The following is a 108045-nucleotide window of genomic DNA, read 5'->3' on the forward strand; positions in this document are numbered from 1 at the left end:
GACCGTTATAGAAATCGCCGAAAAAGATTTGGTTTAAGGTTTAATCTGATAGCGGGACTTTACAATTACGAACTAAGGCTCGCATTGAATAAGATAAGTGATTCTTATGATTAGGGGAGAGTGATCGCATAATTTCAGTCCTCATCTTACCCCATCTGCGACTTTTGCAAGAGGTCTAGTGTTTTTTGCGTCTAAAGTGGTTTGATTTAAAGTGCGATCGCGCTTCAAAAAAGATCCATTCCAAAACATACCAACAACAAAGGGAAAGTTATGGTTGCACAGCCGCAATCTCTTCTCAAAGAAGAAATTATCTATCCCGACAGCAACGGACAGCCAATATCAGATAATACCAAGCAGTTTTGCTACATTGTCACCACTCAGGGGGAATAAGATTTGAGCTATCTGACACCGAACTCGTTCTTTATTATCCTGATGGACAGCGGTTTGCAAGTTTTGTAGAACTAGCTCAGCAACGAGAAATTGAGCGACAAAGAGCCGAAGAAGCTGAAGCTAGAGCAGCACAAGCCCAAACCCAGTTACAAGCTTTACGTGCTTTACTTCAAGAAAGAGGAATTGATCCAACGCAACTGTGACAGAAATTAATTTAGAAGTTCAAGAAACCAATACCCGTATCGACCGCTATCTTTCCCAAGAATTATCAGATTTATCGCGATCGCGCATCCAAAAGCTGATTGAAGAAGGCAACGTGCAGATTAACGATACTGTCTGCACTTCCAAAAAAGCAGCTGTGCAAGCAGGCGATCGCATCTCCCTAGCTATTCCAGAAGCTATTCCCCTCGACCTCGAAGCAGAAGCTATCCCCCTGGATATTCTTTACGAAGACGATTCCCTGATTATTATCAACAAACCTGCTGGTTTAGTTGTTCACCCCTCCGCCGGACACGAAGCCGGAACCCTCGTCAACGCCCTTTTATCCCATTGTCCCCTCGCGGAAATTGGTGGCGTGCAGCGTCCGGGAATTGTCCACCGTCTCGATAAAGATACCACCGGGGCGATGGTTGTTGCCAAAACCGACCAAGCGCACCAACATCTGCAAGCGCAACTGAAAGCTAAAACTGCACGTCGGGAATATTTAGGCGTTGTCTATGGTTCCCCCCGCACCGAAAGCGGCACCATTGACCAACCCATCGGTCGTCATCCGGTAGACCGCAAGAAAATGGCTGTTGTCCCAGAAGAGAAGGGAGGACGACCTTCAGTGACTCACTGGCGGGTGCAGGAACGCCTGGGAAACTACACGTTGATGCTTTTCCAACTGGAAACTGGTCGCACCCACCAAATTCGCGTTCACAGCGCCTATATCGGTCATCCCATCGTTGGCGATCGCGTTTACAGTTCTGGTCATTCAGTGGGAGTTAATTTACCTGGTCAAGCACTGCACGCTTGGCGACTCAGGCTGGAACATCCCCTATCAGGGAATTTAGTAGAGGTGACTGCCCCTTTGCCTGGCAGCTTCACTACTCTGCTGGAGGTTCTCCGGCGGCGAATTGCCTCTTTTTGAAGAAAAATATATTGCAAAGCTATTGGACAAAACCGCCTCGGCAAGCCAGTAAAGTTGGGGTTGGGTTATACAGTTGTGGTTTCTCTAAAAGAAATTGCCACAAATAGCGCGATCGCGTTATTCTCCCTATTGCAAGCAGTCGCCCAAGAGCAACATGAAGTGATGCTTCTCATCGAAACTGCTCTTGGGGCTAGTTTATTCTGGGGTGGGTGAGCGGCGCTATTACTTAGCCAGTTACTCAGCCGCCGTAATACACCGCTACTGAGTAACGCACCTAAATTTTATGTTTTTTACATAATTGCCTTTTACCTTTTTCCCCTCCCCCGGCATTTTTGACTTTTTTCCCAGTGGTGCGGCGACAGATTGCTGCATCTGAACTCAAAATCCGAGAGGTTTTTATTTAAATATCTTTACAAAGAGACTCTAGAGAAAATATGATATTTTTCTGTGCGAATGAATACTCCATCTAGTTTATAGGCGAATATTAAAAAAATATAAAGATAGTATTTTTATAACTCTTGAGTATAATCACTTAAGGTTTTTGTAACGATATATGTGGATCATAGGCAAAAATTAGCAGCTAGAAGCCTTATGTATAAAGGATTTGAACTTTTATTCATTGGTCTTGAAATAAATTCACAAATCTTAAAAACACAAAGTCCCAAAGGCGTTGTATAAAAATAACCGGAGGGATCAATAAAAGACAAACGTTAAACAAAACACCGATTTAGCAAGGCAAGCCTATCTCTCATAAAAGGACGAACTTTTCTCATATTTCCATGACAACCGTTTTGTTGCCCACGTGTGAAGTGACAAGCGGGATGAGAGAGCAACTTGAAAGGTGTATTTTGGCTGATGTCTGATTTTGACCTTTCCGCATCGACTAAAACCGTGTTTTAAAAATCACACTCAACGAAATCAGTAGGAGATTGAGTTCATGTTAGATGCATTCGCCAAGGTGGTTTCTCAGGCTGACTCTAAAGGTGAATTCCTGAGCACCGAGCAACTGGATGCCCTGACCAACATGGTCAAAGATGGCAACAAGCGTCTGGATACCGTTAATCGCATCACCAGCAACGCTTCCACCATCGTTGCCAACGCAGCTCGTGCTTTGTTTGAAGAGCAGCCCCAACTGATCTCCCCCGGCGGCAACGCATACACCAACCGTCGCATGGCTGCTTGCTTGCGCGATATGGAAATCATCCTGCGCTACGTTACCTATGCCACCCTGGCTGGTGATTCCAGCGTGTTGGATGACCGCTGCTTGAACGGTCTTCGCGAAACCTACCAAGCACTGGGTGTACCCGGTGGTTCGGTTGCCGCAGGCGTTCAAAAGATGAAGGATGCAGCGATCAAGATCGCCAACGACCCCAGTGGTATCAGCCAAGGCGATTGCAGCCAGTTGATGTCTGAAGTGTCCAGCTACTTCGATCGTGCTGCTTCTGCTGTTGCTTAATAACAACTAGCAAGCTTGCTGTGGGATAACGCGATATATCGCGTTTCTTGGAAAAATCTGTAAACCATTAGGGAGATAAATCAACAATGAAAACCCCAATCACCGAAGCGATCGGAGCTGCTGATACCCAAGGTCGTTTCCTGGGCAATACCGAACTGCAAGCCGTTAACGGTCGCTTTGATCGTGCCACCGCTAGCATGGAAGCTGCTCGTGCGCTGACCCAAAAGGCTCAGCAACTGATCGACGGTGCTGCTCAAGCTGTGTACCAAAAGTTCCCCTACACCACCCAAATGCAGGGGCCTCAGTACGCTTCTGATTCTCGCGGCAAATCCAAGTGCGCTCGTGACATCGGTCACTACCTGCGCATGGTCACCTACTGCTGTGTGGCTGGTGGTACTGGTCCTATGGACGAGTATCTAATTGCTGGTTTGGATGAAATCAACCGCACATTCGAGCTGTCCAACAGCTGGTATGTGGAAGCCCTGAAGCACATCAAGGCAAATCACGGTCTTTCCGGTCAAGCTGCTAACGAAGCTAACACCTACATCGATTACGCCATCAACGCCCTGAGCTAGTATTCAGGTGCTATGCCCGGAAGAATCAGCGAGTGTTGGCGGTTAGGCTAGCAGTTGCTAATTTTTCCGGGCATTGTTTTTCTCATTTTCCATAAAAAAAACTTAAAAATTGTTGCGTTGGGAGAGAAAAGATGAGCGGTTTAGTGGCGTCAAATCTAGCAGCAGCAGGCCGGTTGGGTCTTTCTGCATTTGATGATACAAAAGTCGAACTGCGACCTGACTGGACAGAAGACGATTTGCAAGCGGTGTTCCGAGCCGCTTATCGTCAGGTATTAGGCAACGACTACGTGATGAAATCCGAACGCCTCACGGTAGCAGAATCTTTACTGCGACAAGGAAACATCACAGTCCGGGAGTTTATCCGGGCGATCGCTAAGTCGGATGTATACAAATCTAAGTTTTTCTATCCAAATTCAAATCAACGCTTTGTTGAACTCAATTTCAAACATTTGTTGGGTCGTCCTCTTTATGATGAGGCAGAGTTAAGCCAGAATACCCAACTCTGTGAAGATGAAGGGTACGATGCGGAAATTGATTCAATCATCGACAGCAACGAGTATGAAGCCAATTTTGGCAACAACGTAGTCCCCTATTACCGGGGATTTTTGGTAGAGCCGGGGGTGAGAACCGTTGGCTTTAGCCGGATGTTCCGCCTGTATCGCGGTTATGCTAGCAGCGATCGCTCCCAAGTAGAAGGAAAAGCACCCCGCCTCACCCGCGAACTAGGCCGCAACCAAGCTTCCACAATTGTCAAACCCTCTGGCGGTTCAGGTGGCTGGAATTACGGAACTCTCTCCAAAGATGCACCTCCGAAAAAAGCTCTCGGCGGTACTCAGGAAGAAAGCGGACGGGTATATCGCATTGAAGTAACTGGTATCCTGTCTCCAGGCTTCCCGAAAGTTCGCCGCAGTACAAACGCCTTCTTGGTGCCTTACGAGCAGCTATCCCAAAAACTCCAAGAAATCACCAAAAAAGGTGGCAAAATCGTCAACGTGTCACCAGCGTAAAGGGAATTAGGGATTGGAGATTGGGAATTTGAAAGAATCTTACCCAGTCCCCAGTTCCTAGCCCCCAGTCCCCAGCCCCCATAATTACAGGAGCTATATCAACAATGTTTGGACAAACTACACTAGGTAGCGGTACTCTCAGCGGTGCCAGCAACCGTATGTTTCGCTACGAAGTTGAGGGTATGCGTCAGACATACGAATCTGACAAACTCAGCTATCCCATTCGCCGCAGTGGCAGCATTTTCGTCACAGTGCCATACAACCGGATGAATGAAGAAATGCAGCGGATTAACCGCATGGGTGGCAGAATCGTCAGCATTCAGCCTTTGACACTGGAAAATAATGGTGAAGCGAAAAGCCAAGCCACAGCAGCCCACTCATAAAGCTTAATCTAGCAATCCTCTGTCCTTTGTCCTACGATGCTGGAGTCTACTCAAGAGTGCAGTATTCCGATCCGCCTGGTAGCGAACCGCTAACGGTAGAGATGGCGATCGCCAATCTCCACCATGAAGATTTAAGTCTCCGCTATTATGCTGCTTGGTGGCTGGGCAAATTCCGTGTTAATGAGCCTGCTGCTGTGGAAGCCTTGATTGCAGCTTTGGAGGATGAAGCAGATCGGACAGAGCTTGGTGGATACCCCCTCCGCCGCAATGCTGCACGCGCACTGGGGAAACTGGGCGATCGCCGCGCTGTACCAGGACTGATTCATTGTCTGGAGTGTTCCGACTTCTACGTTCGGGAAGCTGCCGCACAGTCTTTGGGAATGCTAGGCGATTTGTCCTGCGTTCCAGCGCTGATGAAACTGCTCGACGGTGGTGTAGCTGCCGCCATGCGGGTACCAGGACGGCCCCATTTAGAGCAACCTTCGGAAGCAGTGATGGAAGCATTGGGAACGCTGCAAGCTACCCAAGCAACAGCCCTGATTCAACCATTTCTGGAGCATCCCGTAGCGCGAGTGCAGTATGCAGCGGCGAGAGCAATGTACCAGTTAACAAAAGAGCCAGTTTATGGTGAACGCCTGGTGCAAGCCTTGCAGGAAAGCGATCTGCAACTGCGCCGGGTAATTTTATCAGATTTGGGTGCAATAGGTTATCTGCCAGCAGCAGAAGCGATCGCGTCTGCTGCAACCGAAAACAGCTTCAAGCTGATCGCCCTCAAAGGGCTGTTGGAACAGGTACAGACGGGAAATGCTTCGTCTGTAGACCCAGAAGATCCGCGATCGCTATCCAGGGATGCCATCCGGGTAATGACCCTGATGGACGCTTTGTTATAGTCACTGGCTAATAGCTAATACCAGTTAGCAATTAGCCATTAGCTATTAGCAATTGACAATTAGCAATCCTTCCACTGACCAATGACTGACTCATCCCAAGAACTGATCGATGCTATTGAGCAGGCGAATTCCCCCGAACGTTTAGTAGCATCAGTCCAAGCCTTAGCAGCTACTCGGCAGACCGCAGGGATTTCTACGCTAATTGCCGTTTTGGGCTACAACAACCCAACAGCAGCAGTGGCAGCAGTTGAAGGGCTGATTCAGATAGGGGAAGCAGCAGTGCAGCCGTTGTTGGAACAGCTGGACGATTACAACTACGGAGCCAGGGCTTACGCGATTCGAGCATTAGCTGTGATCGCATCTCCCAGAGCCTTAGATGCCTTAGTCGCAGCAGCCACCGACTTTGCGCCCAGCGTCCGCCGCGCCGCCGCCAAAGGGCTAGGGAACTTGCACTGGCACCAGTTAAGTCAAGAACAAATTCCCTCCGCTCAACTCTTAGCACTCTCAACCCTGCTTTCCATCTCTCAAGATCCAGACTGGGCAATTCGCTACGCAGCAGTTGTGGGCTTGCAAGGTCTGGCAACCCAGTTAGAAGTCCGTCAGCCCATCCAAAAACGTCTAGAGGAAATGACTCAAGACCCAGACATAGCTGTTCGCGCCAGAGTTCAGCTAGCTAACCAATTAGTTATTAGTCATTAGTCCTTGGTCAGTGAAGAGTTGGAATGTTAAACGTTCCCTCCTTCAAACGTCTACGGACAGCTAACAACTAACAAGTAACAACTAACAACTAAAAATATGTCAATTCCACTTCTTGAAATTACACCCAAAACCCAGAATCAGCGCGTAGCTGGTTACGAAGTACCCGATGAGGACGACCCGCAGATTTATCGGTTGGTAGATGCAACATCTGACTCCGATATTGATGCCATAATTTGGGCTGGCTATCGGCAAATCTTCAGCGAACATTTGATTTTAGAAAGCTACCGTCAATCCTTCCTAGAATCTCAGCTGCGAAATCGCGCCATTTCCGTGCGCGAGTTTATCCGGGGACTGGGCAAATCGGAAGTTTACCGAAACTTAGTAGCAGAAACCAACTCCAACTATCGGTTAGTTGACATCAGCTTCAAACGGCTTCTCGGACGCGCCACCTACGGCAAAGATGAGCAGATCGCATGGTCAATTGTAATTGCTTCCAAGGGATTGCATGGTTTTATCGATGCCGTTGTCGATAGCGAAGAATACCGCCAAAACTTCGGCGATGACATCGTACCTTATCAGCGCCGACGGTATAATGAGCGACCATTTAACCTGGTAAACCCCCGCTATAGTGATTACTGGCGCGGTCGTTTGATTGCCCTAGATAATCGTAGCTACTATCAAGCAGCACCCCAAAAAGACATGAAATCAGCAGCGGCTCGTCAAGGCATCCCTGATTCTTTCCTAGCAATGGCACGGAGTATTTCTCCCGGCGGAATGAACTACCAGCGATCGCGCGATCGGGCGATTTCTCAAGCTAATAACATGGAACTTCCAGACACGACCCGGAAAGTTGCTAATCCGCAACCTATTGTAGGTCGCACCGAGGTAGCGCTACCCTATCGCTATCTCTACCAAACGCCAAAAGTCTAGAAGCTAATGGCTAATTGTTCATGGCAATTAGCGATACTTCAATTAGCAACCCTTCAACTAACAATTTAACTATGGCAATCCCTCTGCTTGCATATAAACCCTCCTCGCAGAATCAGCGAGTAGCGGGTTACGAAGTGCCGAATGAAGACACTCCTTACATCTATCGCATTGAAGACTGCATCGATGAAACCGACATTCAAGAATTAATCTGGTCAGCTTATCGTCAGGTTTTCAGCGAACACGAAATCCTCAATTCTTTTCGTCAGGAAAACCTGGAATCTCAACTGAGAAATCGCTCCATTACAGTGCGCGATTTCATCCGCGGTTTGGCGAAAACACCAGGGTTCTACCGCTTGGTTGTGGAGAAAAACTCCAACTATCGAGTCGTAGAAATTTGCCTCAAGCGCATCTTGGGGCGTGCGCCTTACAATAAAGACGAAGAAATTGCTTGGTCGATTAAGATTGCGACTCTAGGGCTAGGCGGCTTTATTGATGCCCTTGTAAATAGTGAGGAGTATCAAAGTAACTTTGGCGACAATACAGTGCCTTATCAGCGCCGTCGCTTCAAAGACCGTCCCTTTAACTTGGTGACACCCAGCTACGCCGACTACTGGCGCGACAAGGAAGAAAGCGATCGCTACAAGTGGGGCGATGTCAACAACTTCTTGGCAATGGCTCGGTCAATCAAGCCGAAAGCTGTAACTAATAATGTTACCGTGAATACGGCTAACATTAAAATTCCCGACATGACGCGGGATAATAAACCTCAAGAGGCACGGGTTTCAATTAATCCATCCGCGAGTTTCCCCGTCCGGTAACACAGATATCTGAATAACTCAGAAGATGTCGTGATACGGGAAAATAAGAAAGTCTCAACTACTTAAAGCAGGAGATTTTTAAATGGCACTGCCATTACTTGAATACAAACCAACAACGCAAAATCAACGGGTTCAAAGCTTTGGAAAGGCGGATCTTAACGAAGATACCCCTTACATTTATCGCTTGGAAGATGCCAATTCTCCGGCAGAAATGCAAGATTTGATTTGGGCTGGCTATCGGCAAATCTTCAGCGAACATGAAATCCTCAGATTCAACCGTCAAATTCAGTTAGAATCTCTGCTGAAAAATGGCAGTATTAATGTGCGCGAATTCATCCGAGGATTGGCGAAATCTGAAGCATTTTACCGCGTCGTTGTCTCGGTGAATAATAACTATCGCCTTGTAGACATCTGCCTGAAGCGCTTCTTAGGTCGCGCCGCTTACAATAAAGACGAAGAAATCGCTTGGTCAATTAAAATTGCTACCTTGGGTTTCAGCGGCTTTGTGGATGCCTTGCTTGACAGTCAAGAGTATGTCGATGCTTTTGGGGATTTCACCGTTCCCTACCAGCGCAAGCGGATGGAAGGTCGTCCCTTTAACTTGGTGACTCCTCGCTACGGCGAAGACTTCCGCGAAACAGCTGGGACTGTCAAGACCGACTGGCGCTTTACGCTGGAGAAAATCTACACCCGCAAGTACCAGGATCAGCAACTACCAGAAGGCGACCCCCGCAAGTACCGCGAGATGGCAATTTCAGTCAGCACCAAGCGCAATTACGCTCAAGGCGTGTCAGCGTTTAGTATTGACTACCTGAACAAAGTGCCTAATCGCAACAAACGCTAAGGGTAAGGCGCTAGTTTCTTAAATTACTTGCACCTGCAAGTTTAAATTGTGGCTCTGGTTGCCGCTCATCAGACATTTGGTTGTCAATTTGAGCGGTAGCCAGAGCCACAAATTTTTTGGAAGGACGTGATCGCTAACCTGAAACCTCATCAGGATTAATACCCATTGAGCGCAATCTTTCTGCCAACTGCTCTACTCTAGCTTGAGCCAATTCTTTTTCTTTTCTCTCCGTTTCAGCTTGTTGCTGCGCTAATTCTCTTTGCGTTTCTAATTCCACATAAGACAAAAATTTCTGTCCATCGGAACGATAGAGTTCTAACGCACCTGACTCAATTTCAAAGCGTATCCCTAAACGAGGACTCACCCAACCCACTATTGGCTCAATCTCATCGAATCCTTCATCAGAACGCAACCAACCAGCTAAATCGCCGTCATCCGGGTCATAGATATAATATTCTTCAACTCCATAGCGTTCGTAAAACCTGAACTTCCTCAGCATTTCTGCTTTGCGATTCCCAGGGGAAAGGATCTCAAAGACAACTTGAGGGGGAATATTATCCTCTAACCACTGTCTATAAGAACCGCGATCGCCCTTGGGTCTACCAAACACTATCATCACATCAGGTGCTTGGCGAATTTTATTATCTCCCTCAACTGGATACCAGAGCAAATCGCCTGCTACAAAAATACTTTTATCGTCTTTAAATAAAGCATCTATCCCAAGTTTAATTTTCACAATATAATCAAACTGTTTAGTATTGTCAGCCATCGGTTGACCATCGCTGTCTGGGTAAATAATCTCTTCTTTAGTCAGAATTTGAATTGGTGCAGTCATGGAATATCTCCGTTTTTTCCTGCTAGCATCATGCAAATAAGTAGGTCAACTTAATTAAACTAACGATGTAATGTAGGTTGGGTTTAGGGACGAAACCCAACTTTAGCAAAGGTTTGATGGGTTTCGCTAACACAGGACTGATTTGAGTGTTTGTATAGTCTCTTAGTCAGTTCCATGTCTCCATGAGAGCTACACCTTTAGAAGCAATCTCTTGTTCGGCTCCCTACTCAAGTGCCTTGGATAAAACAACCCCACTAACGACAACTCTACAGATAAAAACCAGGGTTAGAAATAAGGTAAACTTGGTGCCGAGCTTGAATTTACTCAACATTAGTATTTATCCTGTTCTATTATAATTAGAGATTAGTGTCTTAATTATAGGTATCATTTAGTGCGGTGACACTGAAATTCGCACTATTTGTTAACAGTTTTATTTCGCTCGTTTCTTGGTGGAGTGAGGTTTATGGGTGCTTAGTAGCGAATGGACAGGATAACGCCCAGAGTACCCTTTAAATATGGTCTAATTCAAAAATATTTTCCCATGCTGAAAATATTCTCAGGCAATTTCTACCTTCATGTTTAGCTTTATAAAGCGCTTGATCCGCTTGATGTAATAGTTCTTTAGAGTCAACTAAATTTACGGCGCTGGCGATCGCGCCGCCGATACTGATAGTAATTGATAAAACTAGGTCGTCAGAAATTTTGAAGGGAGCGTTAGCTACACATCCGCGCAAAGATTCGCCATATTCTAAAGCAGCTTGCATACTTAAACCCAGCGTAATGCAGACAAACTCTTCGCCACCATAGCGATACAGCAAACTTGAAGGGCGGGAAGAAGACTGCAATCTTGCAGCGATCGCTTGCAGCACACAGTCTCCCACCGTGTGACCATAAGTATCATTAATTCGCTTAAAATGATCTACATCGAGCAGAAATAAACACAAATAGCGATAGCGAGTATTGGCATCGCGGTTGCCTACCTGTCGCAGCATATGAGGCAATGCTTGATCCATTGCGCGACGATTCAACACACCCGTTAGCTGATCTGTCAAAGAGAGAGATTCTAATAATTCAGTCCGCGCCGTCAGTTGCTGATTCACTTGTCTGAGTGCCTGATTAGTTTCGCTCAATTCTTGCGTTAACCGTTGCAACCGCAATCCAGCTCCCACTCTTGCCCGCAATTCACTCATATCAATCGGCTTTGGTAGATACTCATCTGCTCCTGTATCTAAACCCTCAACTCTGTCTTTTATATCGCCACGAATCGTTAGTAAAATAAAAAATGCCAGCGATAGTTCTGGATCGGATTTGACCTGGCGACACACTTCCAGTCCATTTATTACTGGCATCATCCAATCGCAGATAATTAGATGAGGGCGTTCTGAGTGTGCTTTCATTAATCCCTCTTCACCATCACTGGCTACCGTGACCTCATGGCCCATGAGCTGAAGAGAATTCTTTATTACTAATCGAACGCTCGGATCGTCATCAATAATTAAAATTCTTGCCATAGAGCCGACCTGCATCCTTACAGTTTTATCGGCAGAAATAATTAATGGAGTTTCAGTATCCATATTTTCGCACTCAATTATTTTATCCAAAAAAGATTGGATACGTTGCAAATAATTTTCTATTTTGTGCAATAACTGACTAGCTGCCTCTGGCATTTCTTGTTGAGCTTGAAGTTCTAACTGTCCGGCTAGAAATTGCAGATGTTTGACACCTACATTCGCACTGGCACCCCTAATTTGATGAGCCTTATGCGCTATAGTTACAAAATCATTGGCAAATATTGCTGTTTTTACAGTTACTAAATTATCTTGGGTGTCTTGCACAAAGGCTTGTAATATTTCTCTCTGCAATACCCTATCGCCAAGAGCTATATCGTTTAATCGGTTTAAATCTACCAACAGATTTGCGTTTGACTCATCTGTGACGATCGCAGCTGTAGGGATATCTTTAATTGGTGGTAATTGGAATGCCAACTCTTGGTTATTTTTTAAAATTACCTCGATCCAAGTTTCTAACTTAGCGGCTAATTCTTCCTCACTAACAGGCTTAATCAGGCAATCATCCATGCCAACACTCAGACATTTTTTTCGGTTGGCTGTCGTTCCATTCGCAGTCATCGCGATCGCAATTATCTTTCGCTTCGCACCTTCTAAATGACGAATTCTTTTAGTCGTTTCATAACCGTCTAGCACTGGCATCTGACAATCGATTAGTACAAGCTCATAATTAACTTGTGAGATCATCCATAAGGCCTCTTGACCATTCGCGGCTACATTGGCTTCATAGCCTAACTTTTTTAACTGTTTTAGGACAACCTTTCGGCTCACAAGGCTATCTTCTACTAACAGAATTTTTATGGCTGTATGCTTTGTCATATAAATGTTTAAGAATTTAACTCTTGATATGGGCAATATCCCGATAGGGCCTGTATAATATTTTACATAAACTAGCAGACTTTAATATTTATTATTGTGGTTAATTTATTAACTTACCTGTTTTTGCTCCGCGTGTAGAAACTTGGCATCTAACGTTTCTTTACTAGCATGGCAAAAAAATTAATTTTTAGAATAAATTTCTATGGCACCTACATTTACACTATTTTTATATAAATTAAAAGTAAGATGCCCATGAACTTTGCTGGCAACAAAGGATGGAAGAGCATAAGAACACTCTTTGCCCTTATACCATTTTGGATTTTAGATTTTGCTCCCGGCGAAGGAGTTTCTTAAACTCCGATGATTTTAGATTTTGAAAGTGTTACCAGTAGCTAGTTTCAGAAATTGAAGTGTTGCACGCATCACAGCAAATGGTATTATCCCTCTTCTTGTAAAGCAACATAAGTGCTTCCTTATTGACACTGGACTCAGCATCAAGATAGACACCCAAACGCGATCGCGCACAACAAAACATGAAAATCTCTTTTCTCGGAGTCTCACCCCCTGCCAAGAACTCTCCCCAATCAGACCGCCAAACTCAAGCGCCCCAAATTTTAAGATAGAAGTTTCCGTTTATTAGGTATTTTTATGGGAGATTAGGAGCTAAAAAATAGGAAACAGCCCGCTTGAAGGTGCTATTACGTAGCTTTTCTGAGGGCGGTCGCTCTTTATTTCAGTAACTTTATAATATCGCGCGTTTTCACTACACCAGTACAAATGAAGATGCCATCATCAGAGCAAGAGAAATGAAAGCACCTTTACCAGATAACGAACAAGAACGGATAGAAGCGCTGCGGGAGTATGAAATCCTCGACACAGAGGCAGAACAAGCATTTGACGATCTGACACGGTTAGCGGCATACATCTGCGGCACACCAATTGCTGTAGTTAGCTTGGTGGATACAGATAGGCAGTGGTTTAAATCAAAAGTTGGTCTAGCAGCACCAGAAACTTCCCGCGATATTGCATTTTGCGCCCATGCCATCCTGCAAACCGAACTATTCGTGATTCAGGATGCAACCCGCGACTCGCGGTTTGCTGATAATCCCCTAGTGACCAACGACCCCAACATCAGATTTTACGCGGGTACTAATTTGACAACACCAGAGGGATTGCCAATAGGAACCTTATGTGTAATAGACTCTGTACCGCGAGATTTGAGTCCCGAACAGAGGCTGGCATTAGAAGCGCTGGGTCGCCAAGTAATGACGCAGATAAACTTGCGGCGAAATAATCGCGATTTGGTACAGCTACAGCAGCAGTTGCGTAAGAGTAAGGAACGCTACGAGGTATCAGTCCAAGGTTCCAGAGACGGATTATGGGATTGGGATATTGAAACTAATCAAGTTTATTTCTCGCCGGCTTGGAAAAGTATGCTGGGTTTTGCAGAGCATGAAATCGAAAATAATTTTTCTGAGTGGGAAGCACGCCTGCACCCAGAAGATCGCGATCGCGCTCTTGCAACCATTCAAGCTCATTTCGAGGGCTTAACACCATATTACGAATTAGAACACCGCTTGCTGCATAAAGATGGCACCTATCGCTGGATTCTAGCTCGTGCATTATTGCTAAGAGATGCCAACGGCAAACCCTCCCGTATGGCGGGTTCCCATACCAATATTACTGAGCGCAAGCAGTCGCAGGACAAGTTGCGAAAAAGCGAAGAGTCTTTCCGGTTATTGGTAGATGGAGTTAAAGATTACGCAATTTATATGCTCGACACCACCGGACACATCGTCAGTTGGAATGCGGGAGCAGAACGTATTAGTGGTTTTAGCGCAGAAGAAGCCATTGGTAAGCACGTTAGTTTTCTTTATGAGCCTGGAGAAAACCAGCAAAGTAAAGTACAACAAGAATTAGAGATAGCGATCGCCAACGGTCGTTTTGAAGCAGAAGGCTGGCGCATCCGGAAAGATAGAACGCGGTTTTGGGCAAATGTTGTAGTCACCCCAGTACACGATCAAGCAGGACTTGTGTGCGGCTTCTCCAAAGTGACGCGAGACGTCAGCGAGAGAAAGCGCCAAGAAGAATCACTGGCTCTAAGCGCCCGGCTTGCCAACTTTCGGGCTGATATCGATTCTGCCCTCGCCCAGAGCGACACGTTGGCAGGCATTTTGCAGCGATCTAGCGAAGCAATGGTACAGCATCTGGATGCAGCCTCAGCTCGGATCTGGACACTGAACCGGGAAGAAAATGTTCTGAAACTGCAAGCCAGTGCTGGGATAGACGTACAAATTGATAGTTTCTCTAGCCGTGTTATTGTTGGCAAATCACAAATAGGCGCGATCGCTAAAAGTGGCAAACCCTACTTGACAAATTACGTCATTCACGACCCTCTTTTAGGCGATAAAGATTGGGCAATTCGGGAGGGAATAGTCGCCTTTGCTGGATATCCCCTCATAGTCACAGGAACTTTAGTGGGCGTGCTGGCAATGTTTGCCCGCCAACCGCTCAGCGAATTTGTTCTCAAAGCCTTGGAATTTGCCGCCGACGAGATTGCACTGTGGATAGAGCGCAAACAAGCACAAGAAGAAGTCAAGCGGCAGAATTTGCGAAGTCAAATCTTCGCCGAAATCACCCTAAAAATCCGCCAGTCCTTACAACTAGAAGAAATTCTCCAAACCACAGTCAGCGAAGTGCGAAAATGCCTGCAAGCCGACCGAGTAGTGATTTATCGGATTTGGGCAGATAAAACTGGAAAAGTCGTAACCGAGGACGTAGTTGCTGGCTGCTCTGCGATCTTGGGGCAAGATATCGCCGACAATTGCTTTCAAGCAGATTACTACCCTTTATACCGTCAGGGAAGAATTCGCGCGATCGCAGACCTAGAAGATTCTGACATTCAACCTTGCCATCTCGAACTACTGCAAAAATTTCAAGTCAAAGCCAATCTTGTCGTACCCATCTTGCAAAAAGATGAACTCTGGGGACTGCTAATTGCCCACCAGTGCGCCCGCCCCCGAAAATGGTCTAGCTTTGAAATTGATCTTTTGCAACAACTAGCCGACCAACTTAGCATTGCCCTAGCTCAGTCCCAACTCTTAGAAGAAGAAACCCGCCAACGTCAAGAGCTAGAAATCGCCCGTCGGCAAGCCGAATTAGCAAGTCATGCCAAAAGTACCTTTTTGGCAAATATGAGCCACGAAATCCGCACCCCCATGAACGCCGTCCTGGGAATGACCGGACTGCTTTTAGAAACTCCCTTGAACCCAGAACAAAAAGATTTTGTGGAAACGATTCGCATCAGCGGAGATGCGCTTTTGTGCTTAATTAATGAAATTTTGGACTTGTCTAAACTGGAGGCTGGCGAGATGGATCTTGAAGTTTTAGACTTTGACCTTTCCACCTGTGTCGAAGAAGTATTAGACTTACTCGCTCCCCAAGCCCATGCTAAGGAGTTGGAAATTGCCGCCTTAATCTACCGCAATGTTCCCACCCAACTTCAGGGCGATGTCGGTCGTCTGCGGCAAATTCTCACCAACCTGATTGGCAACAGCATTAAGTTTACCAGCATCGGGGAAATAGTCGTGCGGGCAGAACTCCAATCAGAAGCCCCCACCTCAGCCACCATCCGCTTTTCTGTAACCGATACCGGAATTGGCATTGCAACAGAAGACCAGAACGAACTATTTCAACCCTTTTCTCAGGTAGACTCCTCCGCCACCCGCAAGTATGGCGGTACTGGCTTGGGGTTAGCCATTTGCAAACAGCTTGTTACCCTCATGGGAGGAGAAATTGGCGTTGAGAGTCAGCCTGGAGGAGGCAGCAAGTTTTGGTTTACCATTCCCTTCACAACCCAGAGTAAACCAATCGCAACCCTTCCATCTCCTACAAGTCTTATGGGGCGCCGGCTGTTAGTCGTGGATGACAATGCCACTAACCGCAAAGTTGTTCGCTCCCAAGCAGCGAACTGGGGTATGCAAGTAGATGAGGCGGATGGTGCAGCTACCGCCATCAAAGCTTTGCAAGAGTCTGTGGAATGGGGAATGCCCTACGACGTTGCGGTGATTGATATGCAGATGCCTGTAATTGACGGCATCACCTTAGGAGAACGAATCAAAGCAAATCCCACCTTCGCTAAATTACCTTTAATTATGCTGACTTCCGCTGACGGGCGGGGAGAGGCACAACGGGCAACAAAGGCAGGATTTGCCGCTCATTTAATTAAGCCAGTCAAGCCATCTCGCTTATTAGATATCATCCTAAACATCTTAGGGAAGCAAGAGGTCGCGGCTACACAGTTATTAGCTAATGACCAAGCACTAAAAACTCCGGACTTTTCTACAACAGACCATAAACAACTGGCAATAGGGGCGCACAGTAGTGCGTCTCTACCAACGAACAACAAACAAGGGACAACAGAGAAAAAATTAAGAATTCTCCTAGCTGAAGACAATCTGATTAATCAAAAAGTGGCACTCAAGCAGCTAGGAACTTTAGGTTACGAAGCCGATGTCGCTGCCAATGGTCAAGAAGTCTTGGATTTATTAGAAAAAATTCCCTACGACTTAATTTTGATGGACTGCCAAATGCCCGTCCTTGACGGTTATGAGGCAACGCGAGAGATTCGGCGGCGGCAACAAAATGGTTTTCGCCGCACTGCGATCATTGCTCTGACGGCTAACGCGATGAAGCAAGACCGAGAACGGTGTCTCAATGCTGGGATGGATGACTATCTCAGCAAGCCTGTATCGCGGGAACAGTTAGCCGGACGGCTTGAGCATTGGAAACAAGAGATTTTTCAGAAGGTAAATCCCAGCAATGCGGATGTTGTCACACCTGAAAAAAGTGAAAATTTGCCAAATTTAATTGACTGGGAGCATTTGCATCATCTCTCTGAGGGTAGCGACGAGTTTGAGATGGAACTTTTGCAAATGTTCGTTGAGGAAGTTCAGAGTCATATAGAGATCGGGAAAAGAGCGATCGCTATTAATGACTTTACCAGCATTCAGCAAGAAGCCCACCACATCAAAGGTGCCAGCGCTAACGTCGGCGTAAAACAGATGCGGCTTTGTGCAGAAAAGCTGGAACAACTAGCTTTCCAGAAACAGATTCAGGAAGCGGCTGACACAGCATCCGAGTTGGAAACATTGCTGTGGCATCTTCAATCGCTTGTGGATGCAAAATTGAAATCAAGTTTTTGATATTTTATCGTCATGAATTATCAAAAAGTTAATGAGAGCATCGAACTGGAATTTCAATCCAAAACTCAGTTCCTTGCTCTGGTTCTGAAAAACACTTCAACACTCCACCATGCTTTTCAATAACAATTTGGTAGCTGATAGATAGTCCCAAACCTGTACCTTGACCAACTGGCTTAGTCGTGAAGAAAGGGTCAAAAAGACGGTTTTTAACATCTTCCGTCATTCCTAGCCCATTGTCTTTTATTTTTATCACCACACGTTCAGCGTTCAAAACCTCAGTCTGAATCCAGATAGTAGGCGGTTGTCTGTTGTCTGTTGTCCGTAGTTCCTTGCTGGAGGACTGACAACAGACAACTGACGCTTCCACAGCATCAATCGCATTATTGAGAATATTCATAAATACCTGGTTCATCTGTCCAGCATAACAATCTATGCTAGGCAAATTGCCATACTCTTTAATTACTTGAATCGCCGGATGTCCGGCTTTCTCTTTCAGCCGATTCTGCAAAATTAATAAAGTGCTATCTAATCCTTCGTGAATGTCAACTATCTTCATTTCCGCTTCATCCAAGCGGGAAAAGTTGCGTAGAGATAGAACAATTTGGCGAATGCGGTCAGCTCCCATTTTCATCGAAGACAACATCTTGGGTAAATCTTCCATGAGAAATTCAAGGTCGATAATTTCAATTTCGTCTTGAATCTCAGGAACAGGATGGGGATAGTGCTTGGCATACAGTTGCAGGAGGTTTAGCAAATCTTGAGCATATTGATTGGCGTGAACCAAATTACCGTAGATGAAGTTGACAGGATTGTTAACTTCATGGGCCACACCAGCAACCAATTGGCCCAAACTGGACATTTTTTCAGTTTGAATTAATTGGCCTTGTGTATGTTGCAATTTTTGCAAGGTTTGTTCCAGCTGGTTTGTTTTTTCTCTCAACTGGTTTTCGGATTTTTGCACTGCTTCTTCAGCAAGTTTGCGCTCAGTAATATCAGTAGAAATACCGCAGACTGCATATGCAAAACCAACACAATCATACAGGGGAAACTTCAGGGAAACATAGGTGTGTAAGCCGTCTTCGTAAAGAACATTCTCTTCTCTAGAAATTTCAACTCCGGCTTTCAATACTTGTTGATCGTTTGCTGTAACTATATCAGCTGCCTCTTTGTCAATTAGATTGTAGTCAGTCTTGCCTTTTATCTCCTCTTTGGTAATGTTGAATAAGGTTTCAAATCGGCGGTTGATTAGAGTATATTTGCCTTCAGTGTCCTTGACGTAGATAACTGCTGTGGAGTTATCGATAATATCTTGTAGCTGCTTTTGGCTTTCCCGCAGTGCTTGCTCCGAATGCTTACGGCTAGTGATTTCAGTATTCAAACCAGCTATACGATAAGGCTTTCCGAGTGCATCTCGAAACAAGCTACCGCGAGAAATAACCCACCGATAAGAGCCATCCTTGTGTCGTAAGCGGTGTTCTGATTCGTAATAGGGATTTATTCCATCAAAATGGGCTTGGAGGGTGGCTAATACCCGTTCGCAATCGTCGGGATGCAGGCTTTTTTTCCACTCGTCAAAGTTATTGGGAAATTCATGTTCCAAGAAGCCAAGCATACTTTTCCAAGAATCTGAAAAAAAGACTTGGTTGGTTTCGAGATTCCAGTCCCACACTCCATCGTTAGATCCTAGAACAGCCAGCTCCAAACGCTCTTTGTCTTCAGGTGATAATGGTTCCCTTTCTTTGGGTGCTATAATTTCACCTTCTAATTTTTTATGGTGCAATAGCTCATTTGTAAGATTTGTCATTAGGAACTCCAGCTCAGCTTTTGTTATCAGTTGGAACTATTTTGTCTCACTTGACACTGCAAATATTAATTAAAATCTGTTTTTATTGCTAATAAAAAAGATGCAATTATTATTATGGAAGTTAAGCGATCGCTTACTCACCCATTGGACTTAACTTGTTTCGATAAACAAGTGACAGAATCATATTTATTGTCATGCCATCAACGTACAAAAATTTGGGGCGGCTATATTTTATATAGCCTATGAATGTGGCACTCTAAAATTACGAAGGTCTGGATATTAGTGCATTATTATATCGAAATATATCTTTTTTGGCAAGATAAATATTACTAGCTTCTGGAAGCTGCCTGTGGAAAAATTTCCGCACCATTCACTATTTAATTCCTCAAGTTAGGTCTTTATTTAGAATTCCCAAAATGAAGAGCGCGATCGCCATCTCAAAGAATAATTTTATAAATTGCATAAAAAATAGGAAGCAATGCAATCGCTTCCCCTTCTCTCAGTATTACTACTGAATTATAAAATTGTGTAAATGGAATTTAAGAAAAAGAAACGCGGTAAAGTCCATCCAAGAAAGCTATGATTGCATCACGCATCTCTTGTGCGCCTCGCCATACAGCTTCTAACTTTTCTCCGGAAGTCGGTACTAAACGAGCAAGTTCAACAACTTCTCCAACATGATCGACTTCAAGTTCTTCGTGGAGGGTAATCCAAGTCAGTTTCTCAGATGCGATCGCATTTTGTCTACGAATTTCCTGTCCCAAACATTGGTCAATTTGCAGTGCGCTGACTTCACTAGCAATAAACCCCCCAAGTCCTTCGTAAGGATCTTGGATGAAGAAAAGCTTTTCACCGCGTTGACCGAATTCGCGACCAGGTGCCAGAAGTTCTTCAGTATAATCAGCTAAACGCCAAGGTTCCAGACCATCAACCATACGCTGTAGCATCACGCTGTGAATGCGAGAAAAGTCTCCTTCGCCAAGTTCTTCGTTCAACTGTTTGGCAATGATACTACGCATATAATTGTCATCTATCCGAGCAGCCAAATTTGCAAGCCAACGCACGAAATTTTTGGATACTCCCCCTTCTACATTCATATTCGTGGTGAAGATCCAAATCGCAGTAAGATTGACTGGTTCTTGCTTAAGCCTTTGGAAAATCGGGTGTTCCGCAAGAGTTTGCTGTTCGTAAAGGCGAACAATTTCTTCTGCTGGAGGTAAGGTGCGCTCTAGTATTTGCATTATTTACCCTGACAATAGGACCCGGAATTTGACAACGAGCAAACTTCAAGGTTTAGTCAAAATTTCCACACAGTCTCTTAAACTTATGTAGTTTTAGATTGCCCGTATCTTTATAATTACTTTGTATTAGAGTTAATGTCATCAGAAATTTCACTGACAGTAAATGTATTGATATTCATTACTGACAGTACAAATAATCTCAGTAATTTTCCTTAATGTGGGGCAATCGCACTAATTAATGGGAGCATCCCATTTTTGCAAATATAAGCGAACAGGCTAGAAGCCTGCGGCTAAACAAACAAAGCGTTTGCGTTGGCAGGCTTTGTTTGTTTAGCCGTGACTTTAGTCGTCGGACATTTTTACAAAAGTGCGATGCTTCCCTAATTAATCGCGTACCGCTCCTTTTTTAGCCTGCTTACCCCAGATAAGTTGTCTGCCTTACGGATATTGTAAAAAGCTGCACACATCGTACACCCCTATACGATTAAGCAATTAATACTGTTCACGAGAAGCTAAAAAGCCGAAACCTGCGTAGGCTGGAGATCCATAATAAAAGTGAGTGCAACAGAAAATTTCAATCAGGCGCTCCAACTTAACTGTGCTTACCTGGATAATTTACCTGCCATCTAATGTTTGTGGAAAAATGAGATAATCCTAAATTTATTCAGGCTGGCTAGATATTAGCAACCTAGCGATTCTCTAAGGTTGCAAGATTAATTTTCCTTGACTGCTGCGGCTTGCAATTAAATGATGCACTTTGCTGGCTTCTGCTAATGGAAACCTACTACTTATCTGTACATTCAGTTTTCCCTGTTTGATATATCCAAACAACGTATTCAAGGATTCAGTATATAAAGTATTTTCCAAAAAACCGTACAAGCCAAAGCCAATAACAGTTTGATTTTTAGTGAGTAAAATTGTTGGGTCGAAAACACTACTACCGCTGGAGGAACCGTATACAATTAACTTACCAAAGTTAGCCAAACATTCTAAACTTTTGAGAAAGATTTCGCCTCCCACTGCTTCAAGAATCACGTCAACGCCTTTGCCGCCAGTAGCACGCAATACCTGTTCATGCCAGTCTGGTTCCCGATAATTTACCAATGTATTAGCGCCTAAATATTGGGCAAATTCCAGCTAGTCAGATGAGCCTGCTGTTGCAACTATCTGACTAGCACCGAATATTTTCGCTAGCTGCACGGCTACACTTCCTACACCCCCTGCCGCTGCATTAACCAGTACACTTTGTCCGGGCTTCAGCTGAGCTACTGTTTTCAGCATATGAAATGCTGTCAACCCATGTATTTGAATTGCGGCTCCTGAAACAAATTCGATTTCTTCTGGCAAAATTGCCGTTCAATTCTGCTGTGCAGTTGCATATTCAGCGTAGCCACCATTAGAGATAAAAGCTACCACTCGTTGCCCTATAGAGAAACCTGTAACTTCAGTTCCCAACTTCTCAATTGTGCCTGGTACTTCAAAACCAGGTATGAAAGGTAAGCTAGGAGTGAAAATGTATTGGTTCTTCGGCACTAAAGTATCAGCATTTACTCGGCAAGCGTGAATTTTAATTAAAACTTCCTCTGATTTCGGCTCTGGTAGAGAGATATCTTCTAGGCGCAAAACATCACTATTTCCATATTTAAAAATTGAATTGCTTTCATTTGTAAGTTTTTGTTTGTAGGTTTGCAGACCAGTTTAAATGAACAAGGAGATTTTTACTTGTTCATGACTTGTTCAGAAAACGGCATAATCTTCCAAACAGCAGGGCGACTGTCTTCTCGTTTCGCCCGTCCCCCATTGCCTGATGTTCGGGTGCAGAAAAAGTATAAAAAGTATAAAAGGTACGATAGCACAAGGGTAATAATGCAGCGCTAGATGGGATACCCCCCAGCTCTACTGCCGAGTAAGAACGCACATTGCTATTAGTTAAACTTAGTGGCTCTTGCTTTGAAGAGGGTGCAGTTGAGCGCGATCGCAAATTGTGTAAAGGTGCCTTTGTTAAAAATAGCGCCTAGAATCTTCAATATCAATTGCTTCAGCCGCGATTAATTGCGTCTGAAGCAACATACTCCTGAAGCTTTGCCAGAAAATATCACCACAACGCCCGCACTGGCTCCTCTTCATCATCATAATATGGGCCACCACCTGTGGTATTCCTCTGGGTGCCAGTGGGAGATGGGGTGGGAGATGGTGTTGCTGTGGGAGATGGTGTTGCTGTGGGAGATGGCGTTGCCGTAGGGCTTATTGTTGTTTGGGGAGTTGTTTGTTGTGGAATTTGGGCAGTTTCGTTGCTGGCTGGTGCAGGGGAAGCGGTGGAATTTGATGTTCCAGCCGTAGGAGGAATCACTTCGTTGCCATTGCTACCAAGGGGAGATCGTAAACCTACCGCGCTGCCTACCAAGGCGGCAATAAGCATTACTAGAATTACGGCGACGAACGGACTACTCATTAGAAGGGTGGGGTAAGCCTACATTTTCATGTTAACTAAAGATGGCGAGAGTGAAGATAGAAGAAGTGCGATCGCGTTTTTGTTGCGGATGGCGATTGGTTTTTAAGCAAATAGCTAGATTGTGAAACCTTTGCCTCTATCTATTTGTATAAATTTAAGTGTTACAAAAATGAGAATCTAAGGTAAATATTTTTGCACAACGCTCCAGCCTGTCACCGTTACCCAGACGAATCCAACCAGCAGTACCAGATTGGTTGCGACATGAACCGAACGCGCCCAAGCTCGATTTGAGCTAATTAAAGTAGCACTGCCAGCTGAAAGTAACACCAGCGCCACCACCGCCCCTCCAGCGATTAAATGCGCCGAGTGACCCAAGCTGCCATAATGACCTAGCGTTCCTACAATTCCAATGGCTAGCAGCAGCAAGACCAAACCCACCATTATCGCGCCAGTGGTGTAGTGAAAAGGTCGCAACCATTGGGGTCGGGAATGCTCTTGCTGACGCGCCCTAAACATCCAAATGCCAGTTACGCCCAGCAGTAGATAGGCGACGAGTGACAAACCCATCGACCAAGCAGCAATTTTCCAAAGCCAAATAAAGGAAGGTAGATTCACTCTTTAACTCATCCAGCGCCAAATATAGCAGTTTCCGCATACTATCTTAATATTTTAGCTGATTATTAGTTATTCGTTGGCGTTGGAACGTTGTCAGGTTGTTAGAACCTAATAAAATCTCAATTTGACAACCTTACAACTCTTAGCTGACTAATGACTAAAAAAAAGGCTGCCGATACCGACAACCCTTTGCAACGCTCAAATTTTGCAAGCTTATTAACCTATATAAGTGGTTGTTAAAGATTCAGTGGTTTCCAGGGTTTTCTTCTTCTGAACTGCAACTTTTTGCTGGTTATCCTCTATTTGTTCTTTGTGTTCAAAAATTTTATTATTAAAATCAGAATCCTTTTTTTCGTCGATACACAGGCGATCGCACGGTATGTTATCTGAGATAATGGCACTTGCCATCATTCCTGAATGAATTTCCAGAAGTGCTTCTGGCAGTGCTTCAAACACTAAGCGTTGTCCGGGAAACACAACACGCTCGAAGTACCAGTTCGGAATATTACTAATCCGAGCAATTTGAATGTGGCTTGTAGCATTGACGTAGCAGCAGAGAATGTAATTGGTGTTACCAAAAGGGACGGGATCAAGTATTTGAGCCATAACTGCCGAGGAGCTTTGCGCCACTAGAATTAAACTACATTAATTAAGTTAACACCGAGCGATCCCCGTTTGTTGTAAACTCGACTACCAACTGAGTATTCTTCTCATAATTATTTCTGAATTTATAAAGAAAACATTAAATTTTTAGAAGTTGCAACTGGCGATCGCAAGCATGAATCGGCATCCCGCAGGGCGAGACTTGGGATTCGAGACCGACGCTTTTTCTCCCAAGTTGTAGGCTGGGCCCTTGGAACCTCAACCCAACAAATCGCAGTTTGGGATTTTTTACTTGTCTTCCTTGTCCCCCAAGTCCCCTTTTTCGCCTACACAGCAAAAATTAGCGCTACGCTCTTGTGAACTCAATGTTATCGTAAAGTTATATAAACAGATTTCAGAAACTTAATAGCTCAATAGTGCTGCTGTAGCCGATGATACTGGGCTAAAAATGGCTTCTTAAGCCACTGTAGTAGGCAAAAATACCAAAAATGGCTCCAATCTCGATCAAGTCTTAGTCAAAATAATTCTTGAGAACGTTCTTGGAAAGCGAGAAGCTTTCTTAGACGGCATCCGTTAGCCAAGTTTGAATAGTCGTGAATCTGAATACAAAGAAAAAATAATGGAAAATCGAATTCTCTACGTCCGCCTACCCTGCAATCCCATCTTTCCAATTGGGGTTGTGTACTTAGCAGATCACGTACACAAACTGTTCCCAAACGTACAACAGCGGATATTTGACTTGGGAACAGTACCGCCTTTGGATTTCGCCGGTGCGTTAGATACCTGCGTGGATGAATTCAAACCAACACTGTTAGTCTATTCTTGGCGCGATATTCAGATTTATGCGCCTGTAGGAGGCAGAGGTGGCAACCCACTGCAAAACGCTTTTGAATTTTACTATGCCCCAAATCCCTTAGTGAGATTGCGGGGAGCATTGGGCGGCTTGCGAGTGACGACGGCATACTACACCGAACTTTGGCGCAACCAGGGATTAATTAAACGGGGACTGAAACGCGCTCAGAAATATAACCCAAACGCTCAAACTGTTGTGGGTGGCGGTGCTGTCAGCGTGTTTTACGAACAACTGAGTAAGAGCTTACCAACGGGGACAATAGTTTCAGTAGGTGAAGGCGAGGCGCTGCTGGAAAAAATGCTTCGAGGGCAAGAATTCCGGGATGAACGGTGTTATGTGGTGGGAGAGACAAAGCCACGCGATCGCATGATCCACGAAAGCCCCACTTCCATTGAAAAAACCGCCTGCAACTACGACTACATCGAAACCATCTGGCCTGAATTTCAATATTACCTGCAAGACGAAGATTTCTATGTTGGCGTGCAGACAAAACGCGGCTGTCCGCACAACTGCTGCTACTGCATTTACACCGTCATTGAAGGTAAGCAAGTACGCATCAACCCAGCGGAAGAAGTTGTAGCCGAAATGCAACAACTTTATAACCGAGGTATCCGCAACTTCTGGTTTACCGATGCTCAATTTATCCCAGCCCGGAAATTCATCGACGATGCCGTTGAACTATTGCAAAAAATCATCGATGCCGGGATGAAAGATATACATTGGGCAGCTTACATTCGGGCAGATAACCTGACACCAGAATTATGCGATCTGATGGTGAAAACAGGGATGAACTACTTTGAAATCGGCATTACCAGCGGTTCTCAGGAACTCGTGCGGAAAATGCGAATGGGTTATAACCTCCGCACGGTATTAGAAAACTGCCGCGACTTAAAAGCAGCTGGATTCAACGATTTAGTATCTGTCAATTACTCATTTAACGTAATTGACGAAACTCATGAAACTATTCGCCAAACCATTGCCTATCACCGGGAACTAGAGAAAATTTTTGGTGAAGATAAAGTCGAACCAGCCATCTTCTTTATAGGATTGCAACCGCACACCCATTTAGAAGAATACGCTTTCAAAAATGATATCCTCAAGCCAGGATATAACCCTATGAGCATAATGCCGTGGACAGCCAAAAAACTTCTCTGGAATCCAGAACCCCTTGGCTCGTTCTTCGGTGAAGTTTGCCTCCAAGCATGGCAACAAAATCCCAACGACTTCGGACGCGAAGTTATGAAGATTTTAGAACAAAGACTTGGATGTGCAGACTTAGAATCAGCCTTGGCTGCACCAATTGAGCCAAAGCCGAAACAGCTGGCAACAGTCTCCTAAAATATACTGGGGCAGGCATATTGCCCACCCCACAAAACCTCAAAACTTTCTCTCCCTCTCTTTTGTCTATATTTAGCGCACTTTGCGCCGGAAGCGGTTAGTTTAACAAAAGTCCAAACCATGTTAGAAGGCTCAATTCTCCAACAGCTAGAAGCAGCCCACAAAACGGGCAAAAGACCAATAAGATTTGGGGTGTACTACAAAAACACCCTAGTATCCTTGTGCCATGCCCTGGAAGACCACATTTTAACTGAGGACAGTTTACCTCTAGTAATCGCAGCCTTCCAGCGGGGGAAATGGTATCTGCAAGAAGCGGATCGCTATGGAGAAATAGCACAAAAGGCGGGTCAGATTGTGATCATGGCGGCAGCGGATGCGGGTTTTAAAGAACACCCCACCAGCCAGATGCCCAACGTGGCATTAGTAGGATTAGATCCAGCCGATCCGGTAGCTGAAGAATGGCACCTGATCATAATTTCGCCTACGTACACAGCAATGGTGCTTTGTCAAGAGCTGTCGGCGGAAGATTATGGTACCGCAGGAAAACCAGCGTCAGACTTAGAGCGCAAATTTTATGGATTATGGACATTTGAGCCGGAGTTAGTAAAAGAGACAGTAGATTTAGCGATCGCGCACATTGCCCCCTACGATCCAGAACTTGAGAAAAAACTACTCGCCATAAGAGACAATATTCATCCATCTTTAGCTTCATCAGAGCAGCTAAGCGTGGTTGTGTCTCGCGTGATAGATTATCTCCAAGATGGGCAAGAAGACATATTATCTACAGGCGAGCATTCAAACATCCCTACAGGTTCTCGCCAACAAGCACTGGATCGCAACTTGGTTTCCAACGAAGTGCAAGCATTTCTGCGGATGGCGCAGCTGATGGATATGGCGGATGTCACTAACCCAATGGCAGCTGCTGAAGTCGTGGCGCTCTCCGAAATGATGGGACAGATCCTAGACTTACCTGCTTGGCAGATGAAGCGAATGCGCCTTGCAGGGTTGCTGCACCGCATCGATCCTTTGCAGAGTGCGGAAAGTATTTTGGAACCCAGTATGACGAAGCTTTACGACGATGAAGCACCGAGTTGTCCCCTGACTTGTCCTTTGGTGCCGGGGGCGCAAGCGTTGCGAACTATGCCACAATTACGGGCAGTGGCTCAAATCGTCACTCACCAGTCTGAATGGTGGAATGGCATGGGAACACCTGCGGGGTTAGCTGGAGATGAAATTCCCTTGGAATCGAGGATTTTAGCGTTAGTAGCAGATTTTCAGTGTCGATTAGCTAAAGCTAGAAAATCTCATCCTGACAGTGAAGAGAATTTGTCCAAAGCTTTAGATGAGTGCAGGCAAAAACAAGGCGATCGCTTCGATCCTAAACTTGTTGAAACTCTATCTCTGTTAGTCATGGGTATGCAACAGGGTTTGATTCTACCAGTTAGCCCAACTAAAGTAACAACGGCAATGTGGCTGTTAGATGCTAACTTGTATAGCGGTACAACTACACAACCCAACCGCGTTGCAAATTAGGGCAAAAGGTAAAAACATATCAAGCTAATGGCTAATAGTATTAAAACAACAATTAGCCATCCTTCAATCCTTCAATCCTTCAAATAGGAATCAATGGACATCGAAGCAATTCGCTTAGGCAAACTCAAGCAACTAGCAGGTGCAGATTTAGAAGACGAAGACCTCTCTAGCGTCGATTTGCGGGGAATTAATCTCGCTGGTGCTAATCTCGTCGGTACAAATTTTAGTGGCTCAAATTTAGAACGTGCCCGTCTAGATGGCGCTAATTTAATCGAGAGTCTTTTAGCGGGGGCAGATTTGCGGGCTAACCTGTTGGGCGCTAACTTGATGCAAGCTGACTTAACTGGTGCTGACTTGCGGGGTAGCAACCTGCGGGGCGCGAATTTGATGGGAACTAAGCTAACCCAAGCGTCTTTTGCTGGTGCTTTCTTAAGCGGCGCTAACTTGATGAGTGTGAATTTACAGGGTGTAGATTTACGCAGTGCTGACTTGCGAGGCGTAAACTTGAGTGGTGCTAATCTCCAAGGTGCAGATTTGAGTCAAGCAGATTTGCGAGGTGCTTTGCTTACTGATGCAAATTTGGAAGAAGCCGACTTAAGGGGTGCAAATCTCGCTGGCGCTAATTTGTCAGGAGCAAATCTGCTTTGTGCTGAGTTAGATGGTGTTAATTTGACTGGAGTGAATCTGGAAAGAGCGTGTTTGGTTGGTACATCTGCGGCGCAAATGGTTTTTTAACCTCTTTGAGCGCATAAATTCTGGTATAAATTTCCGGTGCCAATTTTAATGAAAGTAGGAGCGGAACTGCATTACCAACTTGGGTGCGGTTAAGCTACAAAATACACAATTATCGGGGAATGTTTGCTATTAGAAAAGCGCGATCGCTCAAGACGAGATTTTTGGCGATCGCGATCGCATCCTCATCAAAAACGCCAAAACTCCCAAAAACATCAACCCCATCGCCCCAGCCAAAGGATTCTTATCAACACCAGTAATCCAGTCAGAAACCAGACCAGAAAATTGCACCATTTGCCCTACATTAATGATGTAATATCCCCAAACCATACCAGCGTGCAGACCAATCGGTAAACCGAGGCGACCTTTGCTTCCACGCTTCGCCCACACCAGCGTTAAACCAAACAGTATCAACCCCGGAAACCCAGGTAAAGTCCGCAGAATCTCCGCCGGCGGCTTCAGAAAGTGCAGCAAGGCAAATATTAAAACATCTGCCCACAGAACTAGGCGGGGGCGATAATCCCGTTCCAGTTCATCCAGCAGCCAGCCCCGGAATACCAATTCCTCTGCCAAACCAATACCCAAAGCGCTAGCTAAACCTTCGACAATCAACCTGGGTAACACAACTGTGGGACTTTGCCAAACCAGCCAACCCAACAACCCCTCCAGCCAAAACAAACTGAAGGTAATAATGACACCAACACCAAGCCCAGATAAAAGCTCTAACCCGTTTCGTCGCGTTCCTTGCAAACCATAGCTTCGTAGCAAATGGGATTGCTGATAGACATTCTGACCCCAAAACCTCAGCAGCAACAGAAACTCAACGAACAACAGCCCCATAGTCAGGATAGTGACCAAGTTAGTATCCTTGACAAATATGTAAATTGGTGCTGCTAGAGGCAACCAGATTGAGAGCAAGCTTAGGACAAATAAGCCCAGCCGCACGGGCGCTGGGTACTGGGCTAAATGGACGAGGTTTAATTTAAACAACCCTTGCCTCTTAAGCGCTACTCGTCTGGTTCAATTGTGCTGGTCAGACCGTGATTTTTCAAAGTTTCGCAATAAAACTCCGCGTGTTCCTGGGCGCAGGTAATTACTAAGGCAAGCCCGTTAGTGTGAGCTTCCATCATAATGCTGACGGCCTGAGGTTGCGTGATATTTGGCACCGTCGTTATCAATATCTGCACCACGTACTCCATTGGGTTGAAGTCATCATTATGGAGCAACACACGATAACGAGGCGCGAGTTTACGGACTGTTGAACGCTTTTCTACAGTTTCGACAGACACTGCTCTCCCCTCTTTTGTGTTATTTACAGTTATCTACAATTAAGCAATCTTACTTGAAATCTCCTTTTTTCTGCCCCAGCAGCGATGCGAAGAGAGTGCGTAAGCGTTGCGAACGAGCTTGCGACTACCGCTTCTGGGTTGGATCATTCAAGGCAAACTTTAAGATTTGATCGCTGCTTTTTTTATATTACTCAACACTCGCAAAATTGGCTAACTCGACGCCCAAAACCACCCAACCCTTCGTCCAAGCTAAAATAAAGAAGTTAACATTACTTAATATTCCTCCGATGCAGGCAACTTCAGCGGCTTCTACTGCCCCCATCCCTGGCACTTATTGGCAATGGCGAGGGCAGTCTATTTATTATGTAAAGGCGGGGCAACGGCACCCCGAACGCCCACCCCTGTTATTGATTCATGGCTTTGGTGCCTCCACAGACCACTGGCGCAAAAATATTACTGGACTTAGTAAAGATTTTGAAGTTTGGGCAATTGACTTGCTAGGCTTCGGACGTTCCGCCAAACCGGAATGGCAGTACACCAGTGACTTATGGCGCGACCAGCTGCATGACTTCATTACCAGCGTCATTGGTCAACCTGCTGTAGTGGCAGGGAACTCTTTAGGCGGCTATGCGGCGTTGTGTGTGGCAGCTCAATGTCCGGAGCAGGCGGCGGGTTTAGTATTGCTCAATAGTGCTGGCCCGTTTACAGTTAAAGATCCTGCCCCCGAACCTCATCCCTTTCAGAAAGTGCTGGGTGAGGCAACGCAATCAATTTTTCAGCAACCGTGGGCAAGTTTTCTGTTGTTTCAGTACGTGCGGCAACGCTCGGTGATTCGCAATACGCTAGAGAAAGTTTATCTCGACAAGAGTGCGATTACAGAGCAGTTGATAGACGAAATATATCGTCCTTCCTGTGACGATGGTGCTGTGCAAGTGTTTGCCTCGGTATTTAGAACCTCCCAAGGCGAAAAAGTTGATGTTTTATTACAGCAGCTGCGCTGTCCGTTGTTAATGATCTGGGGAGAAGCAGACCCTTGGATAAATGCTAAAGAGAGGTCAGAGAAGTTTCGCAAATTCTACCCTCAACTGACAGAGCATTTTCTGCGGGCGGGTCATTGTCCCCATGATGAGGTGCCAGAACAGGTGAATGCGCTGATTCGCGACTGGGCATTAAACAATGTTGAGTGTTGAATGTTGAGTTTTGAGTTTGTGAAGAAATTTTCTTAATTGAAAACTCAAAACTCAAAACTCTATTACCAGGGATTCCCAATTATGGTGAAAGCTGCCCAGTAATAGGGATGCGCGAGACTTTTACTTCCTGGTCTTGACAGTTCTGGAGGTAGCAGAATATTTCCCTTGAGACTAACCATTTGATTGCCCTCAATGCGTATTTTCCCATTGAGCATCGCTATCTGCGCCTCTCGTAATGCCTGGGCTTTGGTGGGGGTTTTTTTCAATTGTTCGTAGAAGTTGCTCATCAGTCCCAGTGTTCCGGCATCATTGACGTACCATAGACTGCCCAGTGCCGACTTTACGCCTGCCTGAATAGCTAAGCCCGCAAAGCCCATCTCTGCTTGTTCGCTGCCTAGTGCTGTACGACAGGCACTCAGCACTAATAACTCCACAGGCGGATCGTTCCAGCCCATTTGTCGCAGTTGGTCTAATCGAAGTTTGGTGTCCCACAGCTGAATGTAAGATTTGCTGGGGGGACCAAACTCAAATTCGGCATGGGTTGCCAAGTGGACAATGGCAAAGGGTTGCGAACTGCTGCGTTGCGACTTGAGATTCTTTAGGGTGAAGGTATCGTTTAGGAAGGACTTGCCCTCCCAGAGATTTGGTGTAATGCTAGCCAATTCTAGAGGTACTGCTGGTAAGGGGCTGTGGTTGGAGAATTTCGCCATTCCCATTGCCAGGACTTGAGAGTTTCTGATGTCTTTGTGTGTGGTATCGGTGAGGCTGAGACTGGGCATCATCCCGACGCTGTAGTTCTGCACGAGAAACTTTTGACCATCGTGGAGAGCAGCCATAGGGATAGAGCGTAAGCCTGTGTCTGGGATGAAGACCAGATTCTGGATACCTTGCTGTTGTAAATCAGCGGCGATGGGTGCTATCAGCCACTTATATAGTTGTTGGGCTGGAGCTAGGTAGCCGTTCTGTTTTCGGGGGTTAATGACTTGGGAGCGGAATTTATTGGCAATGTTGAGAACTTGCGATCGCATTGTCCCATCAACCCGCTTACGAATTGGTACACCATCTGATGTCACCACCATTAATTCCAGCTGGTCGTTATCATGCACAGTCCGAATTTGGGTCACTGTGCTTGGGGAACTAGACTGTTGCTGGGTTTCTGGTTTGTTTGATTGCTCCTGTACCGTGTTTGCTGTCCCATTGGGTACAGCCGTCTGGGGGACAAAAGCTATATAGATGAGTGCAGGTTTAACCCCAGTTGCTTGCTCAATTTTTTGTAGATTTGCCTGGGCATCTGCCAGTGTTGTAATTCGAGGTTGAGCGTCCAGCCCTAAATATTGCTCAAATTGCCGCGTATAGGATTCATCAAGCGCAGAAATCGAGTCTCCACTTCTATCTGAAACTGATGGCACGTTTGCCTGTACCGATTGTTTCGGTGATGAATTAGCCTCTTGGGAAGAGTTGAGAGGGCGATCGCCTGCCTGATCTGTTTGACCATCTCCGGAGCTTGCTTGACCATCTCCGGAGCTTGCTTGACCATCTCCGGAGCTTGCTTGACCATCTCCGGAGCTTGCTTGACCATCTCCGGAGCTTGCGCGATCGCTGCCAGCGTCAGTTTTGCTACCTCCAGAGCTTGGTTTGTTGGTAGTCGTGCCACCAGTACCGCTACCACTGTTACTACCAGTGCCGCCAGTGCTTCCCGTGCCACCATTAGAGGTGTCTGTACTGCTGCCACCTTGGTTGCCGCCCGTGCTGCCACTACCTTGGTTGCCGCCTGTGTTGCCCGTGCCACCTGTGCTGCTATCCGTGTTGCCTGAGCTGGCACCCGTGCCACCACCTGTGTTGCCACCTGTGCTACCACCTGTGTTGCCCGTGCCACCTGTGTCACCACCTGTGCTGCCCGTGCCACCTGTGCTACCACCTGTGTCACCACCTGTGCTGCCCGTGCCACCTGTGCTACCACCTGTGTCACCACCTGTGCTGCCCGTGCCACCTGTGCTGCCACCTGTGCTACCACCTGTGTCACCACCTGTGCTGCCCGTGCCACCTGTGCTACCACCTGTGTCACCACCTGTGCTGCCTCCGCCCGACGGGTTTTGGTTCCCCCCCGGTGGGTTTTGGTTTCCGCCTGTGTTCCCTGTGCTACCGCCCGTGTTCCCTGTATTGCCCCCTGTATCCCCACCAGGCGGTGGGTTTTGGTTGCCGCCTGTGTTCCCTGTGCTACCGCCCGTGTTACCTGTATTACCGCCCGTATTGCCGCCTGTATCCCCACCAGGCGGTGGGTTTTGGTTTCCGCCTGTGCTACCGCCCGTGTTGCCGCCCGTGTTACCTGTATTGCCGCCTGTATCCCCACCAGGCGGTGGGTTTTGGTTGCCGCCTGTGTTCCCTGTGCTACCGCCCGTATTGCCGCCTGTATTCCCACCAGGCGGTGGGTTTTGGTTTCCGCCTGTGTTGCCTGTGCTACCGCCCGTATTGCCGCCTGTATTCCCACCAGGCGGTGGGTTTTGGTTTCCGCCTGTGTTGCCTGTGTTACCTGTGTTGCCTGTGTTACCTGTATTGGTATTAGTACCTGTTGTTGGTCTTACGTTAGCCGAAGCTGCCGCATCGCCCGGCCCCTGCTCAGTCTGATCTATAGTTTTATGTGTAATGTTTCCAGAGGCGGTGAGATTCACAGCACCCGAATCACCCGGCCCCTGCTCGCTTGCATCTAAGTTGCCGACGTTAATGGTGCCGCCAGTTGACAAAACCGTTATTGAACCAGCATTGCCTTGGCTTTGATCTGCGGTTGTTATATCGCCTGCGCTAATGTTGCTTCTGGCAGTTAAATTTACAGAACCTCCATTACCGGGGCCTTGATCGCTTGTGATTATATTCCCGGCGATGATGTTGCCGGAGCTGGATGTCAAAGATACACCTCCAGCATTGCCTTGGCTCTTAGCTGAAGTATCTATATTTCCAACGGTTACACCTGTTGCTCCTGAAATTGATACAGTTCTACCCTCGGCAACAATAGTGTCTCCTCGATCCATAGAAAACGCTCCACCCGCCGTAAAGGAGATCCTTCCTGTGCCAGGATCAAAGGTCAAAGCGTTGTCTGTTAATTTCTCGATTGTAATATTGTTACTGGCTTGTAGACTTATGTTGGTACTGCCAGAAATACCCTCTAGTTCTGACTCGTAGATGATTGTAGGTCCGGGGTCGCCAGAGAGTATGCGAGCAGTAGTGCCGGAAGGATCGCCTGCAAATGTGTTCGTTCCGTCCGCCGCACCGTCACCGCTGCCGCTCTCGATTTTGATGTCTACTGGATCTAGTAGCAAGGTTCCCATAGTACCTTCCGGTGCTTGGGTATCGACTGTGCCTTTGAAATTCAGGTTTATCTTGCCTGATACTTCGACAAAGCCGCCATTACCTGAATTATCGCCACCACGGGCGCTGATGTTGCCAAAAAACTCTGTAGCTTGATCTGCCCAGACGATGACACGCCCACCATCTCCGTTAAGAAGACTGTTGGCATTAATTGTAGAAGTGCTATCAATGTAGGTGCGTTCGGCGTTTGGTACTGTACCTTTACCTTGATAGTCGCCGCCGATTAACACGCTTCCACCGCCATTTGTGCCAGAGGCGTTTATATTCGCACCTACCAGCCCAACTTGGTTGCCTAGCACTTGCACTTTGCCGCCAGTTTGTCCGGAAACATTGAGATTGCCGGAGGCGATCGCTACTCCTGGTTCTGTGGGAATGCTAATGTTAGAACCTGTTAGCACCACTTGACCACTGCTATTGACTGTTAGCCCTGTGGCATTAACCCCACCACCTCCAGTTAACAACTGGGGAAGCGAGGGTGCTACCGAGGGGGATGGGGCGATGGGAACAGATGGGGGAAGCGGTTGAACTTCTAAACTCAGTACATTCCCTGGTTGGCTCAGACGTACCATGTTTTTACCTGGTACGGCTGTCACGGTGATATTACCCTCTGGTGCTTGCAGGTTTCCCGTGTTTACTACAGTGCCGCCGAGTAAGGCTATATCTTTTCCTAGTGGTACGCTCAACTGCCCTGCGTTGACAATCGCACCAGGCTGAGCGTTGGTGAAGGCAAAGGCGTTGGGATTCCCATTCAGGGCTGCGTAGTTATTATTACCATATGCACTTAACCAGTTGTCACCAAAGCCTATTCCTGTGGCAGTGGTAGCGGTAAAGCTGGCTGGGACATTCAGGCTTGCTCCTGAGCCAAACACAATTCCTGCTGGGTTCATCAGGAAGAGGTTGGCGTTGCCATTTGTTACCTGTATAATCCCGTTAATTACGGAAGCGTTACCACCTGTGACGCGACCTAATATATTTTGAATTCCTGGTAGCGATATAAAATTGGCAATTTGGTTCGCATCCAGACCAAACTGGGTAAAGCTGTGGAAAAGGTTCGTTTGATCGTTGGAAACTTTGCCGCCTGTGATGTCAAAGCGATCGCCGTTGGTGTTGACTTGGGTGCCAGTGTCCGCATCAGGTACGATCGGTTGTGGCTGCGCGATCGCTAATTTTATCCCCATAGGGCTGCTTACAGGCAAAAAGCTCAACGCTAAAGGCAAAATTAGGTATCTTAGCCCTTTTCCTGTTTCCTTCCCTACTTGATTTTTGGCTTTCAGCAAAAAGCTGATTGAGCAAACACCGACTTTCATCTTACTAATTCCTGCAAAGAAACACCCGACTCGTTTCAGAATCTGGTTTCCTGTTACCCCAACGGCTTGCGGGTAGCAGGAAACCAGAAATTTGGTAAGATTGCACCGAGTCTTTCTGGCACTATTAGGTAGTAGATGGCTGGTAAACTTTTAATTAACTGCCACAGAGATGATACTATCTCTCTTGTTTTCCAGGCTATCCTGCGAGAGTATCCTAACCATATTTTTAACATATTAATCTTAATAAGATGTGTTACTATAGTTTTATTTATTTAGGTATATACACTTAGGAAGACATTTATTTCCTAAAGGAAGTGGATATAACTTTAAAATATGTATTTACTAAAATTAAGTTGCTTTAGAGATGTCCCCTTCCAGATCGGTATCTGGGGGTTGCCAATCATCCTCAAGGTCGCTGTCACCAGGGATAGGGAAAAATCATACTTCCCACCTTGCTGAGTTTAGGCTGCTTGGCTATCCGTACCAACGGTGATTATACTGACTCTTTAGTCTGGGCGCAACTATCCTTTGGTAGAACTACCAGCGCCTGAGCGGATGTTTGATGTTGACTAGGGATTGGGGACTTCTGTGATTCAACTGCGCCGAGTGTCGCCACCACTCAAGACAAATAATTCGGAGATTCGATTGGCTAGAATTCTAGCAAACCGCGATCGCTTCCTCCAGGGGAAATAGCGATCGCGCGAGTAGCGCCTGGTATTTACACCATCCCGCCCCTACCAAGGGTTGCCAATCATTGTAAAAGCTGCCCAGTAGTAGGGATGCTGAAAGTTTTCGTCTCCCCTAGAAACAAGAGACGTTGGCAAGGGGAAGTAGCCATTAGAAGTGCGGATTTGACCACCCTCAAGGCGTACTTGCCCTTTGAGCATTGCCAGCTGAGTCCTACGTAGCGCTTCTGCTTTAATCGGGGCTTTTTTCAATTCCTCATAAAAGTTACTCATCAGCCCCAAAGTACCTTCATCTGACACGTACCATAAAGAAGCCAGCGCTGATTTCACTCCAGCTTGCACTGCTAATCCGGCAAAACCTAACTCTGCTTGTTCATCTCCCAAAGCTGTACGACAGGCGCTTAGCACTAATAATTCTACTGGGGGATCGTTCCAGCCGAGCTGCCGCATCTGGTCTAATCGCAGCTGAGTGTCCCAAAGCTGGATGTAGGAGTTGCTGGGAGCGCCTGGTTTAAATTCTGCGTGAGTGCCTAAGTGTACAATTCCGAAGGGTTGTTTTTGGCGCTGTGTCTTGAGATTATTTAGGGTGAAAGCTTCGTTCAGGAAAAATTTGCCTGACCACAGAGTATCAGCGATGATGGATAATTCTGCTGGAACTGCTGGTAAGGGGTTTTGCGTGGTAAATTTGGCAGCACCCATTGCCAAAACTTGGGAATTTTTGATGTCGCGGTAACGAGTATCGGTGAGACTGAGACTGGGCATCAAGCCGACGCTGTATTTTTCTATCAGAAATCCTTTACCATCGTGGAGGGCGGCGACAGGTAGGCTCCGCAACCCGGCATCCATGAGAAATACGAGATTATTTATTTTGCGATCGCTTAAATCTCCTTCCAAAGGTGCGATCAGCCACTGATAGAGTTGCTGGCCAGATTTCAGGTAGTCTCGCGTTCTCATAGGTTTGGTCAGTTCGCCGCGAAATTCTTGGGCGAATTTAAGAACTTGACCTCGTGTTGCTCCTGCTATTCTCCGGCGAATTGGTGGTTTCTTGGCTGTCACAATCAAGATTTCCAGTTGGTCGCTATCCTGTGACCGGGGATTTTCTGTCCCCGTTGTTGCAACTGCCTGGGGTACAAAAGTTACATAAACTAGGGCAGGTTTAATGCCTGTGGCTTCCTCAATTTCGGCAGTAATTTCCCGCGCCTCGTCTAAGCTGGCCAGCTGAGTATCGGCAATTGCTCCCAAATATTGCTGAAATTGCAGCGTGAAACCCTGGTCAACTTGTGCAAAAAACGGGTCAATTTCAACAGAGACAAGTTGAATAATCGGTTGTAGTTGTGTAAGGGGTTGTTCCTGGGGTGGTGATAAATCTCTAGAAAGTCGCCTTGGTGTTGGTACAGGGGTTGGTATAGGTGTTGGTAGTGGTGTGGGTAAAGGTGTTGGCGGCGGTGGCGGCGGCGGTGGCGGCGGCGGTGGCGGCGGCGGCGGCGGTAGCTGAGAAACATTGATGGCAAGCTGTAGCGGTGCGGAGAAGGAAACGCGATCGCTGGCGCTAATCGTCAAAGCATTAATCTGACCAATAACCCCTGCTGGCGGCGTGTAAACTAAAACGTCGTTAACAGACAAAACCGTGCCAGGGACAATTGGCGTGCCATCTTGTCTTGTTAGCGTTCCCCCATTAATTGCATCCAGACGTACTGAGGTAAAGTCATTATTTGTATCGTTCACTCCTGTACTTAAATCTGCCAATGTGAAGGTAATTGACTGATTTTGTTGCACTTCTGGTAGCAGGGAATTTGCTGTTATTGTCGGTGCTTGGTTGATGAAGGTGATTCTGATACCATTGACGGTGGGATCGCCGACATCAAAGGTGTTGTCATTGGGAATCAAAGTATTGACATTCGGAATGGTTTGTGTCGGCGAAATTATCTGACCGTTCCCACTACTTCCACCCGTATCAATAGAGCCTGCTGTACCGTTATTCGCCGCATCACCGACGATAAATCTAAAATTATCTCGCCCTCCATTGTGTTGAATTGCCACAGATCCGCCTTGAGCTGATCCCGGAGCAAATTGGCTAAATCCCTGAGTCTGAATGGTAGCACCGCTGTTGAGTAGTCCGGTTCCTTGCACAACTCCGGAAGCCGTGATAATTACATCTCCACCTATAGTATCTCCACCATCTATATCTGTAGCTTGGGTATTTATGGTTGTAAACCTAACATTGTTTCCCGCATCTAAAGTTACAGCGCCACCTGTGATATCAAAACCTGTTATTGAGGTATCAATAGCACCAGTTTCAATATTGCCTGTAGCAGTATTGCCTGTAGCAGTTAAGCTCACTGCACCACTGGTATCCCTATCGCCAGAGGTAGTAATGTTGCCTGTAAGAATGTTGCCGTTGGTGGCATCAATATTTACGTTTCCACCATCACCATCCCCAACAGAAGTAATAATGTCATCTGTAGTAATGTTGCCGCTGGTGGCATTGAGGAGAACATTGCCAGCATTACCATAAAAAACAGAAGAGTCGAGAACACCAGTAGCGATCGCGCCGCTGTTGTTGATGATTGAAATTGCCCCACCTTGGATGTCATCTGTAGCAATGTCGCCGTTGGTAGCAGTAATGGTAATAGGAGCGTCCTCAAAGCCAGTAGTGGAATCTAATATGCCAGTCTCGATCCCGCCGTTGTTGTTGGTGATTGAAATTGGCCCACCTCGTGTGATGACATCATCTATAAGAATGTTGCCGTTGGTGGCATTAATGAGAACGTTACCACCAAAACCAACGGAGAAAGAAGTGGTGTCGAGAGTGCCAGTAGCGATCGCGCCGTTGCGACTGGTGAGTAGAAGATCCCCCCGACCTGTAGCCATATTTCCTAAAGTCAGACTTGCTCCTGTAATTGATAAATTTGCCCCATTAGTATTGATGGCGTTTGCTGGATTCATTACAAACGAACCCACACCATCTAGATCGGCATCGGCAAGAAAAGTAATTGATGTAGCCTGCCCAAAGCCAAAGTTCAGAACGCCGTCAGTCGTAAGATTGTCAATTGTGATATTGTTAGTCGCTTGCAAAATCACATCGCCAAAGTTAACTGCTTGCTCCAGCGCTGTTTCCGAAATAATGAAATCAGCCGGAGGGGTATCATTAAAAAGAATTTGACCATCTGCTAATTGAGCATCTTGCGCTCCCGGCCCCGCACTTTGATCCGTAACCCTGATATTCACCGGATCGAGTAACAAGGTTCCTGCACTGCCTTTATCAGCACTTGTATCCACCTTCCCTGTAAAACTTAAACCCTGCTTACCCGACACTTCTACAAACCCGCCGTTGCCGGAATTGCTGCCGCCACGGGCGCTGATGTTGCCATGAAATTCTGTTGCATCGTCTGCCCAAACGATGACGCGCCCCCCATTGCCGTTGATTTTGCTATCGGCATTAATTGCCGAGTCTTTACTGACATAAGTTCTAGAGGCGTTTGGTACCGTCCCTTTACCTTGATAGTCGCCGCCGATTAGCACCGTTCCCCCGCCTGAGTTTCCGGAAGCGTTGATATTGGCACCAACTAACCCCACTTTGTCGCCCAAAACCTGCACTTTGCCGCCACTGTCGCCTTGCACGTCTGCGCTGCCAGATACAATCGCTGTACCTGGATCTGTCGGTATCCCAATGCCAGATCCTGCGAGTACCACCTGACCGTTGCTGTTGACTTTTACGCCTGTGGCGTTACTAATATCTCCACCCGTCAGCATCTGAGCTAAGGATGAATCTGCCGCCTTTTGCGTCGCTGGAACCTCTATACTCAGTACATTTCCTGGTTGAGCAATTCGCACTAATCCACCAGGAACGGCTGCTACGGTGATATTTCCCCCTGGTGCTGCGAGTCGCCCGGTATTAACCACCACACCACTAAGTAAGGTGAGGTTTTGATTTTGTCCTACCGCCAAGTCGCCACTATTTACTATTGCACTCGCTTGAGTAGCACTCAGATTAAAAAGGCTGGGAGTTCCCGATAAATCTGCATAATTATTGTTACCAATAGCATTAAACCAATTGTTATTACCAAAGCCGATGCTAGTGGCGGTGGTGGCGGTGAAAGAAGCAGGCACGTTTAATCTGGCGTTGTTGCCAAATATAATGCCTGCGGGATTCATCAGGTAAAGGTTGGAATTGCCGCCGATGACTTGAATTAAACCATTAATTTTAGAGGCATCTCCTCCCACAACCCGTCCTAAAATATTCTGAATGTTTTGGTTGGTGAGAAAGTTGGCAGTTTGAGCGGAATTTAGGCCAAATTGGTTAAAGCTGTGAAAGAGATTATCTCCTTGTCCTGAGAGTTTACCCCCACTGATGTCTAAGCGATCGCCATCAACGTTGACAATGGTTCCAGTGCCATCAGCATCTGAGACAATGGGTTGCGCGATCGCTTGTTTTATTCTTATAACTCCCACAAAAGGCAATATTACCAGCAACCATTTTATTCTTTTTGCTACCAGTTTCATGTTGCTCTCACTTTCACGGCTACTTAATACAGAATATTTTTTATTTATTCTAGTTATTTTATATGGTTGTTTTTATGGGATTATCTATCGGGTAAAATACTTTGATGCTCATCTAATAACCTATTTTCTCTAGTAAAACTTGGTGAGATTGATGAAAAACTTTAACCTGACTATAAAAAACCGAAATAAAAGCGTCTATAGCAACTTTTGGATTTTGCACGTTATTTTCAGGGAAGACAAAATCATAATCATCAAAGATGATAATACCGCCAACTTTGGCCAGTCTCCAACTTAAAACGGCATCTTCAAGGACATCGCTGGCTAGATGGGAACCATCAATGTAAACAACATCATAGGATTCCAGCGATAACGAGCGCAATATTTCTTGAGACTTGCCTACTATTTTGCATACTTTTTCCGGATAGTCTGTTCGACGGATGTTATAGTTAAATCTACTTTCGATGGATCTTAAATAACTTGGTTCGTACCAACTCTGTTCTAAACTTCCCTCGAAGGTATCTATACAAGTAATCTTACTATAATCTTGAATTAAGAGATTGTCTACAAACCAACAAGTAGACCTTCCTTCCCAACTTCCGATTTCTAAGATATTTAATCCAGAAACCTGAGAAAGATGTATTAAATATTTTTGCCAAATATCAAGATTTATGGAGAACCAATCGGTAGTAAATTCGTAACCTTTCTTTATAGTATGAACTTGATAGCGTGCGGGAGCAAAATCGGGTTTAATTTCTAGCGCCTTTTGGTAACAAGTTAAAGCTTCGTTAAGCTTACTTTGCCTAGAGAAAGTGATTCCCAGGTTAAAATGTGCTTCAGCGAGGAGAGTATGCGATCGCTTATAATTCTCCACATCCCCTTGCACAAGAAACAAATTAGCCGCTTTGTGTAAATCCTCAATTGCAGCTAGATATTCGCCCATTCTCAAACGGGCGTTACCGCGATTATTGTAAGCTTGGGAAAAGTTAGGGGTTCGTAGCAATGCTTGAGAATAGTCTGCGATCGCGCCTTGGTAATCTCCGAGATCAAAGCGTGCCACACCTCGGTTGCTGTATGCTTCAGTAAAGTTAGAATTAAACTGTAACGCCTGAGTGTAATCCTCAATTGCTCCTTGGCGATCGCCCAATCTAGATCGGACATTACCTCGATTGTAATAAGCAACAGCATCATTGGGATGAAGCCGCAATGTTTGGCTACAATTCTCCAAAATTCTTTGATTATAAATTTGCCAAATTCTCTGCCCAACCAAAAGTCTTTCTTGGTGGTGTTTTCTGTAGGTTTGTGCCTCGTGCTGTCTCCAATAAATTACCTTATCGGTGACTGAAATCCCTGTTTGACGAGTTAGAAACAAACCCAAAAATAAAGTTCCAGTTGCCAGATATTCTGTTTGCACCATTTGGAGAACGCTAGGCAATTCTTCAACCCAGTTTCCCAGTTTTAAACTAAAGCAAGGGGGGCAAAATTTTAGATTAGCAACAGCTTCCTGAAATAAATCAGTTCCCTGGCTTTTGTAAATTGGGGAAGGTTCATCTCGGAATTGCCCGATCACAGCCGTGTAAGGTAATTGCAATGATGAGTTGAGAAAATTCGGCAGAGACTCTTGCGCCTCATCATCGCCATCTAGAATAAATACTTGTTGTACGTTTTCTCTCTTGGCATCAATCAAAGCTTGTATGAGAGTAGAAGCTGGCCCCCGATGCTCTAATCTTCTGATTTGGCATCGATTTTTAACAGAGTTTAAATCCGGGAACTCGCGGCTACCGTCATCGTATACAACAATTTCAAAATCTCCCTTTATCGACCTTATAGCCGACTCTAAATACGGATAGCTGGGATCGTAGTAGCGAATAATTATTCTGGTCATATATTGAATATTTTTATTGTAAGTTTCTCGTTCCCAGGTCAGCCTAGGAACGAAATTTAAGGAGGCTATGCCTCCCCTTTTTAGTAACAACGCTCAAGACAAGAATAGATGAGGCAGATCCTCATTTATAGCATTCCCAGGCTCACCCTGGAAACGAAAAAAAGTGGGTGAAACTGTGAAGCCAATTAGCTTATTTACTTGACGTATGGATGCAAGTATGGTATAGATTTAAATCATAATTACTAACAATCGTGGCAGTAATGTCAGCAGGTAGGATAATTGATTGCGCCTGCGTTAAACTTGACGCACGTAAAGAGGCGATTAGCGACAGCAAAGCGGCCAGCCCTTGATTCTCAAATTTTGCCCTCTACCTTTTTCGGAAAAGACTGCACAAAGGTAAATTTTGCGGTTATAGGTGGTGATGAGTGAGGAATTCAGTATATAAATGGCTATAGTTTCCCATTGTTTGCCCGTAGCGATCGCTACATTATTGAGAAAATACCGCCCTTATTGATTTAACTAATCGCAGAAGTCAGAAAATTATATATATTTTGACATTTTAAGGCTGATAACCTTGATACATAAGCGCTTTAGCACCATTTAGCGCTTTTTTCTGGATTGCACATTCCTTAATATTTTGTTACAAACAAGAGAGTAAGCACTCTCGCGGACGTTAAACTTTATGTTAGGCGGCCTTACTGGTTTCACAAACAATACAGGCACGGATTGGGGAGAACGCATTCTCAATACGGTAGCCAGCAAGACGATTCGCCACTTGTTTACCCAGAGTGAGTCTGTAGAAGTTGCTGTTCGCTGCTATCCCTCCAGCAAACTTCTACAAGGAAGTATTGACAGCTTCAAGATGAATGGCAGTGGTCTGGTAATTCGCCGCGAGTTTCGCGCCCAGGAGGTTTCTTTTGAGACAGATGCCGTCTCAATTGACTTCAGCGGTGTAATGAACGGTAAGATTCTGCTCAAGCAACCGACCCAAGCGGTTGCCCAAGTAACCCTATCACAAGCAGATATCAACCAATCCTTCCAGGCGGAACTGGTAAAAAAGCGGCTACAAAATCTTGAAACGCCTGAATTGACAGAATTATCTGGCGGTCAGCCTGTATCCTTTAGCGAAGTAAACGTACAGCTGCTACCCAATAACCAAGTGCAAATTTTTGCCCAAGCCGATTTAGGCGAAAAAGGAATGGTGCCAGTCAGCATGACGGCGACCCTAGCAGCGGAAAGGCGGCGGCGCGTTCGTTTTAAAGATGCCAAATTTCAATCTGAAGCGGTGCCTGAATCGTTAAGGGATATTTCTGATACCTTGACAAAGGTATTCGCTGAGATTTTAGATAACATGGTCGATCTGGATCGCTTTAATCTCGATGGTGTAACGCTGCGAATCAATCGGCTGGAAACACAAGGTAAAACGCTAGTTTTCAGCGGTTACGCCCAAATTGAGCGCGTTCCAAATAATCCCTAATCTTAGCTAATGGCTAATGGCTCTTAAACAATTAGCGATTAGCACTCAGCCATTAGCTAATTTTTATGTCAGTCTTGCGTCTATTTTGTCTTGGTGGGGTGGTCATGTTGCCGCTTCTGGGATTCTCTATCCTGGCAGTGGCATTGATTTTAGAAAGGATTTTTTTTTGGCAGCAGATTACTATTCGCCAAATTCGTTTCGTGGGCGAAGTTTTGGCGCTGTACCGCAGTAATCCACAGTCTGGCGATGTCAGGGCGCAAGCGATCGCAATTCTACAGCAAAATGCAGATTTACCGATGGCGCGGATATTTCTGGCAGCTTTGGAATTAGAAAAGCCCACCCCAGAAGACTTTCGACTGGCTTTAGAAAGTGCCGCTCAAGCAGAGTTGCCCTTGCTGAAGCGTTTTAATACAGTGTTTGATACGATTATCAGCCTTGCCCCGTTGTTAGGTCTTTTAGGGACAGTTTTAGGTTTGATTAACTCTTTTGCCTCTCTGAGATTGGGAGATGTAGGAGGTACTCAAACCGCCGATGTCACAGCCGGAATTAGTGAGGCTTTAATTTCCACAGCATTTGGGCTGATAGTGGCTATATTCACCCTCCTTTTTGCCAATACGTTTAGGGGGTTGTATCGGCGGCAACTTGCCTTTATTCAGCAGTATGGAGGGCAATTAGAATTACTTTATCGTCGCGGCTACGAGCGATCGCAACTTAGTTAATCTTGGTGAGTGCAAATCAGCAATTATCCTAGCACTTCATCTACAGTAAAAATAACTTCAGGAAAAGCTTGCACAGATACGGTTTGACCCCGCTGGTACTTCTGAATTTCTTGGTAGCCATTGGGTGAGGGCTGTCGGTATACTTCCAAACATTCCTTTTTGATATCTACCAGCCAAACTTCTGTAATATTGTATTCAGCATAAAGGGGAATTTTTACTTGACGGTCAGTTTCAACTGTAGTATCGGCAACTTCAACTAACAGAAATATATCCTCTGATTGAGGATGTCCCCCTGCATAAAAATCATCGCGCAGTTGCAGCAATGTCAAATCGGGTTGAGGTTCAGAATTGTCTTCTAATTCCACCGGATCTAGAGCATCGACTAAAGTGCGATCGCCCAAGCGTTGAGAAAAAAGTCTGATCAATCTCCTCACGCAAGCTGCATGAAACCTGCCAATAGGCGACATTTCAACAATTTCTCCTCGGATTAGTTCCACTCGGTCATCTTCTGTGAGAATACCCGATGCCGCCATCTGGTGATATTCTTCTACTGTAAATTTCCGCCGGAGTAGCTCAACAGACATCACAACTTCCACATAACAACACTCAATTAATCATTATTATCGAGCGATCGCTATGACAACCCAGCCTTAACCTGTCGGTAGTAACATATCGGTAGTTTTTACCTGGGAGATGGCTTGTGTCTGCTAGAACCTCACCCCCACAGCTGCAACGAGAGTTAGGGGTTTTAGGCGCAACCATGATGGGCTTAGGCTCGATTGTCGGTACTGGGGTATTTGTCAGTATCGGTATTGCAGCCGGAATCGCTGGCCCTGCGGTGATTTTAGCAATGGCGATCGCTGCCCTTATAGCAACCTGCAACGGTCTTAACAGCGCTCAACTAGCTGCAAATCATGCTGTCAGCGGTGGAACCTACGAATATGGCTACAAATATCTAACTCCGAGTTTGGGGTTCACCGCAGGTTGGATGTTTCTCTTGGCAAAGACTGCTTCGGCGGCGACGGCTGCTTTGGGTTTTGCCAGCTACTTGTTGAATGCTACTGGTTTGTACGGGCGAGGATTTCTCATTCCCACGGCTCTAGCGGCTGTAGTTATTTTTACCTTAATCGTTCTTGGCGGCATCCGTCGCTCTAATGTCACCAATATTGCAATAGTATCGGTGACGCTACTATCTTTAACTTTCTTTATCTTTGCTTGTCTGCCGAGTGCGATCGCGAACCGCGCAGAAAATCTCACTCCCTTTTTCATCGGTTCCCCAGCGACGGTACTAGAAGCGACTGCGCTGATGTTTGTCGCCTACACAGGTTATGGACGCATTGCCACAATGGGGGAGGAAGCGCGGGAACCCCGAAAGACGATTCCCAAGGCGATGATTGTCACTCTGGTATTGACAATGCTGCTTTACATAGCAGTGGCAGGGGTTGGTATTGCCGCAGTGGGGTCTAATGTTTTGGGTACTACTAACCAGTCAGCACCGCTTGAGGCAGCAATTCGCGACGTGGGGAGTGCGGGTGGTGCTGTGGTGTTAAGTATCGGTGCCATGACTGCCATGTTGGGCGTGTTACTTAACTTGATTTTAGGCTTATCTCGCGTGTTGCTGGCGATGGGACGGCGGCGGGATGCACCTAGAGTTCTGGCGCGTTTGAACCCGCAAGGAACGACACCGAATTTGGCAGTGTTGGTTGTCGGAATTGCGATCGCGCTTTTGGTGCTGGTTGGTAATGTTAAAACAACCTGGTCGTTCAGCGCCTTTAACGTTTTGATTTACTATGCAATTACAAATTTGGCAGCATGGCAACTGCCAAATCATCAGCGACTCTATCCCAAATGGTTAGCCATATTAGGTTTAGTATCTTGTCTATTCCTCGCTTTTTGGGTAGATCCGCAAATTTGGCAAATTGGTCTAGGATTAATTCTCGCTGGACTAATTTGGCACAAAATAAGGCAGTTTTAAATGATTCGTAAAGACGAGATCCCCGACTTCTTAAAGAAGTCGGGGATCTCAAGGGCTACAATCTCAAAACTCTGCCGAGGATTGCTATGTTAGCTATTAGCGTCCTACGCCAACATATTGGAAACCAGCGTTTTCAACTTCCTTCCGGTCAAGGAAGTTACGCCCGTCAATCATCACAGGGTTATTCATCAGCTTCGCCATTTTAGCGAAGTCCAGATTCCGGAACTGTTGCCAGTCTGTAACCAGCACCAGGGCATCGCAGCCATCAGCCAGCCGTTCTGGATCGGTTTCCACAAACACGCCAGTTAAACCGTGGCGCATCCCTGTAGAAGAAACAATCGGGTCGAAGGCTTTTACTTTCGCTCCCAGTCGGTTCAGTTGCTCGATCAGCATCAGTGCTGGTGCGTCGCGCATATCATCGGTATCTGGTTTGAAGGTCAAACCCAGAAGTCCGACAGTTTTGCCCTTAAGGATTTTGAGAACCTGCTGGAGTTTTTCCAGAGCAATCAGACGCTGACGTTGGTTAACGGTGACAGCAGCTTTCATCAATTGGGCATCATAGCCGTAATCTTCAGCTGTGTGAATCAAGGCGGAGACATCTTTCGGGAAGCAGGAACCGCCCCAGCCAATTCCAGCTTGCAAAAATTTGTTGCCAATGCGGGAATCTAAACCGATGCCCTTTGCCACCTGGGTGACATCAGCACCGACGCGATCGCATATATTGGCAACTTCGTTGATAAAGCTGATTTTGGTTGCCAGGAAAGCATTAGCGGCGTACTTGATCATCTCCGCTGAGTTGATGTCTGTCACCACAACTGGCACTGGCGGTAGAGATTGATCTTCGGCAACCTTACGCTCTACGATGGGCGCGTAGAGTTCTTGCATCATAGCGATCGCTTTGGGATTAGTGCTTCCCAGTACAATCCGATCCGGGTTAAACGTGTCGTAAACCGCCGAACCTTCCCGCAAAAACTCCGGATTGCTTACCACATCAAACTGCGCGGTAAACTCTCCAAATTTCTCTTCGACACCAACATCGCCAGCTGCTACCAGCGATTTCTGGCGTTCAGAAACACCATCCAGCACAATCATCCGCACCCAGTCACCAGATCCAATTGGCACTGTGGATTTATTCACAATAACTTTGTAGCTGTTATCAAGATGAGAGCCGATTCCACGCGCGACAGCTTCCACGTAGCGCGTATCGCTTTCACCTGTGGGCAAAGGCGGTGTCCCCACTGCGATAAACAGAATTTCTCCATGAGCCACCCCTGCACCTAAATCGGTTGTGAACTCCAGATTCCCTGAACTCGACGCCGACTGCATAATATCCGACAGCCCCGGCTCATATATTGGCGACTGTCCCGCCTTCATCAGCTTGACTTTTTCTTCATTATTGTCCACACAGATGACATGATGCCCGATATGAGCAAGGCTGGCACCTGTTACCAAGCCAACATATCCAGTGCCAATTACACAAACACGCATAGAAATAAATCCTTTTTCTTGAATGAAAATACTGGGGATATTAGATTTTTGTTCATAGTTGATAGTTCATTGTTTATTGCCATGAACCATGAACGATGAACCATGTCCGTTAACTGTTGTTGATGCGCTCCCTAAAATCTTCTACAGTCAGTTTTAACCCTTCTTGCAGAGGAATGCTAGGTTCCCAACACAACCAAGTTTTAGCACGAGTAATATCTGGTTGTCTCTGCTTAGGGTCATCTTGCGGCAGTGCTTCAAATTTAATGTCCGCGTCCGGATTCACCATATGTTGTATTTTCTGAGCCAATTCTAAGATGGTGTATTCATCTGGATTACCTAAATTAATCGGCCCAGTATGTTCGCCATTCATCAATCGGATCAGCCCTTCCACCAGGTCAGAAACATAACAAAAACTCCGAGTTTGCGAACCATCACCATACACAGTTAACGGTATTCCTCGCAGCGCTTGGACAATAAAATTGCTCACCACTCGCCCGTCATTTTCTAACATTCGCGGGCCATAAGTGTTGAAGATTCGAGCAACCCGAATATCTACACCATTTTGGCGATGATAGTCAAACGATAAAGTTTCTGCAATTCGCTTGCCTTCGTCGTAACAAGAACGTATTCCAATTGGGTTGACATTGCCTCGATACTCTTCTGGCTGGGGATGAACGTCGGGGTCGCCATACACCTCAGAAGTTGACGCCAGAAGGAATCGGGCTTTTACCCGCTTAGCTAAACCCAGCATATTCATCGTCCCCAAAACGCTTGTTTTGACGGTTTTAACTGGGTTGTATTGGTAGTGAACAGGGGAAGCAGGGCAGGCTAGATGATATATCTGATCTACTTCTAGCCGAATTGGTTCTGTGATGTCGTGGCGGATCATCTCAAAGTAAGGATGATCTAGCCATTTCAAGATGTTGCGCTTACTTCCCGTGTAGAAGTTATCTAAGCAGATGACTTCGTGTCCAGCACTCATCAATCGGTCGATGAGATGGGAACCCACGAAACCCGCACCACCTGTAACTATAATTCGCATCGGTAACTGACTCGCGCTAGGGAGAGAATCGATATCTAAACTAACCTTGGAAAGCACCGCTGTCCAGAGGTATTCCGTTGTTAACTAGCTTAGAGTATACGGAGCGATCGCTCTATCGCCCATCCGTAAATATTCGGTAAATATTTAGTAAATATTAAGTGTACTTAGTAAAGTAGCAAAGCTTTGAATCAAAACCCCAGAGCGCCCAAACTCTACAGCGAACGGGCAAAGCCTTACCCAGAGCCGTCTAAAGCATTGGCGTTGCACATTCAAAAAATGTGCAACGCCAAAAAAAAGCAGTTTATGGGTTTTGAGGCTGGGTAGGTAGCCTGAGTTTGTGAAGCATCGAGGCTAAGGCAATCTGGGAAATTGGCTGCCAGATGCTCCCAAATCTAAATAACCCAAAGGTTATTCTTGGTCGAGGCGCAACACTGCCATGAAGGCTGATTGGGGTACATCAACTGTACCTATTGACTTCATGCGCTTTTTACCCTTAGCTTGCTTCTGCAACAATTTTTTCTTCCGGGAGATGTCACCGCCGTAGCACTTGGCAAGAACGTCTTTTCTCAAAGCTGGGATTTGTTCGCTGGCGATGACTTTACTGCCTATCGAAGCTTGAAGAGGTATCTTGAATTGATGCCGGGGAATTAGTTCTTTTAACTTTTCTGTTAAAGCTCGTCCCACGCCATAGGCTTTGTCACGGTGGACAATCATTGCCAAGGCATCAACCGGATCTCCGTTAATCATGATATCCAACTTAACCAGCGGATTTTCCTGATAGCCAATCAGGTGATATTCCATACTGGCATAGCCCCTCGTTCTGGACTTCATCTGATCGAAAAAGTCCGTCACTACTTCCGCCAGGGGTAACTCATATGTCACCGTAGTTCGCCCCTGAGTTAAATACTTCATGTCTTTGAAGATACCGCGTCGATTTTGACACAACTCCATCAGCGTACCTACGTACGTTTCTGGTGTAATCATGTCTACCTTGACATAAGGTTCTTCGATTTTTTCGCGCTCGTTCGGCGCTGGTAGGTGGCTGGGATTATCAATGTAGAGTTCTTCACCTTTGTTGGTGATTACCCGATAGACTACGGAAGGAGCGGTGATAATTAAATCCAGGTCATATTCTCGCTCTAACCGCTCTTGGACAATCTCCATGTGCAGCAAGCCCAAGAAGCCGCAGCGGAAGCCGAATCCCATCGCACTCGATGTCTCTGGTTCGTAGTGCAAGGCGGCATCATTTAACTTTAGCTTTTCTAAAGCCTCTCGCAAGTCGGGGTATTGGTCGGCATCTGTGGGAAACATACCACAGAAGACCATTGGTTTTGCTTCGGTGTAACCAGGTAAGGGTTGGGCTGCTTGGGCCTTGGCTAAGGTAATGGTGTCTCCGACTCTGGCATCTTCGACAGCTTTAATCGCTGCTGCTAGGTAGCCCACTTCTCCGGCGTGTAGTTCATTTACCTGCTTTTGGGTGGGGCAAAGGACACCTAATTCGTCAATTTCGTATTCTGTTCCGCTGGCCATCAGGCGGATGCGATCGCCTTTTTTCACCGTACCATCCATCACCCGGAAGTATACAATTACACCCCGGTAGCTGTCGTAGTAGCTATCAAAAATCAACGCCCGCAATCGTTCTGAAACTGTATCTTGCGGGGGCGGTACCAGGTGAACGATAGACTCCAGAATCTCGTCAATCCCAATCCCCTCTTTAGCAGAAGCAAGAATTGCACCACTGCAATCTAGTCCAATAATTTCTTCAATTTCTCCCTTGACTCTATCTGGCTCGGCTCCTGGCAAATCAATCTTATTTAAAACTGGTATAATTTCCAGGTTATTCTCAAGAGCAAGATATACATTGGCGAGAGTTTGAGCTTCCACACCTTGGGACGCATCCACTACTAAAAGTGCGCCTTCGCAAGCGGCGAGACTGCGCGATACCTCGTAGGAGAAATCTACGTGACCGGGAGTATCAATTAAATTTAGAACGTACTGCTCACCGTCTTTGGCAGTATAGTTCATCCGGGCAGCTTGCAGCTTAATGGTAATGCCGCGCTCCCGTTCTAAATCCATATTGTCTAGGAACTGTTCCTTCATCTGCCGATCTTCTACAGTACCTGTGGATTGCAAGAGGCGATCCGCCAGGGTGGATTTACCGTGGTCAATGTGGGCGATGATGGAGAAATTACGAATGCGAGAAACAGGTACTGAGGTCATAGCCAAAGAAAAAGGCACATCGAGAGCGGCAATCGAGATTCAGCAGACTTCACATATTCTAATGTGTCCGACACCCAGCTTGCGATCTTGGCATAATATATCCCACGCCGGGTTAGAGACAAGGCTTTGCGAATTTGAAGTATTTTTACAGAAATTTTGACACTCCCCACCCATATAATACGGGGGATTCTCCCACCTAGCCTTAAGTGTGACTAGGACAGCTAATATTCATGGAGTTACCGCTACTCGTGAAGGGGAAATACCCGACTTCTTAGGGAAGTCGGGTATCTGAACTGTTGGCAATAGGTTGACCCTTTCTCTGCTTTTGAGCTAAAACCAAATCGAACATTGGTGAAGCGTGAAGAAAGCATCCTTCTATAGGTATGAGCTTTACACTTTTAAAAGTAGGGAATGACCAACTGTATCTACTCCGTACCTTTTTATCAGGCAAGTATTTCTGTTTGTGGCAAAGATGGTAGGGCGAATAGTTTAGCTGCTGAGTTCAGATTGCAAGTTGTTGAGACTTTCGCTGTGGTAATTTTTCGTCTCTGCATGAGAGTTAGAACAAACTCTTGGCAAGGCGAGTATTTTCGACTAGCATCTGGAGCAATATATCTGTCTTGACTTTGTTGAGATCAGCAAATTTCAGCTTTCTGTCCAACGTTACTAGCTTTAGGCATTTATGCAGAGATTATAAAACAAAACTTATAGACTTATTTAAAATGTTGCTACGCTTTAGGCTTTAATAAGTATATGTGGGTGGTGTAGTTTCATCCCCATACTTAAAAAATAAGGTTTTGGGTACATCCCTCAAACTCACCGATAATTGTTAAGATGTCAAGACTTCAGGACAAAAGCCTCAGCCTGCTATCTTTTTATCGCTCCAGTCGCCAGAGCATATAGCTCAGGGAAAGGGGAGGAATTGCAAAATTTTGTTTCATACGTGGACAAAAGCTGGATTTGACTTTCCTGAGTTGGCAAAACACCAGTTAGCATGGAAAAGCGGTTTAGTGTCTCTCACCTGGAGAATTGCTAAAACAAAAATCTCATCATAAATATAGATGCTGCAAAAGCTTATGAACGAGCGGTCCGTGTATTCCAAAAGGTCAGGGGAAAAGGTGGAAGTTGCGATACACCTGGATTCGGAATTGGTAGATCAAATAAAGCACCTAACAAATGACCCAAGTAAGGTGATTGAGACAGCCATAAGACAGTGGCTGAGGGGAGAACGCGATCGCGATGACGAACTGACCCGCACCCTAGAGCGAAATCCGCCCGTGCCTCCTAGAGGCGAATGGAACGATTGATCATAAAGTGTGTAGACTCAGGGGCGGAAGTTTTAAGTTTTTCGACAAAAGCATCTATCACATGACGACTGGTAAATATTGCCTATTCTCAGTTTGCAATTTAGCAGGTATATTCTGATGGTGGCTCCTGTTAATGTTCCACTGCTAACTTTCGAGTCAACTTTGTTAAGTACAGACCAGTACCAAAAGCTATTAAGCCAGATCGCCAGAAATATCCGCCGCACGCTGGATCTAGATACGATTTGGCAGCAAACGGTCAAGGGGCTGGGAGAAGGATTGAACGTCAGCCGCTGCATGATATGCAACTACGAAAGTTGTAGCCCAAAAGTGCAAGTGGTGGCGGAGTATTGCCAGGAGTCAGTGCGATCGCTGCTGGGACAGTATTTACCCCTAGCGGAAGACCCATACCTGAAACAAGGGCTAGAAGCGAAAGGCGAACCCGTGGTAGTGGAACAGGCGGGAGCCAATAGCTTTGGATATCAGTCAGTATTAGTGGTTTCAACAAGCTATCAAAACCAGCCAAACGGACTGCTAAGCATTCAACAGTGCGATCGCACACGCAGATGGAGCGAAGCAGAGGTAGAGTTAGTCAGAGAGCTGGCAGATCAGGTAGGGACAGCGATCGCTCATGCCAAACTCTACAAAGAATTAGAGCAAGCTAGCGAACAAGCAGAAGAAGCAAGCCGCCTTAAATCAGAATTTCTGGCAAACACCTCTCACGAACTCCGGACTCCCCTCAACGGTATGATCGGCTCCCTGAAGCTGATTCTAGACGGCACAGTAGACGAGCCTGAAGAGCAACTAGAGTTTATCCAAGATGCCTATCGTTCCGCCCTGCATTTACTCAACCTGATCAACGACATCCTTGATGTTGCCAAAATAGAAGCAGGCAAAATGGAGCTGGAACTCGGACAGGTAAAGCTGGAAGAGCTATTTGGTGATGTTGAGGAATTTACGCGAAATCAGGCGCAGATGAAGAACCTGAGTTTATGTATCCAAATGCCCCCCACCCACGATGAAGTTATCCTGTACGGTAACTATCAGCGCCTCCTGCAAGTGATGTTAAATCTGATTGGGAACGCCATCAAATTTACTCACGAAGGCGGGGTTACAGTTAGTGCTGAGGTGAGCAAAAAGAAAATCAAATTTGCCGGACAGGAATTTCCCGGCTTGGTAAAAGTCCAAGTGGCTGATACCGGGATTGGCGTTTCCCTCGACAAACAAGATAAATTGTTTCAATCTTTCTCTCAGGTAGATGGCTCCCGCACGCGACAGTATGGCGGAACTGGTCTAGGACTGGCAATTTCGCAAAGGCTTGTAGAAGCAATGGGCGGTGTCGTAAACTTCTACAGCATGGGCGAAGGACTCGGTTCAACAGTCACATTCACAGTACCCCTGTATCAAGAACCCGTAATGATCTCCACGCCTCAGACAGGTTCGCTGGATTTGTTAATGTAGATAAATTTTTTATCTTGTAGGGCAGGCAAGATGCTTAAGTGTCAACTTAAGGCTGAAAATCCCATTCTTGCTTACTTCCTCTGCCTCCAGTTCTGATGGTTGAGGCTCTAGCCAGGGAATGAGTTAATGACACCCAATACCCTGCAAAGATTTCTAAACTAGAAAAGAAGTTAACTTAATCAAGGTTCTATGATTGCAGCAAACGCTCGCGACTTATTTCGGGCTGCCTACGAAAACCGCTACACTTGGGATGCCAACTTTCCCGGATACAGCGCCGATGTAGAACTCAAGCAAGGTGATGAAGTCTACAAAGGCAAAATTCGCATCAACCGCGATTTGAGCGTAGAAGTCACTGGCATCGAAGACGAAACGGTGCAAGAAAGCGTCTATACTCAGCTCAGAGATATTGTCACCCACCGCAAACGGGGAGATTTTGAAAAAGCTCACGGCAAAAACGAGTTTAACCTTGGCGAAACTGACTCCACTGGCGCTAAGGAAATTCTAGTTAAAGGCGATGCGATGGGGTCTAACTACAAAATCCGAGGCACCGAAATTTGTCAGGTGAGTCGGGTGATGGGCCGGATGGCTTTTACAATAGACACCAAGGAAAGCTTAGATACATCAGAAGGTTACGTATCCTCTCGCTACGATGTCGTCTTCCGCAACCCTCAGACAGGTGAAACGACCAAGGAACTGCAATTTGAGGATACTTTCGATAAAATTGGCGATTACTATGTGATGACCAAGCAGGTAGTTCACTCGAATGAGCAAGGTCAGAAAACTACCACCGAGTTCAACTACTCAAATATTAAGTTGCTTGAACCAGTAGCAGTTTAGTAGGGTAGGAAATGCCCACCAAACGCTTTAATGGTGGGCATTTCCTACCTAGCCCTGTCAAGGTGTCAACTAACGAATTTTTCTGCTATGGGCGATTTGATTATCCTTGCAGTGTAGTTTATGAGATAGCGGCGATCGCTTTGAAAGAGCTAGTTCGGTGCACCTAGTTTAATTGGTGCAGCGATTTTACCTTGTAGGGGCAAAATGTCCCTACACTTAGATAGTGACGAAAGTGCTGGCAGCATTGCTTTGGAGAGTAGCAGCACTAATGTTGTTAATGGCTGCTAAAATCTCACCGTCGGAGTTATTAGTAATCACAGTTTGGCTGCTTCTTTGCGTAATCGACACCTGGCCCAAACTTAAACCACCAGCTAAACCAATGTAGTCGTAACCAATTTGGAAGTCAGTGATAGTATCAACACCTTCACCCTTAGCAAGGACAAAAGTATCGCGTCCAGTACCACCTGTAAGGGTATCGTTACCCAGACCGCCCCACAGTCTATCCCTGCCAGCTTCACCCCAAAGAAGGTCGTTTCCAACTCCCCCGTACAGGGAATCGTGACCATAGCCGCCGTAGATGCGATCGCTACCGCTACCGCCAAAGATCAAATCGTCGCCACCAACAGTTCCCCCCATGCTGCTCATATCACCGTAAAGGGAATCGCTGCCAGCATTGCCGTAGATGCGATCGCTACCGAGACCACCAGTAATCGTATCGTGACCGCGATAACCCGTGATCTGGTCGTTTTGTGCGGTTCCTACTAACGTATCGGAAAGTAAACGATTGCCGTTGATGACGTTAGCGATGGGAATATCGTTGTCGTTGATGTTGACAACGCTGACATCAACCGGATTCAGGTTGTTGTATTTGGTATCAGCGCTTACGGCTGCATTTGTGACGATTCTGTAAGCAATATTGCCATCAACCAGCGTATCGTCAACACCTTTGACCGTTACAGTTTGAGCGTCATTCCAGTTACTCTCAGTGAAGGTCAACTTCGAGTTAGAAATCGTACCTTCAGTGGTATCGGAACTAGCTAAGCTGAGGGTAACGTCAGCAGTCGGTTTGCTATTTAACTTCACGCTGAAGCTTGCTGTACCGCCCATTTCGCTGGTGTTACCGCTAATTGGGGTGATAGTGAAACCTGCGGTGTCGTTGTCAGTGATATTTCCGATTCCCTGAGCATCGACAATCGTGGCTTTGCTGGGATTAGACAGGTTGACAAAAAAGCTTTCATTTGCTTCATCTATCATGTCACCGTTAACGGCTACCCGGAAGGTTTGGGTGGTGACACCGGGAGCGAAGGTTAAGGTGTCGTTGGTGGCGGTGTAGTCGCTGCCACCAATCGCAGTGTTATTAGCGGTAGCGTAGTTAATGCTGACAGTTTCAGTGCTGGCGTTGGAAAGTGAAACCTGGAACTGGGCAAAGGCGATGCCGCTGTCGCCTTCAGTGATGGTGACATCGCTGATGCTAATCTTGGGTTGCGGGTTGACAGTGATGTTGAAAGTCTTTGCCACTGAGGTATCGACACCACCGTTAGCAGCCCCGCCGTTGTCTTTGGCGCGAACTTCAATGGTAGCGGTGGTGCTGGTAGCAATGTTGGCAACTGGGGTGAAAGTTAGGTTGCCGTTGGTGTCAATGGTGGGTGCGGCTTCAAAGATGCCTACATTGCTCACTACATTAACTATATATCTGTCAAGTGTTTGAGTGGATTCTTCGGTACCGGGATTAAAATTAGTAGCCCATCCGGTAACGGTTTGCGCTCCGGAATTCGCTATGACGTTTTGAGCAGCGCCAGCAGTGAAGTTGGGAGCGTCGTTTACGGCTGTAACGTTGATGGTTTTGGTGGCTGCGATGCTGGTGCCTCCTTCGCCATCACTAAGGACAAATCGTACGGTGCGGGAAGCGGTAGGATTCTCAGAAGTGCTGCTGTAGGCAATACTTCTGAGCAATTCTTGAGTAATGGCAGGTGTGGCGTTGGTATTTAAGTTTATGAGGAGATTGGTGCCGTTGCTGCCATTGCTGGTGATGGTGCCGATGGCAGCTCCTGCATAGCTGATGGTGGTTCCGGATACAACGATACTGCCGATGTTGGCGATGCTGAGTCGGTCTGAGGGACTGCCGCCTGCGGTGTAGCTGACGGTGAGGATTCCGCCTTCAAAGTTGGCTGAGTCAGTGTCTGCTACCGTAGCGGTGCTGTCAATAATTGTTGCGGCAGCATTTTCGGTGTAGGAGACAGATGCACCGGGGAGGTTGATGACAGGTGGGTTGTTCGGTTCGTAGACGAAAATGTCCCCTATGTCATTGGTGTCCCCGCTCACCAGGTTGCTGGCATTAGAGGTAAACGTTACGTAGCGCCCGTCTGCGGATATCGCGAAAGCGGAAGAATTGCTATTCGCCTGAAAGCCATTAGAGTCAACCGAAACGCGGCTGGTCGTGTTGGTTTGTCGGTCGTAGACGAAAGCGTCCCTTGTGCCATTGGTGTCCTCCCCACCCACCAGGTTGCTAGCATTAGAGGTAAATATCACGTAGCGCCCGTCTGCGGATATATTGGGAGAGGAGGAAATGTTATTCCCCTGAGTACCGTTAGAGTCAACGGAGACGCGGCTGGTCGTGTTGGTTTGTCGGTCGTAAACGAAAACGTCTGCTGTGTTATTGGTGTCCCCACTCACCAGGTTGCTGGCACCAGAGGTAAACGTCACATAGCGCCCGTCTGCGGATATGGCGGGTTCGTAGGAAAAGCTATTCCCCTGAGCGCCGTTAGAGTCAACAGAGACGCGCCTGGTCGTGCTGGTTTGTTGGTCGTAGACGAAAATGTCCCCTGTATCATTGGTGTCCCCACCCACCTGATTACTGGCATTAGAGTAATACGTTATGTAGCGCCCGTCTGCGGATATGGCAGGAGCGACGGAAGAGTTATTTCCCTGAGCGCCGTTAGAGGGAACGGAGACGCGCCTGGTCGTGTTGGTTTGTCGGTCGTAGGCGAAAACGTCAGGTGTGCCATAGTTGTCCGCCCCACTCACTAGGTTGTTGGCATTAGAGGTAAACGTCACGTAGCGCCCGTCTGCGGATATGGCGGGGTCGTAGGAAAAGCTATTCCCCTGAATGCCGTTAGAGTCAACGGAGACGCGGCTGGTTGTACTGGTTTGTCGGTCGTAGACGAAAATGTCCCCTGTATCATTGGTGTCCCCACTCACCAGGTTGCTGGCAAAAGAGTAAAACGTCACGTAGCGCCCGTCTGCGGATATCGTGGGAGTCGAGGAATTGCCATTCCCCTGAGTGCCGTTAGAGTCAACGGAGATGCGGCTGGTCGTGTTGGTTTGTCGGTCGTAGAGGAAAATGTCTTCCATGCCATTGGTGTCCCCATTCACCAGGTTGCTGGCACCAGAGGTAAACGTCACGTAGCGCCCATCTGCGGATATCGCGGGTTCGTAGGAAAAGCTATTCCCCTGAGTGATCGCAGTGGTAGGGAGAACAGCACCGTAATCTGCCAGCGTCTCTGCTTGAAATGCCAAAGCTGCTTCAATCACCCCAACCTTGGTCTCTAAATCCCAGTCACCGCCTAAGACAGCGCTACCCGTCAAGTCATCCGAAGCCGCAACATCCGCCCCCGTCAACTGACTCAACTGCTGCACAAAGGCTTCCCCAGTCTCTCCAGAAGCTACATCGCAACCATATAGAAGAATATCGGCGTCAGCTGTTAAAGCACTCGCCCACTGCTGTAGAGAGTTGCTGTAAGCTTGCAGGTTAGTCGAGTTAACCGTACTCGCTCCCAGTTGCAAACTACCTTCAGCACCGTGGGAAACGATGTGAACGCTGGCGATGTCGCTGCGATTTGCCAGAACTTCGGTAATTTGTGCTACACCATCCCGCGTGGAGTCGAGGATAATTACCTCAGTTCCCGGTTTCACACCCGCAGCCAGACTTTCTTTATCCGCAACTGTGGCATCGATGAAAACAATCTCTTTATTTGCGGCGGTGGAAGTAACGTCAGTCATAGAATTGGTGGAGTCTTGATTGGGGTTGGCGTTCTGGTTGAGGTCTTGCACGGTGAGGATTCCTTATAGTTAGTTACTAGAAGCCATCAGAATTCGGGCGCGAATTGTTTCACATTGCGCCGCCAAATAACTTGGTGGTATTGACAAAAAATTAAGAATTTTGGTAAAGCACCCGTCAGCAGTGGGTTGGAGCCTGACGCAGATGGCGTTGTTTGGGTAGCAAGGTAAGCGAGGGCAGATGTATTATTTTTTACCCGTTTACAACGGTAATTGCGCTCAGGTAGCGGTATCTGCGATCGCGTACAACTGTGAAGCCGGTAGTTTTTCAGTATTCATCCCTCTCAATATTGGTTTCTTTTATTAACGATAATCTATCTTTGGGGGGATAATATAAGCCAAATACTGAGAAGCTTTATCAAAGTTTTACAGTAGCTTTAAAGTTAATAGCTCACTATTGTCTAGATCGCCGCAGAGATCGCGCCTCAATTGCAACGCCGATATTGGTGACAATCAAGGATTTTTTGGGATTCCAGCTTCTGCGATCGCAGATAATTAGACAATAGGGCTAAGAACGAGAAGACTCATTCTGGAAAGCTTCTGCTCATCACCCTTAGCTGACAATAGTTCTGAGATACTTGCGATCGCTCGTGACAAGGGTAACAATGCCCACCCTACTTGAATCGCTGTCATCGGTTTTTTATCCTTGTGTAGACTAGGATCGAGATAGTTGCGATCGCACTCTCAGATTCCATAAGGTAAACAGACCATGACACAAACACTGGCACTAACTCCGGAAAACGTCGAACAAGTTTTAGATGAACTGCGCCCTTACTTAATTTCTGACGGCGGTAACGTGGAACTGGTAGACATCGACGGGCCAGTTGTTAAACTGCGGCTTCAGGGAGCTTGTGGCTCTTGCCCCAGCTCTACCATGACCCTGAGAATGGGTATTGAACGCCGCTTGCGCGAATTTATCCCAGAAATTGCCGAAGTTGAGCAAATCATGTAAAAGGTGATAGGTAATAGGTAATAGGCAGAAAAAACTCCCATTACCTATTACTCATTACCCATTACCTATATCTATGCCTCATCCCCTATACATCGCTTTCATCTGGCATCAGCATCAGCCGTTATACAAAAGTCGCACAGTTCAACAGTATCGTTTGCCTTGGGTGCGTCTGCATGGGACGAAAGATTATCTGGATTTAGTGCTGCTCTTGGAACGTTATCCCAAGCTGCATCAAACTGTGAATCTCGTTCCATCATTGATTTTGCAGATAGAAGATTATGTTGCAGGGACTGCAATAGATCCTTACTTGGCAGCATCTTTGACACCAGAGGAAGAACTGAGCGAAGAACAAAAAAGATTTATTATTGAACATTTTTTTGATGCCAATCACCACACTCTGATTGATCCTCATCCCCGCTACGGAGAGCTTTACCATCAACGTCAGGAAAAAGGGCAAAATTGGTGTTGGGAAAATTGGAATTTGTCAGATTACAGCGATTTGCTGGCTTGGCATAATTTGGCGTGGATTGATCCCCTGTTTTGGGATGATCCAGACATTGAAGGTTGGTTGAAGCAGGGGAGAAATTTTAGTTTAGGCGATCGCCAGCGCATTTACTCTAAACAGCGCGAAATCTTGAGCCGCATCATCCCTCAACACAAAAAGATGCAGGAATCTGGGCAACTGGAAGTAACGACCACGCCCTACACTCACCCGATTTTACCCTTACTGAGCGATACCAACTCCGGACGGGTGGCGGTGCCTAATATGACCTTGCCCCAGCAGCGGTTTCAGTGGGCGGAAGATATTCCCAGGCATTTACAAAAATCCTGGGATATGTATATAGACAGATTTGGACAGGAACCTCGCGGGTTATGGCCTTCAGAACAGTCGGTCAGTCCGGATATTTTGCCCTACATTGCCAAGCAGGGGTTTAATTGGATATGTTCCGATGAAGCGGTACTCGGTTGGTCGCTGAAACAATTTTTCCATCGCGACGGTGCGGGGAACGTGTATGAACCGGAGTTACTGTATCAACCTTATCGCCTACAAACTGAGTCCGGCGATTTGTCGATCGTGTTTCGGGATCACAGATTATCAGATTTGATCGGCTTCACCTACGGGGCGATGGAACCGCGCCGCGCTGCTGCGGACTTGGTGGGACATTTGGAAGCGATCGCGCGAAGTCTCAAACACCGTCAGCCTGGAGGCGGTACAGCCCTGGAACAGCCAAGGCTCGTCACTATTGCCCTTGACGGCGAAAATTGCTGGGAACACTACTACCTAGACGGCAAACCCTTCCTAGAAGCTCTTTATCAAACCCTCTCCCAGCACGAAGAACTGAAACTGGTAACAGTTTCCGAATACCTAGACCAGTTCCCCGCCACAGAAACCATCCCCGCCCAACAGCTGCACAGTGGCTCTTGGGTAGATGGTAGCTTCACCACCTGGATAGGCGACCCAGCCAAAAATCGCGCCTGGGATTTGCTAGAGGCGGCGCGAGAAGTCTTAGCTAAGCATCCAGAAGCAACCGAGGAAAACAATCCCGAAGTTTGGGAAGCGCTATATGCCGCAGAAGGTTCCGACTGGTTCTGGTGGTTTGGCGAAGGTCATTCCTCCAACCAAGATGCCATGTTCGACCAGTTGTTCCGCGAACATTTGTGTGCAATCTACCAAGCTTTGAATGAGCCAGTACCGCCTAACGTGCGCCAACCCGTGGAAGTCCACGAAGCGCAAGGCGACCATCGACCACAAGGGTTTATTCATCCGATCATCAATGGACTCGGTGACGAACAAGACTGGGATCGCGCAGGTCGCATCGAAGTCGGCGGATCGCGGGGTACGATGCACAAGAGTAGCGCGGTTCAGCGTCTCTGGTATGGGGTAGATCACCTCAACTTCTATTTACGGTTGGATTTCCAAGCAGGTCTTCAACCGGGTAAAGGTTTTCCCCCGAAGTTACATTTGCTGTGGTACTACCACAACCGGACAATGCACAACAGTCCGATTCCTCTAGCGAATATGCCGGATGAAGCGCCTTTAAACTATCTGTTTCACCATCATTTAGGAATTAACTTGCTGACTCAATCAATTGAGTTTCAGGAAGCTGGGGAAAATCATCAATGGCATCCTCGTTTTAGCCGCGCTCAAGTGGCTTTTGATAAGTGCTTAGAGGTGGCAGTTCCTTGGGCAGATTTGCAAATAGAACCAGATTATCCGCTGCGGCTGATAATGGTTCTGGCTGATGGGGAACAGTTCTCTAGTTATTTGCCGGAAAATGCTTTGATTCCAATTGAGGCTCCGTAAGGAAAAAGGTAAAAGCGCCTGACGATTAAAGTCGCAGCTAAACAAACTAAGCTTACAGCAGGCTTAGTTTGTTTAACTCCAGGTAGAAACCAGGGAAGTGTTACAAATATGTTTTTTAAAAGCTAAATAGTTAAGCCAAATTCATATCTGTTAATCAATAAGTCCGGGCAATAGTTAATTTGTACAAACAGACTTTATTGATATTTATAATCTTGTATTAAATCCTGCATTAAAACGCCAATTGTTATCAACAACAGCATTCAAACACTTTATGTAATTACATTTGAAACTTACAGAGAACCAGAATACTTCGCCTGAGTTAAAAGCATACTGGTTTTCTGTAAGGCAATTAGCGATCGCGCTAAACTGAATCTGATTAGACAATCGATAGGCTATATTTAAACGCTACTCTTTTTTAGCCCTGACCAGGAGTATTGGTCGCCTGTCCCGTGCTTATCTCCAATAAATCTGGTTTAACAAGGAAACCAAAGTACACTGCGATCGCGGCAGTGACTGCATGAAGCCAGACATCGTTGCCAAAGATTGGGATTAATCCCAATGTTGACTGGGTAGCAGGAATAAGCCCCATTACAGTTAGCAGCCCATAGAATATTCCGAGGAGTCCACTATAGAGGCGAGAACTGTCTAAAGATATGGATGCAAGAATTCCCAGAAGTCCCACGACGAGGTGAACAATATTGTGTAAGACATTGATAGGGAATATTCCCAATAAGTAACCGTATCCAGTTGTGAATCCAAGGTTCGCAACATCAGGTGTAACTGTAGGCTCTTTCACAAAGGCTGGAATAAATCCCATTACACCACAAAGAAAAAAGAAAATGCCGATAATCAAGGCGAATTTTTGCCCTGCTTTCATAATTAAACTCCCTACATATTTGATTTCACTTTAGACTGTATTCCCGAATCGTTTGAGTTTCCTAAGGGAGAGGTATTGAATATGCCTAGAGAAAGGTTTTGTGTTAAAGGCGATCGTAACTTATACTACAACTGAAGCGAATTTAGACTACCAATTTGAATCAAACACAAGAACCTAACCTTCTTTCCGGAATCGGAAAGGGAAAAGCCTCTACAGAAGAATACGAGAGCGACAGAATTTATCGCACCCAATTGCGTGCAATAGAAATATTCGTAGGGACACGGCAATTTCGTAGGGACACGGCATTGCCGTGTCCCTACAGTGTCATCTACGCAACTGCTATATTTGCAAAAACCGGATGCTGGTAAGGTATTTATTGGGTTTTGCTCCCCTCTACCCGCTCTAGTAGCGCATTTAACCTAAAATATTATGTTGATTCTGAAGCTGTTTCGGGGAAATAAAGCGATTCCAGCTTTTTTTAACCTTTATTTTGGGATAGACACGCTACAACAATTATTCTATTTCTAACTTTGATACCGCATGACCGCCCAAGAAATTCCAGTCAGCTTACTGTCGATTTTGAAAATGTTAAAACTTGCCTGAAGCGGCGATGATAAATCATGCCAAGGAACTATTACGAAGCCGAGTTGGGAATAAAACTGCACCAATTTAGGTTTACATACTAAATAAAGGGGTTGGACAGCTTCCTGAACAAGACGCTTCACTAAACAAGAACCTAATTGCTGACTGCGCCAGACTGGTGTAACAAACAGGTAATAAAGCATTGAGTGTGTAGTGGAGGAGTGTAATTCCCCACAGGCTACTAAGGTTCCATTGCATTCAATTACCCAGAAACGCGACCAATTTACTAGGGCGTAGGTAAAAATCGATAGCAAAAACAAAATAATCCCAAAGGTTAATACAACTAAGGAAATGAAAAGAAAAATAATTGTTGCTTCTAAAATAAATTTGATTAAAATAAAGTATTTAAGTAAAATCCATAGCTGTATATTTATAATAAAAAAGAAACCAAGCAAAAGCAGAATCAGGAAATTCAAAAGTATAATTCTTAAGTCAAATGCTAATGCTTCAGATGTGGTGAATTGAAGTAATAATTTCTGAAGTAACCATTTTTCGCTTTCACGGGCTGGTCGAATAATACACCCTGGTGGCAATGAAGGAGGTTGCTCAGTCATTTACAAATTTTGTATGATTAGGGGAATATTACCAGCACAAGAGCCGTTGTCACCTTAAAATAAATATGAAATTTATGGCGATCGCGATCGCACTCCTAAGCTGTCAACAGCATCTAATTCTCATAAATCTAGACTTGAGGAAAGTTGTCCATTTTTACGGAAAGTTGTTAAAACCTGACAAGGTTATAACAACTTTCCAACTCTTAAACGCCTTCAACCAGTTGTAAAGTGCAAATCATCCCATCCGGATATTTCGCCAGTGCCTTTTGTTTGGCGAGTTTATGATCTTCATCCAGAAAATATTCGCCACTATCTGATTCAATAGCAACAAACCAGCCAGCATAATCTTTAATCAGTTGGGGACGGACATCTTCAAAAACTGCGCGACAACGCTTAATAAAAGCAGGAATACTATTATTTGAAATTACATTTATTTGCTGCCGCCTCTCCACCCCTGAGCGTGATTCTTGTTTAACTAGCTGCTCCATTGTATCTACATTAGTTGGCAAAGCTGATGTTAAGACTTCGCTGCCTAACTCGGTAACTAAAACATCATCTTCAATGCGAATTCCCCGCACGTCAGCAAACTGAGAAAGTCGATCCCAATCAACAACATCTTGATATTTTGAACGCATTTCTATATTGTTCAAAATTGCCGGAACTTGATAGAATCCCGGCTCTATTGTGACTAACATTCCAGCACTCAAGGGGCGATTTAGACGCAGATAGCCCAAGCCAAAGCGATCGCTTCTAACTCTTTGCTCCTCATACCCCGCCAAATCCCCCAAATCTTCCATATCGTGGACATCCAAACCCACCAGATGACCGATTCCGTGGGGGAAAAACAGCGCGTGAGCATCCATTTCCACCAAATCTTCAGCCTTACCTCGTAAAATACCCAAATCCACCAAACCTTGGGCAATTACAGTTGCAGCAAGTAGATGAATATCCAGATACTCCACACCTGGGCGAATCTTGGCAATGCAAGCATCGTGAGCCGCCAGCACCACATTGTAAATATCTTTTTGGGTAGAAGAAAATGTACCAGAAACAGGCCAAGTGCGCGTCACATCAGCAGCCCAACCCATTGATGTCTCAGCACCCACATCCGCCAGCAGCAAATCTCCTGGTTGCAGCGAGTGGTGATACTGCTGATTGTGCAGAACTTCCCCGTGAACAGTGACAATACTGGGGTAAGCGCAGGTCATATTGTGGGAGATGATCACAGCCTCCATCGCCGCCCGTACACCTGCCTCAATTTTGGCTTTGGGTGTAGCCATCATCCCAGCTTTGTGAGCTTCCACAGTCACAGCAGCAGCCTCTCGCAACTCAGAAATTGCGCCAGCGTCATGAGTCAGCCGCAGTTTGATAATTGCTCGTGCCAACTCAAGATCAATGCCCTGAGATAATTTTGCTGGTGCTAATGAGCGGTTAAGTAAATGAGATTGTACTTGTTGGGTAGCAGCATCCTGCACAGAGATAGTAGCAGCACCAGCCGAGCGTGACTTCAATTGTGCGATCGCGAAAACTCCATCTGCCCCTATAGCTTTAGCAATTTCCTCACGTTTAGGCACTTCTCCATGCCAGAGGGCGCTATCTGGCGAAGCATCATCCATGAAAAGTTCCAATTTCCCGGCTTCCAGACGAATTGCGGCATTTTCCAAGGGCAACCCAGCAAAATAAAGAAAATGACTGCTGGCGCGAAACGGGAAAGTATTTGCCGGATAATTACGGGAACTGCTGCGCCCAGACCAGAGAATTACCGGAAAATCAATTAGCTCAGCTAATCGCGATCGCCTCCTCAATAGGGTAGCGGCGAGGTCTGATGTGGGGTGGAGTTGCATACCTACTAGGGGCCAATTTAGAACATATTCCTTCTGCTTAAAGTTTAACGTTACAGCAAAACAAGTCTGGGGATGCATCCCCAGATTCGGATTTTCGAGCGATCGCATATACCAAATCCGTCTGTTTGTCTTTTTACCCCGGACGGGGTTGGGGGTGGGGTGCTACTAAGACAAACCCGGTCGTATTCCATAATGGCGATAACGCCAATATTCGCGCAGAATTTTGTCGTGATCGAAACAAAGTTCCGTCGGAATCCGCCAAGATTCAAAAATCCCCACCGCCTTAGCATCATCAGCCGCTTTAGGTTCGCCCGTCGCCGTAGCAATAAAGACAACACTCATCGTGTGCTGACGCGGATCACGATTGGGATCGGAATACACCTGGAATTGTTCAACTAACTCCACCTTTAAGGAAACCTCTTCTGACGCTTCTCGCCGCGCCGCCGCTTCAGCAGATTCTCCGTAATCAATAAAGCCGCCCGGAATGGCCCAACCATAAGGAGGATTTTGGCGCAAAATCAATATAATCGGGCGATGCGGTCGGTCAACCAGCTCAATAATGATATCGACAGTAGGAGAAGGGTTGCGGTGAGTCATGTTGATATTTTGCCCCAAAAATGAATTGCCTACATTTTGCACCTGTTTGATGATGACAGGCGGGATACCCCTAGGGTAAGTCAAGGCACTGGGAAAAAAAAATTGCCCATCCCGTAAAGTATTTATCTGTAATCCTGCCTACAGATGGGTTTCAAACGCTGACCTCCCGTGATAATGTCAAAACGTTTGCGTACTCTCCATCAGGTTATTTATGCCGTTTCCCAGATCAAGTGGCATTTTGCTGCACCCCACCTCCTTTCCCAGTCGATTTGGCATTGGCGATTTAGGCTTAGAAGCTTATCGTTTTATAGATTTTTTGGTGGAGAGTTACCAGCAATTTTGGCAGGTTTTACCACTAGGCCCAACTGGATATGGTAATTCTCCATATATGTGCTATTCAGCGTTGGCGGGAAATCCGCTGCTGATTAGTCCAGAAAAGCTGCGCGACGCTGGGTTACTAACTGACGACGACTTTGCCGGATTGCCAGAATTTCCCCTAGATAATGTAGATTTTGAAAAAGCGATCGCCACCAAGATGCCTTTGCTTGCCAAAGCCTGCGAAAACTTTAAAGCCAAAGCTTCGCCACTTCAGCAAAGGGAATTTGCGGGTTTTTGCGAGACTAAGGCTAATTGGCTCGATGACTACGCTTTATTTATGGCGCTTCGCGAGGCACACGAGCAATCCAGCTGGTATACTTGGGAGCCGGAAATTGCCAAACGTCAAGCAGAAGCCTTAGAGCAGTGGCGGCAGCGGCTAAACAATGAGATTTTTTACCACAAATACTTGCAGTTTGAGTTTTTCCGCCAGTGGTCTGAACTGAAGAACTATGCCAACCTGCGCGGTATTGATATTATTGGCGATATCCCGATTTATGTAGCTCACGATAGCGCCGATGTTTGGTCGCATTCAGAAATCTTTTGCTTGGATGAAGAAACGGGGGAAGCGGCGCTAATGGCAGGTGTCCCGCCGGATTACTTCAGCGCGACAGGTCAGTTGTGGGGCAACCCAGTTTATAACTGGGAGGAATTGGAGAAGCAAAACTTTAAATGGTGGGTGCAGCGTTTTGAGTCGTTGCTGGATTATGTGGACATCATTCGGATTGACCACTTCCGGGGGTTTCAAGCTTATTGGGCGGTGAAGGCGGGTGAAGAAACTGCCTTGAGTGGGGAGTGGATTGAAGCGCCTGGAGATGTTTTCTTTGAAGTTCTGAATGAGAAGTTAGGCAAGCTACCCATTCTTGCTGAGGATTTGGGCGTAATTACAGAAGAGGTAGAGGCACTGCGAGACAAATTTGAATTTCCGGGGATGAAAATTTTGCAGTTTGCCTTTGGTTCCGATGCAGGCAATGGCTTTTTGCCATTTAACTATCCGCGCAACTGCTTAGTTTATACTGGCACCCACGACAATGACACTACGGTGGGTTGGTTCTATCAATTGTCAGATTATGAAAGGGATAGGGTGCTGCGTTATTTAGGTTGCATTAGTCCGGAAGGCATCCACTGGGATTTTATCCGGCTAGCGATGAGTTCTGTGGCAAATCAGGCGATTATTCCCTTTCAGGATATTTTGGGATTGGGCAACGATGCCAGAATGAATTTTCCCAGTAAAGCTGAGGGAAATTGGGGGTGGCGGTATCGGTCAGAGGCGGTGAATAATGAAGTAAGCGATCGCTTGAAATCGCTTACTGAACTTTTTGGTCGCGCCCCCATTAAAGACTGATGAGTTTTGCCAAGCACAAGTTGCTCCGGCTTTAGAGTTTTGAGTTTATTTAAAACTCAAAACTCTAAATCTCAAGACTTGGAATTGGCGGCAAAGGTTACTTCCCGAACTTTACCGGGATCTCCCAGTTTCTTTGCCTTTTCATCGTTAACAGCGATGAGGACAGCACCCGCATTTCCTGCTCTGACAATTAATTTCTCCTCCGCCACCCAAGTGCGCTGAGTACCTTGGGGGAGCGTTCCTTCAAACTGGGTCTTGCCATCCACTACCACCCGAATCCAAGAATCGGATTTCACGGTAACACCAACACGTACTGGCTTACCGTTTTGACTGGAACTGCTCAAGACAGCGGGGATCAGCGGCCCAGACTTTTCTTCTGGCGAATTTGAATTTATCTGGACTACTTTGTCAACTCCTTCCTGCTGCTCTATTGAACGCCGGAAGGATTCGCTATTACTACTCACTTCTAAGGCAGAACGATTTACGAAGTAGGACAAGCCATTCACCGCGCCAATGACCAGAAACACATACAGCAAGTAAAGATGAACCGGTCGCAGTTGAGCTGATGGCAAACGCTGCCAGGTAGGCTTAATGAACTGGAAAACAGGCCCTGTGGGGAAGTCGCGGGAGAATTCGGCACCGTTCATTCCCAACGCCTCAGCATACCGCTTGATAAACCCCTTAATATAGACAGGCTCTGGCAATATTGCCCAATGACTTTCTTCAATTGCCCTCAGCAGACGAACCTGAATCCGGGTCTTTTCCCCAACCTCCTCTAGGGAAAGCGACTGCTCCTGACGGAATTGGCGGAGGTGAGACCCAAGCTCTTTCAGCTTCTCGACTTGTTGCTGCTGAACATTGAGTGGATTCTCCTTCATACACGGCGCTCCTTGATGTCTGCTGGCACTTCTATTGATGTTAAGTTGACTTGGTTTTTGAGAAAAGTAATTTCAAAATCTTCTAAAAGACGATAAGTACCGGGGAACATTGACTTTCCTTTCCGTTCTAAATGAATCGGACCTATCGCGATGCGATGGAGATGGATGACAGGATAGCCTAGTTGCTCGGCAATACGTCGAATCTGGCGGTTTCTCCCCTCTGTCAGAACGACTTCCAGCAGGGTTTGAGAATCCCGCTTTTCCAGTACCCGAACAGGTGCGGGTAAAGTCTTTTGCCCAGACAGAATAACACCCTGACGCCAGTTGTCAAGTACGCTCTCTGGAGGATGACCCTGAATCCAAACCTGATATGTTTTCGGGAGGTGATAGCGAGGATGGGTCAGACGCAGCGTCATTTCACCGTCATTGGTAAGCAGCAATGCTCCTGTAGAGTCAGCATCTAAGCGTCCTACAGGGTGTAGTCCTTTACCTTCTCGCAGGTGCAGAGGCAATAAATCGAGAACGGTGCGGCGATTTTGGGGATCGCGGCAAGTAGAAACGACCCCGGCGGGTTTGTAAAGTAGAAAATACAGCATCCCAGGACGATGGGGGGGAACTATAATGCCATCTACTTCGATGTGGTCTTGTTCTGGATTCGCTGTTTGCCCCAGATGAACAACAGTACCATTAAGCCGCACGCGCCCTTCGAGAATCATTTTCTCTGCTTGGCGGCGTGAGGCAATACCCCTTTGAGAAAGAATTTTTTGTAGCCTTTCGGCCATAGGTAAGATTTATGCACTGACTGGGTAAGGGTTTAGGGTAAAGCCAGCCGAGGCGATGCCCCGGTAGACTATTTTGGATTTAGGATCTGGGATTTAGAATAAATCGCCTTTTCTTCAATCTAAAATCGACCACTGGCTATACTATGTACAAATATTACAGGAAGAATGCCATTGATTACTAAGCAGCAAAGCCGGATTATTAGCTCTGTGTTGTCCCCGGCTTGCCGGGTGTGGTTGCGATCGCAAGTATCTGCGATTGGTGATCTGAGCGTCAAAATCTCCGGGGGCGATCGCCAAATCCTCTCTGGTTATATTCCCAAAGTAGCGATCTCTGCCAGCCGTGCCATCTATCAAGGGCTGCATCTGTCTCAAATTCACCTAGTCGGAGAAAACATTCGCATCAATCTGGGTCAAGTTCTCAAAGGAAAGCCCTTGCGCCTTCTCGAACCAATCCCAGTTTCCGGTGAACTGTTGTTAGAAGAAGCAGACCTGAAAGCTTCTCTTGATGCACCCTTATTAGCCACGGCTTTAACTGATTTACTAGGGACACTGCTCTTGGCGGCTTTTCATATGCACCCAGCTGATATCTTAGAAGACCAGCAAATCAATTGGCAACAAATTACTATTGAGCCTGAGTGTCTGACTCTCAGTGGTACCCTTACAGACGCTACTAATTACACCAAGCCTTTCGTGCTTCGTACCGATCTCCAGCTAGCCAGCCCCCATGAACTGTTACTGGTTAACCCTTGTATCGAGATCCAGCAAAAGTTGGTGCAAGCTGAGGAAGGATTCAAAATAGATTTGGGCAAAGAAGTCGATATTCAGGAATTAACTTTGAGTCAAGGTCGGCTGATTTGTCGCGGCGGCATTACTGTAATTCCTTAATTGGGAATTGGGAATTGGGAATTGAGAATTGGCAAGAATCTTACCCAGTCCCCAGTCCCTAGTCCCCAGTCCCCAGCCCCCAGTCCCCAGCCCTACTTCTCTAGAACAGGTAACAACAGGGTGACGAAATAGTAAACCAAAGGCGCGGTGAAAACGTAACTATCAGCCCGATCTAAAATGCCGCCGTGACCGGGAATTAGTTGCCCGGAGTCCTTTACGCCAGCATCTCGCTTCATCATCGACTCAGTTAAGTCTCCTAGTAGACTGGCAATACCAATCAGCAGCCCTAAGGCGAAACCACTCAGTTGCCAAACGGGCCACTCAAGATACCAAGCCCCAGCTACCGCCACTGCTACGCTGCCGATTACTCCAAAAACAGCACCTTCGACAGTTTTTTTCGGGCTAATGTCGGAGAGGCGGGTGCGACCAAAGAACTTGCCGAAGATGTAAGCACCAATATCAGCTGCCCAAATACAGCCAAATGCCAGTAGTGTTGCTGTCAAGCCTTGGGGGAGACTGCTGATTTGGTGCCAGTCAGCACTCAGGGAGCCATTGAAGGGTTCGGCGTTGGCGATCGCGGGGGCGAGTCCAACGCGCAGCCGCACCCAGTAGCTGGGCAGGTAGCCGCCGTAGAATAAACCTAAAATTGAGGCGGAAATATCGGCAATTGTGGCAAGTTTGGGCTGAAATAGCAGGTAAAAACAAATTAAGGTTCCTGCTAAGGAAAACATGGCATCTGTCAGATCCGGTGCGAGTGCAGCTGTGAGTAACAAAACCTGACTTACTACCAATGTGGTTTTGGCGGCTGGGACAATGCCTTTGGCTCGCGTTAACTGAAAATACTCTAACTGACCGAGATAAATGATGATGCACAGACCAGCTGTAAAGAACCATCCTCCAAAGATCAGCATGGAGAGGGCCAAGGCGATCGCTACTATTCCACTAAAAATTCGAGACCAAGGCATAAGGCGCGTTCTCTCTTGACCCCAGCGAGGAGGTTAATAGAAATTTAATAAGATTAAGAATTACTTTTGCACACTTTAGCCTATCCGTAGCGGATTTGGGCGATTGATGCTGGCAATTCTCACCCTTATTCATCTTTGTGAAAGCGATCGCTTTGTTGCGACTAAAAAATCAATCCCTTCTGGTATGGATCTTAACGATAATTCTTCAGCCCTAACTCGCCTTTGAATATTGCCATTAGTCGCCTGAAAATCTTCAATCCAACTTTTCCCCGCTGAGAATAAAAATCGGATCGACTGCGGCAAAGGTTTGATGAACCCCTCGCGTTTCCAGACGGTTAACAGCAGACTGAACTACCTCAATATTCCGGGCTTGTAACTCTGCGAAACCTTCGGAGATGGCATAGAGACTTTCTAGATTAGCAGCTGTGGCAACTACTCTGCCTTCGGGTTGCAAGTATTGCCAGACTACTTTCAGGATGTCTTTGATCGGTTGTCCGCCCTCAATGCAAACCCGGTGGGGTGGAATAGGTAAATTTTTTAGACACTCTGGGGCGCTACCTTCGATAATTTCCACATTGCGGACTCCGAAGCGATCGCAGTTGCGACGAATCAAATTCGCCACGTCCTCATCCCTTTCTATTGCCACAATTTTACCTTTAGGACACAGCAAACCAGTTTCCACTGGGATCGTTCCGGTGCCTGCACCAATATCCCACAACACAGAATCTTGTTTAAGTCTGAGGAGGGACAACAAAAGCAACCGCACCTCTCGTTTACTCAGGGGTATCCCCGGCAACCTCTCGAACAGGTCATCGGGGATACCAGGAGTAACATAAGGCCACATTGGAGACGGCATAGGAACAATTCAGAGACACCTTTTGAGATGTTGCATTCAACGTCTCTACTTTCGCACAACCTTTAGTGTTTTGAGACTGGAATCGGTACAACCTGTAATGCTTCCACCTAAAGTAACAATTTGTTGCAGGTAGTCCAAAGCTGCGGGGGCGATCGCTTCTCCAGGCATCAAAACGGGGATTCCAGGGGGATACGGGCAGATTATCTCTGCACTAATGCGTTCTACAGCCTTTTCCACAGGAAGCGTTTCTGTTTGGGAGAAGAAGGCTTCGCGGGGGGAGAGGTAAGGATGAATGATAAAGGATGAGGGATGAATTTGCAGGTATTCTGCTTTCCATCTGGTGAATACATCCAGATAGGAGTTGGCAGTAGTTTGTGGGTGTTTCTCGGCTAAAGTTTGGAAGGCGCACACCAAACCGTCTATATCTGTCTGGGTGTTCCCCAAACTGATAATAAAGGTCAGATGTTGCAGCGATGCCAACTCAGAGGTAACGCCTAGCTTGTGATGGAGAATTTCATCAGCTTCAAATCCAGTCACGCCTAAACCAGAAACGCTGACAGTCAACCGCGTTGTATCTAAGGCAACAAAACCAGGGGTATTTGAGGATTCTAGAACTGATAATCCGGGAATTTTGCTAATTTTGGTTCTTGCGTGATTAGCTAGTTGCAAGGTTCTCGTCATCAGCGGTTTTCCGTGTATTGCCATTTGCTGCCTTGCCCCGTCGAGGGAAGCTAGGAGTAGATAGCTAGGGCTGCTAGACTGCAAAAGTTGTAAGGCAATGCTGATGCGATCGCTATCTACTAAGTTTCCCTGAACGTGCAGCATGGATGCTTGAGTTAGTGCCCCCAGTACCTTGTGAGTCGATTGAACGCTTAAATCTGCCCCGCCTGATAAGGCTGAGGCGGGCAAATCTGGGTGAAAGGCAAAATGAGCGCCGTGGGCTTCGTCTACCAATAGGGGGATACCGTGCTGATGGGACACTTGCGCGATCGCTTTCACATCCCCGCAAGCACCATAATAAGTCGGATAAACCATCATCACTGCCTTAGCGTCTGGATGCTGCTTCAAGGCGGCTGCAACTGCCACAGGGGTGATACTGTGAGCAATATCGGAATCGGGGTCGTATTCTGGATTCAGGAAAATTGGGATTGCACCCGAAACGATTAAGCCGTGGATAGCCGATTGATGGATATTCCGAGGCAGGATAATCTTGTCCCTAGGGTTACAGGTGGCTAAAATTGCCGCCATCACCCCACAAGTGGAACCATTCACCAAAAACCAGGTACGTTCTGCGCCAAACGCCGCCGCCGCGAGTTCTTGGGCTTTTTGGATAACGCCTTCTGGAGCAAACAAATTATCTAATTCTGGCAATTCTGCCAAATCTGCGGGAAACACCGCTGAACCTAATAAATCAGCCAAAGGCTGGGAAATGCCCTGCCCCCGCTTGTGTCCCGGCGTATAAAAGGGAGCATGATGCTTAGTAGCGCACTCCTGAATGGCATCCACTAATGGCGTGGTGATTTGAGACCCTGGTACAAAATCCATGCGCTAACTTTCTTGTTAATCGATGTGATTTCTGCCGCAGTTGGTTGGCTGCGGCTTTAAGATATATCCTTTCTGCCTAACAATTTAACCAGCGTCAAGTGCTAATGTTGATGCGTCGATACCTGCTAAAGTATTGAATTTGGATGCTGTTTGATTAATATTTAATCAGGAGGGTCAGGCGATGTAGTTACTCAGGGGGATGTGATGTTATTAGTTTTTACCTATTTTAAGAGGGTTCAGTAATTGGAGGCGATCGCATGATTAATCCCGTCCCTAACCCGATTCCCCAACCAGGTAATCCCATCCCCTCGCCAATACCCGATCCCATTCCTAGCCCGTCCCCAGTCCCAGAACCCATCCCGGGCCCAGCCCCAGAACCAGTGCCAGCACCCATCCCCCAGCCTGTTCCGGGGCCAGTACCAGAACCAGTGCCAGCGCCGATTCCTCAGACTGTTCCAGGGACAATTCCTCAAACGATTCCTGAACCTGTCTGAAAAAATTTCACCCAGTCTCTACCCTGCTAATCGTCAAATTAAATTCAAAATGCTAAGAGCCGGAATTGTCGGACTTCCCAACGTCGGAAAATCAACCTTATTCAACGCCTTGGTTGCCAACGCCAAGGCAGAAGCTGCCAATTTCCCTTTTTGCACTATCGAACCCAATGTCGGTGTCGTTTCTGTGCCAGATGAAAGGTTAAACGCCCTGGCTAATATTTCCAGCTCGGTGCAAATTGTACCGACGCGAGTTGAATTTGTCGATATTGCTGGTTTAGTGAAAGGCGCTAGCCAGGGGGAAGGACTGGGTAATCAATTTTTATCCCACATTCGAGAAGTTGATGCCATAGTTCATGTGGTGCGCTGTTTCGAGAATGATGACATTATCCACGTTGCCGGCTCTGTTGACCCAGCGCGAGATATTGACATCATCAATTTGGAGTTAGCTTTAGCAGATTTATCCCAAGTTGAGCGACGAATTGAGCGCACCCGCAAAGCTGCGCGTACCAGCAAAGAAGGACAAATTGAGCTTGCTGCTTTAGAAAAATTGGGCGCTTTATTAAATGAGGGCAAACCAGCGCGGCGGGCTGACTTAAATGAAGAAGAATCTGAAGCGCTCAAAGGATTAGGATTGCTCACTGGCAAACCAATTATTTATGCTGCGAATGTGTCTGAGGATGACTTAGCTACTGGTAATGAATATGTGGAGCAAGTGCGGCAAATTGCGGCCCAAGAAAATGCCCAAGTCGTAATTGTTTCTGCCCAAGTGGAAGCGGAATTAGTCGAATTACCAGAAGAAGATAAAGCTGAATTTCTCGGATCTCTTGGCGTTGAAGAAGGCGGATTGAAATCTCTAATTCGCGCCACTTACGAACTTTTAGGCTTGCGTACTTACTTTACCACTGGCCCGAAAGAAAGCCGCGCCTGGACAATTACAGCGGGAATGACAGCGCCTCAAGCAGCAGGTGTGATTCACTCAGATTTTGAGCGCGGTTTTATCCGGGCGGAGACTGTCGCCTATGAAGATTTAGTTGCAACTGGTTCCATGAATGCTGCGAAGGAAAAAGGCTTAGTTCGCAGTGAAGGTAAAGAATATATTGTCAAGGAAGGCGATGTGATGCTGTTCCGTTTTAATGTCTAGGTTATTTACGCCCCGGAGACACAAAAGATGGATATTGTTTCGCTTCTGGTTGCTTGGCTAGTCACTGCTGTTAGCTTGTTTATCAATTTCCAAATTACCAATCGGTGTTGAAATTGACACTTTTCCCAAAGCCCTCATTTTAGCAGCAGTTTTTGGACTTCTGAATGCGTTAGTCCGTCCAGTTATTTTCTTTTTGTCTTTGCCAATTACCATCCTAACTTAGGTCTTTTCCTCTTTGTACTCAACGCGATTATCTTTGGTTTAGCTGCTTATTTAGTACATGGATTTCGCTTGCGCTGGGGAATTTTGAGTGCGTTGATAGGCTCAATTGCACTCAGCATTATCAACTCTATTATCTATAAGTTGCTGGGCGCGTTTTAGTCCATAAGCTGATTTTTGTTTAGAAACGCGCATTTATCGCGTCTCAAAACCCGGTTTCTTATATAAGCCGAGTTTTGAAGCGTTGCGAATTGGTAAGAACCAGCGAGGAAAAGAGCGATCGCTTGCTCTTGCGAGTTCCTTTGCAGAGGTTAGCATCGAACCATTCATAGACAATCAGTAAATTACCAGCTCTATGAGGCGCAGAAAATTCTTTCAGTATTCAGCGTTAGGTAGCGCTTCCTTTTTAGCGAACCTGATGTTACTCAATCAAAAGCAGACAGATATTATTGCTACAAGTATGAGCAACAAGCGGCTCTATGATTGGATTTTTTTATATTGGATGCCCTATGATAATGACCTCTCAATCTTCGGCACTCCTATTATTGATATGCTTACGAAAGGTGTAAAAAGTGACAATATTCTTTTAGCAGTACAATCCGATTTAATTGGAGATAAAAAACTTTCAAGAAATGTTATTACGCAAGGAAATATATTTACTCATAAATTAAATGCTGCTAACAGCGGAAGCGAAGAAGTTTTTGCCGAATACCTCAACTGGGCTAATTTACAATTTCAAGCTAAAAAGTGGGCGATTGTTTTTTTAGGGCATGGGGGTCGTTTGGATGAAATAAGCCCAGATGGACACCCTGAACCAGACTTGGCTTCAAAAACTAAATGGATGAATATCCAAAAATTGAGTGATATTATCGCAAATTTTAATCAGCAAGTAGGCAAACGGGTGGAGTTAGTTTTCTTTCAAAATTGCAATAAGGGAACTATTGAAGTAAACTATACTTTTCGAAATACAGCTAAGTACACTCTTTCTTCCCAATTACTGCTAGGCGCTCCCAATTATTATTACGAGCAATTGTTTAGCTTTTTGGGGCGTAAGCCAGAAATTAATGGAGGACAACTAGCCGAAAAGATTATGGAGTTTGAACCTTTTGATATGTACCATAGCTACACATCTATAAATAATAGCGATATTAGCAACCTATCCGCAAAAATTAATCCGCTTATAGATACAGTTCTGTCAGCTAATATAAAGACTATAAATCTGAGTAACCTGATAAGTTACAATTATATGGGAGATCGGTTCGTCGATGTTGTCTCCTTTTTTCAAACCATCACTAAGCAGTCGGGCGCAAATCAACAAAAATGTGATGAGTTTATTTATTTTTTAAACAATTCAATCATTCATAAAGTGAAAAAAGATGGCAAGTTACTTGGCTCCCCTCCAGAATATAAAAATTTTTCGGGGCTTGGTATCTTTTTCCCTGAAAGCAAGCAAAAGCTAGAAAAGTACCGCTATTTACAAGTTTTTTCGGACTTAAAACTTGTCGAACTTTTTGAAGCTATTCTAGTTAGCTGAGAAATTAAGTCAAGAGAGCAATACCTAGCCCTACTAAATTACTTAGTCTTGCTGGTGAGTAAATTGCTCAGCGGGAACGCGCGATCGCTTCTTTTTTCACAACTAATTTTTGTTTTACTTATACCAATATGTCACTTTCTGCAAGCGTTCAATAGCTTGAAATAGGGAAACAAATACAACAAATAAAACTAAAAAATACAACTAATACGAATAGGCTTTACTTAAAAATCAGTATATTTACTGAAGCTTTGAAGCGTGGAACTAAGGGAGAATTTGCACACATAGCTCTTTGCTAGAGCAATTGAAGGGTGCGACTCAATGTTTATTAAACAACTCTCAGTAAATACCGCAGCCGCCGCGTTAATTACTCTTGGAACCGTGGCAGCAGCAACGGTAATATCTTTTTGTTCCATTACCGATGTGGGAACGCTTGGCAGAAGGCAAAGCTACCCCAAGGGGATCAACAACTCCGATCGGTTGATAGATGGGTCGCACATGATGTGGGAAAATGGCGCGATCGCTACCCTTGCTGAATTGGCTACATCCAGCAGTCCTAAGGACATTAAGAACTCACAGCAAGCGATCGCTCAAGTGGAAAATTGGTATGCACTGCAAGCCTTCCTTCCCCGCATTGCTAAAATACAACATCCCGATAGCTCTAATAACGCCCTTCAAAGCGATCCCCAACTGATTGTGTCACAAGATTCTCAGAGTGTAAGAGCGCTAAATCGTAGAGATGAATAAGCTACAGTAAACCACCCTTGAAGCGATCGCTTCACCCTACTATTAATCTTGTTGGTGAGCAAATTGATAAGCACCGACGAAGGAAAGCGCGATCGCAGCCACCAGCAAAACTGGTATTGCGTACCAGGGAAACTGGGACACTGGGAAATAGGCAGCAGCGCGTAAGCCAATGCTGGTATAAGTTAAGGGTAGGAAATAGACAATTACCTTCAGGGCTGCGGGGAGAGTGGCAGGATCGAAAAAAGTCGCTCCCAAAAACGACATGGGAATGATTAAAAAGTTATTGTACAGACCGACAGCTTCAAGCGATCGCACGCTCAACCCGACAATCACACCCAACCCGGCAAATACAGCGCAATTCAGCACCACCAATAGCAGAAACAACGGGTTCAAAAAACTCCAAATTTTTCCGGTAAATAGCACCGCCACCACAATTACAGCACCAGCCGTCAATAACCCCCGCACCACTCCCGCGAGCATTTTGCCCAAGTGCAAAGCTAGAGGATGTACGGGAACCAGCAGCATTTCCTCAAACGTCTTTGTGTAGAGGCGTTCTCCACAAATGGAAAACGTTGTACCAGTGAAGCTAATCACCATTGATGATAGCGCCACCATCCCCGGCAGCATAAATTCTAAGTAGTTATTGTAGTTGCTGCTAATTCCTGCACCAGGCTTAATGGAGCTACCCAGCCCTAAGCCAAAAGCCAGAATGTATATTAAAGGCGATACCAGTCCAGATGCCGCCACAGGCAGAATCCTAACTCGTAAATCTAACCAATCCCCCCAAAATACGGTGAGAGTGTCGGCGATCAGGGTCTGAAACTGGGAGCTTTTCAAGGTTTTGCCCAAATTATGGGACGCTTGTGATTTCACAGATGCCAGCCAATTGAGAGAGTTTCTTAATTTCTACTTTACATTTCTCAAACGCTCAACCGACTGGAGATATAGGGGCTGGGGGCTGGGGGCTAGGGACTGGGGACTAGGGACTGGGGGCTGGGGACTAGGGACTAGGTAAGACTTTTTCCTCTTCCCCAATTCCCAATTCCCAATCCCCAATTCCCAATGCCCAATCCCCAATTCCCAATGCCCAATCCCCACTCGTCAACCAAGGGCAAAATCGGTAAAAATAAAACAACGCCCACTCTCACGGAAAGTAACCGCTGGAGCGATCGCACTGATGACAAGACTTCTGATAATCTTTTTCATATTCTTAATTTTGGCACTTGCTTACATTATTACTGAGCAACGTAGAACCAAAATTAAACAAATTAAAAGCAGCCTTGTGGTTTTGGTGAAAGGTGCCGAACAAAAATATCCCAATCTACCTCTAAAAAATTATGGAATTCCTTTGATGGTTAGGCGGGAGAATCGAGTGCAAATAGTCTTTCCCAGACTGACGCAGAATGGTGATGTTGAGTACATTTATTCCTGGCATGACCTGAAGGATGTGCAGGCAATTGCTCCCATATCCAAAACCAACGATCCCAAGCTAACTACTATAAAAGAATTGGCTCCTATTATTAAAGAACATTGGCAAATAGAGCCTGAGATGTCAGCACTTGAGCAGCAATATAGTAAGATTAATAATTTAGCAAATTTAGTATCAACTTCTGATGTATATTCAGTCCAAATTGATACTTATGACAGAGCATTAAAAGAGGTAGAAAAATTGCTTTCAAAAGCCGAACAGTTACAAAAGATATATGTTCGCTTAATTAGAGAAGCTTTAATCGGAGTTCAAGTTGCTGAATATAATCCGGATAGTCTTCAAGTCTCGCAGATGGCTTTTGATTCGCAGTACCAACGGCTTAAACAAGAGTATCAAACTATGAAAGATGTCGCCCATGCCTATTCCCAACTGTTGAGGGAAAGCAGAAGCCAGGAAGAGGAGGAGTAATACCTCATCCTTGCATCTCTAGTCATACTAGGAAAAGAAGAACAGTGCGATCGCTCCCTACTAAGTTTGGTAAAATTACCTAACCGACGATGAAACGTAAATCTAAATACCCTACCTCTGACCCCTATACTGCCCCTAAAGCTTCTAAATCATCCCCTTTCAATTACACTTCCATCGCCATCATTGCTGGCGTGTTTATTTTGGGAATTGGGGTGGGGATTGGCTTTAGCTCCACAGCGACGTTTACTCCAGAAAACGTGGCATCTCGCGATTTTATTGACCGCGCTGCACCAAATCCTGAGCTTTGCGTACAGTATGGAGCTAGTGCTATGGTCATGGATACCCGCGTCTATGTAACGTTGAATCCCTTCAATGTCTATGTTTCTCAGCCGAATATGCGTCCCGGTTGTGTCTTGCGTAGCAATAACTGGTCTATTCTGGAGCAAAGAAATTTGGTGACATCGGATCAGGTGCGGGATTGCAAGAACCGGATGAACACCTTTGGCTACACAGGCGCTCTAGAGGGTACGCCCGATATCCGCTGCATCTATCAGAACGATGGCGCTAAAAACTTCTTCCTGAATCAGCCGGGAGCAGGCCCAGCAGCACCGGAAACAAATAAATTCTAGAAGGTTAATGGCTAATGGCTAATGGCTAATTTTTAATTGCCATTAGCAAAAAAAATACAACTTTATCGCAAATCCTTGGTTAACTTAACTTGTAGGATTTGATTTGGTACGATACTGTTTTCGGGGACCTGTCGAGCGCGTCGCAAAAGTGGCGATCGCGCTGTTAGGCGAATGTTACGTCCGCCGAGAGAAATGGCTTGGACAATGAAGCGACTGCCACTCCGGTCGCTCTCAAAGCGCCCAATTACCTGCGTGCCAGTTGGGAAAATTATATTGCCAGCTTTGTCGAGTATTTCTTCCTGTAGCAGCAACACCTCTTGCCTTGAGGAACCAGCCTGCAATTTTAATATCTTATCTCCCGGATATCTTAAAATCAGCTCGCTTCCAGACGGCAGCATCACATTTGGGTTGACATACGCCAATCGCCTCTGTACAGGTGCCCCTGCATCAATTTCTAGCGATGGTAGGTTTGAGGACTCTTCTGTTCTACTTTCGCGCACAGGTGAGGCGGTTTTCGGTGTTGGCAGCGGTTGACCAAATTCAACCACTCTGGTGACAGAAGTTTGAGACTCCCTCAGTGGTGTTGGTGCTGTTTCCCGTTGCAGGGGAGGAACGCTGACTGAGACGTTACTATTAGGCGAAAATCTCGCTGGGGGAAGCGTTCCGGTTGGCAAGTTAGATCCGGTGCTTGTCGGGTTCAGAGGCGGTACGCTCACCACACCAGCGCGATCGCTTCCGAAAAAGTTAGCAGGGGGAAGCGTGCTGCCTTCAGGCGCTGCGGTTTGAACTCCAGAAATTAGGGGACGCAACACCCAGCGAACCCCTTCTAGAGGTCGCCCTTGTAGGGCATCGCCTCCCACCTGTTGCAATTGCACCTGTTGCGGTGTCAACACCACCTCTGGCGACAGATCCATCACAATTCGGGTGACACCAGCCTGAAAGCGGGAAACCCGAATTTGCCGCACCAGTCCTGTATAAGATTGTTGAGTTTCCACGCTTCCCAACTCGGTATCGGGTAAATCTAGAACAATCCGAGGCGGTTGAGTTAGTAGGAAATACCGCGGTGTCGTTCCCTCATCCACAGTCACTTCCAACTGATTTAAGGATGGGTCAAATCGCCAATTTGTCAAGCGGGCAGCTAGAGCCGCTATATCGACAGCGAGAGCCAGAATTGCGATCGCGCCAGCGAGACTAAAGGTTTTCAAAACTATTTTTGCTCCCCACATCACTATTGACTGAAAAACGCTGCTTCCAGTTACAGCAATTGTCTCCGTATTTTCAGCGATTTATGTCACCAAACAAGCTGATGTATATCACAAAATGATGACATTAAAAATCACATGATTCAAGAGAGAAACATCACTCCGTATTTTCCCGTAGAGACAGATACTGGGGTGTGGGGCCACTCATCTCTAAAGACCTGCCATGTTCCTATGCCGTGACAATTCGTCAGCCGATGTTCCCACGTGGGTAGAGCGTTGGAAAAAAATCCAGAAAAGCCTCCTCAAGCGAACTATGCAGTTACAGCAGGCTAATCGAGAATTGGCAAATCAAATTGCTGAACGCCGTCTAGTAGAAGAGGCGCTGCGGCAAGCTGAGGAAAAGTATCGCAGCATTTTTGAGAACGCTATCGAGGGGATATTCCAGACAACACCAGACGGGCGTTACATCAGTGCTAACCCAGCGCTGGCTAAGATTTACGGTTACGCTTCACCAGAGGAACTGATAGAAAGTCTTACTGACATCAAGCACAAGCTGTATGTAGATCCAACTCGTCGTGACGAATTCCTGAGTTTACTGCAAGAACGCGAGTATGTGAGTGAGTTTGAATCTCAGATTTATCGCCAAGATGGCAGCATTATTTGGATTTCCGAAAACGCGAGGGCAGTAAGCGACAAGGATGGTAAATTACTTTTCTGTGAAGGCTTCGTCACCGATATCACAGGGCGAAAATTAGCCCAGGCGAACCTAAAGGCATCAGAAGCAAAATTCCGAGAACAAGCCACTCAACTTCAGCTTACCCTGTGCGAACTTCAGGAAACTCAGAGCCTTCTGATTCAGAACGAAAAACTTTCAAATTTAGGGCAGTTAGTTGCTGGTGTTGCCCATGAAATTAACAATCCAGTCAACTTCGTTTGCAACAATCTCAGCTATGCAAATCAATATGCCCAGGATCTGTTAAACCTGCTACAGCTCTACGGGAAACATTATCCTCAACCAGTGCCAGAAATTAAAGAAGAAGTCGAGGCTATCGATCTAAATTTCCTAATTTCAGATTTTCCCAAAACTCTGTCTTCGATGCAAATGGGTAGCGATCGCATCCAGCAAATTGTCCACTCGCTGCGAAACTTCTCCCGGATTGACGAACCGCAGATGCGGACAGTCGATATTCACGAAGGCATTGACAGTACGCTGCTGATTCTCCACAGTCGATTAAAAGCCAGAGGCGGATATTCAGGGATTAACGTTGTTAAAGAATACGGCGAGTTGCCAGTAGTAGAGTGTTACGCCGGACTCCTTAACCAAGTGTTTATGAATCTCATCTCGAATGCGATTGACGCTTTGGAAGCACTAACAGGGAATTGCGAGGATTCCCATTCCCATTCCCCCTGTTCAGCCCTTAATCCCCAATCCTCATCCCAGTCCCCAGTCCCCAGTCCCCAGTTCCCAGTCCCTACAATTCGGATTTCTACCGAAGTGCTAAACGACAATCAAGTGGCGATTCGGATTATCGACAATGGCCCTGGAATGACTGAAGAAGTACGCTGCCGGATTTTTGAAGCCTTTTATACCACGAAACCCACAGGCAAAGGCACAGGTTTGGGGTTGTCAATCAGTTATCAAATCATTGTTGAAAAACACAATGGCAAAATCGAGTGCATTTCTGCACCAGCACAGGGAACCGAGTTTATCATTAAAATTCCGATTCGTCAGTAAATTTACGGAGATACATTTTTGGGCAGATTGGCATCGTTTAATTTAGCGCCCGTTAAGAAAGCACCCCAAAGATTTGCCCCTTCCAGATTTGCCCCAGTTAAATCTGCCTCCGTCAAATCTGCCATTTTCAAGTTTGCCCCTGTCAAGTTTGCACCTCTGAGATTTGCCTGAAACAAATTTGCTCCGCTCAAATTTGCTCCGCCCAGATTCGCCCCACTCAAATTCGCCCCACTCAGGGATGCTTCCATGAAAGCAGTTTCGCTGAGATTCGCTCCACTGAGATCCACCTCACTCAGAGAACCTTCATGAAAGTTGGCTCCGCTTAAATTCGTGCCTTTTAGGGAAGTTCCAATTAAGTCTCCCCCTTTAAAATTGCGTTCCCCTGCGGCATATCGCTCCAGCAGTTCATCCTTCTCAATTATCATCAGCTTCTGTCTCTTAAACTCTTTTAAATAGTTTGACGCAACTGCTGAAATTTTTTGATGTAATTGGTGTTTTAGTAGTCAATACTGTTCTGTTCGTATCGTTACCCTTGCAAAAACCCTGTTTATAGTAACAAACGGATTTCTATATTTTCAGCTTTTGTCCCATCTATTTGTTACTGTTCTTTGACAAACCCTGCGATCGCAAAAATTCCCGTACAACTTGTTTCACATCCCGCCGTTCCCCATCTACCAGGTAATTCAGCCTTCGCATCTCTTTCTCAGAAATTAGTCCGCCCAGCTGTTGCAGAGCTTGACGTAACTCCGGGTGTTGTGCTAAAGCTTCCTGTCGTACCACTGGCGCAGCTTCGTAAGGGGGAAAATAGTTTTTGTCATCCTCCAGCACCACCAGATTCAAGCTGTCGATGAGTCCATCAGTGGAATTCCCAGCAACTAAATCCACCTGCTTTTGTTTTATTGACTGGTACATTAGCCCCAAATCCATCACCAGAGGCGGCTGTGCTAACTTTATCCCATAAGTTTTGGCTAAACCCGGAAACCCATCTGGGCGTTCGCTGAATTCAAAGCCAAAAGCAGCCCGCCACTTGGGTGTAAACTTAGCAGCTTGGGAGAGAGTTTGAATATTTAACGCCTTGGCATCTTCGCTGCGGACAATCATAGCGAAAGTGTTGTTAAAACCCAGAGGTGGAGTCCATTCCAGCTGGTACTGCTGGTTATATGCTTGTTGCACTCGATTGTAGACAGCCTTGGGATCGCTCTTTGGTTTTTCTTTCAGCACCGAAGTCAGGGCAGTGCCAGTATATTCGACATAAGCATCAATTTGTCCAGAAATTAGAGCTTGATGACAAACAAAGGTACCGCCCAAATAGAGACGGCGATCAACTTGCAAATCTGTCTTGGCTTCAATTGCTTGCGCCAAAAGTTCACCCAGGATAATTTGCTCAGTAAAATTCTTTGAGGCGACGACGATGCGCCGATTTGAGTTATGGCTGCAACCTGCGATCGCTAACAGACAAATTATAGACAAAAATCGCTTCATAATCCTTATTTCAACGCCAATGAACGTAAACTAATGCAGAAATAAGAATTAAAAATTCGCATCTAACAAGTACCTCTCTTTCGACCTTTGCGCCCTTAAAAATCATTTTTTTATAGTTAAAATATTCTCAACCAATCCTAATATAAAATCTGCCAGCAACGCCATTAAAGCCGCCGGAATCGCACCTGCTAAAATTAAATTGTTATCTAAGATTGCCACGCCTCGGAAAATAAATTGTCCTAATCCACCAGCACCAATTACGGCAGCAATTGTCGCCACACCAATACAAATTACTGTTGCCACCCGTACACCTGATAAAATAAAGCCTAAAGCCAGCGGCAACTCAACTTGAAATAATAGCTGCCAATCTGTCATTCCCATGCCTCTACCAGCTTCGCGGATGGCTGGATCTACTTTAATAATACCTGTGTAAGTGTTGCGAATAATCGGTAGTAGGGAATATAGTACAAGGGCAACAATCGCTGGACGCGCACCAATTCCTCCTAGCAATGGCAGCGGGATCAGAAAGCCAAACAGTGCCAGACTGGGAATTGTTTGCATGACGTTGGCAAAGCCTAAAATTAGTTGGTGGAATTTAGTGCGAGTACACAATATCCCCAGCGGAATTCCCAACAAAATAGCAATTCCAATAGAAACTCCTACCAAGAACAAATGTTCCCGCGTGTACTGAAAGAGTTCAGCGCCATACAAGTTGAAAAAATTATTCAAATTCATTATTTTAAGTGTGGTAATAGATAATGGGTATTATTCACCAATTAGCCATTAGCCAAAATTGGGTTTCCAGCTTGCAAACATTGAGTGTAGGCGCGAACTTCGTCTGCTTCTGATTGCAAAAATTCACTTGGGGTACCCAGCACTACTAAGCGTCCTTCGTGCATTAAACCAATTCTGGAAGCTAAAATAAATGCTTCTTGAATGTCATGGGTGACAAAGACAATTGTTTTACTCAGTTGCTGTTGCAATTGACGTACTTCGCGCTGAATTTCCAACCTGGTGACGGGATCTAGTGCGCCGAAGGGTTCGTCCATTAGCAAAATTGGCGGATCTGCTGCTAAGGCGCGTGCTACGCCTACGCGCTGTCTTTGTCCTCCTGAGAGTTCGTGGGGATATCTGGGTGCAAATTTCTGGGGATCTAAGCCAACTAGGTGCAATAGTTCCGAGGCTCTTTGGCGGATGCGATCGCTTTTCCATCCCTCCAGTGCAGGCACTAATCCTACATTCCGTTCTACGGTGAAATGGGGAAACAAGCCAGTTTCTTGAATTACGTAGCCAATTTGCCGCCGCAACTTAATCGGGTTCCATTCTCTGGTCGAAATCCCTTCAACCCTCACTTCCCCGCTTGTTGGCATCAGCAAGGCATTAATTAGCTTCATTGTCGTGGTCTTGCCACAGCCACTCCTTCCCAGTAACACCAGAGTCTCACCTTGCTGGATGCTGAAAGTGAGATTTGATATCAGGGGTCGTCCGTTTACCGAGTAGGTAACGTTGTCAAATTCAACTGCGTTGTGATTATTATGGGGCATTTTGTAGGGATTAGCTATCTTTCGATTAGTTTTTAGCTTAATCGATGATGCTGATACTCAGCGCAAGGATTAAAAAGTTTCAAAAAAGTTTTTAATTTGTATCGCAGCTAACTTTTTGAGATGTCTAGATTAAATAATAGAAATATTATTTAATAAAATATTCCGAGATACTTCTTCCTTATCGAAATTATTATATCAGAGAAAATAAAGTAAAGTCTAGTAGTTGAAATAAAAAATTTTCTCTTTCCTAGCCTCCGCCATTCCCAGCCGGAAACTAAGGCGACCGCCTTATATTCTCTGTAAGTTTTTTAGGTGTAAGGGGGCTGGAACGAGTTCCCAGCCGTCGGCTAGGAACGAGCTATTAGCAATTAGCTACTAACTTTTTTTGCGTTCTTTCAGCTTCAGCAAGATTTCCGCGTGAACTTCGCGGGTAATCGGATAAAAATACGCCAAAACTAAGCCACAAATCAAAAAAATCATGGGTAGAGGGCCAACAGCAAAGCGGATAGCTTGTAGCGCCGAATCTGGTTGTACTGGTAGCATACTTTGTCCCGGAACAGCTTCTTTAAAGCCAGATGTTTCTAAAGCCATTCCCACCAAAAACAAGCCGAAGGCTAAACCGAATTTTTGCAGCAAAACCATGAAACCATAAAAAATCCCTTCGCGGCGCTGTCCGGTTTGTAGTTCATCGAGTTCTATCACATCTGGCATCATCGACCAAGGGATGAGATAAGCTGTGGAAATACCGAAACCTGCCATTACCGCTAGAAGGTACATTAAACCTATTTGATTAGGCTGTAAGGAAAAAAGTCCGGCTTGTGCTATTATCCATACGCTCATTCCCATAAAATAAACAGCTTTTTTACCAAATCTCTTACTCAAAGCACTCCAGACAAATAGCATTAAAAGGGCGGTACCTTGAACCCCAATAAGCACAGTTGGGACATCTGATTCTTTGAGGCGCATCCAGTTAACGACAAAGTAGGGAATAACGCTGGCTGTCAACTGTACAGCTAACCAGGAACAAAGATAGATACCGATAACAAAGAGAAAAGCGCGGTTGCTGAAAACGATTTTTAGCTGTTCGCCAATTGGGAGAGATGCTGGTTGTTCAGTTTCAGTGCGTCTTCGTTCAAAAAACATAACGCGATCGCGTATTCCGAAAACGCACCAATATAATGATAAAACCGAAACCACTGTACAAACTGCCGCTAAAACGAGATACTGTTGCTGGCGGTCAGCAATGTTTTCAAAAATAACTTTCGCTAAAATCAACGATAAAATACTACCGCCAATGGAAAAAGTAAAGCGAAAGCTATTAAGACTGGTGCGTTCGTTGTAATCTTGAGTTAGTTCTGGAGTAAGTGCGGTATAAGGTAAATTCACAACGGTGTAAAACACCTGAGACAACACCCCAATCGCCACGTAATACCAAAACAACCCCCACATTTGAGCTGTTGGTTCGCCGCTAAATCGCGGTACAATCCACTGTAAAAAAAAGAATATTCCAAAAGGAATAGCTCCATAAAATATCCAGGGAAGACGACGACCCCAACGACGAGATTTCGTTTTGTCCGTCAATACCCCCACAAAAGGATCGTTAACCGCATCCCAGATTTTCCCAATCAGCAGAATGCTACCCGCCAACCCCGCCGGGATACCAGCGACATTAGTAAAGAAAATTAGCAGGAAAAATACTGCAATATTGGCAGTAATCGCTGGGCCTAAATCCCCTGCACCATAAGCCAGTTTTGTTTTGAAGTCCAGCTTGTCATTTTCAGGAGTTGGTTGGGGATAGTGTTCGGGGGAAGAATTGTTCATAATGGCTTGCGCTCATAATAAAATAAATGGCTCGCCACTTAGTATTAGATCGAAATCGCACACCTCATGGCAGACCTTTACGTTTCTTGGTCAGATTACCACCAAAAGATTGAACAGTTGGCGGTGAAGATTTATCAATCCCACTGGGAGTTTAACCAGATAGTCTGCCTTGCAAGGGGCGGTCTGCGGGTGGGTGATATTTTATCGCGGATTTACTCCAAACCGTTGGCGATTTTAGCTACCACTTCTTACGGTGGCCCAGGCGATCGCGTCCGGGGTTCTCTTACTTTCTCCCACACCGTGACGATGACAACCGCCAAGTTAGGCAACAAAGTCCTCTTAGTCGATGACTTAGTAGATTCTGGTGTCACCCTCCGGGAAACTATCCCCTGGCTGAAGCAGCACTTTGCCGCTGATGTTGAGGAAATTCGCACCGCCGTCATCTGGTGGAAAGCTTGCTCGGTCATCGAGCCTGACTACTACGCCGACTATCTCCCAGACGACCCCTGGATTCACCAGCCTTTTGAAAAATACGAGCAAATTAGTCCAGCTGAGTTGGCGGCGAATTATCAGCAATTAGCAGTTAGCGAGTAGCTATTAGCTTTTAAAAGACTACGTCACAACTAATTGTATTTGTCAACAGCCCTCTCTGAGAGGGTTCTAATTCGGCACGGAAAAATTTATTGGAAAATTTTCGGTTTGAGCAGGCAAGTTCTACGATATTTCAAGGGGTTTAGGTTACTATAGTTATAGTCCAACCTTTATGGGTAATACTCTTAAGTATAAACTTAAGATTATAAAATTATTTTATTACCTTAGCAAACTGAAATAAATTAAGCAAGCCCTGAAACATCGTGAATGCGTTAATTTATTAAAAATAATTCTCACTAGAGTTGTTGAGGTTTCCTGACAGATATAAAAATATCAAAACAGAGTCCAAGAAAAATATTTTTTATACTAATAATTTATAGTTGATTTATTTAACAAGTCAGCGGATGGGAGCATCAGTCGTAGCATAGTGGCATAAACCATTGTTCCACTCACTTCTAAGATGCGAGTTCTATTTGTTTGTACTGGAAACACTTGTCGCAGCCCGATGGCAGAAGAGCTATTTCGGAAAAAGGTTGGGGAACTGAGGCAAAGGTGTGAAATTGAGGTGCGATCGGCGGGGCTTCATAAATTTAAGAGTTTTCCAGTGTCACCCCATGCTGTAACCGTGTTGTCATACGGTATTGAGTGCGATCGCGAACCAGTGGGGATAAATGCAGAACTAATCGAGTGGGCAGATTTGGTGCTGACAATGACCAGGTTTCATAAAAATGTAGCGATCGCTATATTTCCCGAAATTATCGACAAAACTTTCACCCTCAAAGAATTTGTGCGATGGCAAAATTCCTTAGATATTAGCGATCCCGTTGGCAAATCCTTATCCACCTATCGGCAATGCGCTGCTGAAATCGACTTTGCACTCAATCTTTTATTGGAGTTACTCCAAGTTGAGTCTTTTTCCCTCCCTACCCCTAACCCCTTACCCCGCACACTACCCCTGTTAAGGTGGCTGATTAAACTAATGACAACTAACTACCGACCAAACAACAACAACCAAACTGGCAGAGTAAAAAGCAAACCTGTAGATCCCACAGCCAAAGCTGTCACCGTCAAATTGCGGTCAAGATCGTAAGCTTCCGCCAGAATCAGAGTAGCAAACGCTGGAGGCATAGCCATTTGTAAAACAATGACCAACAGAGGCGAACCACTTACACCCAACAGCAATAATCCAATACCCAGCAGCATTGGCACCAGCAGCATTTTAATCCCCAAACTGACACCCGCCTGCGCTAGACTATCCCAGTCAGAAAGCTGACTCAGGCGCATTCCAATTAATACCAGAGACAAAGCCACTGCACCCCAACCGCACAACCGCAAACTCTCCTCGATAGGGTTAGATAACGGCAAGTTGCGGAAAATCAACCCCAAGGCAAAACTCCACAACGCCGGGTTAATCACCACAGCCTGAAGGATTTTCCAGTGACTTTGCGCCCCCATCCCAAAACGTGCAGCCAAGACAACACCCAAACCGTAAGCCCCTAACGTAGTGCCAAGCAAATCGTAGAATAATGCCCAGCCAAAGTATTGCGAACCTACCAAAGCCAGTGTCACCGGATAACCCAGATACCCAGTGTTACCGACCATTGAGGCTAACAGGAAACTTCCCTGAGTTGGTTTACTCCAAAGAAGGGATTGGGTATTAGGGATTGGGGATTGGGGATTAGGTGAACCGGAAGAAACATCTGCATTATTCTGTCCCCCAGTCAACCTTCCCCAGTCCCCAATCCCTTCTTTCCCCCCTTGCAAGGCAATCCAGATCCAAGCTAAGCCAGCCCCGAAGAAAATAGCCACCCAAGCGGCGACCGATGCAATCCAAATTGGCCCGGATAAATCGGCGTGGCGCAGAAACGCAAAAATGCTGATCGGTACGCCAATCCAAAAGAGAAATTTGCCTAAATATGCCGGAACCACTTTGGGCAGTTGACGACCTAAAATCCATCCCAGCAGGACACTGCCACCCAGCCGAAGATAAAGTTCTAAAAGCTGAGTTACTAGAGGGGGCATGATTTCCTGAGTTGTAAACAATAGTAGTAGACTGGCACCTGTATGCTACTTTGCCAGTCTCTATTTATGTTAAGCATCACGCTTAAAGATGAAGAAGGGAATACACAACAGATGTTGATAGACCGACGTGCGTTTAAAATTCCTGTAGAGACGGGATTTTGGTTGATACAAGTAAAGTTCAGTCTCACTGCTGTTGTGATTCTAAAAATTAACCACTAAAAATTAATAGGAGTGGCTGTTTTGGATAACGCGGGTATACCTGGAAAACCCCCAGAAACCTCAGTACCGCCGATAGACGATATTCCAGAGGCGTTGCGGGATACACCTAAAATTAAACGTCGGCGACGATTTAAGCCGATACTATTACTTGGCGGTTTGCTAGGATTAGGAGCGATCGCTTTGCTTGTGGGTATTTTCTTACCTCGTCCCACACCCCAGTCGAGTGCGTCCACTTCCCAACCGAATCCCACTCAAACCAGTCCAACGCCCACAGCAACACCCCAAGCCACCATCTTCGGACATTTTGCCTACCCGGAAGCACCCGCCTCAGAACTGCAACCAATTTCATTTAATGGTCGCCTGAAAATGCGTAAAGCTGCTGCTAAACAATTTCAAGCAATGGTAGCAGCAGCACGAGCGTCGGGTGTTAATATAGTTCCAATTTCCGGTTTCCGCTCTATTGATGAGCAGAAGCACTTATTTTTTGATACCAAAGCGCAACGGGGACAGTCAGCTAGCGAACGAGCTAAAGTCAGTGCGCCTCCAGGCTACAGCGAACATCATACTGGCTACGCGGTAGACATTGGCGATGGAAACGTCCCGGCAACAAATCTCAGCCCCAGATTTGAAAATACAGCTGCCTTCAAGTGGCTTGTGAAAAATGCCCCTTACTATAGCTTTGAAATATCGTTTCCCAAAAATAATCCCCAAGGTGTTAGTTATGAGCCTTGGCACTGGCGCTTTGTTGGTGATAGCCACAGCTTAGAAACATTCTACAAAGCCAAAAATTCCGAAAACACTCAGCAATCAGAATTAACTAATCCTTCGCCAGTCCCCACTCTCCAGTTTTCAGTTCCCAGTCCCTCCTACCCAGTCCCCAGCCCCTAAAAAATGCAGCAAACCGCCCTAAATTTAATTGCCATTGGTGTCTTTGCAATTACGCTTTCTAGTCTGCTGGGGCCAATGTTTAACATATCACCAGCAATCCCCGCGATCGCTACTTTTGGCATCATGGGGCTTTTCACCCTCGACACCCTCACCTTTCAAGGTAAAGCTGGTACAATCTTTTTGGATTTGTTAGCCGGGAAAAATCCCCAACATCGCGATCGCATCCTGCGCCACGAAGCCGGACACTTCCTCGTCGCTTACTTACTCGAAATTCCGATCACAGGTTACACCCTCAGCGCTTGGGAAACCTTCCGACAAGGAATTTCCGGACTTGGAGGAGTGACATTTGATACCCAGAAATTGCAGCAAGACTTCCCCTCACCTTGGGAAATGCAAGTTATCCTAGATCGCTTCTGCACCGTCTGGATGGCTGGTATCGCCGCCGAAACTATAGTTTATGGCAGTGCAGAGGGAGGCGCGGAAGATCGCCAGAAAATCAGATATACTTTGACACAGTTGGGAATTCCCGTCAGCAACCAAGAGCAAAAAGAGCGTGCCAGTGCTTTACAAGCACGTACCTTGCTTGAGGAAAACTCTCACGCTTATCAAGCGTTGGTAACTGCAATGGAACAACGCGCCTCCGTGGAAGATTGCTATCAGGTGATTGGGCAACATCTTGTTAGTAGTTAGTTGTCTGTTGTTAATAATTAATCACTAAGATTTTTTTTCTAACTTGCTAGACTTTACTATATTTTTCTGGTATTATGAAGTCGATAAGGAAGAAATATTTACTAATATTTTCTACTTAACAAATTTTCAAAATTAAATAATACCCGGCTCAGCACCAGCTAGTAGTGAGTAAAATTTATTTTACTCACTCACAACTCGGTTGCGACCATCAGATTTAGCTTGCAACAGATTTTCGTCGGCGCGTTGCAGCAAACTCACACCTTTAGGATCGTCCGCATCATTGAGAGTGCTTGATCCCAAGCTGATAGTAATATTCAGCGCCGTTGTGGGATTAATACTGAAAGGTTGGTCGCCGATCAGACGACGCAGGCGGTGAGCTACCATAGGAGCTTCTTGGACATCTGTGTTGCTGAGAATAACGACAAATTCCTCACCCCCGTAGCGAAAGAGAGTGTCTTGAAAGCGCAAATTGTACCGCAGACGGGCGGAGAGAAGTTGGAGAACGCGATCGCCCACCAAATGTCCGTAGTTATCATTAATAGACTTAAAAAAGTCCACATCTAAAATAACTAAGCTTAGCGGACGTAAGCGAGTACGAGCATTTTGAACTTGTCGGGGCAACTCCCATTCTAAGGCCCGACGATTATTTAATTCCGTCAAAGGGTCAGCCAGCGCCATTGTTGACAATAAATCGTTAGTTCGCATCAGCTGGCGATAGTTTTGCACCTTCCGTAATCCCGCCTGAATTTGCGCCACCAGCAAGCGATTTTGCAACTGCATCTCTTTTAGTGCAAGGGCTGCACTTTTTCTTCTGACAGGAGCAATTTGCAAATAAGCATCTGCCCCCTTTTCCAAAGCTTCGCAAGAAAGCGCCATTTCCCCTTGTCGATCCCAGAGCGTCCGTTCGCGGGTAATCTGGGGACGATCTTCTACAAGGATGCAGTAAATTCCAGAAACCTGAGTTTGTTGTTTGATCTGACAACATAATTCCAGACTGCCTTCAAAGCGTGCCTGCACAATTACAACATGAGGCAGCCGGTTCTCAAGCATCGGCATCACCTCATCCATCTGAGAGAGTGCCTCCACCTGGAGAGCGGTTAAATCGCTAATCCGCTTGAGAAACGTGGCAATAAAGGCATCGCCTCCAACGACCAGAACAAAAGCATCCATTAGCGTAGGTATACTTGGAGAATCAGGGCGCTGTTCCTGCTGACAAATTGTGGGAACTTTAACCACTAGAGATAATTAGAGCAACGACAGAAACGAACAGGCAAAAGACCCTGATACTAAATAAGCGTGCATATTGTGGGACAAGTGCAGCCAATTATTTTTGAGGTTATACACTTTAACCGGGTAGCACGACCAGACTGTAACCTTATCCTTAGCACTTCTTTTACATTTTGTTACATTTGGATACTACAAGTCTTCAAGATGACGATTCCACTGCTGACGGGTAAGTTTCTGAAATCTTCACAAAAAACCGCCACAGCCCCAGGTTCTTGAAGCGCTTGTAAGCAGAGCCTTTATATTTATGCTGGCAGATGATAGCTGTTTATTGCCAGTGTTCAGGTGAATGCTGGTAAGGGAAACGCGATCGCGCCTCTATATCTGCACTTCACCCCCCCTCTGCCATCCGCTAGGGATAAAATTTTTCCTGCTATGAGGCAAACAGCTAGATCCACCACCAGAAGAAATCATTCGGCAAATTCCAGAGGAACTTAGGCGTAATTGCTTACTCCAGTTCTACCCAGATGAGGTGTAGTTTGTATTAATTTTTAATAAACATAAAAGCCAGTTAGGGCATCGCCCAACTGGCTGATAATTAATGCAAGCGTTGCTTCGTAAGGTTATTGATAACCTTCAACAGTGTGACCTGTCGCCACGATCGCTTGTTTAATTGTCTCTTCAGAAGCTTGAGCTTCCACTGTCACCGTCTTGGCTTGTACATCCACTTCCACCTTGGCATCAGGTTCCATAGTCTGGATAGTTTCGGTAATCGTTTCTGCACAGCCATTACAGACGATAGTGGGAACTTTTACTTTAAGTGCCATCGATTAATCCCAAATAATTGCGGTTAATTTCAAAGCTTTATCTTACCGCCGGATGAATAGGAAGAAATCTATCTTAAGCGATGAGCCTATTAAAAACCCCTATAAAAAATTTTTGGGCTTAGTCAAGTGCGACTAAGCCCGTTAAAACGAAAGAATTAGTTTTTTCAACAATTAAACATCAACTACTAGGGTGGACAATTAAGCAGCTTCACCTCTCACTTTTCCCGCATGGTCGTCTCTTCTTAGACCCTGGTTTGGCGTTGCCCTCTAAAGGCGTTTGCCACTGCCATCTATGCTTGGTGGGCTACTGCTGCACTTGGGTCACAGACCGGGGACACCGCGCCTATGTCGCCCATTCGTTTCATCTTCCTCCTCTTTATCTCTCACTTCTTGGTGTCCACTATTAAATTAACATCCTCTTCACTGGAGGATCTGCTGAATTTACCAAACTTGACGTATTTTTACGAATTGCAGTTAACCATTAAACAATTGCAACTTTTAGTAGGATTGCCACTCTAAGGCTGGAGGTGATGCAACAAGGCATAAACAAATGTAAAAATAGATAACACGTTGACCGAAACCAATCCCTTGTAAACTCCCATGTCTTCTTTTCCCCAGTTCCTTAGCGGTAGTGAAATTCGGCAAAAATTCCTCGACTTCTACGCTTCTCGCGGACATCAAATTTTGCCGAGTGCTTCTCTGGTGCCAGAAGATCCCACCGTACTGCTGACAATCGCTGGGATGCTGCCATTTAAGCCAATATTTTTGGGACAGCGATCGCCCGAATTTCCCCGCGCCACCACCTCGCAAAAGTGCATCCGCACCAACGATATCGAAAACGTAGGACGCACCGCCCGACATCACACATTTTTTGAGATGCTGGGAAATTTCAGCTTTGGGGATTATTTCAAAGAACAAGCGATCGCCTGGGGTTGGGAACTGTCAACACAAGTCTTTGGCTTACCCCCAGAACGCCTTGTAGTGAGTGTCTTCCGGGAAGATGACGAAGCATTTGCCATCTGGAGGGATAAAATTGGCGTTTCGCCACAGCGCATCCAGCGTCTGGGAGAAGATGATAACTTCTGGGTATCTGGCCCCACTGGCCCTTGCGGCCCCTGTTCAGAAATATACTATGACTTCCACCCGGAACGCGGCGACGAACACATCAATCTAGAGGATGATACTCGGTTCATCGAGTTTTATAACTTGGTGTTCATGCAGTACAACCGGGATGCAGAAGGTAATTTAACACCACTTGCTAATAAGAATATCGACACCGGGATGGGACTGGAACGGATGGCGCAAATCCTCCAGAAAGTTCCGAATAACTACGAAACCGACCTGATTTTCCCGATTATCAAAACAGCGGCCCAAATTGCCGGAATTGATTACGCCAGCAGCGACGAGAAAACCAAAGTTTCTCTGAAAGTAATTGGCGATCACGTCCGGGCAGTTGTCCACATGATAGCTGATGAAATCCGCGCCTCGAATATTGGACGGGGTTATATTTTACGGCGATTAATTCGGCGCGTAGTACGTCACGGGCGGCTGATTGGCATTGAAGGTGAGTTTACAACGAAAGTGGCAGAGACTGCGATCGCGCTTTCCGAATCTGCCTACCCCAACGTCCGTATCCGAGAAGCACAAATTCAAGCTGAATTGCAACGAGAAGAAACCCGCTTTCTCAAAACTCTGGAAAGAGGCGAAAAACTGCTGGAGGAAATTATCCAGCAAGTTAAGAAAGAAGGAAAAACCGAAATTAGCGGTGAAAGTGCTTTTACCCTCTACGACACCTACGGCTTCCCCTTAGAACTAACTCAAGAAGTTGCTGAGGAAGAAGGACTTACCGTAGACGTGGAAGGTTTCAATGTAGCGATGGAACAACAGCAAACGCGATCGCAATCAGCCCACGAAACCATTGATTTAACCGTACAAGGTTCTCTCGATAAATTAGCTGAGGATATCCACTCTACTGAATTTCTCGGTTATACCCAACCCGTCAGCCAATCCCAGGTAGAAGCAATACTTGTAGATGGCTTCTCTGTGGAAGCGGCGGAAGCGGGAACAAGCGTACAAATAATCCTCGATCAAACCCCATTCTATGCAGAATCAGGGGGACAAATAGGCGATCGCGGCTACATTTCCGGCGATTCCGTTTTGGTACGAGTTGAAGATGTCAAAAAAGAATCAGATTTCTTTGTCCACTTCGGTCGCATCGAACGCGGTACGCTGCGGTTAGAAGATACCGTTACCGCCCAAATTGACTTAGCTTGTCGTCGTCGCGTTCAAGCACACCACACAGCAACTCACCTATTACAATCAGCTTTGAAAAAGTTTGTCGATGACGAAATTTCCCAGGCTGGTTCTTTGGTGGCTTTCGACAGGCTGCGCTTTGACTTTAACTGTCCTCGTCCCGTGACACCAGAAGAGTTGCAACAAATTGAGGAACAGATTAATACTTGGATTGCAGAAGCACACCACGCCCATACTGAAGTATTGCCCATAGCTGAGGCAAAAGCAAAAGGCGCGATCGCGATGTTTGGGGAAAAATATGGCGATGAAGTGCGGGTACTAGATATTTCCGGCGTTTCTATGGAATTGTGTGGCGGTACTCATGTGAGTAATACCGCTGAAATTGGGCTATTTAAAATAGTCTCCGAGGCGGGAGTAGCATCAGGTATCCGACGCATTGAAGCTGTCGCCGGGCCAGCAGTTCTGGAATACTTGAATGTACGAGATAAAGTGGTGAAAGAGTTAAGCGATCGCTTTAAAGTCAAACCCGAAGAAATTCCCGACAGGATCGCCAATTTACAGAACGAACTTAAAGCCTCCCAAAAGCAATTAGAAGCATTAAAAGCAGAACTCGCCTTTGCTAAATCTGACCAATTACTTAGCACAGCACAAACAGCCGGCGATTTCAAAATTCTAGTTGCCGAATTGGGAGAAGTTGACGCAGAATCCCTGAAAACTGCGGCTGAAAGATTGCTGCAAAAATTGGGTAATGGTGCCGTATTCTTAGCATCAATTCCCGAACCAGACAAAGTAAGTTTGGTCGCACATTTTAGCCCAGATGTCAATAAAAAAGGATTGCAAGCTGGGAAGTTTATCGGCGCGATCGCCAAAATTTGTGGCGGCGGTGGCGGCGGACGACCCAACTTAGCGCAAGCTGGCGGACGCGATCCAAGTAAGCTGAAAGAAGCCTTAGAAACAGCACGCGCCCAGCTTCTTGAAGGTTTGCAATAAGTCTCGTAAGGTGGGCAAAAGCCCACCTTACAAAATCTTCTCTTCTAGTCTTTAGCTTAGTGTTATGCAGCTTCTAAGCAATTTATTTTATTATCTAAAAGCTATGACTAAAGCAACACAAACATTCGCATTTTAACAAGCAATGGAAGCAGTATAGCAATCCTATTTGAGTTGTGAGGTGCTAGCGCTTTAGATACCCGACTTCTTAGAGAAGTCGGGTATCTCGGCTTATAGTAGGTTGCATTGAGGGTAAGCGAAATTCAACCCATGTAAAAGAATAGTTGGGTTTCCTGGCTCAACTCAACCTATATATTTTCATTATTTAGCTACCAGAAGGTCAAAAGGGTATCAGGGGAAATTATATTTGGAAATTACAGGATCGTATATTTTTAAAAACGCTCAGACACAGTTCCACTCAGCCTTAAGCAAGTCTTAGATTATAGAATGTTCTCCGGTTTAAGTTATGTTGTGGATGTAGCGCGTCAGTACCCGCATAGCTGACCGCTCATTTAGGTGCATGAAACTGCGCGAGAAAACACTGCTGGCGATTGGCGTGACCGTTGTAAGTTTGATTGGGGTGTTGTATCTCACCTCATCAACCATCTTGGTGAACGGCTTCGCCAAATTGCAAGAACGGGAGGCTTACCGGAACGCTCAACGAGTTCAAGATGCTCTCTCTAACTACCTTAGCGATTTCAGCGCCTTGAACGATCAATGGGCGGTGTGGGATGACACCTATAAGTTTATTAAGGATGGCAACAGCCTCTATATCGAGCAAAATCTGAACGATTTTTCCTTACGACCACTCAAATCCAACTTGATACTGTTTATCAACTCTAAAGGTGAATTGGTTATCGGCCGCAGCTTCGACTTAAAGCAGCACCAGGTAGTACCTATTCCCAAAAACGTCCAAACATACCTGGCGGCTAATCGTTACCTGCTACAAGATCCCCAGCAACAGCAGCGCTTCACCGGGATAGTTCTCCTCCCAGATGGCCCAATGGCGATCGCAGCCGGGCCGATTCTAAATAGCCAAGGTCAAGGGTCTAGTCGGGGGACGCTGATCTTAGGGCGATACTTGGATGCTGAAAAAATTCAGTATTTAAGTAAATTGACCCATTTGCCCATCACTGCGTACCAGGTAAACGACCCGCAATTGCCCTCTGATTTCCAATCGGTGCGTTCTACTTTGTCCAAAATGTCCGATTCTTCCATTCTCGTCAAACCTCTCAGGGATGGTTTGGTGGTGGGGTATGTTTTGCTGCGGGATATCTACGGAAAGCCTGCGCTACTGCTACGAGTGGATCTGCCGAAAGAATTTTATCAACAAAGCCAATTCCTGCTAACTTATCTAGTGGTTAGCTTAGGCATATCAACCTTGGTGGTGGGTATCTTGTTTACTGGTGCAACTCTATTACTGTTAGAAAAATTGGTGTTGTCGCGCCTCGCTTATCTCAGCACTGAAGTTAAAAGTATTGGCAGCAGTGGCGATCTTTCCATGCGCGTGTTAAGCGCTGGCAAAGATGAGTTATCAATCCTGGCGCGGACAATTAACTGGATGCTAGAAGCTTTAGAGTCGTCTTTAAAAGATTTAACAGCGGAACAGGAAAAGGCTGAGCGACTGCTGCAAAATATCTTACCGCAAGCGATCGCAGAGCGCTTGAAAAAAGAACAGCGTACTATTGCGGACAACTTCGCTGAGGTAACGGTGTTATTTGCTGATATCGTTGGCTTTACCCAGCTAGCTGCTCAGACATCGCCTGTAGAACTGGTAAACTTGCTCAACCAAATTTTCTCAGCTTTTGACCAATTGGCTGAACAGCATGGGTTGGAGAAAATCAAGACAATTGGCGACGCTTATATGGTTGTTGGCGGTTTACCCACGCCGCGAGAGGATCATGCGGAAGCGATCGCGCAAATGGCTCTTGATATGCAAAATGAAATTACCCGATTCAATATCGCCAATGGTTTAAACTTCAGCATCCGCATTGGCATCAACACTGGGCCAGTTGTGGCGGGAGTAATCGGTCTGAAAAAATTTATCTACGATCTATGGGGAGACACTGTTAATATCGCTAGCCGCATGGAATCTCACGGTAAGCCTGGGTCTATTCAAATAACTGCCGCAACTAAAGAGTGCTTACACAATAAGTATCACTTACAGGAGCGAGGTTCTATCCAAATCAAAGGAAAAGGAGAAATGACCACTTATCTACTCATTGGCATCAAAACTGAATCCTGAGTTAAAAGATTGTTATACCTCTCCCCCTCTTACCACTTAACCCAATTTAGAAAAGCAGGAATCTATGGCACGAATTAATCCCTACACAATACAAATGCAAGTTAGCCGGATGTTTCAGGACGGGCAAGCTTTTTTTGCCACAATGAAAGTGCAGGATTGGTTGAAGGAACGGAATGAAGATCCCGCAGCCTACGATATCATTTTCCATCAGAAACCAGCACCGCCGGGAGCGATAGAAGCGATCGCTATTCATATTGAACTGCGCCGTCGAGATGGGCAACCTGTCGATTCCTGGCTGCAAGAAGAAGCCAATCGTCACGCCTAACAAATACACGATAGTTCATGGCTTATTGCCATGAACTATGACCAAAAAGAGCGTTACTTCTGGAATGCTCTTTTTTTGTGATGTAGATATTTCTATAGAAATCCTAAATATTACCTGTCGCTCTCGTGATGCCCGCGCTACTCACTTAGCTATATTACCTTCTCAAGGAATGGGAATGAAATCAACTCAGCGCTGGATTTTGGCTTTTTGCCTTTACTTTCTTATTCTGCTAACAATTATTGTCTTAGCTTATCGGGGCATTCTCCCTGTCAAAATCTCAGCAATTCCCTTTTATGACACAATTGGACACTTTATATTATTAGGAATTGCCTCTTATTTAGCTCATAAATCTCTTGGTAAGCGAATGATTAAAACTTGGCCTTTGGCAATTACCCTGCCACTTGGCCCAATTCTCGTTAGCATCTTTGCCATTGTGGATGAGAGTTTGCAGATGCTTTCACCCCTCCGCACCTCCACTTTGTCTGATCTTGTTGCTAACCTGGTGGGAATCTGGTTCTTTTACTGGTTAGCATCGCGTTAATGCAAGTTTTTTGATAATCAGTTCAGCCGCTTACCTTTTTGCAGATATCTAGCACAGGTGTAAGCCTTTCCCTGTATCTGCGGACTTAAGCCAGAGGGTTAATGACAGGATAGACTGGCGGATTTATTTTAGATTTATAAGGATTTAGATTGTTCGACTCTACTTCCACCACTTTAAAGATTTTACAGAATCTTAATCAAAAAGTCTGCCATTTTTTGAAATCTTTAAAAGACTTTTTGTATAAAGGAAGTAGGTCTAAAAGTAAAGGCTAATCAGTTGAATTAAAAAAATCCAAGAATCAATTTTTGCGAGGAGGTTTATATGTCATTTCGCTACAACCACAACCAAGCTCCCTTTGTGAGAATTGTCTACTCTAAAGTCAAAGTAAACGGAAAAGTCGAATTGGTGCCGTTGGAACTGTACGCCGATGGCTCGGTTAAAAGAGCAAGTTAAAAATAGGTAATTGAGAAAAGTGAGGAGTTAAGAATTTTTAACTCCTCACTTTCCCTTTTAAAAAATATTTTGTCCGGTTCTGTACCCCAGCGGAGGAATACTCTACAATACAGCGAATAAGCTAGCGTTCATGGTTTAAAGACGACAAACCCTATGGGTGGTGTGAGACAGTACGAGAATTCGATGATGTCTGAGAAACCCGAACATTTTCCTGTGTTGGGAGTTCCCGTTCACCTGTTGGATGACTATTCCAGCTGGTTAATCTCGCGCCTAGAGCGGAGGATGGGCAGTCATGTGGTGACGCTAAATGCAGAAATGGCAATGCAGGCAGAAGGCAACCCCACTCTGAGCGAAATTATTCGCTCCGCAGAGCTGGTGATTCCGGATGGATCTGGTGTCGTACTATACTTGCGGCTAAAGGGTAGACGCTTAAGCCGCTGTCCGGGAATTGAATTGGCAGAGACACTATTGAGGCAAGCTGGACAATTGGAACAGTGTCCGGTTTTTTTCTTTGGAGGCGCACCGGGAGTTGCTCAGACGGCGGCGGAGGTTTGGAGAGGTAAAATACCAGGGGTAGCGATCGCAGGTACTCAACACGGCTACTTATCGCCCGAAGCTGAACTAGAATTTATCCAAACCCTCAAAGACTTACAGCCCCGCCTAATTTTCGTAGGTTTAGGCGTTCCTCGTCAGGAATTATGGATAGCCCAACATCGCCATCTATGTCCGCAAGCAATTTGGATCGGTGTTGGCGGTAGTCTGGACATCTGGGCGGGGATAAAATCGAGAGCGCCCGCCTGGTTTCGAGATAATCACCTGGAATGGCTTTATCGACTGTATCAAGAACCCTGGCGCTGGCGGCGAATGATGGCTTTACCGCAATTTGCCTTAAAAGCTGTGGTAAAAAATTATCAGTTTTGATGGTCATTAGTCATTGGCACCAAGTAGGACTATAGCAATCCTTGGCAGAGTCGTGAAATGATTCTTCCTTTGTAGCGCCGGCGGGATGCCTGCGGTTTGCCCTGTCCTACGATTTACAACTGCTATAGCAGTCCTAAATGATTCGTGAAGGCAACATCCCCGACTTCTTAAAGTCGGGGATCTGAAGCGCTAACATTTCACAACTCAAATAGGATTGCTATATAACTAAAGACGAAAAAACTATACACTTCATAACTTTTTTATGACCACAACTTCTGGTCATCCCGGTATTGGCAAAAATCATCAACATCAGGCACTGGATGCTGATGCGGGAGATGAATTGCGGGGGATGGTAAAATTGCGCTCCGTGAAAAAAATCTATCCTAATGGCAGTTGTGGGCTATTAGATGTCAACCTGGAAGTCAAGCGGGGGGATTTCATATTCGTCACTGGGCCTTCTGGTTCTGGTAAGTCAACACTTTTGAAGTTGCTGTACGGGGAAGAACGTCCCACTGACGGCGAAGTAATTGTCGATAACTGCAACGTCGGACAACTGCGCGGACACAAGTTGTCTTTGCTGCGGCGGCGGATTGGCGTTGTCTTTCAAGACTATAAACTCATCCCCCGGCGGACGGTGACGGAAAATATTTCCTTTGTCCTGTGGGCGCAAGGCTTCACTCACAAGGAAATCGAGCGTCGTTTAGTTCCCACCCTGAAGCTGGTAGGTTTGCAGCATAAAGCCAGCTGTTTTCCAGAAGAACTGTCTGGGGGAGAGCAACAGCGAGTCAGTCTTGCGCGTGCGATTGTGGGAACGCCGCCGCTGTTATTGGCAGATGAACCAACTGGGAACTTAGATCCAGATAATTCGGCCTCGGTGCTGAAAATTCTTCAGAAACTCAATAATTTTGGGGCAACAGTAATTGTGACGACGCACGACGAACGCTTGCTACGGATGGCGAATAAAACTGTGGTGCAATTGCGAGATGGACAACTTTTTCAAGGATGAAGCAAGAAGAATGAAGAAAGTAACACTTCCGAAAGTAGGTAGCCCCCGGCGCTGAGAGCGAGGGCTATCGACTGTGGTCGCTACTTTGGGGCGCCCATAATTACAAGATTTGGCTGGGATTTCTATTTATCTGAATTAACTTCTATCTTGCTAGGTTCAAGTTCATAGGTGACTGAATTTTGTTGTTGAGAACCCGTTACAATACTAAGGACAATTGCTGCAACAACTAAGGTAGCTAAAATGCTGCCAGCTGAGGAATCAAAATCAATCTCTTCGAGGCGGAACTGACTGCCACACGTCAAGCAAATCGCTTTGTTTTCTGTGGCTATTTTCCGCAGTTTGCAGTTATTGCTGTGGGGGCAAGACATGGGTGTAATTCCTGATTGGCTTAATAAATATTGGCTAAGAAATTATTTTCTTTGTAAGGGTGAAGTTGCGAGCTGCTATTCACCCTTACGGGTGGCAAAGGATTAGTTGCGCTTGATTTTCAATCTTTGATTGGGATTGCTAGGAACAATAGAGCCTGTGTAATAATGCACTGTCCAGAGGGCTGAGCCTTTTTCAAGCGGCCCCATCGCATGGGCTTCTGTGCCGCCATAAACAATTGCAACATCGCCAGGAAGGAGCAGTTCATTTTCAGGCAAGCTAACAACAACTTCAAATTCAGAAAATTCTTTAACAAGATATCTATCGTGTGAGACTGTTCCTCTAACACATAGAACATAGGCATCGCAAAAGCCACCTCGTCGGTCTTGATGAATGTGCGGTGCAACGGGTTGCTGCCAATCTAATAGAACCAGCTTGCTGCTAGGCGTTTGAATCATCGACAGGCTTTTGAATTCTTTGTATGGCTTCCACTCAGAGGGAGAAGAGCTTGTGCCAAAGTATTCCCAATCAACGCCTTTTAGAACGGTTACAATTTCTTCAGACCTTTTCTGCTTGTCACGCAACTGTGAAGCTACATAGAGGTGCTTGTAAACTTCACAAACGATTGTCTCTTGCTGAGTGCGGGAATCTGTCGGAACAGTTGCATTCTCGTCCTGCAAAATTTTACGGTTGTCAACAGTTTGATTGAGAGTATTTGTTTCAAACATTTGTCTGTCTCTCTAGGAAATAGGCTTGTTCGACATCTTTTGTGACGTGATTATCACCGTGAAGCTCTTCTGGGCTGGTAAATACAAGGTAGTAGGGTAAGTTCTTAAGGGACTTGATGCCTTTACTCCGGTAGTCTTGAGCTTCCTGAATATTGTTAGTTCTGGGTAGTTCTGGTAAATCCCTGCTTCTTGACATGGGTGAATAAGCTCACAGGTAGTATTGCGGTTTTTGCTGAAGTAGAGTCAAAACTGATGTCATAGCCGGACTCGGCGTTTGGTCTTTTCATGCCAATAAATGGTCAAAATCTTGGTATCTGGTGGGCTTCTGTGCAGATAACCCTGATTCCTCTGAGCTTGTCGGAAAATTTGGCGTAAGGGGTATGCCGCAACGCCCGGTCTGTTAAGGTGAAGGTTAACCTTCCTCGAATAAATTCCTGGTGTCCATAGGTAATGGCTACCTCGATAGTTGGTTCGTTTATGCCTCGCTGCTGGCGGCGTGGCAGATGATTTCGATCCATGTTGAAGTTTGTAGATGCTAAGATGTCTAGAATCCTGGTGTTTTTGTCCTTCTGAACCAAGCGACTCAGATTATGTTTTTCACTCATAGCGAACTGGGATATAGGTTTTTGCTCGCGTTGGCTCTAAGTTTAAAGTAGAGAAATTTCTAAAATCTATATGACGGTTATCAGCCTGACAGGCATCAGGAAGTTTTTTCAGACTCTTAGTGATATGACTATAGAAGAACTAACCCTTAGTGATATGACTATAGACGAACTAATTAAACAAGCTGAAGACGAATGGTATACAGATAGACTGAAGGCAGATTTAGCTGAATATAAACGAGAATATAAAGCAAGTAATAGAAAGCTGGAGCTTTCACCCAAAGAATATAAATGTCTTTGCGGACTACTTTGCAATTATTCACCTGTTGAGATTGCAACAAAGCTTAATAACACAAAACAGTCGCTTAGAGAAGAACTATCTCAAGGATTGTATCGATATATTAAGATGCTTATTGAACACAAAAAAGGTTTATCAGTTGAAATACAATGGTTCTCTATAGCTAGACATTTTGATGATTTAGAGTATAAGAAAAAGCCGGTAGAGAAGTTTAAATGGACGCTTAAGATTAATCTTGAGGCTTTTAGCAAAGAGGAACAAGAAGATATTCTTGCAAAAATGAAAAATGTATTGGACGATTATTCAATAAAACTAGAAAACATTAACAAAGGCTGTATTCTCCTGACATTTAGTAGTTCTCAACAAGCTTTTGAACAGGCTAAGTCACTGTTTGAAGCAGGAGAATTGCCAGAGTTATTGGGTGTTCCTATTCTGGATGTACAGGCTGTAAATACCAAGAGAATCAGAACACAAGAAGAACAGGAGGAGTTTGCCAATTCTTTGCTGAGAACTTGTCGGCGGGAGGGATACGACTGGGTAGAGTTTTCTCAAATTTTAGATATTTTGGATGCTGTACAACAGGCTTATCTAACTAGAAAAGAAGCAATCGCAGCCGCCATTAAAGAGTTGCTATCCTCTAATACCTTATTGGCAGATGTATCCAAAAGTGGAGATCCTGAAGATTCTAGCAATGATGCTGAGGAAGAAGATTTATATACAGAGTTTATAAATGCGTTGAACGAAGAAATTATAGATTTTTACCGAAATACTTAAGGAACATTAAATAGGTAGAGAAATGGAAAGAAATTATTGGTTGCAACGTATTTTTGAGGCAAGCATATTAAGTATCCCTTGCTTCTTTTTAGCGAACTGGATTATTAAATTTAATTTGAATGACAACTTAGACTTTTTTGAGAAGTTCTTTAAGATATGTTCAGGGGTGTTGATTGGCTCTATTTTAGCTGGCTTTATTCTTAATATTGTCAAACTTATTTTATTTGAAAAAACTAACAACCAAGCTTTTGTAATCCTCAAGAAGCTTATTGAAAACGTGGTTGTAGATTTATATATACTATTAATAGTAAGTTTATGCTTAGTATTTTTAAGTATTGTTTATCTTTTATTCAAGATAGGATTTTTAAATGTTGATTTTATAATAAAAAAACTAACAGAAATTTCAATATTTGCTCCTATTTACCTGATAATATTTGTTTTACCAATGATAGGAATAATTATTTTCCTATCAATAACAGCTTTAATATTTTTTGAGGGTTCATTCTTATTAAGATATAATGAAGACATATTTATAATTACTAACCAAGCATTAAAATTAAAAGTGGCTGATTTGTGTTTGCAAGCAGCCAATGTATCTTTTAATTTAGCTAAGAGGATGTCTGAGAAGTGTACTAAGCTAAGCGTCGTAACATCAAACGAATGTTTGCGATATAGATAAAAGCTTCCGACGTCTGCGGCAAAATTTCATAATCCTTAGAGAGTC

93 protein-coding genes and 4 pseudogenes are annotated in these 108045 nt (G+C 45.7%); 50 read left to right on the plus strand and 47 right to left on the minus strand.

Translation table 11 applies throughout. From position 1 onward, the window contains the following. Nucleotides 1-359 precede the first annotated feature (359 nt). From H6F66_RS20465 to H6F66_RS20520, 12 genes are all read left to right on the plus strand, one after another. Nucleotides 360-593, plus strand: coding sequence for a hypothetical protein (locus H6F66_RS20465; RefSeq protein WP_190424716.1), 234 nt, complete (start codon nt 360-362; stop codon nt 591-593). Continuing rightward, the gene (locus H6F66_RS20470) at nt 590-1519 is read left to right on the plus strand and encodes an RluA family pseudouridine synthase (protein ID WP_190424719.1); all 930 of its coding nucleotides are present in this window, start codon (nt 590-592) and stop codon (nt 1517-1519) included. The genes H6F66_RS20465 and H6F66_RS20470 overlap by 4 nt, the downstream gene beginning before the upstream one ends. A gap of 75 nt (nt 1520-1594) precedes the next feature. After that, nucleotides 1595-1732 (plus strand): hypothetical protein, encoded by a 138-nt coding sequence (locus H6F66_RS20475; RefSeq protein WP_190424720.1) that lies wholly within the window; start codon nt 1595-1597, stop codon nt 1730-1732. Nucleotides 1733-2456: 724 nt separating this feature from the next. Beyond that, nucleotides 2457-2975 carry a phycocyanin subunit beta gene (locus H6F66_RS20480; protein ID WP_190424722.1) on the plus strand — a complete coding sequence of 173 codons (519 nt, stop codon included), beginning with the start codon at nt 2457-2459 and terminating at the stop codon, nt 2973-2975. Between the two features lie 86 nt (nt 2976-3061). Beyond that, complete coding sequence (gene cpcA, locus H6F66_RS20485; RefSeq protein ID WP_190424724.1) at nt 3062-3550, plus strand: phycocyanin subunit alpha; 489 nt, start codon at nt 3062-3064, stop codon at nt 3548-3550. A gap of 131 nt (nt 3551-3681) precedes the next feature. Further along, entirely contained in the window at nt 3682-4557 is an 876-nt protein-coding gene (locus tag H6F66_RS20490; RefSeq protein ID WP_190424726.1) for a phycobilisome linker polypeptide, read from the plus strand. A gap of 104 nt (nt 4558-4661) precedes the next feature. Beyond that, nucleotides 4662-4940 carry a phycobilisome linker polypeptide gene (locus H6F66_RS20495; protein WP_190424729.1) on the plus strand — a complete coding sequence of 93 codons (279 nt, stop codon included), beginning with the start codon at nt 4662-4664 and terminating at the stop codon, nt 4938-4940. Nucleotides 4941-5041: 101 nt separating this feature from the next. Then, nucleotides 5042-5830, plus strand: coding sequence for a HEAT repeat domain-containing protein (locus H6F66_RS20500; RefSeq protein WP_190424892.1), 789 nt, complete (start codon nt 5042-5044; stop codon nt 5828-5830). Between the two features lie 81 nt (nt 5831-5911). Further along, complete coding sequence (locus H6F66_RS20505) at nt 5912-6529, plus strand: HEAT repeat domain-containing protein (RefSeq protein WP_190424731.1); 618 nt, start codon at nt 5912-5914, stop codon at nt 6527-6529. A 96-nt stretch (nt 6530-6625) separates the two neighbouring features. Next, a complete protein-coding gene (locus tag H6F66_RS20510) occupies nt 6626-7459 on the plus strand; it encodes a phycobilisome rod-core linker polypeptide (RefSeq protein WP_190424733.1) in 834 nt (277 codons plus the stop codon). 71 nt (nt 7460-7530) lie between these two features. Then, complete coding sequence (locus H6F66_RS20515) at nt 7531-8277, plus strand: phycobilisome rod-core linker polypeptide (RefSeq protein WP_190424735.1); 747 nt, start codon at nt 7531-7533, stop codon at nt 8275-8277. 82 nt (nt 8278-8359) lie between these two features. Next, nucleotides 8360-9121: a phycobilisome rod-core linker polypeptide gene (locus H6F66_RS20520; protein WP_190424737.1), complete on the plus strand. Its 762-nt coding sequence runs from the start codon at nt 8360-8362 to the stop codon at nt 9119-9121. Nucleotides 9122-9254: 133 nt separating this feature from the next. Here the strand turns inward: H6F66_RS20520 and H6F66_RS20525 are convergent, their stop codons facing one another. Both H6F66_RS20525 and H6F66_RS20530 read right to left on the minus strand, forming a co-directional pair. After that, complete coding sequence (locus H6F66_RS20525; protein ID WP_190424739.1) at nt 9255-9956, minus strand: Uma2 family endonuclease; 702 nt, start codon at nt 9954-9956, stop codon at nt 9255-9257. 509 nt (nt 9957-10465) lie between these two features. After that, on the minus strand, nt 10466-12343 hold the full coding sequence (locus H6F66_RS20530; protein WP_190424741.1) for a response regulator: 1878 nt from the start codon (nt 12341-12343) through the stop codon (nt 10466-10468). An 806-nt stretch (nt 12344-13149) separates the two neighbouring features. On the opposite strand from H6F66_RS20530, the gene H6F66_RS20535 reads away from it, so the two are divergent. Continuing rightward, nucleotides 13150-17547: a GAF domain-containing protein gene (locus tag H6F66_RS20535; RefSeq protein WP_190424743.1), complete on the plus strand. Its 4398-nt coding sequence runs from the start codon at nt 13150-13152 to the stop codon at nt 17545-17547. Nucleotides 17548-17575: 28 nt separating this feature from the next. On the opposite strand, the gene H6F66_RS20540 is transcribed toward H6F66_RS20535, so the two are convergent. The 8 genes from H6F66_RS20540 to H6F66_RS20575 form a co-directional block, all read right to left on the minus strand. Then, entirely contained in the window at nt 17576-19351 is a 1776-nt protein-coding gene (locus H6F66_RS20540) for a PAS domain-containing protein (protein WP_190424745.1), read from the minus strand. 539 nt (nt 19352-19890) lie between these two features. Beyond that, a complete protein-coding gene (locus H6F66_RS20545) occupies nt 19891-20592 on the minus strand; it encodes an iron-containing redox enzyme family protein (RefSeq protein ID WP_190424747.1) in 702 nt (233 codons plus the stop codon). 699 nt (nt 20593-21291) lie between these two features. Next, the gene (locus H6F66_RS20550) at nt 21292-21696 is read right to left on the minus strand and encodes a zinc-binding dehydrogenase (RefSeq protein ID WP_190424749.1); all 405 of its coding nucleotides are present in this window, start codon (nt 21694-21696) and stop codon (nt 21292-21294) included. A gap of 33 nt (nt 21697-21729) precedes the next feature. After that, nucleotides 21730-21939, minus strand: a complete 210-nt coding sequence (locus tag H6F66_RS20555; protein ID WP_190424751.1) for a hypothetical protein — start codon at nt 21937-21939, stop codon at nt 21730-21732. Nucleotides 21940-21948: 9 nt separating this feature from the next. Next, complete coding sequence (locus H6F66_RS20560; RefSeq protein ID WP_190424753.1) at nt 21949-22215, minus strand: alcohol dehydrogenase catalytic domain-containing protein; 267 nt, start codon at nt 22213-22215, stop codon at nt 21949-21951. Nucleotides 22216-22687: 472 nt separating this feature from the next. Further along, on the minus strand, nt 22688-23044 hold the full coding sequence (locus tag H6F66_RS20565; RefSeq protein ID WP_190424755.1) for a hypothetical protein: 357 nt from the start codon (nt 23042-23044) through the stop codon (nt 22688-22690). A gap of 177 nt (nt 23045-23221) precedes the next feature. Further along, complete coding sequence (locus tag H6F66_RS20570) at nt 23222-23659, minus strand: DUF4079 family protein (RefSeq protein WP_190424757.1); 438 nt, start codon at nt 23657-23659, stop codon at nt 23222-23224. A 216-nt stretch (nt 23660-23875) separates the two neighbouring features. Then, nucleotides 23876-24265, minus strand: coding sequence for a DUF1830 domain-containing protein (locus tag H6F66_RS20575; protein ID WP_190424759.1), 390 nt, complete (start codon nt 24263-24265; stop codon nt 23876-23878). Between the two features lie 616 nt (nt 24266-24881). On the opposite strand from H6F66_RS20575, the gene H6F66_RS20580 reads away from it, so the two are divergent. The 3 genes from H6F66_RS20580 to H6F66_RS20590 all read left to right on the plus strand — a co-directional run bounded on the left by H6F66_RS20580 (nt 24882) and on the right by H6F66_RS20590 (nt 28721). Further along, nucleotides 24882-26453 carry a photosystem II high light acclimation radical SAM protein gene (locus tag H6F66_RS20580; protein ID WP_190424761.1) on the plus strand — a complete coding sequence of 524 codons (1572 nt, stop codon included), beginning with the start codon at nt 24882-24884 and terminating at the stop codon, nt 26451-26453. A gap of 120 nt (nt 26454-26573) precedes the next feature. Beyond that, complete coding sequence (locus tag H6F66_RS20585) at nt 26574-27986, plus strand: DICT sensory domain-containing protein (RefSeq protein ID WP_190424763.1); 1413 nt, start codon at nt 26574-26576, stop codon at nt 27984-27986. A 93-nt stretch (nt 27987-28079) separates the two neighbouring features. Further along, nucleotides 28080-28721, plus strand: coding sequence for a pentapeptide repeat-containing protein (locus H6F66_RS20590; protein ID WP_190424765.1), 642 nt, complete (start codon nt 28080-28082; stop codon nt 28719-28721). A 147-nt stretch (nt 28722-28868) separates the two neighbouring features. Here the strand turns inward: H6F66_RS20590 and H6F66_RS20595 are convergent, their stop codons facing one another. After that, nucleotides 28869-29708, minus strand: a complete 840-nt coding sequence (locus H6F66_RS20595; protein ID WP_199294986.1) for a type II CAAX endopeptidase family protein — start codon at nt 29706-29708, stop codon at nt 28869-28871. Between the two features lie 17 nt (nt 29709-29725). After that, nucleotides 29726-30007, minus strand: coding sequence for an ATP-dependent Clp protease adapter ClpS (clpS, locus tag H6F66_RS20600; protein ID WP_190424767.1), 282 nt, complete (start codon nt 30005-30007; stop codon nt 29726-29728). A gap of 287 nt (nt 30008-30294) precedes the next feature. Here clpS and H6F66_RS20605 point away from each other — a divergent pair, with 287 nt between their 5' ends. Continuing rightward, nucleotides 30295-31197, plus strand: a complete 903-nt coding sequence (locus H6F66_RS20605) for an alpha/beta fold hydrolase (RefSeq protein WP_190424898.1) — start codon at nt 30295-30297, stop codon at nt 31195-31197. 62 nt (nt 31198-31259) lie between these two features. Here the strand turns inward: H6F66_RS20605 and H6F66_RS20610 are convergent, their stop codons facing one another. The 3 genes from H6F66_RS20610 to H6F66_RS20620 all read right to left on the minus strand — a co-directional run bounded on the left by H6F66_RS20610 (nt 31260) and on the right by H6F66_RS20620 (nt 42938). Then, nucleotides 31260-35867 (minus strand): CHAT domain-containing protein, encoded by a 4608-nt coding sequence (locus H6F66_RS20610; RefSeq protein ID WP_190424769.1) that lies wholly within the window; start codon nt 35865-35867, stop codon nt 31260-31262. 734 nt (nt 35868-36601) lie between these two features. Further along, nucleotides 36602-41056, minus strand: a complete 4455-nt coding sequence (locus H6F66_RS20615; RefSeq protein ID WP_199294987.1) for a CHAT domain-containing protein — start codon at nt 41054-41056, stop codon at nt 36602-36604. 112 nt (nt 41057-41168) lie between these two features. After that, nucleotides 41169-42938, minus strand: coding sequence for a tetratricopeptide repeat protein (locus H6F66_RS20620; RefSeq protein ID WP_190424771.1), 1770 nt, complete (start codon nt 42936-42938; stop codon nt 41169-41171). A 682-nt stretch (nt 42939-43620) separates the two neighbouring features. Between H6F66_RS20620 and H6F66_RS20625 the strand changes: the two genes are divergently transcribed. Together H6F66_RS20625 and H6F66_RS20630 are read left to right on the plus strand one after the other, a co-directional pair. Then, a complete protein-coding gene (locus H6F66_RS20625; RefSeq protein WP_190424773.1) occupies nt 43621-44415 on the plus strand; it encodes a DUF2993 domain-containing protein in 795 nt (264 codons plus the stop codon). A 65-nt stretch (nt 44416-44480) separates the two neighbouring features. Continuing rightward, a complete protein-coding gene (locus H6F66_RS20630; RefSeq protein WP_190424775.1) occupies nt 44481-45134 on the plus strand; it encodes a MotA/TolQ/ExbB proton channel family protein in 654 nt (217 codons plus the stop codon). Between the two features lie 23 nt (nt 45135-45157). On the opposite strand, the gene H6F66_RS20635 is transcribed toward H6F66_RS20630, so the two are convergent. Then, a complete protein-coding gene (locus H6F66_RS20635; protein WP_190424777.1) occupies nt 45158-45718 on the minus strand; it encodes a Uma2 family endonuclease in 561 nt (186 codons plus the stop codon). Between the two features lie 116 nt (nt 45719-45834). Between H6F66_RS20635 and H6F66_RS20640 the strand changes: the two genes are divergently transcribed. Beyond that, the gene (locus H6F66_RS20640) at nt 45835-47109 is read left to right on the plus strand and encodes an amino acid permease (protein WP_190424780.1); all 1275 of its coding nucleotides are present in this window, start codon (nt 45835-45837) and stop codon (nt 47107-47109) included. Nucleotides 47110-47205: 96 nt separating this feature from the next. Here the strand turns inward: H6F66_RS20640 and H6F66_RS20645 are convergent, their stop codons facing one another. Together H6F66_RS20645 and H6F66_RS20650 are read right to left on the minus strand one after the other, a co-directional pair. Then, complete coding sequence (locus H6F66_RS20645) at nt 47206-48597, minus strand: UDP-glucose/GDP-mannose dehydrogenase family protein (RefSeq protein ID WP_190424781.1); 1392 nt, start codon at nt 48595-48597, stop codon at nt 47206-47208. 109 nt (nt 48598-48706) lie between these two features. Further along, entirely contained in the window at nt 48707-49639 is a 933-nt protein-coding gene (locus H6F66_RS20650; protein WP_190424783.1) for a UDP-glucuronic acid decarboxylase family protein, read from the minus strand. A gap of 183 nt (nt 49640-49822) precedes the next feature. Here H6F66_RS20650 and H6F66_RS20655 point away from each other — a divergent pair, with 183 nt between their 5' ends. After that, complete coding sequence (locus tag H6F66_RS20655; RefSeq protein WP_190424785.1) at nt 49823-49963, plus strand: hypothetical protein; 141 nt, start codon at nt 49823-49825, stop codon at nt 49961-49963. Between the two features lie 84 nt (nt 49964-50047). Here the strand turns inward: H6F66_RS20655 and lepA are convergent, their stop codons facing one another. Next, nucleotides 50048-51859, minus strand: a complete 1812-nt coding sequence (gene lepA / locus H6F66_RS20660) for a translation elongation factor 4 (protein WP_190424787.1) — start codon at nt 51857-51859, stop codon at nt 50048-50050. A gap of 411 nt (nt 51860-52270) precedes the next feature. Here lepA and H6F66_RS20665 point away from each other — a divergent pair, with 411 nt between their 5' ends. The 4 genes and pseudogenes from H6F66_RS20665 to H6F66_RS20680 all read left to right on the plus strand — a co-directional run bounded on the left by H6F66_RS20665 (nt 52271) and on the right by H6F66_RS20680 (nt 55461). Further along, nucleotides 52271-52483: a hypothetical protein gene (locus H6F66_RS20665; RefSeq protein WP_190424789.1), complete on the plus strand. Its 213-nt coding sequence runs from the start codon at nt 52271-52273 to the stop codon at nt 52481-52483. A gap of 452 nt (nt 52484-52935) precedes the next feature. Continuing rightward, nucleotides 52936-53166 (plus strand): type II toxin-antitoxin system CcdA family antitoxin, encoded by a 231-nt coding sequence (locus tag H6F66_RS20670; RefSeq protein ID WP_190424791.1) that lies wholly within the window; start codon nt 52936-52938, stop codon nt 53164-53166. A gap of 165 nt (nt 53167-53331) precedes the next feature. Beyond that, a pseudogene (locus tag H6F66_RS20675) lies at nt 53332-54624 on the plus strand (ATP-binding protein); the annotation flags it as partial. Nucleotides 54625-54813: 189 nt separating this feature from the next. Then, nucleotides 54814-55461 carry a DUF3386 domain-containing protein gene (locus tag H6F66_RS20680; RefSeq protein ID WP_190424795.1) on the plus strand — a complete coding sequence of 216 codons (648 nt, stop codon included), beginning with the start codon at nt 54814-54816 and terminating at the stop codon, nt 55459-55461. A 216-nt stretch (nt 55462-55677) separates the two neighbouring features. Here the strand turns inward: H6F66_RS20680 and H6F66_RS20685 are convergent, their stop codons facing one another. Further along, nucleotides 55678-59511 carry a DUF4347 domain-containing protein gene (locus H6F66_RS20685; RefSeq protein ID WP_190424797.1) on the minus strand — a complete coding sequence of 1278 codons (3834 nt, stop codon included), beginning with the start codon at nt 59509-59511 and terminating at the stop codon, nt 55678-55680. A 501-nt stretch (nt 59512-60012) separates the two neighbouring features. Then, nucleotides 60013-60150, minus strand: coding sequence for a hypothetical protein (locus H6F66_RS20690; protein WP_190424799.1), 138 nt, complete (start codon nt 60148-60150; stop codon nt 60013-60015). Between the two features lie 76 nt (nt 60151-60226). On the opposite strand from H6F66_RS20690, the gene H6F66_RS20695 reads away from it, so the two are divergent. Then, nucleotides 60227-60469 (plus strand): NifU family protein, encoded by a 243-nt coding sequence (locus H6F66_RS20695; RefSeq protein WP_190424801.1) that lies wholly within the window; start codon nt 60227-60229, stop codon nt 60467-60469. A 73-nt stretch (nt 60470-60542) separates the two neighbouring features. Further along, complete coding sequence (locus tag H6F66_RS20700; RefSeq protein ID WP_190424803.1) at nt 60543-62774, plus strand: glycoside hydrolase; 2232 nt, start codon at nt 60543-60545, stop codon at nt 62772-62774. A 415-nt stretch (nt 62775-63189) separates the two neighbouring features. Here the strand turns inward: H6F66_RS20700 and H6F66_RS20705 are convergent, their stop codons facing one another. Further along, nucleotides 63190-63651 carry a DUF4383 domain-containing protein gene (locus H6F66_RS20705; protein WP_190424805.1) on the minus strand — a complete coding sequence of 154 codons (462 nt, stop codon included), beginning with the start codon at nt 63649-63651 and terminating at the stop codon, nt 63190-63192. A gap of 155 nt (nt 63652-63806) precedes the next feature. On the opposite strand from H6F66_RS20705, the gene H6F66_RS20710 reads away from it, so the two are divergent. Next, nucleotides 63807-64019 carry a hypothetical protein gene (locus H6F66_RS20710; RefSeq protein ID WP_190424807.1) on the plus strand — a complete coding sequence of 71 codons (213 nt, stop codon included), beginning with the start codon at nt 63807-63809 and terminating at the stop codon, nt 64017-64019. Nucleotides 64020-64175: 156 nt separating this feature from the next. Here the strand turns inward: H6F66_RS20710 and H6F66_RS20715 are convergent, their stop codons facing one another. The 3 genes and pseudogenes from H6F66_RS20715 to H6F66_RS20725 form a co-directional block, all read right to left on the minus strand. Next, a complete protein-coding gene (locus tag H6F66_RS20715) occupies nt 64176-64847 on the minus strand; it encodes a GNAT family N-acetyltransferase (RefSeq protein WP_190424809.1) in 672 nt (223 codons plus the stop codon). 473 nt (nt 64848-65320) lie between these two features. After that, nucleotides 65321-66691: pseudogene (locus H6F66_RS20720) on the minus strand (aminopeptidase P family protein); the annotation flags it as partial. A gap of 165 nt (nt 66692-66856) precedes the next feature. Next, nucleotides 66857-67288 carry an NUDIX hydrolase gene (locus tag H6F66_RS20725; protein ID WP_190424906.1) on the minus strand — a complete coding sequence of 144 codons (432 nt, stop codon included), beginning with the start codon at nt 67286-67288 and terminating at the stop codon, nt 66857-66859. A 211-nt stretch (nt 67289-67499) separates the two neighbouring features. Here H6F66_RS20725 and malQ point away from each other — a divergent pair, with 211 nt between their 5' ends. After that, nucleotides 67500-69008 carry a 4-alpha-glucanotransferase gene (gene malQ, locus H6F66_RS20730; protein WP_190424811.1) on the plus strand — a complete coding sequence of 503 codons (1509 nt, stop codon included), beginning with the start codon at nt 67500-67502 and terminating at the stop codon, nt 69006-69008. A 71-nt stretch (nt 69009-69079) separates the two neighbouring features. On the opposite strand, the gene H6F66_RS20735 is transcribed toward malQ, so the two are convergent. Both H6F66_RS20735 and H6F66_RS20740 read right to left on the minus strand, forming a co-directional pair. Then, complete coding sequence (locus tag H6F66_RS20735) at nt 69080-69886, minus strand: RodZ domain-containing protein (protein WP_190424813.1); 807 nt, start codon at nt 69884-69886, stop codon at nt 69080-69082. Then, on the minus strand, nt 69883-70668 hold the full coding sequence (locus tag H6F66_RS20740) for a pseudouridine synthase (protein WP_190424815.1): 786 nt from the start codon (nt 70666-70668) through the stop codon (nt 69883-69885). Before H6F66_RS20740 ends, H6F66_RS20735 begins: the two co-directional genes overlap by 4 nt. Before the next feature lie 165 nt (nt 70669-70833). Between H6F66_RS20740 and H6F66_RS20745 the strand changes: the two genes are divergently transcribed. Then, nucleotides 70834-71553: a DUF2993 domain-containing protein gene (locus H6F66_RS20745; protein ID WP_190424817.1), complete on the plus strand. Its 720-nt coding sequence runs from the start codon at nt 70834-70836 to the stop codon at nt 71551-71553. Nucleotides 71554-71645: 92 nt separating this feature from the next. Here H6F66_RS20745 and H6F66_RS20750 read toward each other — a convergent pair whose 3' ends face one another. The 3 genes from H6F66_RS20750 to H6F66_RS20760 all read right to left on the minus strand — a co-directional run bounded on the left by H6F66_RS20750 (nt 71646) and on the right by H6F66_RS20760 (nt 74919). Then, nucleotides 71646-72518: a phosphatidate cytidylyltransferase gene (locus H6F66_RS20750; protein WP_190424818.1), complete on the minus strand. Its 873-nt coding sequence runs from the start codon at nt 72516-72518 to the stop codon at nt 71646-71648. A gap of 253 nt (nt 72519-72771) precedes the next feature. After that, on the minus strand, nt 72772-73374 hold the full coding sequence (gene cbiT, locus H6F66_RS20755; RefSeq protein WP_190424820.1) for a precorrin-6Y C5,15-methyltransferase subunit CbiT: 603 nt from the start codon (nt 73372-73374) through the stop codon (nt 72772-72774). 45 nt (nt 73375-73419) lie between these two features. Beyond that, the gene (locus H6F66_RS20760) at nt 73420-74919 is read right to left on the minus strand and encodes an aminotransferase class I/II-fold pyridoxal phosphate-dependent enzyme (RefSeq protein WP_190424822.1); all 1500 of its coding nucleotides are present in this window, start codon (nt 74917-74919) and stop codon (nt 73420-73422) included. Between the two features lie 257 nt (nt 74920-75176). On the opposite strand from H6F66_RS20760, the gene H6F66_RS20765 reads away from it, so the two are divergent. The 3 genes and pseudogenes from H6F66_RS20765 to H6F66_RS20775 all read left to right on the plus strand — a co-directional run bounded on the left by H6F66_RS20765 (nt 75177) and on the right by H6F66_RS20775 (nt 76935). Then, complete coding sequence (locus H6F66_RS20765) at nt 75177-75413, plus strand: hypothetical protein (RefSeq protein WP_190424824.1); 237 nt, start codon at nt 75177-75179, stop codon at nt 75411-75413. A gap of 49 nt (nt 75414-75462) precedes the next feature. Further along, complete coding sequence (gene ychF / locus H6F66_RS20770) at nt 75463-76554, plus strand: redox-regulated ATPase YchF (protein ID WP_190424826.1); 1092 nt, start codon at nt 75463-75465, stop codon at nt 76552-76554. 27 nt (nt 76555-76581) lie between these two features. Beyond that, nucleotides 76582-76935 (plus strand): annotated as a pseudogene (locus H6F66_RS20775) (phage holin family protein). A gap of 33 nt (nt 76936-76968) precedes the next feature. Here H6F66_RS20775 and H6F66_RS29055 read toward each other — a convergent pair. Continuing rightward, nucleotides 76969-77103, minus strand: coding sequence for a hypothetical protein (locus tag H6F66_RS29055; protein ID WP_277873820.1), 135 nt, complete (start codon nt 77101-77103; stop codon nt 76969-76971). Nucleotides 77104-77191: 88 nt separating this feature from the next. On the opposite strand from H6F66_RS29055, the gene H6F66_RS20780 reads away from it, so the two are divergent. Continuing rightward, nucleotides 77192-78307 carry a clostripain-related cysteine peptidase gene (locus tag H6F66_RS20780; protein ID WP_190424828.1) on the plus strand — a complete coding sequence of 372 codons (1116 nt, stop codon included), beginning with the start codon at nt 77192-77194 and terminating at the stop codon, nt 78305-78307. Nucleotides 78308-78625: 318 nt separating this feature from the next. Then, a complete protein-coding gene (locus tag H6F66_RS20785) occupies nt 78626-79051 on the plus strand; it encodes a hypothetical protein (protein ID WP_190424830.1) in 426 nt (141 codons plus the stop codon). 42 nt (nt 79052-79093) lie between these two features. Here the strand turns inward: H6F66_RS20785 and H6F66_RS20790 are convergent, their stop codons facing one another. Both H6F66_RS20790 and H6F66_RS29060 read right to left on the minus strand, forming a co-directional pair. Then, nucleotides 79094-79924, minus strand: coding sequence for an ABC transporter permease (locus tag H6F66_RS20790; RefSeq protein WP_190424832.1), 831 nt, complete (start codon nt 79922-79924; stop codon nt 79094-79096). 127 nt (nt 79925-80051) lie between these two features. Next, a complete protein-coding gene (locus H6F66_RS29060) occupies nt 80052-80186 on the minus strand; it encodes a hypothetical protein (protein ID WP_277873821.1) in 135 nt (44 codons plus the stop codon). An 81-nt stretch (nt 80187-80267) separates the two neighbouring features. Between H6F66_RS29060 and H6F66_RS20800 the strand changes: the two genes are divergently transcribed. Together H6F66_RS20800 and H6F66_RS20805 are read left to right on the plus strand one after the other, a co-directional pair. Next, nucleotides 80268-80948 (plus strand): hypothetical protein, encoded by a 681-nt coding sequence (locus H6F66_RS20800; protein WP_190424836.1) that lies wholly within the window; start codon nt 80268-80270, stop codon nt 80946-80948. A gap of 89 nt (nt 80949-81037) precedes the next feature. Further along, entirely contained in the window at nt 81038-81577 is a 540-nt protein-coding gene (locus H6F66_RS20805; protein WP_190424837.1) for a DUF3172 domain-containing protein, read from the plus strand. A 62-nt stretch (nt 81578-81639) separates the two neighbouring features. On the opposite strand, the gene H6F66_RS20810 is transcribed toward H6F66_RS20805, so the two are convergent. Further along, nucleotides 81640-82782, minus strand: coding sequence for an AMIN domain-containing protein (locus H6F66_RS20810; RefSeq protein WP_190424839.1), 1143 nt, complete (start codon nt 82780-82782; stop codon nt 81640-81642). A 220-nt stretch (nt 82783-83002) separates the two neighbouring features. On the opposite strand from H6F66_RS20810, the gene H6F66_RS20815 reads away from it, so the two are divergent. Further along, nucleotides 83003-84514, plus strand: coding sequence for an ATP-binding protein (locus H6F66_RS20815; protein WP_190424841.1), 1512 nt, complete (start codon nt 83003-83005; stop codon nt 84512-84514). 2 nt (nt 84515-84516) lie between these two features. Here the strand turns inward: H6F66_RS20815 and H6F66_RS20820 are convergent, their stop codons facing one another. The 5 genes from H6F66_RS20820 to H6F66_RS20840 all read right to left on the minus strand — a co-directional run bounded on the left by H6F66_RS20820 (nt 84517) and on the right by H6F66_RS20840 (nt 89361). After that, a complete protein-coding gene (locus H6F66_RS20820) occupies nt 84517-84933 on the minus strand; it encodes a pentapeptide repeat-containing protein (RefSeq protein ID WP_190424908.1) in 417 nt (138 codons plus the stop codon). Between the two features lie 172 nt (nt 84934-85105). Continuing rightward, the gene (locus H6F66_RS20825) at nt 85106-85996 is read right to left on the minus strand and encodes a glycine betaine ABC transporter substrate-binding protein (RefSeq protein ID WP_190424844.1); all 891 of its coding nucleotides are present in this window, start codon (nt 85994-85996) and stop codon (nt 85106-85108) included. Nucleotides 85997-86098: 102 nt separating this feature from the next. Beyond that, a complete protein-coding gene (locus H6F66_RS20830; RefSeq protein WP_190424846.1) occupies nt 86099-86731 on the minus strand; it encodes an ABC transporter permease in 633 nt (210 codons plus the stop codon). A 41-nt stretch (nt 86732-86772) separates the two neighbouring features. After that, nucleotides 86773-87540: an ATP-binding cassette domain-containing protein gene (locus H6F66_RS20835; RefSeq protein ID WP_190424848.1), complete on the minus strand. Its 768-nt coding sequence runs from the start codon at nt 87538-87540 to the stop codon at nt 86773-86775. A 375-nt stretch (nt 87541-87915) separates the two neighbouring features. Further along, nucleotides 87916-89361, minus strand: a complete 1446-nt coding sequence (locus tag H6F66_RS20840) for an MFS transporter (RefSeq protein ID WP_190424850.1) — start codon at nt 89359-89361, stop codon at nt 87916-87918. A gap of 66 nt (nt 89362-89427) precedes the next feature. On the opposite strand from H6F66_RS20840, the gene H6F66_RS20845 reads away from it, so the two are divergent. Continuing rightward, nucleotides 89428-89955 (plus strand): phosphoribosyltransferase, encoded by a 528-nt coding sequence (locus H6F66_RS20845; protein ID WP_190424852.1) that lies wholly within the window; start codon nt 89428-89430, stop codon nt 89953-89955. A 457-nt stretch (nt 89956-90412) separates the two neighbouring features. Further along, entirely contained in the window at nt 90413-91042 is a 630-nt protein-coding gene (locus H6F66_RS20850) for a low molecular weight protein arginine phosphatase (protein ID WP_190424854.1), read from the plus strand. On the opposite strand, the gene H6F66_RS20855 is transcribed toward H6F66_RS20850, so the two are convergent. Next, nucleotides 90943-91974: an AEC family transporter gene (locus H6F66_RS20855; RefSeq protein WP_190424856.1), complete on the minus strand. Its 1032-nt coding sequence runs from the start codon at nt 91972-91974 to the stop codon at nt 90943-90945. The two genes, H6F66_RS20850 and H6F66_RS20855, sit on opposite strands and share 100 nt — an antisense overlap. A gap of 240 nt (nt 91975-92214) precedes the next feature. Here H6F66_RS20855 and H6F66_RS20865 point away from each other — a divergent pair, with 240 nt between their 5' ends. After that, the gene (locus H6F66_RS20865; protein ID WP_190424860.1) at nt 92215-93081 is read left to right on the plus strand and encodes a M15 family metallopeptidase; all 867 of its coding nucleotides are present in this window, start codon (nt 92215-92217) and stop codon (nt 93079-93081) included. Nucleotides 93082-93084: 3 nt separating this feature from the next. After that, nucleotides 93085-93771: an ATP-dependent Zn protease gene (locus H6F66_RS20870; protein WP_190424862.1), complete on the plus strand. Its 687-nt coding sequence runs from the start codon at nt 93085-93087 to the stop codon at nt 93769-93771. 180 nt (nt 93772-93951) lie between these two features. On the opposite strand, the gene H6F66_RS20875 is transcribed toward H6F66_RS20870, so the two are convergent. Together H6F66_RS20875 and H6F66_RS20880 are read right to left on the minus strand one after the other, a co-directional pair. After that, complete coding sequence (locus tag H6F66_RS20875; protein ID WP_190424864.1) at nt 93952-94941, minus strand: diguanylate cyclase; 990 nt, start codon at nt 94939-94941, stop codon at nt 93952-93954. A gap of 677 nt (nt 94942-95618) precedes the next feature. Continuing rightward, nucleotides 95619-95822 carry a heavy-metal-associated domain-containing protein gene (locus H6F66_RS20880; protein ID WP_190424866.1) on the minus strand — a complete coding sequence of 68 codons (204 nt, stop codon included), beginning with the start codon at nt 95820-95822 and terminating at the stop codon, nt 95619-95621. A 600-nt stretch (nt 95823-96422) separates the two neighbouring features. Here H6F66_RS20880 and alaS point away from each other — a divergent pair. From alaS to ftsE, 7 genes are all read left to right on the plus strand, one after another. After that, nucleotides 96423-99065, plus strand: coding sequence for an alanine--tRNA ligase (alaS, locus tag H6F66_RS20885; protein WP_190424868.1), 2643 nt, complete (start codon nt 96423-96425; stop codon nt 99063-99065). A 517-nt stretch (nt 99066-99582) separates the two neighbouring features. Further along, on the plus strand, nt 99583-101307 hold the full coding sequence (locus H6F66_RS20890) for an adenylate/guanylate cyclase domain-containing protein (protein ID WP_190424870.1): 1725 nt from the start codon (nt 99583-99585) through the stop codon (nt 101305-101307). Nucleotides 101308-101371: 64 nt separating this feature from the next. After that, nucleotides 101372-101632, plus strand: coding sequence for a hypothetical protein (locus H6F66_RS20895; protein WP_190424873.1), 261 nt, complete (start codon nt 101372-101374; stop codon nt 101630-101632). 64 nt (nt 101633-101696) lie between these two features. Continuing rightward, nucleotides 101697-102173, plus strand: coding sequence for a VanZ family protein (locus H6F66_RS20900; RefSeq protein ID WP_206755801.1), 477 nt, complete (start codon nt 101697-101699; stop codon nt 102171-102173). A 321-nt stretch (nt 102174-102494) separates the two neighbouring features. Continuing rightward, complete coding sequence (locus H6F66_RS29065; protein WP_277873822.1) at nt 102495-102626, plus strand: hypothetical protein; 132 nt, start codon at nt 102495-102497, stop codon at nt 102624-102626. Between the two features lie 186 nt (nt 102627-102812). Beyond that, complete coding sequence (locus H6F66_RS20905) at nt 102813-103547, plus strand: WecB/TagA/CpsF family glycosyltransferase (RefSeq protein ID WP_190424911.1); 735 nt, start codon at nt 102813-102815, stop codon at nt 103545-103547. Between the two features lie 349 nt (nt 103548-103896). Further along, complete coding sequence (gene ftsE / locus H6F66_RS20910) at nt 103897-104553, plus strand: cell division ATP-binding protein FtsE (protein WP_190424913.1); 657 nt, start codon at nt 103897-103899, stop codon at nt 104551-104553. Between the two features lie 122 nt (nt 104554-104675). Here ftsE and H6F66_RS20915 read toward each other — a convergent pair whose 3' ends face one another. The 4 genes from H6F66_RS20915 to H6F66_RS20930 all read right to left on the minus strand — a co-directional run bounded on the left by H6F66_RS20915 (nt 104676) and on the right by H6F66_RS20930 (nt 106252). Then, nucleotides 104676-104921: a hypothetical protein gene (locus H6F66_RS20915; RefSeq protein WP_190424876.1), complete on the minus strand. Its 246-nt coding sequence runs from the start codon at nt 104919-104921 to the stop codon at nt 104676-104678. 102 nt (nt 104922-105023) lie between these two features. Then, nucleotides 105024-105647: a hypothetical protein gene (locus H6F66_RS20920; protein WP_190424879.1), complete on the minus strand. Its 624-nt coding sequence runs from the start codon at nt 105645-105647 to the stop codon at nt 105024-105026. Further along, on the minus strand, nt 105640-105843 hold the full coding sequence (locus H6F66_RS20925; protein WP_190424883.1) for a hypothetical protein: 204 nt from the start codon (nt 105841-105843) through the stop codon (nt 105640-105642). Before H6F66_RS20925 ends, H6F66_RS20920 begins: the two co-directional genes overlap by 8 nt. 103 nt (nt 105844-105946) lie before the next feature. Next, nucleotides 105947-106252, minus strand: coding sequence for a hypothetical protein (locus tag H6F66_RS20930; RefSeq protein WP_190424886.1), 306 nt, complete (start codon nt 106250-106252; stop codon nt 105947-105949). A gap of 124 nt (nt 106253-106376) precedes the next feature. Between H6F66_RS20930 and H6F66_RS20935 the strand changes: the two genes are divergently transcribed. Continuing rightward, nucleotides 106377-107321 (plus strand): hypothetical protein, encoded by a 945-nt coding sequence (locus H6F66_RS20935; protein WP_190424889.1) that lies wholly within the window; start codon nt 106377-106379, stop codon nt 107319-107321. Nucleotides 107322-107953: 632 nt separating this feature from the next. Here H6F66_RS20935 and H6F66_RS20940 read toward each other — a convergent pair. Beyond that, nucleotides 107954-108045 (minus strand): annotated as a pseudogene (locus H6F66_RS20940) (IS5/IS1182 family transposase); the annotation flags it as partial.

Source organism: Trichocoleus sp. FACHB-6, assembly GCF_014695815.1.
Lineage (GTDB): Bacteria > Cyanobacteriota > Cyanobacteriia > Cyanobacteriales > FACHB-T130 > Funiculus > Funiculus sociatus.

Coding starts and splice junctions, on each gene's coding strand:
- H6F66_RS20505 (WP_190424731.1), top strand. CDS start 5,912: ATGACTGACTCATCCCAAGAACTGATCGATGCTATTGAGCAGGCGAAT.
- H6F66_RS20875 (WP_190424864.1), bottom strand. CDS start 94,941: ATGGATGCTTTTGTTCTGGTCGTTGGAGGCGATGCCTTTATTGCCACG.
- H6F66_RS20805 (WP_190424837.1), top strand. CDS start 81,038: ATGAAACGTAAATCTAAATACCCTACCTCTGACCCCTATACTGCCCCT.
- H6F66_RS20495 (WP_190424729.1), top strand. CDS start 4,662: ATGTTTGGACAAACTACACTAGGTAGCGGTACTCTCAGCGGTGCCAGC.
- H6F66_RS20700 (WP_190424803.1), top strand. CDS start 60,543: ATGCCTCATCCCCTATACATCGCTTTCATCTGGCATCAGCATCAGCCG.
- H6F66_RS20900 (WP_206755801.1), top strand. CDS start 101,697: ATGCTCTTTTTTTGTGATGTAGATATTTCTATAGAAATCCTAAATATT.
- H6F66_RS20490 (WP_190424726.1), top strand. CDS start 3,682: ATGAGCGGTTTAGTGGCGTCAAATCTAGCAGCAGCAGGCCGGTTGGGT.
- H6F66_RS20615 (WP_199294987.1), bottom strand. CDS start 41,056: ATGAAACTGGTAGCAAAAAGAATAAAATGGTTGCTGGTAATATTGCCT.
- H6F66_RS20695 (WP_190424801.1), top strand. CDS start 60,227: ATGACACAAACACTGGCACTAACTCCGGAAAACGTCGAACAAGTTTTA.
- H6F66_RS20830 (WP_190424846.1), bottom strand. CDS start 86,731: ATGAATTTGAATAATTTTTTCAACTTGTATGGCGCTGAACTCTTTCAG.
- H6F66_RS20740 (WP_190424815.1), bottom strand. CDS start 70,668: ATGGCCGAAAGGCTACAAAAAATTCTTTCTCAAAGGGGTATTGCCTCA.
- H6F66_RS20780 (WP_190424828.1), top strand. CDS start 77,192: ATGTTACTCAATCAAAAGCAGACAGATATTATTGCTACAAGTATGAGC.
- H6F66_RS20535 (WP_190424743.1), top strand. CDS start 13,150: ATGAAAGCACCTTTACCAGATAACGAACAAGAACGGATAGAAGCGCTG.
- H6F66_RS20725 (WP_190424906.1), bottom strand. CDS start 67,288: ATGACTCACCGCAACCCTTCTCCTACTGTCGATATCATTATTGAGCTG.
- H6F66_RS20540 (WP_190424745.1), bottom strand. CDS start 19,351: ATGACAAATCTTACAAATGAGCTATTGCACCATAAAAAATTAGAAGGT.
- lepA (WP_190424787.1), bottom strand. CDS start 51,859: ATGACCTCAGTACCTGTTTCTCGCATTCGTAATTTCTCCATCATCGCC.
- H6F66_RS20750 (WP_190424818.1), bottom strand. CDS start 72,518: ATGCCTTGGTCTCGAATTTTTAGTGGAATAGTAGCGATCGCCTTGGCC.
- ftsE (WP_190424913.1), top strand. CDS start 103,897: ATGGTAAAATTGCGCTCCGTGAAAAAAATCTATCCTAATGGCAGTTGT.
- malQ (WP_190424811.1), top strand. CDS start 67,500: ATGCCGTTTCCCAGATCAAGTGGCATTTTGCTGCACCCCACCTCCTTT.
- cpcA (WP_190424724.1), top strand. CDS start 3,062: ATGAAAACCCCAATCACCGAAGCGATCGGAGCTGCTGATACCCAAGGT.
- H6F66_RS20845 (WP_190424852.1), top strand. CDS start 89,428: ATGGCAGACCTTTACGTTTCTTGGTCAGATTACCACCAAAAGATTGAA.
- H6F66_RS20605 (WP_190424898.1), top strand. CDS start 30,295: ATGCAGGCAACTTCAGCGGCTTCTACTGCCCCCATCCCTGGCACTTAT.
- H6F66_RS20515 (WP_190424735.1), top strand. CDS start 7,531: ATGGCAATCCCTCTGCTTGCATATAAACCCTCCTCGCAGAATCAGCGA.
- H6F66_RS20705 (WP_190424805.1), bottom strand. CDS start 63,651: ATGAAAGCAGGGCAAAAATTCGCCTTGATTATCGGCATTTTCTTTTTT.
- H6F66_RS20915 (WP_190424876.1), bottom strand. CDS start 104,921: ATGTCTTGCCCCCACAGCAATAACTGCAAACTGCGGAAAATAGCCACA.
- H6F66_RS20870 (WP_190424862.1), top strand. CDS start 93,085: ATGCAGCAAACCGCCCTAAATTTAATTGCCATTGGTGTCTTTGCAATT.
- H6F66_RS20480 (WP_190424722.1), top strand. CDS start 2,457: ATGTTAGATGCATTCGCCAAGGTGGTTTCTCAGGCTGACTCTAAAGGT.
- ychF (WP_190424826.1), top strand. CDS start 75,463: ATGCTAAGAGCCGGAATTGTCGGACTTCCCAACGTCGGAAAATCAACC.
- H6F66_RS20920 (WP_190424879.1), bottom strand. CDS start 105,647: ATGTTTGAAACAAATACTCTCAATCAAACTGTTGACAACCGTAAAATT.
- H6F66_RS20855 (WP_190424856.1), bottom strand. CDS start 91,974: ATGCCCCCTCTAGTAACTCAGCTTTTAGAACTTTATCTTCGGCTGGGT.
- H6F66_RS20575 (WP_190424759.1), bottom strand. CDS start 24,265: ATGGCTCAAATACTTGATCCCGTCCCTTTTGGTAACACCAATTACATT.
- H6F66_RS20785 (WP_190424830.1), top strand. CDS start 78,626: ATGTTTATTAAACAACTCTCAGTAAATACCGCAGCCGCCGCGTTAATT.
- H6F66_RS20880 (WP_190424866.1), bottom strand. CDS start 95,822: ATGGCACTTAAAGTAAAAGTTCCCACTATCGTCTGTAATGGCTGTGCA.
- H6F66_RS20840 (WP_190424850.1), bottom strand. CDS start 89,361: ATGAACAATTCTTCCCCCGAACACTATCCCCAACCAACTCCTGAAAAT.
- cbiT (WP_190424820.1), bottom strand. CDS start 73,374: ATGCCGTCTCCAATGTGGCCTTATGTTACTCCTGGTATCCCCGATGAC.
- H6F66_RS20835 (WP_190424848.1), bottom strand. CDS start 87,540: ATGCCCCATAATAATCACAACGCAGTTGAATTTGACAACGTTACCTAC.
- H6F66_RS20620 (WP_190424771.1), bottom strand. CDS start 42,938: ATGACCAGAATAATTATTCGCTACTACGATCCCAGCTATCCGTATTTA.
- H6F66_RS20610 (WP_190424769.1), bottom strand. CDS start 35,867: ATGAAAGTCGGTGTTTGCTCAATCAGCTTTTTGCTGAAAGCCAAAAAT.
- H6F66_RS20935 (WP_190424889.1), top strand. CDS start 106,377: ATGACTATAGAAGAACTAACCCTTAGTGATATGACTATAGACGAACTA.
- H6F66_RS20850 (WP_190424854.1), top strand. CDS start 90,413: ATGCGAGTTCTATTTGTTTGTACTGGAAACACTTGTCGCAGCCCGATG.
- H6F66_RS20815 (WP_190424841.1), top strand. CDS start 83,003: ATGTTCCTATGCCGTGACAATTCGTCAGCCGATGTTCCCACGTGGGTA.
- H6F66_RS20925 (WP_190424883.1), bottom strand. CDS start 105,843: ATGTCAAGAAGCAGGGATTTACCAGAACTACCCAGAACTAACAATATT.
- H6F66_RS20510 (WP_190424733.1), top strand. CDS start 6,626: ATGTCAATTCCACTTCTTGAAATTACACCCAAAACCCAGAATCAGCGC.
- H6F66_RS20635 (WP_190424777.1), bottom strand. CDS start 45,718: ATGTCTGTTGAGCTACTCCGGCGGAAATTTACAGTAGAAGAATATCAC.
- H6F66_RS20735 (WP_190424813.1), bottom strand. CDS start 69,886: ATGAAGGAGAATCCACTCAATGTTCAGCAGCAACAAGTCGAGAAGCTG.
- H6F66_RS20580 (WP_190424761.1), top strand. CDS start 24,882: ATGGAAAATCGAATTCTCTACGTCCGCCTACCCTGCAATCCCATCTTT.
- H6F66_RS20625 (WP_190424773.1), top strand. CDS start 43,621: ATGTTAGGCGGCCTTACTGGTTTCACAAACAATACAGGCACGGATTGG.
- H6F66_RS20520 (WP_190424737.1), top strand. CDS start 8,360: ATGGCACTGCCATTACTTGAATACAAACCAACAACGCAAAATCAACGG.
- H6F66_RS20890 (WP_190424870.1), top strand. CDS start 99,583: ATGAAACTGCGCGAGAAAACACTGCTGGCGATTGGCGTGACCGTTGTA.
- H6F66_RS20525 (WP_190424739.1), bottom strand. CDS start 9,956: ATGACTGCACCAATTCAAATTCTGACTAAAGAAGAGATTATTTACCCA.
- H6F66_RS20565 (WP_190424755.1), bottom strand. CDS start 23,044: ATGAGTAGTCCGTTCGTCGCCGTAATTCTAGTAATGCTTATTGCCGCC.
- H6F66_RS20825 (WP_190424844.1), bottom strand. CDS start 85,996: ATGAAGCGATTTTTGTCTATAATTTGTCTGTTAGCGATCGCAGGTTGC.
- H6F66_RS20670 (WP_190424791.1), top strand. CDS start 52,936: ATGAACGAGCGGTCCGTGTATTCCAAAAGGTCAGGGGAAAAGGTGGAA.
- H6F66_RS20645 (WP_190424781.1), bottom strand. CDS start 48,597: ATGCGTGTTTGTGTAATTGGCACTGGATATGTTGGCTTGGTAACAGGT.
- H6F66_RS20760 (WP_190424822.1), bottom strand. CDS start 74,919: ATGGATTTTGTACCAGGGTCTCAAATCACCACGCCATTAGTGGATGCC.
- H6F66_RS29065 (WP_277873822.1), top strand. CDS start 102,495: ATGTCATTTCGCTACAACCACAACCAAGCTCCCTTTGTGAGAATTGTC.
- H6F66_RS20930 (WP_190424886.1), bottom strand. CDS start 106,252: ATGAGTGAAAAACATAATCTGAGTCGCTTGGTTCAGAAGGACAAAAAC.
- H6F66_RS20690 (WP_190424799.1), bottom strand. CDS start 60,150: ATGACAGCGATTCAAGTAGGGTGGGCATTGTTACCCTTGTCACGAGCG.
- H6F66_RS20650 (WP_190424783.1), bottom strand. CDS start 49,639: ATGCGAATTATAGTTACAGGTGGTGCGGGTTTCGTGGGTTCCCATCTC.
- H6F66_RS20585 (WP_190424763.1), top strand. CDS start 26,574: ATGTTAGAAGGCTCAATTCTCCAACAGCTAGAAGCAGCCCACAAAACG.
- H6F66_RS20765 (WP_190424824.1), top strand. CDS start 75,177: ATGATTAATCCCGTCCCTAACCCGATTCCCCAACCAGGTAATCCCATC.
- H6F66_RS20680 (WP_190424795.1), top strand. CDS start 54,814: ATGATTGCAGCAAACGCTCGCGACTTATTTCGGGCTGCCTACGAAAAC.
- H6F66_RS20530 (WP_190424741.1), bottom strand. CDS start 12,343: ATGACAAAGCATACAGCCATAAAAATTCTGTTAGTAGAAGATAGCCTT.
- H6F66_RS20630 (WP_190424775.1), top strand. CDS start 44,481: ATGTCAGTCTTGCGTCTATTTTGTCTTGGTGGGGTGGTCATGTTGCCG.
- H6F66_RS20665 (WP_190424789.1), top strand. CDS start 52,271: ATGACCAACTGTATCTACTCCGTACCTTTTTATCAGGCAAGTATTTCT.
- H6F66_RS20590 (WP_190424765.1), top strand. CDS start 28,080: ATGGACATCGAAGCAATTCGCTTAGGCAAACTCAAGCAACTAGCAGGT.
- H6F66_RS20895 (WP_190424873.1), top strand. CDS start 101,372: ATGGCACGAATTAATCCCTACACAATACAAATGCAAGTTAGCCGGATG.
- H6F66_RS20905 (WP_190424911.1), top strand. CDS start 102,813: ATGTCTGAGAAACCCGAACATTTTCCTGTGTTGGGAGTTCCCGTTCAC.
- H6F66_RS20715 (WP_190424809.1), bottom strand. CDS start 64,847: ATGACTGAGCAACCTCCTTCATTGCCACCAGGGTGTATTATTCGACCA.
- alaS (WP_190424868.1), top strand. CDS start 96,423: ATGTCTTCTTTTCCCCAGTTCCTTAGCGGTAGTGAAATTCGGCAAAAA.
- H6F66_RS20500 (WP_190424892.1), top strand. CDS start 5,042: ATGGCGATCGCCAATCTCCACCATGAAGATTTAAGTCTCCGCTATTAT.
- H6F66_RS20745 (WP_190424817.1), top strand. CDS start 70,834: ATGCCATTGATTACTAAGCAGCAAAGCCGGATTATTAGCTCTGTGTTG.
- H6F66_RS20545 (WP_190424747.1), bottom strand. CDS start 20,592: ATGCAAATACTAGAGCGCACCTTACCTCCAGCAGAAGAAATTGTTCGC.
- H6F66_RS29055 (WP_277873820.1), bottom strand. CDS start 77,103: ATGAATGGTTCGATGCTAACCTCTGCAAAGGAACTCGCAAGAGCAAGC.